Source organism: Brevundimonas sp. DC300-4 (assembly GCF_049897365.1).
Taxonomy (GTDB): Bacteria; Pseudomonadota; Alphaproteobacteria; order Caulobacterales; family Caulobacteraceae; genus Brevundimonas.
On sequence record NZ_JAFCWC010000001.1, the window covers coordinates 54,589 to 165,400 of the forward strand.

The window sequence follows — 110,812 nt, forward strand, 5'->3', positions numbered from 1 at the left end:
GACACTGGGTTCGGTGACGCCCGGCGCGCGCTCGCGGGCCCGGCGCAGCATCAGCCGGGACAGCTCGATCATGACGTCGGGGTGGGTGCGGACGGCCTCGAAGAAGACGTCGCGCGGGAGGGCCAGGATCTCGGAATCGCGCAGGGCGACGACGCTGGCCGAATGCGGCGTACCGGCGATCAGGGCCATTTCGCCGACCGGCTCCCCGGGCTTAATGACGCCGAGGAACCGGGGCGGCTGATCCTCGTCCTGACGGAAGACGCCGAGGCGGCCGGACCGAACCAGATAGAGGCTGTCTGGCTCGTCCCCGGCCGAGAAGAGCAGTTCTCCGCCGGTCAGGGCGAACCAGCTGGCCCTGGTGTTCTGATCCTCGAAAACCCGCGCCAGCGCCGCTTCCAGATTGTCGTTGCGGGAAGGGCTCATGCGGGTGTCGTCGCCGTGGCTGGCGGCCGGTCAACGCCCGGCCGGCTGACCTGGATTAACGGCGGATTGGGGGGAGGGGCAAGGGGCGACCTGTCTCCTCCCACCAGGGGGAGGGGCCTCGCGTAGCGAAGGGGTGGGGGCGGCATAGCGATGCGGACACGCAGCTTTAGGTTTTGCCTTGCCGCCCCACCCGGTCTCCGCTGCGTTTCGAGCACCCTCCCCCCGAGGGGGAGGGAGAATCAGATCCGTCGGATTACCGCCGCCTTGCCGTGAACAGGTCGCCGAGCCGGTCGGGGGCGCCTTCGATCCGCTCCAGATGCGGGTATTTCAGGCCCTCGTGATAGTCGAAGGCCACGGTGCGGTAGCGGGTTCCGTCGCGGACGATGAGTTCTATCTTCTGGTCGGCGCCCTTGGCGGCGGTAACGGCGGCGCGAAGGGTGGCGGCGGAGGCGACCTCGCCGTTGACGGCGATGATCTGCATGCCGATCGCCAGCCCCTGTCCGAAGGCAGGGCTGTTCCACTGGACGCTCGAGAGGGTGTTGTCGGCGCCGGTCATGAAGCCGAGCGAATAGATGAAGTCGTTGCGGCCGTACTCGGCCCAGAGCGTCTTCTGATAGTCGCTCATCGTGTCGGTATAGACGAGGCGGTAGCCGCCGCGCGTTAGACTATCCAGCGGCGCGCCCGGGCCGTGGCCGTCGAGACGGGTGCGCAGGAAGGTCGCCCAGTCGTGTTCCATGACGCCGTTGAGCGTCTCGACGACCGTTTCGAAGGTGTAGGGGTTTGCGTCGTAATTCCCCTCCTGGACGCCGAAGAAGGCACGGGCGAAGTCGTCGAGCGACTTGCGGCCGTTGGTCTGCTCGCGGATCAGGGTGTCGGCGTCGAGCCAGATCAGCTGGCCCTCGACATAGTAGTCCTCGCTGCGCTGCCAGGACCGCCAGCCGATCGGGCGGCGCTGGGAGACAATCGGGTCGTTGACCGTGTCCTGCATCGCCCGCCATTCGCGACCGACGGTGTTGTCATAGGTGGCGGCGTCCATAGCCAGGGCGTCCAGCGCCTGTTGGCGGCTATGCAGGCCCGAGCGGGCGGCCAGAACCTTGCCCCAGAACTGGGTCTGGCCCTCGTAGACCCACAGAAGTTCGTTCTGCATGGGCAGGTTGAAGTTGGCGACATCCTGGCCCGCCGGGCGGCGGTACTTGCCGTCCCAGGAGTGGGTGTATTCGTGGGCCAGCAGGTCGCGGTCGCCGAGCTTGCTGTCCCAGTCGGTGAAGAAGCCCGGATCGACGCTGTTCTCCGACGACCGGTGATGCTCCAGCCCGATGCCGCCCATCCGATCGGTCATGGCGACGAGGAAATCATAGTGGTCGTACTGGCGTGTGCCGAACAGGCGGTCGGCCTGGACGACCAGGGTGCGCAGGATGCCGATCTGTTCGTCTGTCGGGGCGATGTTTTCGTCGGCGTCGGCGACGATGTTGAGGAGGACGGGCGAACGGCCGCCGGGATCGAGGTCGATCTGGCGATAGTGGTCGCCGACGAACATCGGGCTGTCCACGAGAACGTCGAGCGGGACGGGCTGGAAGGTGGTGGTGGCGCCGGTCGAGCTGTCGGGGCGGAGAGCCGTGCCGTATTCCCAGCCTTCGGGAAGGGTGACGCCGGCCTGGATGGTGATGTTCCGGTGGAAGCGGCCGGCGGGGTAGAGCAGCATCTTCTCCCACTGGATGTTGAGCATCTCGGCCGTCATGGTGATGCGGCCCTGGGCCCCGGTTGTCGGCGACAGGTGCTGGAACTCGGCCACCAGTTCGGTGGCGCCCGCCGGAACGACGATGTGGAAGGCGTAGGGGCTGAGCGCATCCCGCACCCATTCGATGCGCTGGCCGCCGGCCGTGAAGGTCAGGCCGGCGAGCTGGGTCACCGGGCCGACCGGGCCATGGTTGCCGGGCAGCCATTCCGGAAAGAACAGGGTCATCGGGCCGGCGGCCTCGACCGGAATGGTCTCGCGCACGCGATAGATGCGGCGGTTCAGGTCCGTGGCGTCGACGTCGAGGCGGACGACGCCGGGCCAGGCGCGATCGACGACGGCGGGGATGGGCTGGGGCGTCGGAGGCGTCTGGAGCGCCGTCTGGGCGAAGGTCGGCGAGGCCGAGGCGAGGAGGAGGGCCGCGAAACAGGCGGAGACGGCGAGACGCTTCATGATGCTGGGAATCCGGAGATGAACAGGCGGGCACATGAGCGCCGGGTGCGACAGTCCGTCAAGCGGCGCCTTGTCTTCAAATCCTTGCATCCCCGCCTTCGCGGGGATGCAAGGGGAATTATCGTGAGCCTCGAGTCAGTTGGCCTACTTCACTTCCAGCAGTTCGACCTTGAACAGCAGGGTCGAGTTGGGCGGCAGTTCGTCGCCGCCGACCCAGCGGGCGCCGTAGCCGAGGTCGGCGGGGATGGCGAAATGGAAGGTCTCGCCGACCCGCATCAGGGCGACTCCCTCGGTCCAGCCCTTGATGACCCGGTTCAGCGGGAATTCGGCCGGTTCGCCCCGGTCGTATGAGGAGTCGAACTTGCGGCCGTCAATGAAGGTCCCCTCGTAGTGGACCCGGACGGTCGAGGTCTCGGTCGGTTGGGCACCCTCGGGGTGGGCGGTGCCTTCACGGAAGTACTGGAGGCCGGTGGCCGTGGTGGTCCAGCCGCGACGGGCGCCGTTCCAGGCCAGGTAGGCGGCCTGACCGGCTTCGTACTCGGCGGGCGTCGAGTGGACGGTCGGGTCGACCACGGCGACAGGCTCCGGCGCGGTGGCGCAGGCGGCGAGGGCGGCAGCAGCGACGAAGATGGGGATGATTTTCATGGAGCGACGCTAGCAGTCGAAAAAGCTCTTGCGAAGATGCCGGAAATCGGAGTGCGGGCCTTTATTTCGCCTGAGAAGCGCGTATATGTCCGCGTTCCGCAACACTCCCCATGAGTCTGCGCGAAAGCGCCGAGGCCCGGTCCGTCGCCCTCCGACCGAGCGAAGGCGTGGCTCCTTACCCAGGGAGCTCACCAGATTTCAGGCCTCCTGACCGCGAAAGCGCGTCGAGGGTGGAGGCCGAAACCGATTGTCACGGCGTGCCGCTCGCACCGCCGTGGCTGCTGCATTTTGCGCGTGGTCTCCCCCCGGATCCGCGAATGGGAAAACAGAATGACTGACGTCCTGAACGGTCTCACCATCAATGGTCAGATCGCATCGGCCACGACCTTCACCGGCAAGAAGCGCATCCGCAAGTCCTTCGGGCGTATCCCGGAAGCGGTGGCCATGCCGAACCTGATCGAGGTTCAGCGCGCCTCCTATGAGCAGTTCCTGCAGCGTGAGGTCCGTCCGGGCGTCCGCAAGGAGCAGGGCATCGAGGCGGTCTTCAAGTCGGTCTTCCCGATCAAGGACTTCAACGAACGCGCCGTGCTGGAATACGTGTCCTACGAGTTCGAGGACCCCAAGTACGATGTCGAGGAGTGCATCCAGCGCGACATGACCTATGCCGCGCCGCTGAAGGTCAAGCTGCGTCTGATCGTGTTTGAGGCGGACGAGGAAACCGGCGCGCGCTCGGTCAAGGACATCAAGGAACAGGACGTCTACATGGGGGACATCCCCCTGATGACGGACAAGGGGACCTTCATCGTCAACGGCACCGAGCGGGTGATCGTTTCGCAGATGCACCGCTCGCCGGGCGTCTTCTTCGACCACGACAAGGGCAAGACCCACTCGTCGGGCAAGCTGCTGTTCGCCGCCCGCGTGATCCCGTACCGCGGTTCGTGGCTCGACTTCGAGTTCGACGCCAAGGACGTGGTGTTCGTGCGCATCGACCGTCGCCGCAAACTGCCGGCGACCACCTTCCTCTATGCCCTGGGCATGGACGGCGAGGAGATCCTGCGCACCTTCTACGAGACCGTTCCCTACGAGAAGCGCGGCGAAGGCTGGGTCACCCCCTACAAGGCGGATCGCTGGAAGGGCGTGAAGCCCGAGTTCGACCTGGTCGATGCCGACACCGGCGAGATCGTCGCCTCGGCCGGCCAGAAGATCTCGGCCCGTGCGGCCAAGAAGCTGGGCGACACGACCAAGTCGCTGTCGCTGGCGGCTGACGCCCTGGTGACCCGCTACCTGGCCGCCGACGCCGTCAACTACGAGACCGGCGAAATCTACGCCGAGGCCGGTGACGAGCTCGACGCTCCGATCATCGAGCTGCTCGAAGAGCGTGGCTTCACCACCATCGACGTGCTGGACATCGACCACGTGACGGTCGGCGCCTACATGCGCAACACTTTGCGTGTGGACAAGAACACCGGCCGCGACGATGCGCTGTTCGACGTCTATCGCGTCATGCGTCCGGGCGAGCCGCCGACCACGGAAGCCGCGGAAGCCATGTTCAACTCGCTGTTCTTCGACAGCGAACGTTACGACCTGTCGGCCGTCGGCCGGGTCAAGATGAACATGCGTCTGGAAACGCCGGAAGTGTCCGACGAGACCCGCGTCCTGCAGAAGGACGACGTGCTGAAAGTCCTGCAGATCCTCGTCGGCCTGAAAGACGGCCGCGGCGAGATCGACGACATCGACAACCTCGGCAACCGTCGGGTCCGTTCGGTCGGCGAACTGCTGGAAAACCAGTACCGCGTTGGCCTGCTGCGCATGGAACGCGCCATCAAGGAGCGCATGTCGTCGGTCGATATTGACACGGTAATGCCGCACGACCTGATCAACGCCAAGCCGGCCGCGGCCTCGGTGCGTGAATTCTTCGGCTCGTCGCAGCTGTCGCAGTTCATGGACCAGACGAACCCGTTGTCGGAAATCACCCACAAGCGTCGCCTTTCGGCGCTTGGCCCTGGCGGTCTGACGCGCGAGCGCGCCGGCTTCGAAGTGCGCGACGTGCACCCGACCCACTACGGCCGCATCTGCCCGATCGAAACGCCGGAAGGCCCGAATATCGGCCTGATCAACTCGCTGGCCACCCACGCCCGGGTGAACAAGTACGGCTTCATCGAGAGCCCGTACCGTCGCGTGAAGGACGGCAAGGCCCTGGACGAGGTGGTCTACATCTCGGCCATGGAGGAGTCGAAATACACGATCGCCCAGGCCAACATTCAGCTGAAGGACGGCATGATCGTCGAGGAGCTGGTCCCGGGCCGGATCAACGGCGACTCCCAGCTGCTGATCCGCGCTGACGTGGACATGATGGACGTGTCGCCGAAACAGGTCGTCTCGGTCGCCGCCGCCCTGATCCCGTTCCTGGAAAACGATGACGCCAACCGGGCCCTGATGGGCGCGAACATGCAGCGTCAGGCCGTGCCTCTGGTGCAGTCGGACGCGCCTCTGGTCGGCACGGGCATGGAAGCCGTCGTGGCCCGCGACTCGGGCGCCGTGGTCGTGGCTCGCCGCGACGGTGTTGTCGAACAGATCGACGGCACCCGGATTGTGGTCCGTGCGACCAACGAACAGGATGCCAGCCGTTCGGGCGTCGACATCTATCGCCTGTCGAAGTTCCAGCGCTCCAACCAGTCGACCTGCATCAACCAGCGCCCGATCGTGCGTGTGGGCGATGAGGTGAAGGTCGGCGACGTGATTGCCGACGGTCCCTCAACGGACCTGGGCGAACTGGCCCTGGGCCGGAACGCGCTCGTCGCGTTCATGCCCTGGAATGGCTACAACTTCGAAGACTCGATCCTGATCTCGGAACGCATCGTGCGCGACGACGTCTTCACCTCGATCCACCTCGAGGAGTTCGAGGTGATGGCGCGCGATACGAAGCTCGGGCCGGAAGAAATCACCCGCGACATCCCGAACGTCGGCGAGGAAGCCCTGCGCAACCTCGACGAGGCCGGCATCGTGGCCATCGGCGCCGAGGTCCAGCCCGGCGACATCCTGGTCGGCAAGGTGACGCCGAAGGGCGAAAGCCCGATGACCCCGGAAGAGAAGCTGCTGCGCGCCATCTTCGGCGAGAAGGCTTCGGACGTCCGCGACACCTCGCTGCGTCTGCCGCCCGGCGTCGCCGGCACTATCGTCGACGTGCGCGTGTTCAACCGTCACGGCGTCGACAAGGACGAACGCGCCATGTCGATCGAGCGCGACGAGATCGAGCGCCTGGGCAAGGATCGCGACGACGAACTCGCGATCCTGGAACGCAACGTCTACGGCCGCCTGCGTCCGCTGGTCCTGAACAAGAACGCCGTCTCGGGTCCCAAGGGCCTGGGCCGCGGTGAAGTCACTGAAGCCAAGCTGGGCGAGCTGTCGCGCGGCCTGTGGTGGCAGATCGCCCTCGACGACGAGAAGGCGATGGGCGAGCTGGAGCAGATGAAGAAGTCGTTCGAGGACGCCCGCAAGGCGCTCGACCGTCGCTTCGAGGACAAGGTCGAGAAGCTGCAGCGCGGCGACGAGCTGCCCCCCGGCGTGATGAAGATGGTCAAGGTGTTCGTGGCCGTGAAGCGCAAGCTTCAGCCCGGGGACAAGATGGCCGGTCGTCACGGCAACAAGGGCGTCATCTCCAAGATCCTGCCGATCGAGGACATGCCGCACCTGGAAGACGGGACCTCGGTCGACGTCGTTCTGAACCCGCTGGGCGTGCCCTCGCGCATGAACATCGGCCAGATCTTCGAAACCCACCTCGGTTGGGCGGCTGCGGGCCTTGGCAAGCAGATCGCTGGCCTGTTGGAAGCCTGGCAGGGCGGCGGCCAGAAGCAGGCGCTGATCGAGTATCTGACCGGCATCTACGGCGAAGACACCCCCCTGCCGCAGGAAGAGCACGAGCTGATCGAGCTGGCGCAGAACCTGTCGAAGGGGGTTCCGTTCGCGACGCCCGTATTCGACGGCGCGCACATCTCGGACATCGAGGACCTGCTCGAGAAGGCTGGTCTGGAGCGTTCGGGTCAGTCGATCGTCTATGACGGTACGACCGGCGAGCAGTTCAAGCGTCCGGTCACGGTCGGCTACATCTACATGCTGAAGCTGCACCACCTGGTCGACGACAAGATCCACGCCCGCTCCATCGGTCCGTACTCCCTGGTCACCCAGCAACCGCTGGGCGGCAAGGCGCAGTTCGGCGGTCAGCGCTTCGGGGAGATGGAGGTCTGGGCTCTGGAAGCCTACGGCGCCGCCTACACCCTGCAGGAAATGCTGACGGTGAAGTCCGACGACGTGGCCGGCCGGACCAAGGTCTACGAGGCCATCGTGCGCGGCGACGACAGCTTCGAGGCGGGCATTCCCGAGAGCTTCAACGTTCTCATCAAGGAAATGCGCTCGCTGGGTCTGAACGTGGAGCTGGAGAACAGCTGACCGGCCGAATAATCCCTCCTCGCGCAAGCGGGGAGGGACGGTCCCTCCGCTCTCTCCATCTCTCGAATTTTACGCGGCCCCCGCCGCAGAAGGAAACAAGATGAACCAGGAAGTCCTGAACATCTTCAACGCGGTCCCGGTCACCCCGACCTTCGACCAGATCAAGATCGCCCTGGCCTCGCCGGAAAAGATCCGCTCGTGGTCGTTCGGCGAGATCAAGAAGCCCGAGACGATAAACTATCGCACGTTCAAGCCCGAGCGTGACGGCCTGTTCTGCGCCCGTATCTTTGGTCCGACCAAGGACTATGAATGCCTGTGCGGCAAGTACAAGCGCATGAAATACAAGGGCATTATCTGCGAGAAGTGCGGCGTGGAGGTCACCCTGGCCCGCGTCCGGCGCGAGCGGATGGGCCATATCGAACTGGCCTCTCCGGTCGCCCACATCTGGTTCCTGAAGTCGCTGCCGTCGCGCATCTCGCTGATGCTGGACATGGCGCTGAAGGACGTGGAGCGCGTGCTCTACTTCGAGAACTACATCGTCACCGAGCCGGGTCTGACCCCGCTGAAGCAGAACCAGCTTCTGACGGAAGACGAGTTCTATCGCTACCAGGACGAGTTCGGCGATGACGGCTTCACCGCCGAGATCGGCGCCGAGGCCGTGCGCAACCTGCTGATGGGCATCGACCTGCATTCGGAGGCCGAGCGCCACCGCGGCGAGCTGGCCGACAGCCCGTCGGAAGTGAAGGCCAAGAAGGCCTCCAAGCGCCTGAAGCTGATCGAGGCCTTCCTCGAATCCGGCAACAAGCCCGAGTGGATGATCCTGACGGTCGTGCCGGTCATCCCGCCGGAACTGCGTCCGCTGGTGCCGCTGGACGGCGGCCGCTTCGCCACCTCCGACCTGAACGACCTGTATCGCCGGGTCATCAACCGCAACAACCGCCTCAAGCGGCTGATCGAGCTGCGCGCGCCTGACATCATCATCCGCAACGAAAAGCGGATGCTGCAGGAATCGGTCGACGCCCTGTTCGACAACGGCCGTCGTGGTCGCGTCATCACGGGCGCCAACAAGCGTCCGCTGAAGTCGCTGGCCGACATGCTGAAGGGCAAGCAGGGCCGCTTCCGCCAGAACCTTCTGGGCAAGCGCGTCGACTACTCCGGCCGTTCGGTCATCGTCGTGGGCCCGGATCTGAAGCTACACGAGTGCGGCCTGCCCAAGAAGATGGCGCTCGAGCTGTTCAAGCCGTTCATCTATGCGCGCCTGGACGCCAAGGGCCTGTCGGGCACCGTCAAACAGTCCAAGCGCATGGTCGAGCGCGAACAGCCCCAGGTGTGGGACATCCTCGAAGAGGTGATCCGCGAGCACCCGGTGATGCTGAACCGCGCGCCGACGCTTCACCGTCTGGGCATCCAGGCGTTCGAGCCCAAGCTGATCGAGGGCAAGGCCATCCAGCTTCACCCGCTGGTCTGCGCCGCGTTCAACGCCGACTTCGACGGCGACCAGATGGCCGTGCACGTCCCGCTGAGCCTCGAGGCCCAGTTGGAAGCGCGCGTGCTGATGATGTCGACCAACAACATCCTGTCGCCGGCCAACGGCAAGCCGATCATCGTGCCGTCGCAGGACATCGTCCTGGGTCTGTACTATCTGTCGCTGGTCAAGGACGGTGAGCCGGGCGAAGGCAAGCTGTTCGCCAACATCGGCGAGATCGACGCGGCGCTGGACGCCGCCGTGGTGACCCTGCACACCCGCATCAAGGCGCGCTGGAGCGAACAGGACGCCGAAGGCAACGAGATCACCAAGGTGATCGACACAACGCCGGGCCGCATGAAGCTGGGCGCGCTGCTGCCGCAGAACCCGAACGTCGGCTACCGCCTGCTCGAGAAGAACCTCACCAAGAAGGAAATCGGCAACCTGATCGACGTGGTCTATCGCCACTGCGGTCAGAAGGCGACGGTGATCTTCGCCGACCAGATGATGGGTCTGGGCTTCAAGGAAGCCGCCAAGGCCGGCATTTCGTTCGGCAAGGACGACATCGTGATCCCGGCCAAGAAGGTCGAGATCGTCGCCGCCACGCGCACCCTGGTCGAGGAGTACGAGCAACAGTACGCCGACGGCCTGATCACCAAGGGCGAAAAGTACAACAAGGTCGTTGACGCCTGGGCCAAGGCCACCGACCGGGTCGCCGACGAGATGATGGGCGAGATCGCGCAACCGCGCGTCCTGGCCTCGGGTCGTACCGCCGAGATCAACTCGGTCTATATGATGGCCAACTCCGGCGCCCGCGGTTCGCAGGCCCAGATGAAGCAGCTCGGCGGGATGCGCGGCCTGATGGCCAAGCCGTCCGGCGAGATAATCGAGACCCCGATCGTCTCGAACTTCAAGGAAGGCCTGACCGTCCTCGAATACTTCAACTCCACCCACGGCGCCCGCAAGGGTCTGGCCGACACCGCGCTGAAGACCGCCAACTCGGGTTATCTGACCCGTCGTCTGGTGGACGTGGCGCAGGACTCGATCGTCACCGAGGAAGACTGCGGTTCAACGCGGGGCATCACCCTGCGCGCCGTGGTCGAGGGCGGCGACGTCCTGGTCTCGCTGGGTCAACGCGTCCTGGGCCGCTACAACGCCGAGGACATCAAGGAGCCGGGCACCGATAACGTCCTGTTCCCCGCCGACACCTATCTGGTGGAGGACATCGTCGAGGTCATCGACCGCGAGGGTGTCCAGTCCATCAAGGTCCGTTCGGCCCTGACCTGCGAGGCCGAAGCCGGCATCTGCGGCATGTGCTACGGCCGTGACCTGGCGCGCGGCACCAACGTCAACATCGGCGAAGCGGTCGGCGTCATTGCGGCGCAGTCCATCGGCGAGCCGGGCACCCAGCTGACGATGCGGACGTTCCACATCGGCGGCACGGCCCAGGTGGCGGAAACCTCGTTCTACGAGGCGACCAACGCCGGCGTCGTCAAGGTCGTCGGCCCCACCGTCACCGGCGCCCACGGCGATCTGGTCTCGATGAGCCGCAACGTTGTCGTCACCGTCATGGTCGATGGCAAGGACCGTGAAAGCTACAAGATCCCCTACGGCGGCCGCCTGCGCGTCAAGGAAGGCTCCGAGGTCAAGAAGAACCAGCGTCTGGCGGAGTGGGACCCCTACACCACCCCGATCATCACCGAAGTCGGTGGCTCCGTTCGCTTCGAGGATCTGGTCGAAGGTCTGTCCTTCAAGGAAGAGACCGACGAAGCGACGGGCATCGCCCAGCGCGTCGTCATCGACTGGCGCGCCTCGCCGCGCGGTTCGGACCTGCGTCCGGCCATGGGCATCACCAAGGGCGATGAGTTCGCCAAGCTGGCCTCGGGCTCCGACGCCCGGTACCTGCTGCCGGTGGGGGCCATCCTGTCGGTCGCCAACGGCGACGAGGTCAAGCCCGGCGAGATCCTGGCCCGTATCCCGACCGAGGGCGCCAAGACGCGCGACATCACCGGCGGTCTGCCGCGGGTGGCCGAGCTGTTCGAAGCCCGTCGTCCCAAGGACTGCGCGGTCATCGCCGAGATGGACGGTCGCGTCGAATTCGGTCGCGACTACAAGAACAAGCGTCGCATCAAGATCACGCCGGAACTGAACGCCGATGGCGAACAAGGTGAACCGGTCGAGTTCCTGATCCCCAAGGGCAAGCACATCTCCGTCCATGACGGCGATCTGATCCAGAAGGGCGACTACATCATCGACGGCAACCCCGATCCGCACGATCTGCTGCGTATTCAGGGCGTCGAGGCGCTGGCCGAGTATCTCGTGAACGAAGTGCAGGAGGTCTATCGACTGCAGGGCGTGCCGATCAACGACAAGCACATCGAGGTGATCGTTCGCCAGATGCTGCAGAAGGTCGAGATCCTCGACTCGGGCGAAACTACCCTGATCCGTGGTGACACGGTCGAGGTGGCCGAGGCCGTGCTCGAGAACGAGAAGGTCGAGAAGCGTGGGGGCCGGATCGCCACCACCCAGCCCGTCCTGCTCGGCATCACCAAGGCATCGCTGCAGACCCGCAGCTTCATCTCGGCGGCGTCCTTCCAGGAGACCACCCGCGTCCTCACCGACGCCTCGGTCCACGGCAAGAAGGACATGCTGGAAGGCCTGAAGGAGAACGTCATCGTCGGCCGACTGATCCCGGCCGGTACGGGCGCCTATCTGCGCAGCCTGCAGAAGATCGCCAACGAGCGTGACGCCCTGCTGACCTCGACGCGCGAAGCCGCCGTCGAGCCCCTGCCTGCGGAACTGCAACTGGAGCTGGCCGAGAGCGAGTGATCGCTCTCGCAAGCTGAAGACTGAAGAGGGCGGCTCCGGAGACGGAGCCGCCCTTTTCGCATCCAGAGTTGACGGCTTTGCGGGCAATGGAGACGATTGCGGCGTGGAGACGATGGCGGCGTGGCGGGGAGATGCTGATGCTGGATTTTGTCATCACCTATCTGTCGTCCAGAGAGGGAAAGACGGTCGCAGCCATCCTGGCGGTCAGCCTGATGGTTTCGATCGTGGCGTCCAGCGCCAACCTCATGATCGATGTGGGCGCCGCAGCGCACGACTCCTTCTGCCCGGACCACGGCTGGGCCATTTAAGGGGCCGTCGGCTACTCCATCTTGCGGTTGTTTCGCAGGCGCTCGTCCGTCATCTCGAAGCCGGGCCGCAGGTGGGCGCCGGCACAGGTGCTGCGCAGGTTGCCGCCCGGGCAGTCGGGGCTGGACATGACGATGCCGACGCCGGAGCGGGCTCCGCGCAGGGAATCATGGGCGGCGAGGGCTGCCGCGCCGTCGCGGGCGAACTGGGCGTCGCGGCGCTGTTCCGAGGGCGTCAGGGTGCGCGGGCCGAGCGGGCCGGCGCGGCCGGCGGCCGTGTTGAAGCGGTCGTCGCAGAGTTGCTGTTCGGAGGCGGACAGCCGGCCGTCCATCGTCCGGCAGCCGCCCGCCCCGGTGCGCATCGAACGGCCGACGGCGGCCGCCATCCCCTCGGGCGTCACCTGCCAGGGGTCGGCGGAGGCTGGGGGAGGTCCGACGAGGGGGCTGGCGCCGATTCGCGGAACGGGGGCGGTGGGGCGGTCCTCATCCTGGTCCTCACGCATGCGGTCGCGGGCGACGGACGGCACGGCCTCGCCGAGGACCGGGACCGTTTCACGGGCGGCGGCGCTGGCGGGCGTCGGCTCGCGCACCGTTTCGCCCTCGAGGAGGGGGCGAGGCTCCATCTCGACGAAGATCGGGATGTTCGGGGCCTCTGTGACCGGCGGATCGCCCGCGAACAGGCCGATGGCCAGCGGCGTCAGGACGAGCGCGTGAAACGCGACCGAGGCCGCCAGCACCGCGGCGCGGCGACGGTCGGCGGGCGAGCGCCAGGGCGCGATACTCAGGCCGGCGTTCGACACACATCCTCCCCGTGGGTCCAGCCACGCTGACGGGCGACCGTGGCCGGAACAGGGCGTCCCGGACAGGCGCGCCGCGCCTTCCGGGATGACAAGCTCACGAGATGATGGTCCAGGGCGAGAGCGGACGAACGGTGGCGCAGGCTGGCGTGCCGTCCTTGCCCCGGCCGGGGAGTGTGGCTGCGATGATGGCGCCAGGCTTCAACAGGCCCGATGGAATGTCGTGGACGTCAATCTTGGCGCGGCGGCTGACCTGGACAAGGCCGGGGGGCAGGCCCTCCATCGAACCGCCGACGGCGATGTAGACGAACCGGCGCGTCGGCCCCTCGCGGCGCACGAAGGTTCCGCCGAGTTTGCCGTCCGGCCGGAGATCCACAGGCATGTCGAAGGTCAGGGGCGCATCGGTCGACAGGCGGATGTCATGCGGCGCGTTCTTCGCATCCTGACGCCAGTAGTGCAGCCCGGGGACCGGATCGGCGATGGTCAGGCGCAGGGTCAGGGTCTCAGTCATGACTGACCAGATGGGCTCCGCGCACCATGCGGACAAACGGGAGGGGCCGGTCCGTCCCGGATCGTCGCTGCGCACCGTCCGCGATGACAATCCGTTCGGCGACCTCGGCCAGGACAAAGCGGGTGATGGAGGGCAGGTCCAGGGCGCGGGCCTCGTCCAGCGGGAGCCAGGCGATCTCGTCCAGTTCACCGGATCCGGTGGTCGGTTCGGGGGCCAGCAGCGTCGAGGCGTCGGCCATGAAGAAGCGGGCGTCGAAGCGGCGGGTGCGGCCGGGCGGGGTGATGGCGCGGGCGATGTAGGACAGGGCCGCGAGGTCGGGCAGGGCGCCGGCCTGGCGAAACTCGCGCCAAGGTCCGGCGACGGAGGCGGACGGAGCGGACCGGCCGAGGATCAGGCCGGTCTCCTCGAAGGTCTCGCGCACGGCGGTCAGGCACAGGGCGCGGGCGCGATGCGGCGCCAGTTCGGCTTCGAGACGGGCGCGGGTGGGGCCGGAGGGTTCAGCGCCCGCAGCCGCGGTGAAGTCGGCGCGGTCGATGCGGCCGCCGGGGAAGACCCATTTGGACGCCATGAAGACATGGCCCGGCGCGCGGCGGCCCATGAGCACCTGGGGCCTCTTGCCGCTCCGGACCAGGATCAGGGTGGCGGCGTCCTTGGGGCGCTGGCGCGGATCAGCCGCTCGGGGGGCGTCGCGGAGGTCCTGGGCGGCATCGAAGGGCTGGAGGGGCGACGGCATCGAAAACCGATGCCACGGGGGCGCCGGCAAGGAAAGCGTGACCGCCGTCGGGTCAGCCGAGGAAGCGGCCGATTCGGACGAGCGTTCCGCCGGGGTCGCTGAGAGAGAACTCATAGGTTCCCCAGAGGCGGGCGTGCGGCCCCTGCGGTTCCAGGATCAGGTCCCGGACCCGGTCGGCGACGGCGTCCACGTCCTCGACATAGAGGTAGGGGCCCATCGGATTGTCCTCCGGACGGCCGGGCCAGCCGGGTGTGGACCTCAGGTGGATGCGGCAGCCGCTGTTTTCGGCGAGCCGGCGGTAGCCGCCGTGGTCGCTGACCACCTCGAACCCCAGCCGACGGTAGAAGGCTTCGCTGGCGTCGATGTCGTGGGCGGGCACGATGGCCGCCGCGTGATGCTGTTCCATCATTCGGCCTCTCCGTCGGGGCGGGCGAGGATCATCGTCGCGGCGACGGCCAGCGACCAGAGGGCGAATGCGGCCATGGCGGCGACCGCCACCTGCAGGTCGAAGCCGCCGTCCGTCGTCGTGTGCCAGAGGGCGAGGCCGAGAATCACGACGCCCAGCGCCGCCGCCACGCGACCTGCAAAGGACCGGTGCCAGAGCCCGGGAGACCATGTCGCGGCGCCTAGAGCGACCAGGACCGTGCCGAGGGCGTCGAGGCTTTGATTGAGCGCCCACAGGGTGTGTCCGCCGGCCTCGCGGACGGCGGGGTCTGAGGTCGACGCCAGCAGTCGTCCGGTCGCGAACCCGTTGACCAACGCCGCCCCGGCCAGGGCCAGCAAGCCCGCGCCGAGGAGAAGCGCGCCGGTGCGGGTCAGGATGCGGGTTTCGTCGAGTTGTCGCTTCACGCCATCGAGCCCGATCGCGAGGGCCAGGAGGCAGCCGATCATGGCGGCGTGAACAAAGCCATTGCTCCAGTCGCTGAGGAACTGTCCGTCGTCGTGTGTAGTCGAGAGCGAGGTCGGATGGTGCAACATCAGGACGAGGGCGAGTCCGGTCGCTGCGGCGATGATGGCGCCGTCAGCGCGGGTCTGGTTGGCGGTCATGTGAGTTCCCCGTTTCAGAGGATCTCTGTGCCGGGAGCGCACGAGCCAGGCGACGGACGAAGCCGGACAGAGTCCGTTAACGGACGAACCCGGGCAAAAGTCCGGAACGAGGGGCGGTTACGGGCTGAACCCGGGCGGGCGATCCGCTAGGGTCGGGCATGACCCTTGCGGCCGAGGACCTTGACCGGCGTAGCCAGCGGACCCGCCGGGCGGTGTTCGACGCCTTCACGCGGCTGGTCTTCTCGCGTCGCTACGGCGCCATCCGGACGTCGGACCTGATCGAGGAGGCGGGTGTCGGGCGCTCGACCTTCTATGAGCATTTCCGCAACAAGGACGACGTGATGGTCTGGGCCATCGACCCGATCTTCGCGCCCCTTGCCGAGGCGGCGGCCGGTCAGGCGAGCCTGCCCCGGTTGCGGTTCGTGCTGGACCACCTGTGGGAACGCCGGGCCTTGGCGCGGGTCATGTTCGAGCCGCCGCTGGCCGCGAAGCTGCAGCGCAAACTGGCGGGGATGATCGAGGCAAGACTGGGAGACGGGCAGGACGGAGACATCCCTTCGGCCATGGCCGCAGCAGCCTCGGCGGCGTCGCAGCTGGCCTTGCTCAGGGTGTGGCTGGGCGGCGAGGCCCCGTGCGCGCAGACGGTACTGGCACAGCGGCTGGCGGAGAGGCGATGATGGCACAGACTTATAAGCGGCAGCTGTCTGGAGGAAGCAACGACACGCTGACCGTGGCCGCGCTGGCGGTTCTGGCGGCGATCACGGTGACGGTGGCGCACGAAGCGGTCGGGCACGGGAGCGTGTGTCTGGCGGTCGGCGGGCGGGTGACCTTGCTGACCACGTCGCTGTTCCGGTGCGACGTTCCTTCGTTTCTGATCGATCTGAGCGGGCCGTTTACCAGTCTGGCCGTGGCGGCCGTTGCGGCGCTCGCGGCCACGGTGACGCGGGAGACCCGACCGGGGCTAACGCTCTATCTGGTGCTGGTCGCGGCCATGGCCGGGTTCTGGGAGGGGGCCTATCTGGTGCAGGCCGTGCTGACCCGGCATGGCGACCTGTATTCCGTCTGGACCGGGCTGGCCGGCGAGGCGACTGTCGCGGTTCGGGTCGGCGGCGCGGCTGTCGGGGCGGCGATCTATCTGGCGACTGTCGTGTTCGCGTCGCGGATGCTGGCGGGAACACTCGTCGAGCCCCGCAAGGCGGCGCGGACGGCCTGGGCCGCCGCGACGGTCGCGACGGTGGCGGCCGCTCTGATTTATCGCGGCGGGGTCGGCGAGAATCTTATCAATACGATGCTGGAGATCGGGGCGGCGTCCTTGCCGTTGCTGCTCATTCCCCGCAGGGCGAACGGCGCCGCGACGGCGAGACCGATCCGCCGGAGCGTGCCGGTGATCGGTCTCGCCGCCATGGCCTGGCTGGGGTTCGCCCTGACGATGGGGCTAGGGATCGTCGGCTAGCGCCGCTTGCCCTTGCGGACGCCTTTCGGCGTGCCGCCGCGCGGAGGCTTGGGGCCGCCGGGACGGCCGACGCCGCGCTTGGGTGGGCTGTTGCCGCCCGTGCCGGGACCGCGTCCGCGCATGCCGAGGCGAGGGGCGGGGGCGTTGGGATCGCGGGGTTCGGCGTCGCTGAGCATCTCGAAAAGGAGTCCGCCGGTAATGGGGGTGGCCTCCTTCAGCTTGACCTCGACGGTGCGGCCGAGGGTGTAGCGCTGGCCGCTGCGTTCTCCGACCAGGGCATGGGCGCGGTCGTCGTGGGTGAAGTATTCGTTGCCCAGTGACGAGACGGGCACGAGGCCGTCGGCGCCGGTTTCGTCCAGGCGGACGAACAGGCCGAAGCGGGTCACGCCGGTAATGCGCCCGGTGAAGGTCGCGCCGACGCGGTCCTCCAGGAAGGCGGCGATGTAGCGATCCATGGCGTCGCGCTCGGCGGCCATTGAGCGGCGCTCGGTCAGGGTGACCTGATCGGCGATTGCGGGCAGTTCGGCGATCTCGCGATCCGTCAGGCCGTCGCTGCCGAGGTTCAGCGCGCGGATCAGGCCCCGGTGCACGATCAGGTCGGAGTAGCGCCTGATCGGTGAGGTGAAGTGTGCATAACGGTCAAGGTTGAGTCCGAAGTGGCCGACGTTGTCGGGCGAATAGATGGCCTGCATCTGGGAGCGCAGGACGACCTCGTTGACCACTTCGGCGTGGGGGCCGTCGCGGGTTTCGTCGAGCAGCTTGTTGAACCGCTTGGTCGTCGGGGCCTCGCCCTTGTTCCACGGCTTGCCGATGGTCGAGAGGAAGTCGGCGAGGTTGAAGACCTTCTCCTGGCTGGGCGTGTCGTGGACGCGGAAGATGAGGGGGGTCTTCTTGGCCTCCAGGGTCTCGGCCGCGCAGACGTTGGCCTGGACCATCATCTCCTCGATCAGGCGGTGGGCCTCCAGCGAGACCCGCTTCTCGATCGAGGCGATGCCGCCGTCGGGCGCCATGCGGATGCGGCGTTCGGCCGAGTCGATCTGCAGGGGCGCGCGCTTCAGCCGGCCCTTCAGCATGGTGTGGTAGGCGTTCCAGAGCGGATACAGGATGGTGTCCATGATCGGACCGGTCGTGTCGTCGGTTCCGCCGCCGTTCTCGAGGCCGTCTATGGCGGCCTGGGCCTGTTCGTAGCTGAGCTTGGCGTGGCTGCGCATCAGGCCGCGGTGGAATTTGTGGCCCAGTTTGCGGCCGTCCTTGTCGAAGACCATGCGCACGGCGAGGGTGGCGCGGTTCTCGCCTTCCTTGAGGCTGCACAGGCCGTTCGACAGCCGCTCGGGCAGCATGGGCTCGACGCGGTCGGGGAAATAGGTCGAGTTGCCCTTGGTACGGGCCTCGCGGTCCAGGCTGGTGTTGGGGCGGACGTAGGCGGCGACGTCGGCGATGGCGACCCAGACGACCCAGCCGCCTTCGTTCTTCGGCTCGTCGTCGCGCTGGGCGAAGACGGCGTCGTCATGGTCGCGGGCATCAGCGGGGTCGATGGTGACGAAGGGGATGTCGCGCAGGTCGTCGCGGCCCTTCAGCGTCGGCAGGTCCTGGTTTTCGGCCTCCTGTTCCACGGCTTCCGAGAAGCCCATGGGCACGCCGTGAGTGTGAATCGCGATCAGGGAGGCGGCGCGGGGGTCGTCCTCGCGGCCGACGGTCTCCAGGATCTTGCCGCGCTTGTGGCCATAGCGCTGGTCGGACTTCTCGATGGCGGCGACCACGAGGTCGCCGTCGCGCAGATCGCCGGCGAGGATCTGCGGAATGATCAGGACGTCCTTCGAGCGGCGGTCGACGGGCTCGACGCGGGTCTCCTTGTTCGACTTGCGGATGACGCCGAGGACGCGGTTGTTGTTGGTGTCGAGCTTCTTGATCAGCCGGGCTTCCCAGCCGTTCGGGCCATGCTCGAACTTCGCCAGGACACGGTCGCCGAGGCCGGGGGCCGGGCCGGGCTTGCCCTTGTCGGGAATGAGGAGGGCCTTGGGCGCGTCTGCCGAGGCCTCGACCATGCGGACATAGAGTTCGCCGTCGATGTCTTTTTCAACCACGTCGGCGACGCCGACGGGGGGCAGGGCGCCAGCTTCGGAGAAGCCCTTCTTGCCACGTTTGCCGAGCTTGCCGTCCGATTCGAGGCCTCGGATCATTTCGCGCAGGCGGCGGCGATCCTCGCCCTTCAGGCCGAAGTGGCGGGCGATATCGCCCTTTTCCGCACTGCCGGCGTCGCGCAGGAAGGTGAGCAGGGTGGCCTCGTCCGGCAATCCGGCGGCGGGTTTTCTGGGTGTTTTGGTCATTGAGTTCCTATGTAGGGCGCTTCGCGTAAAAGGGCGAAATCTTGCGCCGCTTGACCGGATGAAGTCGGGCGATCAGCTTCCGCCGCGCCCGTCCGTCCCGGAGTTATTCTGAATGTCTTCCCTGCCGCTGTCCGAAAACCCGACCCTGAGCGCGCCGACCGGCTCGCTGCTGGACCTGATCGGCAAGACGCCGATGGTGGAGGTCACGCGGATCGACACCGGGCCCTGCCGGCTGTTCCTGAAGCTTGAGGCGCAGAACCCCGGCGGGTCGATCAAGGACCGCATCGCGCTGTCGATGATCGCAGCGGCGGAGGCGGAAGGGTGGTTGAAGCCCGGCGGCACCATCGTCGAGGCGACGGCCGGAAACACGGGCCTGGCGCTCACTCTCGTGGGTCAGGCCAGGGGTTACAAGGTGTTGCTGGTCATCCCTGACAAGATGTCCAAGGAAAAAATCCAGCATCTGAGGGCCATGGGGGCCGATGTGCGCCTGACGCGGTCGGACGTCGATCACGGCCACCCGGAATACTACACCGACATGGCGGAACGGCTGGCGCAGCAGATTCCGGGTGGGTTCTTCGTCAACCAGTTCGCCAACGCGGCCAACTCCGAGGCGCACGTCAGGACGACGGGGCCGGAGATCTGGGAACAGATGGGCCACGACATCGACGCCTATGTCGCCGGCATCGGCTCCGGCGGCACGATCACAGGGGTGGCCCAGTACCTGAAGAGCCAGGGGTCGGCGGCCGAGATCATTCTGGCCGATCCGGTCGGGTCGGTGCTGGCGGGCATCGTCAACGACGGCGTGCCGAGCCCGGAAGGCAGCTACACTGTCGAAGGTATCGGCCAGAACTTCGTGCCGGACACGGCGGACATGAACCTGATCGACAAGGCCTATTCAATCCCGGACGCCGAGGCTGTGGCGACGGTGCGCGAGCTGCTGCTGAAAGAAGGCATCCTGGCGGGATCGTCGTCAGGGACGCTGATCGCGGCGGCCCTGCGCTGGTGTCGGGAACAGACCGAGCCGAAGCGCTGCGTGACCTTCGTCTGCGATACGGGCGCGAAATATCTGTCCAAGGTCTACAACGACGCCTGGCTGGCTGATCAGGGGCTGGGCGAGCGGGAGCTGCATGGCGACCTGTCGGACCTGATCTCGCGCAAATACGAGAAGGGCGACGTGGTCACGGCCGGGCCGACCGACACTCTGGACACCGCCTTCAAGCGGATGCGCGGGGCGGACGTGTCGCAACTGCCGATCATTCAGGACGGGCGCCTGGTTGGCATTCTGGACGAGAGCGATCTGGTTCACGTGATGAACACCGACGAGATCACGCGCAAGGAGCGGTTCGCCAAGCCGGTGTCCTCGGCCATGACGCGCGATCTGGACACGGTGCAGGTCAGTGAGCCTCTGGACGCCCTGATCCCCCTGTTCGACCGCGACCGGGTTGCGATTGTGCTGGACGGCGAAAAGTTCGTCGGCCTGATCGCGCGCGTCGATCTGATCAACCACCTCAGCCTGAACCGGTAGGACCATGGCCGAACTCAAGAACAGTCAGGGTTTTTCAACCCGCGCCATCCATGCCGGTCAGCGGCCGGATCCGACCACCGGCGCGGTGATGACGCCGATCTACGCCACCTCGACCTACGCCCAGGAAAGCCCGGGGGTGAACAAGGGCTATGAGTATGCGCGGGGTAAGAACCCGACGCGCGAGGCCTTCGAGGCCTGCATCAACGACCTGGAGGGCGGGGTCCAGGCCTTCGGCTTCGGCTCCGGCATGGCGGCGACCTCGACGGCGCTGGAGCTGCTGGACGCGGGTTCGCACATCGTCACCGGCGACGACCTGTACGGCGGGTCGTGGCGTTTATTCGAGCGGGTGCGGCGGCGCTCGATGGGGCTGGACTTCGCCTATGTCGACATGGCCGATCTGACCAAGGTCGAGGCGGCGATCACGCCGAAGACGAAGATGATCTGGGCCGAGACGCCCACCAATCCGCTGATGAAGCTGGCGGACATCGCGGGGCTGTCGGTCATCGCGAAGAAGCACGGCCTGTTGCTGGTCGTGGACAACACCTTCGCCACGCCGTGGAGCCAGAGGCCGCTGAGCCTGGGCGCCGATGTGGTCATGCATTCGGCGACCAAATACCTGAATGGCCACTCCGACATTATCGGCGGGGTTCTGGTGGCGGGGTCTGAAGAGGTCGCGAAGGAACTTAAGTTTCTCCAGAACTCCATCGGCGGAGTCATGGGGCCATTCGACGCCTTCCTGGCCAACCGGGGGCTGAAGACCCTGGGCCTGCGCATGAAGGCGCATAACGAGAACGCCCTGGCGATCGCCCGCTGGCTGGAAGATCGCATCGGCCGGCCGGGCGGTGGCGTGGCCAGGGTCATCTATCCGGGTCTGATCAGCCATCCGCAGCACGATCTGGCGACGCACCAGATGAACGGACGCTACGGGGGCATGGTCACGGTGATCATCGACGGCGATCTGGCGCGGACCAAACAGGTGCTCGAGCGGGTTCAGGTCTTCACCCTGGCGGAGTCGCTGGGCGGGGTCGAAAGCCTGGTCAACCACCCGGCCATCATGACTCATGCCTCTGTGCCCAAGGAGGTCCGCGAGGCGGGGGGGGTGACAGAGAACCTGATCCGCCTGTCGGTGGGAGTCGAGGACCTGGACGACTTGATCGCCGACCTGGACCAGGCGCTGGCCTGAAACGACCGGCCTGAAACGACCATTTCGAAACTACAGAGGGCGGCCTGCAAGGGCCGCCCTCTGCTTTTGCAGGCAGACTTTAGCCCTTGGGAAGAAGCACGGTGTCGATCACGTGGATCACGCCATTGGTGCAGGCGATATCGGCCGAGACAACCTTGGAGCCGTTTACGGTGACGCCATCAGTGCCGTCGACGTCAAGCGTCTCGCCGTTGACCGAGGCCGGGCTGAGGGTCTTGCCCGAGATGTCGGCGGCATGGACGGCGCCGGACAGGACGTGGAGCGTCAGGATCGCCGTCAGCTTGTCCTTGTTCTCGGGCTTGACCAGATCCTCGACGGTGCCGGCGGGCAGTTTGGCGAAGGCGTCGTCGGAGGGGGCAAAGACGGTGAACGGGCCTGCGCCCTTAAGGGTCTCGACCAGGCCTGCGGCCGTGACGGCGGCGACGAGGGTCGTGAACGAGCCAGCGGCGACGGCAGTGTCGACGATGTCGTGAGTTTCGGTGGTCATGTTACGTTCCTGATTGATAGAGATCAGGAAGTGGGCGGACATTCCATGAATGCAATAGACGTGCGGCAAAGTGACCATGCGACACTGTCGTTGTTATGTATAGGCGCGATGTGCGGAGGTGTGATTACAACACCTCCGCACCCGGACACTATTTTGGCAGGGAGACGGCGTCGGTGACGTGGATCACGCCGTTTGACTGGAACACGTCGGCCTGGGTCACGGTGGCGACGCCGCCGTTCTCGTCGGTCAGGATGACCGAACCCCCGCGCAGCGAGGCGGTCAGGATGTCACCCGAGACGGTGGTGATGGCAGCCGATCCACCGCCCGCCTGGATGAGGGCGATGACATCGGCGGCGGTCACGCGGCCGGCGATGACGTGATAGGTCAGGATCTTGGTCAGGGTCGCCTTGTTGGCGGGCTGGATCAGGGTCTCGACCGTGCCGGCGGGGAGGGCGGCGAAGGCGGCGTCGGTCGGGGCGAAGACGGTGAAGGGGCCGGGGCCCGACAGGGTCTCGACCAGGCCGGCGGCGGTGACGGCGGCCACGAGGGTGGTGTGGATCGGCGAGGCGACGGCGTTCTCGACGATGGTCTTGTTGGCATACATGGCAGCGCCGCCGACGGTGACGGTCGACTGGCTCATGCCGCCGTGATGATCGGCGAAGGCCGCGGGGGCGGCGACGAGCAGGGCGGCGGCCGAGACGGCGCCGGCGAGGGCGGAGAGCTTCATGAGTCGTTTCCTGACAATGGGATCGCCTTGTTGGGATCGTCACAGAGACGGTCACGGCGCCGGTCCGGATGCGAGGGCAGCGCGGCGCGCGTCAAGCCGCCGCAGGTGTCGCACCCGTCGGCGCGACCGTGGTGCAAGGGCGCTGCCCCCCCTAGAAGCTGACCAGGACCGAGGCCACCAGGGCGTCCTCGTACTGGCTCCCCTGATCCTGCGCGTCCGTGCCGTGCCAACGCAGGTCGAGCGCGGTCGTATCGGTCAGGGCCCAGGCGACGCCGGCGTTCCAGCCGGTGTAGTCGGGAGCGTTGTTCTGTTCGCGCAGGCCCAGGGTGACGCTGGCCTTCAGGCGATCGGCGAGGGGGAAGCGGACGCGGCCCTCGACCCAGGTGGAGGCCCGGGTCGAACCCAGGCCGTCCGGCGAATGTTCGACGCGGAAGCGCGCATCGACTGCGCCGAAATCCTTGATGACGTCGAACTGATATTCCCAGGCCGCGTCGTCATGACCCGCGACGGCGCCGAGCCGCCACTTGTGCGAGGCGGAGGTGTCGAAATCGAACCCGAGCGCCGAATACTGCCAGCCGGCCTCCATCTCGGTCTCGACCGATGAGCCGGAGGAGTCGATCGTCTCGAACTCCGCATCCGCATAAAAGCCGTTGGCGCCGTTCCACTGGACGTCCCCGAAGACGTAGGGGTCAGAGCCGCTCTTGGAGGCCCCCTTGGAGCGGTTGTCGGTGCCGGCCCCAATCTCGAACGACCAGTGCGACGCGCGTTCCGGACGGTAGCGCGCGGTGTCCCTGTCCTGCGCCGCCACAGCGTTTGGCAAGCCCCCGGCAAGAACGAGAAGACAGAGGAAAATGCGGATCATCCGCCTATGATCTAGGCGACGCCGACCTTCCTGGCGAATTGATCTGTGGCCAGGGCGTATTCCGACCGCAGCCGCGCCACCAGTTCGGCCGCCGGGATGACGTCGTGGATCGTGCCGGCGCCCTGGCCGGCGGACCAGACGGTCTTCCAGGCCTTGGCCTCGTCGCCCATGTCGAGCTTGTGCTCGGGCAGCGACTTCGGGTCGATGCCGTTGGCCTGAAGCGACTTGGTCATGAAGTTGGCCGGGATGCCGGAGACGGCGGGGGTGTGGACGATGTCCGTCGCGCCCGACTCGATGATCATCTCCTTGTAGGCCTCGGGAGCCATGGCCTCGGTCGTGTTGATGAAGCGGGTGCCCATATAGGCGAAATCGGCGCCCAGCATCAGGGCGGCGGCGACATCCTGGCCGTTCGACAGGCAGCCCGACAAGATGATGGTGCCCTCGAAGAACTCGCGCACCTCGTTGACGAGGGCGAAGGGGTTGATGATGCCCGCGTGGCCGCCGGCGCCGTTGGCGACCAGGATCAGGCCGTCGACGCCGGACTCTGCGGCCTTCCTGGCGTGGCGGACGTTGGCGATGTCGTGGAAGACCACGCCGCCGTAGCCGTGCACCGCATCAACCACGTCGCGCACGGCCCCCAGCGAGGTGATGATCAGCGGCACCTCATGCTCGACCGAGACCATCATGTCGGCCATCAGGCGCGGGTTGGTCGGGTGGACGATGTGGTTGACGCCGTAGGCGGCGGCGTCGGGGTTCAGGCGCGACTTGATCTCGACCAGCCACTCGGCATAGCCCTCGGACGTGCGGGCGTTCAGCGAGGGGAAGGTGCCGATCACCCCGTTGTTGCAGCACTCGACCACCAGATCCGGCCCTGAGACCAGGAACATCGGCGCCTCGATGACCGGCAGGACGAGGCCCTTCTGCAGGGAGGCGGGGATGGCCATGGCGTTCGCTCCGTTTCGTTTGGCTACGCTTAGCGGGGTGTCGCGGGGGAAGGCAAATGTCGGCTGCGCGTGGGGCGGCACGCTCGACATTTGCACTCGGAGAGCATCGGGTGCAAGAGTCCAGATCGGGCAGAAGGTCTGTTTAATGCTCTGATTTAACAGGATTATGTTCTGGATTAAGTTTTGCACTTCGAGTGCAACGCGACGCTTCGAGTCCAGTCAGATCGCGCGGCCGAAGGCGCGATGAGGAAAAATCGGGTGCCGCCGTCGCTGGATGTCCCGGCCGCGTCACTCTGCCGATGCGGGTCGCGGGGAGGAGACAGAAGGCCGGTGTCGCGTTAAATCCCGCCTCATGACCACCGACACCTCCGGCCTCTCCCAGCTCGGCCAGCACATCATCCAGCCGACCTCGCCCGAGACGGCGGTGCTGGAGAGGGTGCCCAACCCGCATGCCGACACCCTGTATCTGGCCCGGTTCACGGCGCCGGAGTTCACGTCGCTGTGCCCGGTGACGGCCCAGCCGGACTTCGCCCATATCGTCATCGACTATGCGCCGGGCGACTGGCTGATCGAGTCCAAGTCGCTGAAGATGTACCTGACCGCCTTCCGCAACCACGGCGCCTTCCACGAAGACTGCACCGTGGCCATCGGCAAGCGGATCGCCGATTTGCTGGATCCGCGCTGGCTGCGGATCGGCGGCTACTGGTATCCGCGCGGGGGTATTCCGATCGACGTCTTCTGGCAGACGGGAACCCCGCCCGAGGGCCTGTGGCTGCCCGACCAGGGCGTGCCGACCTATCGCGGACGAGGGTAGGTCAGGTCGGGCGCGCCGTTCGCCGGCGGCGCTGCCGCAAGCGGGTCCAGGCGATCGTGAGGACAGTCGTCGCCAGCAGGGCGGCGCCCAGTCCGTCCCACACACCGTCGGCCAGCAAGGCGCCGACAAGGCCGATCAGGCTCAGCCCGGCCAGCGCCAGCGGTGCGCCGAAGATGGAGCCCAGGGAAAGCGCGCTGCGCATCAGCGCGTCCGCCGTTTCTTCGTCAGCCACAGATAGAGGCCTGACCCGAGGATGATGATGGTCGCGAGGTCCAGCAGGGCCCAGACGATCTTGAGCCAGAGGCCGCCGTAGTCGCCGAAATGCAGCGGCTGCGACAGGGACAAGGCCTTCACATACCAGGGCGAGGCGGCGACGGCGGCGAGTTCGCCGGTGCGGACGTCGATCAGGGCCGGGGTGGTCAGATGGGTCGTCAGCGGCGTGTCGCCGTGGAAGAAGACAGCATAGTGGTGGTCGGTCGAGAACTCCGTGCCGGGGAAGGCGACGAACTGCAGGGTGCGGCCGGGCAGGGCTGCCCTGGCCCGCTCCACGGCGGCGTCCAGCGAGGCCCATTCGCCGGGGGCCGCGGAGGCGTCCTGGGCGGCGGTCAGACCGGCCAGCGCCGTGTCCTTCCAATAGGCGAGGATGGGGGTCGCCAGAGCGTTGACCACCCCGGTCGCGCCGACGACCAGCACCCAGGCGACGGTGACGATCCCCAGCAGATTGTGCCAGTCCAGCCAGCGGGTGCGGGCGGCTTTTTCCAGCCTGAGCGTGCCGAACGGCGCCCGTCGCATGAAGGGGGCGTAAAGCACGACGCCGGAGACCACGGCCACGATCAACAGCAACCCCATGCCGCCGAGGAACAACATGCCTGGCAGGCCGAGGAAAATGTCGGTGTGGAGTTGAAGCAGAAACTCCATCACCGGATGGCCGGCGACCGGCGGGGCCGGGTCGCCGTTGGTCCGGTCGACAGGCTGGAAATTGAACTGGCCGGCGGGGCCGTCGGGAGCGCGGCTGGTGACATTCACCACCGGCCGGTCCTCGTCAAAGCTCATGAAGGCGGGGACGTCGCCTGGATGGCGCGACAGGGCGACGGCCAGAACCTGATCCAGGTTCAGGCCGTCGCCTTCGGGGTTCGCCGGGGCCCAGGCCTCGTCCAACAGCCAGTGTTCCAGCTCATGGGTGAACACCAGCGGCAGGCCAGTGATGCAAAGCATCAGCAGGAAGGCGGTCGAGACCAGGCTCGACCATTTGTGGACCCAGGACCAGAGGCGGATCGTGCGGGTCTTCATCCGGTTCAGAAATCCGTCGAAAGCGACAGCCTGAGAGTGCGGGGCGCGCCCAGCGTCAGATAGTTGGCGCCCGGATAGCCGCCGACGGCCACCCAATGATCCTCGTTGGCGAGATTCTCGACCCGGGCACGCACAGTGACCGGACGGCCGGCGACGTCGGCGGCGTAGCGGAGGCCGGCGTCGAAGCGGGTCCAACTGTCCAGCTCGACGGTATTGGCGGCGTCGACCGGCTGTTCGCCGGTGTAGACGAGGCGGCCCTCGAGGGTCAGTCCGGGGACCTGCGGCAGGTCCCATTCGACATTGACGTTGCCCTGGAATTCCGGCGTGCCGATGGGACGGTTTCCGTCGAAAGCGCCGCCCGCCGAGCGGGTTACCTCGGCGTCCAGCCAGGTCCAGCCGCCGAGGACCCGCAGGCCGTCTCGGGGCTCGCCGAAGTAGGCGATCTCCAGGCCGGTGTTCTCCTGCTCGCCATTGGCCGCGAAAACGCCGTTCTCGACATAGGCGCTGGCCAGGGTGCTCCGAAACAGGCTGACGCTCCCGCCGAAGCGACCGACGTCATACTTCATGCCGACCTCTACCTGTTCGCCCCGGAAGGGATCGAGCGCCTCTCCCGCGTTGGTGACGGGCACGCCGCCGCTGAGGGCCGGCGCGATCTGGCCGGGGATCAGCGCCTCGGCGTAGTTGGCGTAGAGCGAGATCTGCTCGATGGGCCTGTAGACGACGGCGAAGACCGGAGTGACCGCGTTGCCCTCGTATGCCGAGAGGGGCGCGCCGGTGTTGTAGTCATAGGTGCGCGTCTCGATCTTCTGATACCGGGCGCCGGCGGTGATCCGCAGCCGCCCGTCCATGAAGGCCATCATGTCGGCGAGGGCGAGGCTGGCGTTGTCGACCCGCTCGGTCACATTGGGGGCCGACAGGTCGCCGCCGACGAAGAAGGTGGCAGCGGGCGGGGCGACGGCGAGGGGCGCGTACAGGTTGCCGGCGAAGCCGGCGAAGCTGGAGAAGGCGTAGGCGTTACGCGATTTCGACTGGACCTGTGAGGCCGAGGCCACGAGGGTGTGGCCGACGGGGCCGGTGGCGAGGCGGGCGCGGAGGCCGGCGTCGGCGGACCAGACTGTGTCTTCGCGCGCATTGTCGAAGCGATAGGTGCTCAGGGTACCGTCGGGTTGGGTCGTGGGGTTGGCCAGCACTTTGGCCTCTACGCCCTGACGCCCGCCGATGGCGGCCCAGGCCGAGACCGTGTCGGTCAGATCGAACTCACCGCGGGCGACCCCGAACAACTGTTCCTCGTCTGTATAGGTCCAGGGCTGGGCGAAATTACCAGCGGCGGACGGCGCGCCGGGGACAGCGCCGGTCGGGGTCACGGTCGGGCGGGGGGCGTCGATATGGTGATCCTGATATCCGATATCCGCCGAGACGCGGGCGCGGTCGCCACGGCGGTCGAGACCGAGGCTGATCACGGTCAGTTGGCGGTCCTCGCCCCCGACACCGGCCTCGCCGTCGCGCCGGGCGATGTTGAAGCGTCCGCCCCAGTCTCCGTCGGCGCCGAAGCGACGGGCCAGGTCGGCGGCCAGATAGAGTTCACTCTCGCCGTCGATGCCCGCCGTGAGACGGTTCAGCGGCGCGTCCGGCGCGCGCTTGGGCGTCAGGTTGATGGCGCCGCCGACGCCGCTGCCGCCAGGTGCCGCGCCGTTCAGGAAGGCCGTGGCGCCGTGAAAGACCTCGACCCGCTCGAGGAATTCCGCGGCCACGAACTGGCGCGGCAGAATGCCGTACAGGCCGTTGTACGTCATGTCGTCGGAGAACACCGGGAAGCCGCGGATGACATACAGCTCCTGGAAATTACCGAAGCCCTTGGATACGCGCACGGCCGGATCGTTCTGCAGCACGTCGCCGACGCTGCGGGCCTGCTGGTTGCGGACCAGCGCCTCGGTATAGCTGGTCGAGGCGAAGGGGGTGTCCATGACATTCAGCGCCCCGAACAGGCCGACACGGCCGCCGCGCGCGATCTGACCCCCGGCGTAGGGCGAGGTCAGGGTCACCTGGGAACCCGTGACGATGACTTCGTCGAGCTGGGCCGTGGCCTCCTGGGCGAGGGCCGGGTCGCCGAGCAGCAGGGTGCAACAGGAGGCGAGCAGGGCGGATCGAAGCATGGGAAGGCTTTCAGCGAATTGAGAACGCGTCGCAATATACGAGACGAACCTTGCCATCAAGCGAAACACGCGGGCGGGGTGAGGCGCGTCGACGCGGCCAACCAGGCGTAAGGGCTTTTGGTGCAATTTCCAGGCGGCGGCGCAAGAGCCATCGGCCTAGTCTGATGAGATGCCAGATTCCCTTCGCCTGCCGCTGGAAAGCCTGGGTCGTCAATGGCTGGAACGGCTGCAGACGGACGCCGACCGCCGCCCCGCCACCCGCTTCGCTTTCGCCTTCCTGATGTTCGGGATCAAACAGGCCTGGGCCTGTCTGTTCGGAGGGGCGATGCTGGGGCTGATCCTGCTGACCTTCCTGTTCTGGCCCGACGACAGCCCGGTGTCGCGCTATGACTTTCTGGTCATCGGGGCGGTGCTGATCCAGGCCGCCATGCTGGTCCTGAAGCTGGAGAGCTGGGCCGAGGCGCGGGTGATCTTGCTGTTCCACATTGCCGGCACGATCATGGAGCTGTTCAAGACCGCCCACGGGTCGTGGATCTATCCGGAGGACTCGGTGCTGCGGATCGGGGCCGTGCCGCTGTTCTCGGGCTTCATGTATGCGGCGGTAGGCTCCTACATCGCGCGGGTGCAGCGCATCTTCCATATCCGCGTGCGCGGTTATCCACCGGTGTGGTCGACCTGGGTGCTGGCGGCAGCGATCTACGTCAACTTCTTCGCCCATCACTGGCTGCCGGACATCCGGCTCGCCTTGTTCGTGGCGACGGCCCTGCTGTTCGGGCGAGGATGGTTCTGGTTCACGGCGAACCGGACGCGGCTGAAGATGCCCTTGCTGGTGGGGTATTTCCTGGTCGCCCTGTTCATCTGGTTCGCGGAGAACCTGGGCACCCTCGGGCGCGCCTGGGCCTATCCGGGTCAGGAGGCGGGGTGGGAGATGGTTTCGCTGGCCAAGCTGGGCAGCTGGTATCTGTTGATGATCATCTCGGTGGTGCTGGTGTCGCTGGTCCACCGCCCGGAGGAGGAGCCGCGATGAGCGATGGATGGGCGGAATCGGCGGATGCCTGGGTCGCGTCCCAGGGGGACGAGGGCGACTTCGGGCGGCGCTGGGTCATGGATGCACCGATGCTGGAACGGGTCCGGCTGAGGCCGTATGCCCGCGCGCTGGACGTCGGCTGTGGCGAGGGACGGTTCTGCCGGATGCTGAAGGCCGAGGGGGTGGCGGCGGTCGGGATCGATCCGACCGTGGGCCTGATCGACCATGCGCGCAGGCTGGATCCCGAGGGAGATTATCGCGTGGAGGCGGCCGAGGCCCTGGGGTTCGACGATGGGGTGTTCGACCTTGTGGTCAGTTATCTGTCGTTGATCGATATCCCGGATGTGCGGGCCGCGATCGCGGAGATGACGCGGATGCTGGCGCCGGGCGGGAGGCTGTTGATCGCCAATCTGGCGGGGTACAACTCGGCCGCCGACGCCAACGACCTGGGGTGGGTCACCCTGCCGGACGGGCGGCGGGCCCATGCGATGGACGACTATCTGGAGGAGAAGGCCGGCTGGATCGCCTGGAAGGGCATCCGGATCCAGAACTGGCACCGGCCGCTGAGCACCTATATGGCGCTGCTGCTGGAGCAGGGGCTGACCCTGACCCATTTCGCCGAGCCGCCCGCGCACGGGGGCCATCCGGTGCGACAGGCCCACTACAACCGCGTACCCTGGTTCATGATGATGGAGTGGACGAAGCCGCCCGTCAGCTCTGCGTCAGGCTGAGCACATTGCCATCGGGGTCAGCGAAGAAGGCCACCTTCGCGCTGCCGCCAGGGGCGGTCCAGACGCCCGTCTCGTCCTGACCCATGCCTGGATAGATGATCATGACCACGCCCCTGGCCGTCAGGTCGGCGACGGTCGCGGCGATGTCAGCGACCTGCCAGCCGAGCACCGGATGAGGGGCTGCGGCATGATCGGGCACATGGGTAATCCGCAAGCTCGCGCCGTTCAGATCGAATACGGCCGCGAAGCCGTCGTCGGTCAGAAACGGGAGGCCCAGGGTGTCGCGGTAGAAGGCGTCGGACACGGCCCGGTCGCGCGTCAGGACGAAGGTGATGGCCGTTGCAGACGAGGGCAGGCTCATGGCCGGATCTCCTTTTCTGGACGCGTCAACATAACACGGTTCATGGACGATGTTGCGTGATCGCTGTCAGGTCCGGACGGTCGCGTTCCAGCAGGGGCTCGACTGCGGTGCCGAGGTGGATGAAGCCGGCGACCTTCTCGTCTTCGCCCACGCCGAACAGGGGCAGGGCGTCGGCGTCGTAGCTGTACCAGTCGGTGATCCAGCTTGAGGCGAAGCCGAAGGCGGAGGCGGCATGCTCCAGGTTCATGCAGACGGCGCCTGCGCTCAGCTGCTGTTCCCAGACGGGTTTCGATGCGGGCGCTGCCGTCGAGATCACGAGCACAGTGGTCGGGGCGGCGGTCAGTTTGGCGAGGACGGCCCGGGCCTTGGACGGCAGACCCTTGGCGACGGCCATGGCGCCGAGCGTCTCCGCGATCACGGCGCGGCTGGCCGGACCCATGACGACGAACCGCCATGGGAAGAGCTTGCCATGGTCGGGCGAGCGGGCGGCCAGGGTCAGGATGTCGGCGACCTGCCCGGCGTCAGGTCCGGGCGCAGTCAAGGCCTGGGCCGGAGCCGAGCGGCGGGTGGCCAGGCGGGCCAGCATCTCGGGTGACGGGGTCGGCGAGGGGAGGGGGGCGCCGAGATCGACGGGGGGAGGCAGTGTCATGCCGGGAAGCTAGGCGTTCGACCCATGCGGCGCCATATGCCCGTGATGAGCGACTCTTGCGACGACTTCGATGCCGGCCGGCCCCTGCCTTCGTGGGACGTGAACCCGCCCGCGCGGCCGGGGTGGAAGAGCGACGGCGACGCGACGGTGTTCGAGAACCCGTGGCTGACCCTGACCTCGCATCCGGCGACGGCGCCGACCGGGGCGGCGGCGACCTATGTCGTCATGCGGCCGAAGAACCTTTCTGTCGGGGTTCTGCCGATTCATTCGGACGGGACGGTGACCCTGGTCGGCCAGGCGCGGTTCGCCTTGGCCAACTATTCCTGGGAGATGCCGGAGGGCGGGGCGCCGTTCAACGAAGATCCGCTGGACGGGGTCAAGCGCGAACTGGCCGAGGAAGCCGGCCTGGCGGCGAAGTCCTGGCGCGAGGTGCTGAGAATGGAGATGTCGAACTCAATCACCGACGAGCGGGCCATCGCCTGGCTGGCCTGGGACCTGTCTGAGGTCGACACTGCGCCGGATCCGACCGAGGTGATCGCCATGGCGCGGGTGCCTTTCATGACCCTGATGCACGAGATCGACCGGGGCGCGGTGCGCGACACCTTTACGGTGGCGACGGCGCTGAGGGCCTACCATATGGCGAAGCAATCCCTGATCCCCGGCTGGCTGGCGCACGCCATGCTCACCCGGGTATGATGGGGCGGATGGAGCCGGTGATGCCCAAGCTTGAAGTCGTCGCGTCGCAGGACAGCGTGTGGAACCAGCTGCGGTCCTCCGCCGAGGCCGCCGCGCGCGAGGAGCCGCATCTGGCGTCGCTGCTGAACGCCGTGATCCTTTCGCACCACGACCTGGTGGCGGCGCTGAGTTTCCAGATCGCCAGGAAGCTGGGCGACGAGGAACTGCGCGCCATGACTGTGCGCGAGGTCTGCCTGTCGGCGTTCCAGGCCGATGCAACCATTGTGGCGGCGGCGGAGGCGGACTTGCAGGCCGTGGCCGAGCGCGATCCGGCGATCAAGACGCTCTTGCAGCCGTTCCTGTACTTCAAGGGTTTCCAGGCGCTTCAGGCGTCCCGGGTCGCGCACTGGCTGTGGACGGAGGGACGCGAGACCCTGGCCTTCCACTTCCAGAGCCGGATCTCCGAGCTGTTCCAGATCGACATCCACCCGGGCGCGCAGCTCGGCTCCGGCCTGTTCCTGGATCACGGCACGGGCATCGTCATCGGCGAGACGGCCGTGGTCGGCGACCAGGTGTCGATGCTGCACGGTGTGACCCTGGGCGGCACGGGCGCCGAGCGGGGCGACCGCCATCCGAAGATCGGCAAGGGCGTGCTGCTGGGCGCCGGGGCAAAGGTGCTGGGCAATATCGTGGTCGGCGACTACGCCAAGGTGGCTTCGGGGTCGGTGGTGCTGAAGCCGGTACCCGCGGGCTGCACCGTGGCCGGTGTTCCGGCGCGGCTGGTCAACTGCCCCACTGCGGCGGAGCCGGCCCGGACGATGGACCATACCCTGGCCGACATCGTCTATGATTTCGTGATCTGAGCCGAGTGTCTCTTCCCTGCGCCGCAGGCGTGGGGAGGTGGCTCGTAGCGAAGCGACGAGACGGAGGGGTTCTTCGCGGCGACAAGAACCCCTTCGTCAGCTCGGAAGAACTCGCTGCCACCTCACCATTTGCTGCGCGAACAGGGAGGAGACGTGACAGGCCGATCCAGCTTCTCTAGGGTCCGCGCCTTCAATCCAGACCACCGAGGCCCGCCGTGAACGAAGCAGACATGAAGCGCATCGAGACGCACCTGAAGCGCACCTTCAACACCGGCGGCATCATCGTGAAGCCCCGTGCGAAGGTGAACGATTCGGCCGAGGTCTATGTCGGTGACGAGTTCATCGGTGTCGTGTTCGACGACGAGGACGAGGACGGCAGCTTCATGTTCGAGATGGCGATCCTGGCCGAGGATCTGCCCGCCGACTGACCCGGCGCCGGATACCAGACACGAAAACGCCGGGCGGTGCGAACCGCCCGGCGTTTGTCGTTTCAGGCCACAGGCTTCTAGCGCTTGCCAAAGATCGCGTCGGCCAACTTGTCGAAGAAGCCCTTCTTCGGCGCGGGAGCCGCAGGCTTGGCAGCAGGGGCAGCGGCGGCCGGGGACACGGCGGGCTTCGCGGCGGGAGCCGGAGCGACGACCTGCTTGGCAGCCGGTGCGACGGCGGCCGGCTTGGCGGCGGGAGCGACAGCTTTCGCGGCCGGAGCCGTCGTAGCGGCCTTCGGAGCAGCCTTGGCGGCGGGCTTCTTCCCAGCCGCTTTCGGAGCGGCCTTGGCTGGAGCCTTCGCGACGGCAGGCTTGGCAGCGGGTTTGGCGGCAGCCTTGGGAGCGCCGGCCTTGACCGTGGTCTTCGGGGCGGCGGCCTTGGCGGCGGGCTTTGCCGCAGGCTTCGCAGCCGGCTTGGCGGCGGACTTCACAGCCACCTTCGGAGCCGGCTTGGCGGCCGGGGCGGCCTTCACCGCTACGGGCTTGGCGGCGACGGCGGGCTTTGCTGCAGCGGGCTTGGCCGTTTTCGCAGTCGACTTCGCGGCTGCTTTAGGCTTGGAAGCGGCGGACGCTTTGGGCGACGCAGTAGACGGTGACTTGGCCATGTATTCCCCGACCCCTCGGTTGGAACGATTGCGTCCGGTGCGTGAGAGCACAGGCGCAAACTCAATAGTATCGATTCGCAATGATACCGGTGTTTGAATAAATGTCCCACAATCCCGTCCAGATAATCGCGCGCGGGTCTCGCGCCGCCGCCGAAGCGGCCGCCGAAGCCATTGATTCCGACTTCCTGCTGGAAGGCGCGACCTATTCCATTCTCGAGGAAGACGAGGATCGCGACATCTGGCGCATCGACGCCTTCCCGACTTCGGAGGAAGAGGTCGAGGCCCTGATTGCGCGACTGGCCGAGCATCCCGGCGTGACGGTGAAGGTCGAGCCCCTGGCCGACGCCGACTGGCTGGCCATGTCGCTGTCAGGCCTGCCGCCCGTGCGGGCCGGACGGTTCTTCGTCTATGGCGCCCACGATCAGGGACGGGTGCCGCCCAATGCCGTGAATCTGAAGATCGACGCGGGCGCGGCCTTCGGGACCGGGCACCACGGCACGACGGTCGGCTGTCTGGTCGCCTACGACGAACTGCTGAAGCGCGAACGGTTCGAGAAGGTGCTGGACGTCGGCTGTGGAACGGGCGTGCTGGCCATCGCGGCGGCGCGAACGGGCGCGGCTCTGGCCGTCGGCACCGACATCGACGCGCCTTCGGTGCGGATCGCCAATGAGAACGCGAAGCTGAACCAGGCCAATGCCCGCTTCGTCCACGCCTCGGGCCTGAACGACATGAAGGTGCGGGCCGGCGCGCCCTATGACCTGGTGTTCGCGAACATTCTGGCTCCGCCGCTGGTCGCCCTGTCGCAGGACATCAAGATGAGCCTGCGGATCGGCGGGGTGGCGATCCTGAGCGGGCTGCTGCGGACACAGGAGCGGCGGGTTTCGGCCGCCTATCTGTCGCGCGGATTCCGGCTGGAACGACGGATCCATCGCGATGCGTGGAGCGCCCTGGTGCTGAGGCGGATGGCATAAGCGGAACTCCGACGAAGCGAAGCCGTTCTGCTGACTTAATGGAGGGATTTCCCGTGAGCCAGTACGACCCGAATATCGACCCCAATGCCAGGATCGAGCGCATCGTTGTGACCGAGCCTGTCTACAGCGAGACGGTCGTCGTGCAGCGCGAGTCGAGCACAGGCTGGTGGATTGCCGGCGGACTGGCTGCCGCCGTCCTGATCGCCGTGCTGTGGGTCCTGTCATCGGGGGGGCGCGACGACGAGACCGAGGTCCTGCTGGCCCAGGCCCAGGCGGACGCCGTTGCCGCCCAGGCGCGCGCGGATCAGGCGGTGGTCCAGGGTCAAATCGCCGGCGCCCAGCAGAGCGTCGACATCGCCCGGATGGATGCTGCGCGCGCCCAGGCCGAGGCGGCTCGCGCCACCAGTCAGGCGCGCTCCGACATGGCCCGCGCCGCCAGCCAACCGGCGCCCGTGATCATCACCGTCCCGGCCGCGCAGCCCGCGCCCACTTCGGGTTCGGCAGTAATCACAAGCACGTCGCCGCAGAACTGATCGTCTCCTGCATCTCCCTCCCCTTCATGGGGAGGGAGATGCTATGGCGATTTTCATGCGCCAGTCCTTCGATGAAACCACCTCGCCGTCCTTCGGGGCGAAACACCTTCCGCTCGTTCGCGCCGCGATGGCGCAGCAGGGGTTGGACGGCTTCCTGGTCCCGCACGAGGACGAGCATCAGAACGAATACCTGCCTGCCGCCAATGACCGTCTGGGATGGCTGACCGGTTTCACCGGTTCGGCCGGCGCGGGCGTGGTGATGAAGGACACGGCCGCCGTCTTCGCCGACGGTCGCTACACGGTGCAGGTCCGGGCCCAAGTCGATGCCGACCTGTTCGAGATCCTCGACCTCGTTGACGGCGGTGTCCCCGCCTACCTCGAGCGTGCGCCGAAGGGGGCCGTGATCGGCTACGATCCGCGCCTGCACAGCCCCGATGCCCTGGCCACGCTCAAGCGAGCGGCGGCCAAGGCCGGGGCCAGCCTGAAGCCCGTCGACAACAATCCGGTGGACGCCGCCTGGGCCGAGGCGCGCCCGGCCCAGCCCGCCGCTCCCGTCGTGCCGCACGAAGACCGCTATTCGGGCGAGTCGAGTGCGTCGAAGCGGAGAAGGATAGCGGAAGCGGTCGCCGCAGCCGGAGCCGACGCCGTGGTCCTGACCGCGCCCTCGTCGATCGCCTGGCTGTTCAATGTGCGGGGCGGGGACGTGATCCGCTCGCCCCTGCCGCTGGCCCAGGCGATCCTGGCGGCCAATGGGACGGCGATGCTGTTCCTCGACCCTGCCAAGGTGACCAACGAACTGCCGGGCTGGGTGGGCGACGACGTGACCCTGATGGCCCCGGGCGAACTGGGGCAGGCGCTGGAGGGGATGAAGGGGTTCAAGGTCCTGATCGATCCCGCCCAGTCTTCGGCCTGGTATTTCGACCGGCTGGATCTGGTCGGGGCGACCGTGGTTCGGGGGGTGGACCCGTGCGCCCTGCCGCGCGCGGCCAAGAACGCGGTCGAGATCGAAGGCTCACGTCAGGCCCACATCCGCGACGGCGCGGCGCTGTCGCGGTTCCTGCACTGGGTCGATACGGTCGCACAGGTCGAACTGCCGGACGAGCGCGGCGTGGTCGAGGCGCTGGAGCGGTTCCGCGAGGAGACTGGGGCGCTGAAGGACCTCAGCTTCGACACCATCGCCGGTGTCGGGCCGAATGCGGCGCTGCCGCACTACAAGCCCGTCACCCGCACGATCCGCAAGATGGAGCCGGGCTCGCTGCTGCTCGTCGACGGCGGCGGACAGTATCTCGACGGCACCACCGATGTGACCCGGACCATGGCCATCGGCGAGCCCTCGTCCGACCAGCGCCGCATGTTCACCCTGGTGCTGAAGGCCCACATCGCCATGGCCGTGATCCGCTTCCCCGTCGGGACGTCGGGGCACCAGCTCGACGCGCTCGCCCGCGCGCCGATGTGGATGGCGGGCCACGACTACGACCACGGCACGGGTCACGGCGTCGGCTCCTATCTGGGCGTGCACGAAGGGCCGCAGCGGATCGCCAAGGCGGTCAACAGTCAGCCCCTGCTGACCGGCATGATCCTGTCCAATGAGCCCGGCTACTACCGCGTGGGCCACTGGGGCATCCGCATCGAGACGCTGCAGGTCGTGACGGCGCCCGAGCCCATCCCCGGCGGCGAGCGGCCGATGCACGGCTTCGAGCAACTGACTTTCGCCCCGCTGGACAGAAAGCTGATCGATGTCGCGGCCCTGACCACCGACGAGCGGGCCTATGTCGACGCCTATCACGCCGAGACCCTGGCCAAGGTCGGGCCGCTGTTGGACGGCGAGGCGAAGGCTTGGCTCGGAGGGCAGTGCGCCCCGCTTTGAGGGGATTCGGCGGTGTGGTAGAAGCGGTTCTACCATGCTGAATATCAAGAACCCCGAGCGCATGAACTGGCCGTCGAGGTCGCCGTCCGAACGGGCGGGAGCCTGACCGACGCTGTCATTCACGCGTTGGAGGAGCGATTGGAGCGCACGCCGGCGGTGAAGCGCGATAAGGCGTCTATGGAGACGATCCTGGCCCTTCTCGACGAAATGCGCAGTCACCTCCCGCCGGAATTCTTCGAGGAAGAAGATCCGTCGGCCTTCCTGTATGATCCGGAAACCGGTTTGCCGGCGTGATCGTCGATACGTCGGCGCTCGTCGCGGTTTTGACTGCACAGCCGGAACGGATGGCGTTTCTCCGTCTGCTGCGAGCAGATTCAGAAGTGAAGGTGTCAGCCGTAACCTTCTTCAAGTTCGGGATGGTAGTGGATCGGTGGAAAGAGCCGCTCGTGTCTCGCGGCGTTGAGCCACTGCTGTCGCTGATCGAAGCCGAGATCGTTGCTGTGTCCGCGGATACGGCGCGATCGGCCCGGGAGGCGTATGCCACGTTCGGAAAAGGCAACCATCCGGCGAAGCTGAACTTCGGTGACTGCTTCGCCTATGCCCTCGCCAAACAGACCGGCGAGTCTCTGCTGTTCAAGGGTGACGACTTCGCACAGACGGATGTCGTTTCGGCGGTCTGACCTTGCGGATCGGCAGGGCGGCGCCGACGTACCGGTTTCACCCCCCTCAGGAGATCGCCCCATGAAGACCCGTCGTCTCGGACCGCACGGTCCCGAAGTTTCGGCTATCGGCCTGGGGTGCATGGGGATGGCGTCCTTCTATGGCGCGCCGTCGGACGAGGGACAGGCGACGGCGGTGATCCATCGCGCGCTGGAGCTGGGGATCACCTTCTTCGATACGGCCGAGATGTACGGCCCCCACACCAACGAGATCCAGGTCGGTAAGGCGCTGGCGGATCGTCGCGACAAGGCCTTCGTCGCGACCAAGTTCGGCATCGGCTACAACGCCGACCGCACGGCCCTGAAGGTCGACGGATCGCCTGCCAATGTGCGCCGCGCCATCGAAGGCAGCCTGACCCGTCTGGGGATGGACCATGTCGATCTCTACTATCTGCACCGCGTCGACGCGGACACGCCGATCGAGGAGACGGTCGGGGCGATGGCTGAGCTGGTGAAGGAAGGGAAGGTCCGTTTCCTGGGGCTGTCCGAGGCCGCGCCGGAGACGATCCGCAAGGCGCACGCGACCCATCCGATCACCGCCCTGCAGACGGAGTATTCGCTGTGGAGCCGCGAGCCGGAGGACGAGATCCTGTTGACCGTGCGCGAACTGGGCATCGGCTTCGTGCCCTACAGCCCCCTTGGGCGCGGCTTCCTGTCCGGCGACATCAAGTCGATCGAAGACCTGGAAGAGGGCGATTTCCGCCGTACGAATCCGCGCTTCATGGGCGAGAATTTCCAGAAGAACCTGAACCTGGTCGAGGCGATCAAGGGCATCGCCGACGACCGCGGCGTCACGGCGGCCCAGCTGGCGCTGGCCTGGGTGTTGGCCCAGGGAGACGAGATCGTGCCGATTCCGGGGACGCGACGCATTGCGACGCTGGAACAGAACGCGGCGGCCGCGGGCATCACGCTGACAGCCGAGGATGTCGAGGCGATCGAGGCCGTGTTCCCGAAGGATGCCGCCTCGGGTCACCGCTATGCCGAGGCCGCCCGCAGCGCGTTGAACCGGTGAGACAACGTCCTTCTCCCCTTGTGGGAGAAGGTGGCAGCCGAAGGCTTACGGATGAGGGGTCGTACCGACGACCGGGATAGGCGGGACGAGCGCTGACCATTCATATCAGCGTGACCCCTCATCCGACCTCGCTTCGCTCGGCCACCTTCTCCCGCAAGGGGAGAAGGATCACGAAATCAACGCCAGCCACTCGTCCTCAGTGAGGACGGCGACGCCGTGCTTCTGCGCCTCGGCCAGCTTGGAGCCCGCGCCGGGTCCGGCGACGAGATAGTCGGTCTTCTTCGACACAGAGCCGGAGACCTTGGCGCCGAGACTTTCGGCACGGGCCTTGGCCTCGTCGCGGGTGAAGCGTTCGAGCGAGCCGGTGAAGACGACGGTCTTGCCGGCGACGGGGGTATCGGCCTTCGGGCGTTCGGCGTCCTCGATGGTGGTCAGTTCGGCGACGAGGGCGTCGACGACCTCACGATTGTGCGGCTCGTGGAAGAACTCGGCGACAGCGCGGGCGGCGACCGGGCCGACGCCGGCGATCCCGGCGATGTCCCCAAGTGTCATCGACGGACCTTCCTCGCGGGCGACGCGTGCCAGTTCGACGATGCTGGCCCAGTCGGTGGTCATCTCGGACAGGGCCCGGCGGGCAGGCGCGGCGACGCCGAGGAAGGCGAGGGCCAGCTTCTGGTCCAGCGGCGCCTCGGGCCAGGGATCGGCGGGCGACAGAACCGCCGAAGCCATGACGGACAGGGTGCGGGCGGAGACGCCATGGCCCTCGGCCAGCTGCGTCCATTCGGGTGAGGGGATGCCGGAGGCGGCCTCAAGCGCGGCGGCGTGGAAGCTTTTCCAGTCGCCGAAATGGCGGGCCAGCAGCAGGGAGGTCTGGTCGCCGATGTCGCGGATGCCGAGTCCGAACAGCAGCCGCTCCAGCGCGACCGTGCGGCGGGCGTCGATGCCGGCGACGAGGTTCCTCACGCTGGTCTCCCCATAGCCGTCCTCGGCGTGGAGGGCGTCGAGCTTTTCCGCATCGCGCGCGAGGCGGAAGATGTCGGCAGGCTCGTGGATCCAGCCCCGCTCGTGGAAGGCGGTCAGCTGTTTCTCGCCCAGACCTTCGATGTCGAAGGCGCGGCGGGAGACAAAATGCTTGAGCCGTTCGACCAGCTGGGCGGCGCAGATCAGCCCGCCGGTGCAACGACGGCGAACCTCGCCCTCGGGCCGCGCGGCCTCCGAACCGCAGACCGGGCAGTGGGTCGGGAAGACGTAGGGGAGGGCGTCGGCGGGGCGTTTGTCGGCGACGACCGAGACGATCTGCGGGATGACGTCGCCGGCGCGTTGCAGGACCACGGTGTCGCCGATGCGCACGTCCTTGCGCGCGATCTCGTCCTCGTTGTGCAGGGTGGCGTTACGGACCACGACGCCGCCGACGGTGACGGGGGCGAGGCGGGCGACGGGGGTGAGGGAGCCGGTGCGCCCGACCTGGATGTCGATGCCTTCCAGCACGGTGGTCGCCTGTTGCGCCGGGAATTTGTGCGCGATGGCCCAGCGGGGGCTGCGGGAGACGAAGCCGAGGCGGTGCTGCCAGTCCAGGCGGTCAACCTTGTAGACCACGCCGTCGATGTCATAGCCGAGCTGGGCGCGATCGGTTTCTAGGCCGTGATAGACGCCGACCAGTCCATCGGCGCCCTCGACGCGGGTCGAGCGCGGATTGACCGGGAAGCCCCAGGTCTCGAACCTCTCCAGCGCCTCGGCCTGCGTTGCGGCGAAGGGCTTGGAGGTCTCGCCCCAGGCGTAGGCGAAGAAGCTCAAGGGGCGCCGGGCCGTCACCGACGGGTCGATCTGGCGCAGCGATCCAGCGGAGAAGTTGCGGGGGTTGGCGTAGGTGCGGCGGCCGGCCGCCTCGGCCTCCGCGTTGAAGGCGGCGAAGGCGTCGTTGGGGGCATAGACCTCGCCGCGCACCTCGATCAGGGCGGGCCAGCCGGAGCCCTTCAGACGGTGGGGAATGTCGGCGATGGTCTTCAGATTGGCGGTGATGTCCTCGCCCGCCCGACCGTCGCCGCGGGTCGCGCCCTGGACCAGAATGCCGTTTTCGTAGCGCAGGTTCGCGCTGAGACCGTCGATCTTGGGTTCGGCGACGAAGGCGATAACCTCATCCGGGGGCAGATTGAGGAAGCGCGCGATGCGGGCGACGAAATCGGTGACGTCACCGTCGTCGAAAGCATTGTCGAGGGACAGCATGGGCACGCCATGCCGCACCTCGGCGAACTGGCTGGAGACGGGGGCGCCGACCCTCCTTGAGGGTGAGTCCTCGCGGACCAGGGCGGGGAAGCGCGTCTCGATGGCCAGGTTGCGGCCGCGCAGGGCGTCGTAGTCGGCGTCGGAGATTTCGGGCGCCGCCTCGGCGTAGAGGGCGTCGTGGCGCGCTATTCCGGCGGCGAGCCGGGCCAACTCGGCCTCGGCTTCGGCTGCGGTCAGGGATTCGACGGTCGGTTCGGCCATGGCGCTTTTAGTGACGATCCGTGCGGAGACTTCAACCCTCACCGTGCACCCCGGCGGGGCGCACGGTGAGGGTGGATGACACGAATTTAAGCGGACGCGTCCATCCCGGGCCGCTATGCCGAAAGCGAAACATCCAGAGATTCCGCATGTCCCGTTCCCTTCGCGCCCTCGCACTGTCGTCCGTCGCCGTGCTGATCCTGTCCGGCTGTGCGGGCATGACCGAGACGCAGCGGGCACCCGAGACGTCTGCCGACGCCGCCGCGACGCCGATCTCGTACGACCAGCTGATGGCCGATGTGCGCATCCTGTCGGCGGATGACATGGAAGGGCGCGATACGGGCGCGCCCGGCGGCGAGCGGGCGCGGGCCTATATCGTGTCGCGGTTCGAGGCTTTGGGCGTCGCCGCTCCGCCGATGGGCCGGCTGCAGCCGTTCGCGGCGCAGGGCCGCACCCGCGAGGGGCCGAAAACCTTCAACGGCGTCAACATCATGGGCCTGATCGAGGGGACGAGGGTTCCGGATCGCTACATCGTCATCACCGCTCACTATGACCACGTCGGCTCGAACGGCGGCCAGATTTACAACGGCGCAGACGACAACGCCTCGGGCGTAGCGACCATGCTGGAGATCGCCGATCAGCTGAAGGCTTCGGCTCCGGAACACAGCGTCATCTTCGTCGCCTTCGACGGCGAGGAGCGGGGCCTGTTGGGCGCCAAACATTTCGTCCAGGCGCCGCCTGTGCCGCTGTCGTCGATCGCCATGAACCTGAACTTCGACATGATCGCCCGTGCCGAAACGGACGGGAAGCTGTGGGTCACGGGTACATACCAGCACCCGACGTTCCGGCCGATCCTGGAGACCATCCCGGCGAATGGCGCCGTGTCGCTGGCCTTCGGCAAGGACACGCCGCAGGACACCGGTGAGAACAACTGGGTCGAGGCCTCGGATCAGGGCGCCTTCTTCGCGGCCGAGGTGCCGTTCCTGTACCTGGGCGTCGACTACCATCCCGACTATCACCGCCCCTCCGATGACTTCGAGCGGATCACGCCGTCGGTGTTCCAGAGTGCGGCCGAACTGTCGGTCTCGGCGTTCCGGGCGCTGGATCAGGGCCTGGATCGCTGATCGCGAGAGAGTTTCAGCCGCAAAGATAGTTCTTGCGCGAACTCGCGCATCGGCGTTTCCGTCTGCTGAGAACACAGGGGGCTGGAAACGACTATGACAACGGTGAGTACCGACGCGTTCGATCTTCAACGAATCCAGAAGATCCGGAAATGGGCCATCGGCCTGTGCCTGCTGGCGGTCGTTGTTCTGGCGATGTTCACCTCCACCTGGTGGGGGGAGGGTCCGATCAGTGAAGCCGTGGAGTCGGTCGGCCTCGGCGCCATCGTTCTGAGCATTGTCGGCCGCGCCTGGTGTTCGCTCTACATCGGCGGACGCAAGAAGGCGGAGGTGGTCTCCACCGGTCCGTATTCGCTCAGCCGAAATCCGCTCTATGTCTTCAGCTATGCCGGCGCCTTCGGTGTCGGGGCTCAGACCGGCAGCATGACGATCGCCGCGCTGTTCGTGTTGATTGCCGTCGTGGTCTTCCACTTCACCATCGCGCAGGAAGAGGCTTGGCTGTCGGCGGAGTTCGGCGAGTCATACAAGGCCTATATGGCCCGGACTCCGCGCTGCGGACCCGACTTCTCCAAATGGCGCGACGAGGAGAACCTCAACATCAAGCCGCGCTTCTTCCTGACCACGATCCGGGACGGACTGGTGTTCCTGCTGGCCATTCCGGTCTTCGAAGGCGTGGACATGGCGCAGGCTGTGGGATGGCTGCCGGTCCTGCTGCGCCTTCCTTGAGCAGAGCCGCCATGCGCACGATTGTTCTGCTGACCGCCGTGGGCCTGACGCTGGCCGGCTGCGACCTGGTCAATGCACCGTCAAGGCCGGCGGGGCCGGGCGGCGAGGCGCCGGCGACCGCGCCTGCCCGCGGCGGCGCCTTCGCCCACAGTCAAACCGAGGACCTGTCCGGCTATTATCAGGTCGGCGAGGCCCAGGTCGGCCCAGGTGATTTTGCGCTGATGCATCTGTTCATCGGTCAGGCGCAGGCGTTCACCGACTGGGAGGAGGGCAAACGGTCCGCGACCTTCGCCCCGGTGATGCTGGAGTTCCTGGCGCCCGGCGAGACGACCGAGCGGGTTCTGCCCGACAGCTATTCGGTCAGCGATAGCCGTATCCGCATGACGGGGACGAGCGCGGATGGCGACCGCGTCACCTTCGACGGCCAGCTAAACGCCGGGACGCTGGCGACCGCACGCCGCAATCTGGGCGGGGCGGAAGAGCCGTCGATCACGGCGACACTCCGGATTGGCGACCAGAGCTTCTCGGGCGTGAAGCTGCATTGGTACGGCGGCGACTGACGGATTGTGGTCTCCTCCCTGTCGCGTAGCGATGGGGAGGTGGCAGCGAGCGCTTGCGAGCTGACGGAGGGGTTCCGCGTGCCGCAAGAACCCCTCCACCGCTTCGCGGTCCACCTCCCCATTCCCCAAGCGGCGAAAGGGGAGGTGACGAACAAGTCTTTAGTTGACGGTCGCCTTGACGATCTTGCCGGGGGCGCGGGGCGGCTCGCCCTTGGGCAGGGCGTCGACGTGTTCCATGCCCTCGATGACCTGCCCCCAGACCGTATACTGGCCGTCCAGGAAGCCGGCGTCGTCGAAGACGATGAAGAACTGGCTGTTGGCGGTGTCCGGCTGGTTCGTGCGGGCCATCGAGCAAACGCCGCGCACGTGCGGCTCTTTCGAGAACTCGGCTTTCAGGTTGGGCTTTTTGGAGCCCGAGGTGCCGGTGCCCGTCGGATCGCCGCCCTGGGCCATGAAGCCGGGGATGACGCGGTGGAAGACGACGCCGTCGTAGAAGCCGTCGCTCGCCAGTTCGGTGATGCGGGCCACGTGGCCGGGCGCCAGGTCGGGGCGCAGCTTGATGACGACGTCACCGGTTTCGAGGGTCAGGGTCAGGGTCTGGTCGGCCATGTGGCGCTCCATTTTCGGATGATTGGAGGGGGTCATAGCCCCTGAGGGCCGTGGGCGCTATGTGGGAGCGATGAGTGACGACGAAAAGCCCACATCTCCGCCTGTCGAGCCTGCGCGCCGCCGCATGGTCCGTCCGCCCACCGGCGGTACGGCCGCCGGCCGCGGCATGGGCGGCAAGATCAAGACTGCCGAGAAGAAGTCGATCTCGTCCATCGAGTGGATCAAGCGTCAGCTGGCCGATCCCTGGTCCGAAAAGGCGCGCGCCGAAGGCTGGCGCAGCCGGGCGGCGTTCAAGTTCAGCGAGATCGACGACCGCTTTCGTCTGGTCAAGAAGGGCTCCCGGGTCATCGATCTGGGCGCAGCGCCGGGCGGCTGGATCCAGGTCTGCGTCAATCGCGGTGCGGCATCGGTGGTCGGCGTCGATCTGCTGCCGATCGAGCCGATCCCCGGTTCGATCCTGATCCAGGCCGATTTCACCGAACCCGGCGTGGACCGGCAGCTGCTCGAAGCCCTTGGCGGACCGCCCGATCTGGTGCTGTCGGACATGGCGCACAACACGGTCGGGCACCGCCAGACGGACCACCTGAAGATCATCGCCCTGATCGAGATCGCCTCGGAATTCGCCATCCGGACACTTAGGCCCGGCGGGTCTTTCGTGACGAAGAACTTCCAGGGCGGGGACGCCGGCCACGTTCTGGCCGACCTGCGCGCCAACTTCCAGGACGTGAAATACGTCAAGCCCGCCGCCAGCCGGAAGGGCTCGTCGGAGGTCTATCTGGTGGCATTGAACAAGAAGTGAGCGAGGCCGGGGTCCGCGCTGCGTTCGCCGGACAGGCGGCCATCTGCACGTCGCGGGTTGCGACCGGTTGGCCTGATCAGGCGGCCTGGAGCGCCCGGCGGGCTTCGCGGACAGCCCAGATGCGGTCGTGTACGGCGAAGAAGACCATCTGGACCAGGGGCTCGATAACCCCGACCGTCAGGGCGATGCGCCAGTTCTGCGTAATGGCGAAGGCCACCGTCACCGCGACCACGAAATGCATCACGCCATAGGTTACGGTCTTGACCGCGATCTTCCTGAACGAGGGCAGGGCGTGGCTGTGGCCGTGATGGCCGTGGGTGCGGGACTGTTCCTCGGCGTTCATGACGTCGAGGCGGGCAGTGAAGGCCTCGGCCGTCTCTTCGATATTGCTGCCCATGCGACGGCGCTCGATCCGGTGCCAGACCCGATCGTGGAAGGAATAGGCGATGGTCTGGAAGAAGGGTTCGACCACGCCGATGGCCAGGGCCAAGCGCCAGTCTCGGGTGATGGCGAAGGCCACCAGCATGGCGACGACGAGGTGCATCACGCCATAGGAGGCGATCTTGAGCGCGAGGCTCCGGACGGATCTGGCGAGATTGACGACCATCAGGTCCCTAAATGTTAGCTCTGGCTGAAAGTTTCAAGCTCGGCTGAAAAAAGTTACGAATGTGACGAATGGCCGGATGCAGGTCGTCATGGTTGACTTCGCACCCGCGAGAGAGGATAGGCGGCCCGCAAAACGGAGACTCCCATGGAGATTCGCGAAGGGCTCACCTTCGACGATGTTTTGCTTGAACCCGGTCCGTCAGAGATCATGCCCGCCGACGCGGACGTCTCGACCCGGCTCACCCGCGACATCAGGCTGAACATCCCGCTGACCTCGTCCGCCATGGACACGGTCACCGAAAGCCGGCTGGCCATCGCCATGGCCCAGGCCGGCGGTCTGGGCATCCTCCACCGCAACATGACCGTGCAGCAACAGGCCGATCAGGTCCGCGAGGTGAAGCGGTTCGAGAGCGGCATGGTCATCAACCCGGTGACGATCCGCCCCGAGACGACCTTGGGCGAGGTTCGCCAGATTGTGGCGGCCCGCAAGATCAGTGGCTTCCCGGTCGTGGATGCGACCGGCAAGCTGGTCGGAATCCTGACCAATCGCGACATGCGGTTCGACACCGATCCGACCCGTACCGCCGCCCAGCTCATGACCACGGGCGATCTGGTCACCGTGCGCGAAGGCGCCGGGCGCGACGAGGCGCGGCAACTGCTGCGAGACCGCAAGATCGAGCGGGTCATCGTCGTGGACGAGGACTATCGGGCCACTGGCCTGATCACGATGAAGGACATCGAGAAGGCCCAGGCCCACCCGCACGCCGCCAAGGACGAACAGGGCCGCCTGCTGGTCGGCGCGGCCTCGACCGTCGGGGACGCAGGCTATGAACGGGCCATGGCCCTGGCCGATGCGGGTTGCGACGTGGTGGTCATCGACACCGCCCACGGACACTCGGCCCAGGTGGCGCGGGTTGTTGAACGCATCAAGCGCGAGAACAACCGGCTGCAGATCATCGCCGGCAACATCGCCACCTACGATGCGGCGCGCGCGTTGATCGACGCGGGCGCCGATGCGGTCAAGGTCGGCATCGGTCCGGGCAGCATCTGCACCACCCGCATCGTCGCCGGTGTCGGCGTGCCTCAGCTGACGGCCATCATCGACGCGGTCCGGGCGGCGAAGGACTCCGGCGCACCTGTCATCGCCGACGGCGGGATCAAATACTCGGGCGACCTGGCCAAGGCCATCGCGGCCGGCGCCTCTGTCGCCATGATGGGCTCGATGTTCGCGGGCACCGACGAGAGCCCGGGCGAGGTCTTCCTGTACCAGGGCCGCAGCTACAAGTCGTACCGCGGCATGGGCTCGGTGGGGGCCATGGGGGCCGGCTCGGCCGACCGCTACTTCCAGAAGGAAGTCGAGGACACCCAGAAGCTGGTGCCCGAGGGCATCGAGGGCCAGACTCCCTACAAGGGTCCGATCGCGCCGGTTCTGCACCAGATGGTCGGGGGACTGCGCGCCGCCATGGGCTATGTGGGCGCCGCCACCATCGCGGACTTCCAGGAGAAGGCGCGGTTCGTGCGCATCACCGGCGCGGGCCTGCGCGAAAGCCATGTCCACGACGTGATGATCACGCGTGAGGCGCCGAACTATCGACAGGGGTAGCAGATGTTCAACATGACGCCCGAACTGACCTATGCGGCCCTGATCATCCTGCTGGCGGTGGTGCAGATCTTTCTGCCCGCCACGGGCCGGACGCTGCAGCACGGGCCCAAGTGGAACGCCGGGCCGCGCGACGCGGACGTTCCACCGTCCAACGTCATCACCGGCCGGCTGGAGCGGGCGCAGGCCAATCTGTACGAAACCCTGCCGCTGTTCCTCGGCGCCGTCCTGATCGCCCATATCGCGGGCGAGGACGGATTTCTGACGTACTGGGGCGCTACCCTCTATTTCTGGGCCCGCGTCGTCTATGTCCCGTTGTACGCCTTCGGCGTGACGGGCGTTCGCAGCCTCGCCTTCCTCGCATCGCTCGCCGGTCTCCTGATGATCGTCGCTGCCCTGTTCATCTGAAAGTTTAAGTGACCCCAGCCGCTCGCCTCGCCGCCGCCGCCGCCATCATCGACCGCATCAGCGCGGGCAAGGCCCCGGCCGAGGCCGTCCTGAAGACCTGGGGGACCGAGAACCGCTATGCCGGGTCCAAGGACCGCCGGGCCATCGCCGACCAGGTCTACAAGGTCACGCGCGCGCGGGGTCGCCTGGTCTGGGCCATGGGCGGGCGCGAGGACGGGCGCGCCCTGGTCATCGGCGCGCTGAGCCTGATCGACGGTCTGTCGGTCGAGGAGATCGAGGCCCTGCACTCCGGCGACGGCTACGGGCCCAAGCCCCTGTCGAAACAGGAACGCAGCCGCATCAGCCTGACCGACGACGGGGCGCCCGCCTGGGCGCTCGCCGGCCTGCCCGAGTTCGTGGTCGAGGACTTCAAGAACACCTTCGGCGACCGCTGGGCCGAGGAGGCCGCCGGGCTGATGGTGCCACGCGCCCCGATCGACCTGCGCGTCAACGCCGCCAAGGCCACGGTCGACGAGGTCATCGCCGAACTGCGCGAGGCGGGCCTGGCGCCGGAACGCACGCCCTGGTCGGCCTGGGGCCTGCGCCTCTCGGCCGAGCCGCCGCCCAACGTCCAGGCGCTGGAAGCCTTTAAGGCCGGGCGGATCGAGATCCAGGACGAGGGCAGCCAGATCACCTGCTGGCTGGCCGGCGTCGAACCCGGCATGACCGTCGTCGACTATTGCGCCGGGGGCGGGGGCAAGACCCTGGGTCTGGCGATGCAGGGGCTGGCCGTCGGCGCCTCACGCGTCGAGGCCGCGCCGCCCGAGCCCGAACGCATCTGGACTCCGACCGGCTGGGTCGATGCGCCCAAAGCGAAGCCCAAACCTGCGACGATCGCCAGGGCCGATGGCCGGCTGATCGCTTGCGACGTGGTGCAGAAGCGGCTCGACAACATCCGGCCCCGCCTGGCGCGCGCTGGCGTCGAGGCGGAGCTGATCCATCTTGGTCCCAACGGCGGCGGCGTCGAGGACATCGTCGGCATCGCCGATGTCGTCTTCGTCGACGCGCCCTGCACCGGCTCCGGCACGTGGCGTCGTCGGCCCGAGGACGCCTGGCGTCTGAAGCCCGAAGAGGTCGACCGGATGCACTCGCTGCAGATGGCCATCCTGGCCCGCGCGGCCAAGCTGGTGAAGCCAGGCGGGCGTCTGGTCTATGTGACCTGCTCCATGCTGCGGGTCGAGAACGAGGCCACGCTGGACCACTTCGAAGAGGATCATCCGTCGTTCGCCCCGATCGCGATCACCGAAGGCCTGGCGTCGTCATCCTTCACCGACGCGGGCCGCAACAAACTGGCCGAATTGGCCGGCGGCGGACATCGTCTGCGCCTTTCCCCGGCCACGGCTGACACCGATGGCTTCTTCGCCGCGATCTACGAACGGACCGCTTGATGCTGAAATCGCCTTTGCTGCTCGGTCTCGCCGTCGTTGGCCTGTGCGCCGCGCCCGCCTTCGCCCAGAGCGATGACGAGATCGATGCCCGGCTGTCGGCCCGCTACGACCGCTGCCTGAACGTCGCCGAGACCACGGTCGAGATGGTCAAGTGCAACACGGACGAACTGGTCGGTCGCGACGCCGATCTGAACCGCGTCTACCGGACGCTGATGGCGCAATCGAACGCCTCGGCCGCCGCCGGCTTCCGCCGCTCGCAGCGGGCCTGGCTGTCCACGCGCGACAGCGACTGCGCCGCCGAAGCGGGCCAGGGTTCGATCGCCCGCGTGAACATGGCCCAGTGCGTCCTGCGCAAGACCGTTGAACGCACCCTGTGGCTCGAGGCGAGGGTCGCTGGTTGAGCGCTGAGAAGACCACGCCCTGGGATCTGACGGCTTTCGGCCCGCTGACAGCCCTGTGCGTCATGGCGGCCCGGGCCGAGTACGGCCCGGCGTTGAAGGCGCGGATTAGGCCCCTGATCACCGGCGTCGGACCGGTCGAGGCGGCGGTCGAGACCACGATCGCCCTGGCGATGCTGGAGCGGGAAGGGCGGTTGCCTGACCTCATCCTCTCCCTCGGTTCGGCGGGGTCACAGACGCTGCAACACGGCCGTGTCTACTGGGTGGACGAGGTCGCCTATCGCGACATGGACGCCTCGGCGATCGGCTTCCCCAGGGGCGTCACCCCCTTCCTCGACGAACCCGCCGTCCTGACCCTGGCCAGCGGACCGGCGGGTCAGCCCTATGCCCGCCTCGCGACCGGCGGCAGCGTCGTCACCGGCGAGGCCTATGACGACATTGATGCCGACATGGTCGATATGGAGACCTATGCCGTCGTCCGCGCCGCTGCGAAGTTCGACGTGCCGGTCATGGGCCTGCGCGGCATTTCGGACGGCAAGGCCGACCTGACCGGCCTGTCCGACTGGACCGATACCCTGTCGGTGATCGACGAAGGGCTGGCCGAGGCGCTGGACCTGCTGAAAGCCGAATTCGAACGCCTGACCGCCCCCCTTCCCGAGGAGACGCCATGACTGCCGCCGCCGATCACCAGAAAGTCCTGATCGTCGATTTCGGCAGCCAGGTGACGCAGCTAATCGCGCGCCGCCTGCGCGAGGCCCGCGTCTATTGCGAGATTCATCCCTACGCCAAGGCGGAGGCCGCCCTGGCCGCCATGAGCCCGGCGGCCATCATCCTGTCCGGTGGTCCCGAGAGCGTCCACGAGGAGGGCAGCCCGCGCGCGCCCCAGGCCGTGTTTGAGGCCGGCGTGCCCGTGCTGGGCATCTGCTACGGCGAGATGACCATGTGCGAGCAGCTGGGCGGCAAGGTCGAGGGCGGCCATCACCGCGAGTTCGGCCGCGCCGGGATCACCGTTTCCAAATCCTCGCCTCTGCTGGCCGGTCTCGCCCCGGTCGGCGAGGACGAGACGGTCTGGATGAGCCACGGCGACAAGATCGTCGCCATTCCCCAGGGCTTCGACGTCGTCGCGACCTCGGCCGGAAGCCCCTACGCCGTGATCGCCGATGAGACCCGCCGCTTCTACGGCGTCCAGTTCCACCCCGAGGTCATGCACACGCCGCGCGGCGCGACCATGCTGAAGAACTTCACCCATGGCATCGCCGGGCTGAAGGGCGACTGGACCATGGCCGCCTATCGCGATGAGAAGATCGCCCAGATCCGCAAACAGGTCGGCTCGGCCAAGGTCGTCTGCGGCCTGTCGGGCGGGGTCGATAGCTCCGTCGCAGCCGTCCTGATCCACGAGGCCATCGGCGACCAGCTGACCTGCGTCTTCGTCGACACCGGCCTGTTGCGCAAGGACGAGGCCACCCAGGTCACGGCTCTGTTCAGGGAGCATTACAACATTCCCCTGATCCACGTTGATGCGTCGAAGGAATTCCTCGGCGAGCTGGCCGGCGTCTCGGACCCCGAGACCAAGCGCAAAATCATCGGCCGGGTCTTCATCGAGATCTTTGACCGCGAGGCCGGCAAGATCGAGGGCGCCGAATTCCTCGCCCAGGGCACCCTCTATCCGGATGTGATCGAGAGCGTCTCGTCGTCCAGTGGCAAGGCCCACGTGATCAAGAGCCACCACAATGTCGGCGGCCTGCCCGACTTCATGAAGCTGAAGCTGGTCGAGCCCTTGCGCGAACTGTTCAAGGATGAGGTCCGCGCCCTGGGCCGCGAACTGGGCCTGACCGACGCCTTCGTCGGCCGACACCCTTTCCCGGGACCGGGTCTGGCCATCCGCATTCCCGGCGAGATCACGCCCGAGGCCGTCGCGACCCTGCAACAGGCCGACGCCATCTATCTGGACGAGATCCGCAAGGCCGGCCTCTACGACAAGATCTGGCAGGCCTTCGCTGTCCTGCTGCCGGTCAAGACCGTCGGCGTCATGGGCGACGCCCGCACCTACGAAAAAGTCCTGGCCCTGCGCGCGGTCTCGTCCACCGACGGCATGACCGCCGACTTCTTCGAATTCCCCTGGGACGTCCTGGGCAAGTGCGCGACGCGGATCGTCAACGAAGTGCGGGGTGTGAACCGCGTCGTCTACGACGTGACCTCCAAGCCCCCCGGCACGATCGAGTGGGAATGATTCAGGGCTTCCGGAGCCTTTCGGCGCCACTTCCGATTTTCCCTCTAAATTACTGACCTAAAACATAAATATGTTCTCCGTCTCTCGGTACGTTTCGAGGGGTAGCGAACCCGCCTGTCGGTCTGCCGGGCGGTCTTGGGTCCATTGCCTCAGCCAGGCCGTCCAGCGAGGGCTCGCGGCGGTCATTGGCTCCTCCGATTGAAGGGAAGGCGGGGAAACCCGCGGCGCGGCGTGCCCTCTGGACGAGGCGGGCGGCCGTGGACGAGGCTGTAGAGGGCCGGAAGAACCAGCAGGGTGAGGATCGTCGAGGAGAGGATCCCGCCGATAACGACCGTGGCCAGAGGGCGCTGGACCTCGGCGCCGGCCCCGACGTTCAGGGCCATGGGGACGAAGCCGAGACTGGCGACTAGGGCAGTCATCAACACCGGGCGAAGACGGGTCAACGCCCCCTCCCGGATGGCCTCGTCGAGCGGCTTGCCCTCGGCGATCAGGCTGCGGATGAAGGTGACCATCACGACGCCGTTGAGAACCGCGACCCCGGACAGGGCGATGAAGCCGACGCCCGCCGAAATCGACAGCGGCAGGCCGCGCATCATCAGGGCCGCCACGCCCCCGGTCAGCGCCAGAGGAACGCCGGAGAAGACGATGGCCGAGTCCTTCACCGACCGGAACAGGGCGAACAGCAGGCCGAAGATCAGCAGCAGCACCGCAGGCACGACCAGCTGGAGTCGCTTGGCCGCCGAGATCAGCTGCTCGAATGTGCCGCCATAGGTGACCCAATAGCCGGAGGGGAGCGTGACCTCGGCCTCGACCCGATCCTGGACCTCCCCGACGAACGAGCCCAGATCGCGGTCGCGGACGTTTGCCGTGGTTACGATGCGGCGTTTGCCGTTTTCGCGACTGATCTGGTTCGGTCCCGAGGTCAGTTCGATGGTCGCGACCTCATTCAGGGGCACGAACTGCCGCGGCTGTCCCTCGCCCGCCGGGAGCGGGATCTGGAGACGACCGATGGCGTCGGTGTCGGCGCGCAGACGTTCGGGCAGACGGACGACGACGTCGAAGCGGCGGTCGCCCTCGAAGATCTGTCCGGCGGTGGTGCCGCCCATCGAGGTCGAGATCACCGACTGGACGTCGTTGATGCTCAGTCCCAGACGCGCCATGGCGGGCCGGTTGGGCGTGATCTGAAGCACCGGCAGGCCGGTGATCTGTTCGGTCTGAGGATCGGCGGCCCCGGCGACCGAGGCCACGATGGTCTCGATCTCGCCCCCTAGCCGCAGGAGTTCGTCCAGGTCGTCGCCATAGACCTTGATGGCGACATCGGCCCGCACACCGCTCAGCAGTTCGTTGAACCGCATCTGGATCGGCTGTGTGAACTCATACTTGCTGCCGGGGATCTCGTTTACGGCCGCTTCCATCTCGGCGACGAGATCGCCGCGAGCCTTCCTGGGGTCTGGCCAGTCCTTCCTGTCCTTCAGCATGATGAATGTGTCGGCAACTGACGGCGGCACGGGATCGGTGGCGACCTCGGCGGTGCCGATCTTGGCCACGACCCGCTCGACCTCGGGGAAGCGGGCGATGCGCGCCTCCAGAGCGGTCTGCATCTGCACGGCCTGCGTCAGGCTGGTGCCGGGGATGCGCAGGGCGTGCATGGCGATGTCGCCCTCGTCCAGATTGGGCACGAACTCCGAGCCCATCCTCGACGCCCCGAACCCGGCGATCAGCACGAGGACGACCGCGATGCCGATCATCAGAGTGCGGGCCTTGAGCGCGAAGTCGAGCGCCGGCTGATAGCCGACCCGTGCCCAGCGCATCAGGAAACTGTCCTTCTCCTCGACCTTGCCGGTGACGAACATGGCGACGGCGGCCGGCACGAAGGTCAGGGACAGAAGCAGCGCCGCCGTCAGGGCGATGACCACGGTGATGGCCATGGGATGGAAGGTCTTTCCCTCCACCCCGGTCAAAGCAAAGATCGGCACATAAACCAGGGTAATGATCATCACCCCGAACAGCGACGGTCGGATCACCTCTCTGGAGGCGGTCGCCGCGAGGTCGAACCGCTCCTCGCGGGTCAGGATGCGACCCAGGCGATGCTGGGCCTCGCCGTAACGGCGCAGGCAATTCTCGACGATGATGACGGCCCCATCGACGATCAGGCCGAAGTCGAGGGCGCCGAGGCTCATCAGATTGCCCGACGTCCCGGTGCGAACCATGCCGGTGATGGTCATCAGCATGGTGATCGGAATGACCGCAGCCGTGATCAGGGCCGCACGGATATTGCCGAGCAGCAGAAACAGCACGACGATGACCAGCAGGGCGCCCTCGACAAGGTTCTTCTCGACGGTGTGAATCGCGCGTTCGACCAGTTCGGTGCGGTCGTAGACAGGGGTGGCGACCACCCCTGCCGGCAAGGCTTTGGATGCTTCCTCCAGGCTGGCGGCGGCGGCCTGGGCGACGATGCGGCTGTTCTCACCGGCCAGCATCAGGACGGTGGCGAGCACCGTCTCCTTGCCGTTCTCGGTCGCGGCGCCCGTGCGCAGTTCCTGGCCCATGCCGATGTCGGCGACGTCCAGAACGCGGATCGGAACCCCGCCGCGCGTGGCGATCACGATGTTGCCCAGGTCTTCGGTCGTCGAGGCCTGACCAGGAACGCGGATCAGATACTGTTCTCCGAAGCGTTCGACATAGCCAGCGCCGACGTTGGCGTTGTTGTTGTTCAGCGCCTCGACCACCTCGGCCATGGTCACGCCGTAGGCCGCAAGCCGCTGGGGATCGGGCGTGACGTGATACTGGCGCTCGTAGCCGCCGACGGTGTTGACTTCGGTCACGCCGCGCGTGTTGCGAAGCTGGGGCCGGATGACCCAGTCCTGGAGGGTACGCAGGTCCTCGGACGTCCAGGGCTGGCCGTCGGGACGACGCGCGCCCGGTTCGGCCTCGACCGTATACATGAAAATTTCCCCGAGGCCGGTGGCGATGGGGCCGAGTTCAGGGATGACGCCCGGCGGAAGCTGGCCCAGCGCGCTTTGCAGGCGCTCGTTCACCAGCTGGCGAGCGAAATAGATGTCGGTGCCGTCGTCGAAGATGACGGTGACCTGGCTCAGCCCGTAGCGGGAGACCGAGCGGGTGTATTGCAGGCCCGGCACGCCCGCCACGGCCGTTTCGACCGGGAAGGTGATGCGCTGTTCGGCCTCGAGCGGCGAATAGCCGGGGGCCTCGGTGTTGATCTGAATCTGGACGTTGGTGATGTCCGGGGTGGCGTCGATCGGCAGCCGCTGGAAACTCCAGACGCCGACGGCGCAGGCCGCGAGGACCAGCCCCATGACCCCCCATCGAAAGCGGATCGACAGGGCGATGATGCGTTCAAGCATGGTTCTGGCGCCCTCTAGTGGTCATGGCTCGCGCCGGACTTCTCGATGTCCGCGCGAATGAGGAAGGCGCCGTCCACGACGTATTCGGTTCCGGGTTCGAGCCCGCCCAGCACCTCGGTCCACTCGTCGGTCCTTCGACCCAGTTCGAGCATCCGCACCTCATAGGTGTTGCCGACCTTGGCGTAGACGACGGTGAAGTCGCGGAAGGGCTGCAGCGCCTTGGTCTGGACCGCCAGAGGCACGGCGCCCTCGCCGACCTGGACCGTCCCCTGCACCCCCAGACCGGGCCGCCAGACACCGCCCTGATAGGCCAGATCGACATGGGCGATGAGTGTCTGGCTCATCGGATCAGAGCCGGGCAGGATGGTTTCGATGACGCCATTGAAGCGGTGATCGCCCGCCAGGCTGGTGACCTCGACGCGCTGGCCGATGCGCACGCGCTCGGCGTCGCGCGGATAGAGAGCAAACTCGGCGTGTAGACGCGACGGATCGCCGATCACCAGCATCGGCTCGCCGCCCGCGCCGGTGATGGCCCCCGCGTTGACGTTCTTGGCCATGATGACGCCCGAGATGGGCGCGGTAACGGAATAGGTCTGGAGGCTCTCGCTCGACTCGACGCGCGCCAGAACCTGGCCACGCGAGACGCGCTGACCCAGTTCGACGCTCATCGCCATCACCCGGCCTGGATAACGGGCGAACACATCGCTCTGACCCTCGGGGGTGATTTCCACCCGACCGCTGAGGGGCAGGGATTCGCCCAGGACCGCCGAACCGGCACGCTGTGTCGTGACGCCCCCGGCGCGAGCCGCGTCGGCGGTGATGATTGTGCGCCCCTCATAGGACGGATAGGTCCAGGTCGATCGCTTGCCGTTCTGCGTCGCCGCGACCGCCACGTCGAAGGAGTGCGGTTCGGAGACCACGCCGGGGCTGGCGAGATAGTCCTCGGTGGGTATGAAGTTGAATCGATCGACCTTCGGCCCGAGCCGCGTCAGGGCGATGGTCGCCTGGACCTGACGCGGGTCCAGCGGCCTGTCCTTGAAGTAGGGATACAGCCGGAACAGCGGCTCGGGGCCTTCCTCGAAGATGGTGATCTCCAGGGCGAAGTCACCGTCGCGCAGCATCCGGCCCCGGTGAGGACCGCGCTCATAGTCCGCCGCAGCGGTCTCGCCTTCGGCCTTCCCGGCGGGCGCACCCTGGCCGCAGGCCGAGACGCCGGCGGCGAGCACCATCAGGGACACGGCGATCAGGCGCCGCGAAACGAGGGGAGGGGTCATGGCTGGATCTCCAGGCCGAGCAGGCCGGCGTGCGCGCCTGTCAGCCGGTCAAGGCGGGCGCGGTCGGCGTGAAATTGTTCGAGCACAGCCACTCGGCGCGCCCGGGTTTCGAGCAGGGCCGCATGTGCGGCCATGACGTCGTTGTAGGTGAAGCCGCCACGGGCGAACCCTTCCTGGACGAGCGACACCGCGCGTTCGGCCTGCGGCAGGGTTTCCTCGGCGATGCGGCGGGCCTCATTGGCCCGGGCCAGGAGTTGCACCTGCAGCCGGGCGATCTCGCGTTCGCGGTCGATCCGGAAGGCCTCGAGATCGGCCTGGTAGGCCGTGCCCTCGGCGCGGGCGCGGTCGATGGCGCCCTGGTTCCGGTCATGGCGCTGCAGCGGAATGGAGCCGCCGAACACCAGGGACAGATCATTGTCCCAGATGTGCCTCACGCCCAAGCTCACGGTCGGATCCGGAATGGCCCGGGCTTCCTCGACCCGCACACGGGCGTCGGCGATCCCTCGCTGGGCCAGGAAGACGTCGAAGTCGGCCTGGGCGGCCTCGCCGGCCGCTACCCGCGACGCACGGGTGTCTTCGAAAGCGGCCGGACCGACCTCGAAGTCGGCGGGGCCGTCCCAGAATTTGGCCAGGCTGATCCTGGCGATCCGGACCGAGATCTCGGCCTCGTCGAAATCGATCTGCGCCTGCGCCAGTTCGGCCTCCGCCCTCGCGCCCGCGAACAGCGGATCACGGGCGGCGTCGACCCGGCGCTGCACCTCGCCCTGGAACCGTTCCGCGAGGACCAGCCGTTCGCGGGCGATTTCCAGCTGTGCCTCGGAAGTCAGCACCTCGGTCCAGGCGCGTTGCACGGTTTCGAGCCGGTCGAGTTGACGGACACGGGCAGTGGCGAGGACCAACACGCCTTCGCCCCGCGCCAGATCGACCCGCGCCGGTCGGTCCCCGCCTCGCTCGAGCTGCTGTTCGTAGCTGAACGTCGTCTCGGTGCGGCCGAGGATGTCGCCGCTGCCGAGGGTCGGCAGGTTCTCGACCATCAGGCCGAGCGTCGGGTTGGGGCGAACATCCGCCTGACGGACGCCGGCCTCCGCGGCGCGGGATCGGGCCTCAAGACCGGCCCTTGCGGGATCGGCGGCAGCGGCGCGACGGAGCGCCTCTTCAAGATGAAGTGACCGCACAGACGCACCGGCAAGGGAGTCGGGCGTCGCTTGGGCGAAAGCCTCGATGGGCGGCAAGGCCGCCGCAAAGGTGAGCACGAGGGCCGAAACGGCCGCCACTCGCGTCCACGATCCGGCAGCGCCGGACATGGGATGTCTCAAGGGTAGTCTCCAAAAACAGGACGCGCGCGACCGGGCGGTCGCGCAGGATCAGGCGATCAGGCGCTGCTGTTTTGGAGGGTGAGAAGGACCGTCACCACGGATTCCGGGCGGCCTCAGGCCTGACGCCGGACCCAGACGGGCGGACGCCATGATTACGGCCTCTGTCTGGTGGGCCGGGGTCGTCAGGGCGACATGCACATCACCACCACCATGATGGTGATGGTTGATCGGACTATCCCCGCCGGGCCTGTCGGCGACGTCGAACGCCGAGGCGTCGTCAGTGGGCGCAGGCTCGGTCTGATCATGCTCGTGATCGTGGCCGATCGTGGCGGCCTCGGCATAGGATACGCCCGGGAACTGCAGGCCGTGTTCAAGGCGATGCCGGGTGTCGATCACGCCATGCGCCTGCAGCGCGACCAGGATGGCCACGCCGAGGCAGACGCAGAGGAGGCGGAACGATTGCGGCAATAGAAGACCCCGATCTTGGCCGACTAGGGGGAATCGGGCGACGACGCAACGAGGGGCTCGTCGCAGCCGTCGCCCATTGATGGAGACGCCGTTTCGTGGCCGTCGGCGCAAGGCTGACATCCAGCCAGTTCGCGCCTTCGGCCCAGGCGGTCCCGATCGGTTCGATCAGTTGTGGTCAGCGTGACCCTGGGGCGCCGGCGTGTCCGACGGAACCGGGGCTGACGGCGCCGGCTCGGTCGGAGCGGGCTCGGTCTTCATCTTGTCGCAGCAGGGCATGGCAGCGTCTGCGGCCATGTCCTTGCAGCAGTCGCGGGCTTCTGCGGCCAGGGCCGCACCGGCGCTCAGCGTCAGGATCGCGGCAGCGGCGGCCAACAGGTTGGAAACTTTCATCGTCGTTCTCCTAGTGAACCATGAAGCTGGAAGCGCCGGACATCTTGTGGCCGTCCGGACCTTCGGCGGCCCAGGCAGCAACATAGGTTGCCGGGGCGAGACGCGGCAAGGCCACCCCTACGGTCGCGGCCGCCGGCGCGGCGGGCGCAGTCACGACAACCGGCTCCTGGCCATTGGCAGTCAGGGTCACGGTCTTCAGGATCATGGGGTGCGGGAAGGTCGCGCTGAACCGTTCGGGCGAGCGTGAGATCATCGCGCCATCGGCGGGCGTGGTGACGATCCCGGAGGCGGCGGGAGCCTGGGCCTGCGGTGCCGGGTGGTGTCCGGCGTGCGGGTCCTGGGCGGCAGCCGCGCCGGCGAACGCCAGGGCGGCGGTGAGAACGAGAGTGCGGATCATGGGGTGGTCTCCTTTGACTAGAACCAGGCCTTGAGGCCCACGACGAAACGGGTGTGTTCAGCTTCGGCGCCGCGGGCTTCGATGTAGTCGGCGGTGTTTCCGAGCGCGCGGCTCCACTCGACGCCGATGTAGGGGGCGAACTCCTTGCGGAATTCGTAGCGCAGTCTCAGGCCGGCCTCGACCGAGGACAGGCCAGAGCCGATCTCCAGCCCCGGAATATCGCTGGCCGAGGCGTCGATTTCGAAGCGTGGCTGAAGGATCAGGCGTTGGGTGATCCGCTGATCATATTCGGCTTCGACACGGGCGGTCAGGTCACCCTCCGTGGACAGGAAAGCGGCCGCGTCGACCTCGAACCAATGGGGCGCCAGCCCCTGTAGACCCAGAACCAGATGGGTGGTGTCCTCCCCGTCGGGGCGGAAGTCCTGGCGCACGCCGGCCTGCACATCCCAGAAGGGCGTGATGGCCCGGCTGTAGAGGGCCTGGAGTTCGGCTTTCTCAAGATTGCCGCCGAAGTCGCCTTCGCCCTCTGACTTCCACCAGAAGCGATTAATGTCCCCGCCACTCCATCCCTGGACATCCCAAAGGTAGGTGTCACCGCCATCGCCAAAGCCCGCTTCGAGGCGATCGATGATGACGGCCGTGGTGCGGACGTCGCCGTTCTCGGCAATCAAGGTCTGGCGTGATGGGGCCATCGCCTCCGCGCCGAAGACCAGATCGGCGGCGTGCGTCGGGCCGCTCAGGGCGGCGGCCGGGATCGGCGTCTCTGGAGGTCGGCCGGAATCGTTCGCGCTGGTCGGGACATCCGGCGGTCCCATGCTCATCGTCGACATGTCGTGTCCGGCATGAGGATCCGCCGGGGCGGGTTGCATGGTGGACATGTCGTGGCCCGCATGCGGATCGGCTGCGGGCGGCGTCGGCGCGGGGGATATGACATGACCCGCGTGAGGATCCTGAGCCACAGGGCGAGCGGGCGTCGGGGGACTGGGGGCCGGAACGGGCGCGGGTCGTGCGGGGGCAGGCATGGCGTGGCCCGCGTGCGGGTCCTGGGCCTGGGCGTTGAAGGCGCTGACGGCGAGGATCAGCGGCGCAAGAGCGAGAGCGAGACGCTTCATGACGCCGCTCCGTCCATGGGTCGCACTGTCACGACGTTGAACATGCCGGCATGCATGTGCATCAGCATGTGGCAGTGGAAGGCCCAATCGCCGGGCGCGTCAGCGGTCAGGTCGAAGGTGACCTTCGATCCCGGAGCGACGTTCACCGTGTGCTTGAGGGGCTGGTGTCCCGCCGGCCCGCCCGTCACGAGTTCGAAGAAGTGGCCGTGCAGGTGGATAGGGTGACCCATCATGGTGTCGTTCACCAGGGTGACGCGAACCCGTTCATTCCGTTCGAACCGGATCGGCTCGACCAGTTCGCTGAACTTGCGGCCGTCCAGGCCCCACATGAACCGTTCCATATTGCCCGTCAGATGGATTTCCATGGTTCGGGAGGGCGGCCGGCGATCGCTGTTGGGCTGGAGCGAAACCAGATCGGTGTAGACCAGCACCCGGTGATCGACGGTCTCCAGTCCCAGCGGTCGGTCGCCGAGCCGGTTGGCGGGGGCCATGGCGATCATGTCGACGCCGACGCCCACCGCCATGTCGGGTGGCGCGTTGTCGGGATCGCGCATGTTCATCGCGCCCATGTCCGCCATGTCAGAGGGCGGGGCGGCGGCCGGCGCCTGGGCCATGGCGGCGTGGTCCATCCCGGACATGGCCCCGTGGTCCATCCCGGCCATAGCCCCGTGGTCCATCCCGGCCATGGCTCCATGATCCATCCCGGCCATGCCGCCGTGGTCCATACTGCCCATCCCCATGTCGCGCATGGTCAGGGTCGGAACCTCACGGAGGGGCGGAACCTCGGCTGTCATGCCGAGGCGGGGCGCGAGGGTTGCGCGGCCCATGCCCGAACGATCGATGGCCTCGGACACGATGGTGTAGGCGCGGTCCTCGGTCGGCCGGACGATGACGTCATAGGTTTCGGCCACGGAGATCTGGAACTCGTCGACCTCGACAGGCCGCACGTCCACCCCGTCCGCCTGGACGATGGTCATGGGCAGGCCGGGGATCCGCACATTGAAGATCGACATCGCCGAGGCGTTGATAATGCGCAGGCGGACGCGCTCGCCCGGACGGAACAGGCCGGTCCAGTTTTCGTCCGGGCCATGACCATTGACCAGGAAGGTGTAGGTCGTGCCGTTCACGTCCGAGATGTCGCGCGGGTCCATCCGCATCTGGCCCCACATGCGCCGCTCTTCGAGGCTCATGCCGTCCTCGCCTGACAGCAGGCCGGACAGGGTCGTGCGCTGGCGATTGAAATAGCCGGGGCTCTTCTTCAGCTTCGCCAGGATCTCGTGGGGATGCATGAAGCTCCAGTCCGACAGGACGAGGACATGCTCGCGGTCGTAGGCGACCGGATCGGAGCCGGCCGGGTCGATGACGATCGGCCCATAGTGCCCCATCGCCTCCTGAAGCCCGGAGTGGCTGTGGTACCAGTAGGTGCCGTGCTGACGGACCGGGAACTCGTAGATGAAGGTCTCGCGCGGCCCGATGCCCGGGAAGCTGATGCCCGGCACGCCATCCATCTGGAAGGGCAGCAGCACGCCGTGCCAGTGGATCGAAGTGTCCTCGTCCAGGGTGTTGGTCACCGAGAGACGGGCGTTCTGACCCTCGCGGAGGCGCAGCAACGGCGCCGGCAGCAGGCCGTTGACCGTCACGGCGTGCCCGGTTCGGCCGCCGACCGAGAAGGGCGAATGTCCAACCGTGAGGTCGATATTGGGCCCGACGAGCGAGGGCAGATCGGACCGCAGGCCCGCGGACCCCGTCTGGGCCCAGGCCGGCATCAGGCCTTGCAGACCCAGCAAGCCGCCTCCGGCCGCAGCGCTGCGGAGAAGGCTGCGGCGATCCAGTCGCATACTCGACATGACAGTTCGGTCCTCGCTCAGACTATGTCGACGTCGTCTTCCAGGGCGCGGGAGACTGGACGTCCTACTTGTCAATACGCGTGAACACGCCCGGCCCCTTGCGGCGAACCGTCTCAGACGGTGGTGACGATCAGAGTCCCCGAAGCGCCTCGGCCAGCCGGGCCCGGGCCCTGGCGACGCGGGTCTCAACCGCCTTGGGCGTGGCCCCGACGATGCGCGCGACCTCGGCGTGAGAGCGGCCTTCGAGGGCGGTCAGAAGGAGCGGCGCCTTCAGGGCGTCCGGCAGGGCGGTTATGGCCCGGTCCAGGGCCGCCCGGCGCTGTCCCTGGTCCAGACGCTCTTCGGGGGACGCGGTCCCGTCCCCGACGGCGAGGGCCTCCGGCGCGTCCAGCCCCATGACACCGCGGACTACCCGGCGCACCGTCCGCTTGCGGCCCCAGTCGCGGCATTTGTTGACGGCGATCGAGCGGAGCCAGGTGGGGAAGCTGCGGCTGGGGTCATACCGGCGAATGGCGAGCCAGGCGGAGGTGTAGGTTTCCTGTACGAGGTCGTAGGCCTCGTCGTCGTCGCCGACATACCGGCGCACGAAGCGATGCAGGTCGCCCTTGGTCGCGGTCATCAGCGCGCTGAAGGCGGCCCGGTCGCCGGTCACCGCCCGTGCTTCGAGTGGAGCCCCCGAACCCACCCGGCTCTTACCCTGCGTCTTGCAGGAGGGCTCCGACGACCTGGCGGTCGAACGCCTGGGCCTGCTGGGGCGTCAGGACCGACCGCATCTCGAACACATGGGCGATGGTGGCCTTCTGGAGATCGCCCATGGCGGCATGGAAATGATCAACCGCGGCCTGGACCTGCGGACTGTCGCCCTCGCTGGCCGCGATCGCGTCCGCCAACTCGCGATTGGCCGTCCGGACTTCCCCTTCAAGCGCGCCCCGGCGCGAGGCGAAACGGGCCTCGATCGTCTCCAGACGGGCTTCCTGTTCCGCCGTCAGATCCAGCTGATGATGGACGATGCTGTGCAGATTGGGCGCGTCGTGCCGCTTCATCAGCCATGCCGTGCTGGCCCAGGTCCCGGCGCCGCTGGCGAGGGCGGCGAGCGCCGCCGTGATGACGATGGATCGCCAGCTCGCCTTCATTCGGCGGCTCCGAGGATTGCGATCGGGGACAGGCCCCCCGACACGCTGAACACCTGCATCTCCGGGGGCTTGGCCTGTGCGGACAGGGCGAACAGGCCCCCGTTGGCGAGGCCCACGACGAGCGCCATGCCCATGGCGGCGAGGCGGACGTGGCCCATCCGCCGCTCGCCGACCCGGGTCTCGATGCGGCGCCACACATCGGATTCCAGACCGGAAAGCGTGGCCGGGCTCGCCGGTCGGGCGTTTGCAATCAGGCGATCGATGTCCTCAGTCATGTTCCACCTCTGTCGGCCCCCGTAACCCATACGCTTCGTACAGCCAAATCCCTCGGTTGAGGTCTCGCGCCGTCAAGGCAATGAGGCCGGGGGGGCGAGCGTGCCCATCACGGCGACGACCATCAGAACAGCCAGAGAGAGCGCGAATTCCGCGACAAGGCTTCGCCTGAGATGGCCGAACACGGCAGCCGGGTCCGCGCTGGCAGCCTCGAAGGCGGGCGTCAGCCGAAAGCGATTGGCGGCCGCCAGGCTCAGCATGAGGCCGAACAGGACGATCTTGAGAATGAACCAGCGCCCGTAGGCGGTATCGATCAGCGTCCAGATCCCGCTCCACCCCACCAGGAAGGCGCTATTGACGAGCCCTGTCAGCACGAGAATCGCCACGGCGAAGGCGCCGACACCCGCGAAGCCAATCAATGCACGCGCCAGAGCGCGATTCTGAACCGACGGCTCCCTTGGGCGCCACATCACCAGGGCGGCAAAGGCGGCCAGAGCCCCCACCCAAACCGACGCCGCAACGGCGTGCAGAATGTCCGACGCCAGATGAAGCGCGTGTCCGGAACCCTCCGTGGCCGCGCCGTGACCGGTCCAGGCGAAGCTCGCCGAGATGACAAGGCCAAACGAGGCGCAAATCCACCATAGCCGGGGCCCGGGTCTGATCATCGCGATCGCCGCCAAGGCCAGAAGCGCAAGGGCGGATCGGACGGCCAGCGCCATGCCGAGACCCATTCCGGTGACCATCATGACCAGCGAACCAGGCTTGATCGCTTCGCTCAAGGATCCCGCCATCATCGCGGTTTGGGCGACGAGGGCGGCCGGAGTTGCCAGGGCGAGGGCCACGGCCGCCCAGAACAGGGCGGGCCGCGGCCAGGTCAGGGCGAGGGGCGTCGTCGCCGCCGCGCTGTAGATCAGGAAGGCGGGCAGACCGAACAGCAGGGCGGATGCGGCGTACTGGACCGCTCGCAGGCCAATGACCGCGGCCTCGATCACGTCAGCGAACGGTGAAGGCGTAGGAACCGGTCATGCGGTGGCCGTCGTTCGAGGCGATGGTCCAGTTGACCGTATAGCCTCCGGCGGCGAGCGGTCGGGCGAGTGTGCCCGTGATCGATCGGCCGTCTTCGCTCACGGCCGTGCTGACGGCGGCCTTGGCGCCGGCGGTCGTCACGACTTCGAACGTCGAGAAGGCCGGGACCATCCGCTCGCTGAAGGTGAGGGCGATGGAGCGGGGCGCGGCCACGGTCGTGTTGGCCGCGGGCGTCGAACTGACCAGGCGTGCATGAGCGCTGACCGCACCGGCGGCCATGACCACGGCCGCGGCGACGGCAAAGGCGGGAACGAAACGATTGAAACGCATGTCGTGACTCCAATGACATCCAGATGATGTCTCAGAAATACGCGGCGGACGCCGCTTTCCCTCGCCGCAGCCTCTTCCGTTCAGTCGCGGCGCTTTTCGAGCAGCGCCTGCATCTGGGCGATCTCCTCCTGCTGGCCCCGCACGATGCCGTCGCACAGGGCGATGATCTCCGGATCGGTGAGCGACGCCTGTTCGCACATCAGCACGGCTCCGGAATGATGCGGGATCATCGACCGCAGGAACTCGTCGTCGCCTACGAACGCCTGGGTTCGCATGCCGATGAAGCTGCCGACGAAGATCACGGACGCGACCGCTCCGATGATCAGGTTCGTCTTCCAGGACGGATACATGGACCGCATGAAGACAAGCATCAGGACTGCCATCGGCGCGACCATCATCAAGGTCATGTAGACGTTGTTCAGGTTGAGGTAGAAGTGACCGAGCGTGGCGATCATCGTGAACATGACCAGGTACATGATGACGAAATCTATCGCCAACTCGAGGTAAAGGCTTCGGTAGGGGCCCATACCGCCCGCGCGGCCGTGCTCGTCGTGGCTCGAATGTTGATGCGACATCGTCCGTGTCCTTCTGCAGAAATGTCAGCCAACACCGCCCGTTGGCCTTGAAACGCACGAAGGCGTCGGCGGTCGCTGCGGTTCAATCCGGCCCTACGCCGCCAGTTCCCCGGCGCTGCAGGAGTTGAAGCCGCGCCTAGAGTTTCACCGCGCGCAACCTCAGCGCATTGCCGATGACGCTGACCGAGGAGAGCGCCATGGCCAGCGCCGCCAGGGCGGGCGAGAGCAGCCAGCCGAACACAGGGTAGAGCAGGCCGGCCGCCACCGGGATGCCGAGCGCATTATAGCCGAAGGCGAAGACGAGGTTCTGGCGGATATTGCCCATCACCGCCTTCGACAGATGCCTGGCCCGGACGATGCCTTGCAGGTCGCCGCCCAGCAGGGTCACGCCGGCGCTCTCGATCGCGACGTCCGAGCCCGCCCCCATGGCGACGCCCACATCGGCGGCGGCGAGGGCCGGGGCGTCGTTGACGCCATCCCCCGCCATGGCGACGATCCGGCCTTCCGCGCGAAGCTGCTGAACCACGGACGCCTTGTCCTGCGGCAGGACCTCGGCCTGGACCTCGTCGATGCCGAGGCGTCGCGCCACGGCTTCAGCCGTCGTCCGGTTGTCCCCTGTCATCATGACCAGCCGCAGGCCGGCTGCCTTCAGCGCGAGGATCGCATCCGGCGTGGTGGCCTTGATCGGGTCGGCGATGCCGATGACTCCAGCGGCCTTCCCATCGACCGCCACGAAGATGGCGGTGGCGCCGTCGTGGCGGAGCGCCTCGGCCTGCGGCTCCAGGGCGGAGACGTCGATCGAGAGTTCGCCGAGATAGCGGGTGTTGCCCAGGGCCACCTGGCGACCCTCGATCGTCCCGCGCACGCCGCGGCCGACCGGGCTGTCGAAGTCCGCTGCCTCGGAAAGGGAGATATCCCGGTCCCTGGCGGCCCGGACGATCGCGTCGGCCAGGGGATGCTCGCTGCCGCGCTCGAGGCTGGCTGACAGACGCAGGATGTCCGCTTCGGCAAAGCCCTCGGCGGGCAGGATCGCCGTCACGGACGGGCGGCCTTCAGTCAGGGTGCCGGTCTTGTCCAGAACCAGGGTGTCGACCTTCTCGAAGCGTTCGAGCGCTTCGGCGTTCTTGATCAGTACGCCGGCGTGCGCCCCTCGGCCCACTCCCACCATGATCGAGATCGGGGTCGCCAGGCCGAGCGCACAGGGACAGGCGATGATGAGGACCGAAACCGCCGCGATCAGGGCGTAGGACAGTTGAGGCTCCGGACCGACCAGGCCCCAGACGACGGCAGCCAGTATGGCGATCGCGATCACCGTCGGGACGAACCAGCCGGAGACCGTGTCGGCCAGCCGCTGGATCGGCGCGCGGCTGCGCTGAGCCTGGGCCACCATCTGGACGATCTGCGAAAGCAGGGTGTCGGCCCCGACCTTGTCGGCGCGCATGATGAAGGAGCCGGTCGTGTTCAGGGAACCGGCGACGACGCGGTCGCCGGCTTCCTTGGTCACCGGCATGGACTCGCCGGTCACCATCGATTCATCGACGGCGACGCGGCCCTCCAGCAGCTGGCCGTCGACGGGGATCTTCTCTCCGGGACGGACCCTGAGGGAATCCCCGACCACGACCTGATCCAGCGAAACGTCTTCATCGACGCCGTCGGCCCGAACCCGTCGCGCGGTCTTGGGCGCGAGGTCCAGCAGGGCGCGGATGGCGCCGGAGGTCTGCTCCCGTGCCCGCAGTTCCAGGATCTGTCCGATCAGCACCAGCACCGTGATGACCGCCGCCGCCTCGAAATACACTGGCGCGCTTCCATCGGGTTTGAGGAAGGCGGGCGGGAACAGGGTCGGAGCCAGGACCGCCACGACGCTGTAGAGCCAGGCGACCCCCACCCCCATGGAAATCAGGGTGAACATGTTCAGCCTACGGGTGCGCAGCGATATCCAGCCGCGCTCGAAGAAGGGCAGGCCGCACCAAAGGACCACGGGCGTCGCCAGCGCGAACTGGATCCAGTTCGATATCTGGCCCGGGATCAGCATGTGCAGGTTGGTCAGGTGCCCGCCCATCTCCAGGACGAAAACCGGCAGGGTCAGGACCAGGCCAACCTGGAAGCGGCGGGTGAAGTCGATCAGTTCGTGGTTGGGCGGCGTTTCAGCGGTGACCGTTTCCGGTTCGAGCGCCATGCCGCAGATCGGGCAGGAGCCTGGGCCTTCCTGCCGGATCTCCGGGTGCATCGGGCAGGTGTAGATGACGCCAGGAACGACGGGCCCGCCCTCTGCCCTGGGGGTCAGGTAGCGATCCGGGTCGGCGACGAACCTGGTCCGGCACCCTGCCGAGCAGAAGAAATAGTCCTTGCCGTCATGGTCGGCGCGATGAGCCGTCGTCGCGGGATCGACCGTCATGCCGCAGACCGGATCCTTGACCGTGGCAGAGCCGTCCGAGGTCTTGGCCGCACAGCAGGTGTGGGCTGCCGTGTGACTGTGGGGATGCGTGGACATATCGCTCTCTCCGTCTGATCGAAGTGCTCACATATACCCATGGGGGGTATATCGCAAGATACCCATATGGGGTATATGGAAGGCTCACGGGGCGAGGCCGCATGCAAACTGAAACGAAACCCAAGGTCCTCAACCGGCTGAGCCGCATCGAAGGCCAGGTGCGGGGAATCGCCCGCATGGTCGAAGACGACCGATATTGCGTGGACCTGCTGACCCAGTTGCAGGCGGTCCGGGCCGCGCTTCATCGCGTGGAGACCGAAGTGCTGCGGGATCACCTCGATCACTGCGTGATGGGCGCCATGACCGGCGACGATCCCGAGGATCGAAAGGCCAAGGCTGGCGAACTGATCGAACTTCTGGCGCGGGCCGGACGGTAGGACCGACGGAACAAACCAGCCTGGCTGGTCGCTCACGTCGGGATATCAAGGAACCCGTCATGAAACGCATCAGTCTCGTCCTCGCCGCCTGCGCCCTGTCGGCGGCCTGTTCCCCGCGACAACCCGAAGAGCCCGCTGCCGCGTCGCCTGAGGCGGCCGCAATGGCAGGCGGGCAAGGACAGATGGGCGCCGGCATGTCTGCGGCCGCGCCCGGCGATTCCGTCGCCACCCAGGGCTACAAATCCTCGATGAACACGATGATGGAGGAGATGCCCGCGTTTACCGGCGATGCGGACATCGACTTCATGAAGCAGATGCGCGGCCACCATGTCGCCGCGGTCTCGATGGCTCGCGTGGAACTTGCGCAGGGCAAGGACGCCCAGGCGAGAAGCCTGGCCCAGGAGGTGATCGCGGCGCAGGAGCGGGAAATCACACTGATCGACGCCTGGCTGGCGCAGAAGGGGGCAGGTGCGGCCCCCACTGGCTGACCTGGATCAGCGCGCCGCGTGCGACGACCAATGAATGTGCGAAATCCGCCATCCACCGGCCTCGCGACGAAGGACCATGGTTTCGACCGAGAGACTGTCGATCGGGCGCCCGTTGAACATGCCTGTCGTTCGGCTTTCGGTCGCGACCCACGCGCTGTTTGCGCCGGCTCGCGCTAGCCGGCGGGATTGGATGCTGGGCGCCGCGGCCGAGAATGCCGCGTCGGCGGCCAGATGGTGCTGCGCATATTCGGCTTTCGATCGTTCGGCCCCGCCGCCCTCGAAAATCAGAACGTCGTCGGCGAGGAGGGCCAGTGCCGTGTCTGTCTCGCCGTGTTCCAGCGCAGCATGAAAGGCGTCGACGACACTCGCCGCCGCCATCGCCTCGACCTGGACATCAACGACCGAGGTGGCGGCAGTCTGGCCGGGCTCATGAGCGAGCGCAGGTCCGACCGACGTGATCGACAGGGAGATGACGAGGGCGAGAAGAGATTTGGCGGACGACATGGAATTTCCCCAAAGCGATGAACTGGTTTCACACGCTAGATGCCATTTCGCACGTAGGCGACCCCGGCGCTTCGCCATTCGAGGGGCGGCGTCGGTCCGTCCGACGGCTCAGAAACCCGCCGCGGTATAATGGCGCACGACGAAGCTCCGCGCGCCCGACTCCGGGCATAGAGCGCGACGACCGCTCGGCGCTAGCGGAAGGCGACCCCGACCTTGAGTCCCAGCTTTTTGAAAACGAGGGCGGCGGGACAGAATCCGGTGAAGGCGGCCTGGATCGCGTTGAGGCCTGCGAAGATCGTCAATGCGATCCACCAGGGGTTCACGAAATACGCCAGGGCGACGCTGGTCAGGACAACACAGCCAAGGAAAAGGAATACAGCACGGTCGACGGTCATGGTCAGTCTCCAGTCAGGCCCGGCCTTGGGCCGGATCAAGGGCCTGGCGCGTCCAGGCGACGATCTGTGGGCTGGTCAGCAGCCCGGCGGTTCGGGCGATCACATGATCGTCGCGAAGGAGCAGCAGCGCCGGAATGCCGGGTCCTTGCCGTCCGGCGTGCGGTTGGCCGCGCCACAGGCCGGGCAGACGAACTGGCGCACGGGTCAGGCCTTGATCTTGCGCAAGCCCATGATCTCGAGGGCTAGTTTCTCGTAGAAGGGCACGCTCTCGCCCCGCCTGATCTTGCCCAGGAAGTATTTTTCGAAACCAACCTTGGCGAGGTGGACCCATTTGCCGCTCGCCGACCAGTTGACGTTGCGGGGCGGGATCTGCGGCTGTGCGACGAAGGCCACGCCGCCGTCGCCGAAGTCGGCGAGGCAGAAGGCGTTCCAGGTCGCCTCGTGCGTCGGGGCTTTGCCATCGAGGATCTCGGCCATGTTTTGGGCGATGGCGGTGACCATGCTCTCGATCATGAAACCGGTCTTGGGGACCCCGACGGGCACAGGCGTCTTGCCGGTCGGCGCGATGGCCACGCACACACCAAGGCCGAAGACATTCGGATAGGTCGGATTGCGCTGGTGCTTGTCGATGACGATGAAGCCGCGCGGGTTGGTCAGGCCTTCGACGCCCCGGACGGCGGCGACGCCGCGAAACGCCGGCAGCATCATTGAGTAGGCGAACGGCACGTCATGGGTCTGTTTGATCGAACCGTCGTCGGCGATCTCCTCGACATGCATGAGCCCGGCTTCGACCGAGGCGACCCTGGCGTTGGTGACCCATTTGATGTGGCGATTGCGCATCTCGCTCTCGAGCAGACCCTTGGTGTCGCCGACGCCGTCGAGGCCGAGGTGGCCGACGTAGGGCTCCGAGGTGACGAAGGTCATCGGCACCCTGTCGCGGATCTTGCGGCGCCTGAGCTCCGTATCGAGGATCATGGCGAACTCGTAGGCCGGGCCAAAGCAGGAGGAGCCCTGGACGGCGCCGACGATGATCGGACCCGGGTTCAGGACGAAGGCGTCGAAGGCCGCGGCCGCAGCTTCCGCGTGATCGACATGGCAGACCGACTGGGTGAAGCCGCCATGCGGGCCAAGACCCGCGATCTCATCGAAGGCCAGGTCGGGGCCGGTGGCGATGACCAGATAGTCGTAGCCGACGATGGCGCCGTCGTTCAGCTCGACCTGATTGAGGGCAGGCGAGACCTGCCTGGCTCCGACGCCCGTGAAGGCGATGCCGCGTTTGGCGAAGACCGGCGGCAGATCGACCTCGATGGCGTCGCGCTTTCGCCAGTGGACGGCGACCCAGGGGTTGGAGGGGACGAAGTGAAACCTGTCGCCTTGCGACACAACGCTGACGTCGGCCCCGTCTCCGACGGCGTCCTTGATTTCGAAGGCGGCGACGGCGCCCCCCAATCCTGCGCCCAGGATGACGATGCGGGGCTTGGCCATGTTCGGTCTCCTGCATTTGCGGCCTTGACCGCTGTGGAACGTCCGCGCTTTCGCCCGACCGCGCCTTGATCCGGATCAAGGCCGGGCAACACCCTCAGCCCTACGGCTCGTAGGCGGTGCTTGATTGTGTATTAGTATACGCGCATATACGCAATAACGAATTAACAGCGGCTTCATCACGCCAGAAGCGCGCACTCTTCCAAGGATTTCCCAGAATGTTCGGCTCCCCCAAACCCAAGGACCTCACACCCGCCGAGCTGAAGGCCGGTCTCGATGAGAACCGGATCCTGCTCATCGATGTTCGGGAGCCGAGCGAGTTCGAGGTCGAACGGATCGCGGGCGCGCTCAACGTCCCGCTTTCCTCCTTCAACCCCGAGACCTTGCCCGATGCGGGCTCCAGAACGATCGTGATGCAATGCGCGGGCGGCAAGCGATCTGCCATGGCGGTCGATCAGTGCCGCAAGGCCGGACAGGTCATGGAAACCCATCTGGCGGGAGGACTGGCCGCCTGGAAGGTCGCAGGCCTGCCGACGGTCGCCGGTTGATCGGCGCCGGGGCGAATGGATGAATCATGGCACGACTTCCCTTTCTGATCGTCCTGGGCGCGGCCCTGCTGCTGGGCGCCTGCGGACACCCTGAACCTGCGGTTCCGGTCGCCGAGGCCGCCCCGCAGGCGGGCCGCCTGACCCTGCAGGCCCGGACCGTCGCTGACCTCAAGCCCGTCCCCGGAACGCTGACGACCCGCGACATGGCCGAAGCCCGGGCGCGCATCTCGGGGACCCTGGTTATGCTCGGCGTCAGGGAGGGGGACATGGTCCGCCAGGGCCAGCTGATCGGCCGCGTGACGGACGCCCGTCTGGCGCTTCAAACCGGCGCCTTCGACGCCCAGGTCGCCGCCGCCGCCGCCGAGGCCGGTCGCGCCGATGCGGACCTCGCGCGGACACGCAGCCTGTTCGCCCAGGGCATCTACGCCCAGGCCAGGCTCGACCAGGTCGAGGCCCAGGCCCGGGCCGCCAACGCCAACCTGACCGCGGCCCGCGCCCAGCGCGGCGCGAGTGTCGAACTCGCCGGGCAAGGCGCGATTCTTGCCCCGGCTGCCGGTCGCGTCCTCAAGGCAAACGTCCCGGTGGGATCGGTGTTGATGGCGGGCCAGACGCTGGCGACCATCACCGCGGGGCCGATGGTGGTGCGTATCGAATTGCCGGAGGGTCAGGCGCGCGCGCTGCAGGTCGGCGACGTCGTGCAACTGGCGGCGGCGGACCTGCTGGGCGTCGCGACCCAAGGCGCGATCAGCCAGATCTATCCGTCGATCACGGACGGTCAGGTCATGGCCGACGTCAGCGCACCGGGCTTGCCGCAGGACCTGATCGGGCAAAGGGTCCGCGCCCATGTCAGGATTGGCGAACGCCAGGCCCTGATCGTGCCGCGGCGCTACATCCTCACCCGGTTCGGGATCGACTACGCCCGACTGGTCCGGGCGGATGGAACGCTCTCGGAGATCCCCGTTCAGACCACGGCGGGTCCCGACGCCGATACCGTGGAGGTGCTGGCCGGGCTTCGTGCCGGTGACGTGCTGAGTCCCGCCGGAGCCGCCCGATGAACCTCGGCCTCTCCGGACGGCTGACCCGGATTTCCATCCGTTCGCCGCTGACGCCGCTCATCCTGCTGGCCGCCATCGCCGTGGGCCTGCTGGCCCTGGTGTCGATTCCCCGGGAGGAAGAGCCGCAGATCAGCGTGCCCATGGTCGACATCATGGTCGCCGCCCCGGGGCTGCGGGCGGCGGATGCGGTCGAACTGGTCGGCAAGCCGCTGGAGACGATCGTCAAGAGCGTGGCGGGCGTGGAACACGTCTACACCTTCGCCGACGACAACCAGGTCATGGTCACCGCACGCTTCGACGTCGGGACCGATCCGGACACGGCGGCAGTCCGCATTCATGAGAAAATCCGCGCCAACTACGACCGGATTCCCTCCGGCATCGCCGAACCCCTGATCCAGACCCGGGGCATCAATGACGTGCCGAGCCTGGTGCTGACGCTGTCGCCCAGGCCCGGGGCCGCAGGCCAGTGGACCGATCAGGCCCTGTTCGAACTCGCCGGTAAGCTCAGGACCGAGGTCGCCAAGGTCGATAATGTCGGGCTGACCTTCATCGTCGGCGGCCGTCCCCAGGAAATTCGGGTGGAGCCGGACCCGGCACGCCTGGCCCAGCATGGCGTGTCGCTGGGCGCCCTGATGGACACTATTCGGCAAGCCAACAGGGCCTTCCCGGCGGGTCAGGTGCGCAACGGCGGCGAGGCGGTTGACGTCACCGCCGGTCAAACCCTGGCCAGCGCGACCCAGATCGGCTTTCTGGCGCTGCCCTCCGCCCGGGGCGAAGCCGTCTATGTCCGCGATGTCGCCCGCGTCATCGAGGCGCCGCGCGAGGACCAGGCCCACGCCTGGCGCTATGCGCGCACGGACGACGGCTGGAGCGAAGCTCCGGCGGTCAGCCTGGCGATCGCCAAGCGCAAGGGAGCGAACGCTGTCGTCGTCTCGCAACAGGTCCTGACGCGCGTCGAGGCGCTGAGGGGCACGCTGCTTCCCGACAGCCTGGATGTGGCGGTCACCCGGGACTACGGCGCTACGGCCAACGAGAAGGCCAATGAGCTGCTGTTCCACCTAGGCCTGGCCACCTTGTCGATCGTCGTCCTGATCGGCTTCGCCATCGATTGGCGCGAGGCGGGCGTGACAGCGGTCGTCATCCCGACGACGATCCTGCTGACCCTCTTCGCCTCCAACCTGCTGGGCTACACCATCAACCGGGTCAGCCTGTTCGCACTGATCTTCTCGATCGGCATCCTGGTCGATGACGCCATCGTCATGATCGAAAACATCGCCCGGCACTGGGCCATGCCTGACGAGCGGACCCGGATCGACGCCGCTGTCGACGCCGTCGCCGAGGTCGGCAACCCGACCGTCGTCGCCACCCTGACGGTGGTCACCGCCCTGTTGCCGATGCTGTTCGTGTCCGGATTGATGGGTCCCTATATGGCGCCGATCCCGGTCAACGCCTCGGCGGCCATGGTGTTTTCCTTCTTCGTCGCCGTGGTCATCGCGCCGTGGCTGATGATCCGGTTCGCCCGCAAGACGCTGGTTGCCGCCGCACCCGCTCACGGCGAAGGCAAACTCGGCGCCCTCTATCGCAGGGTCGCGAGCCGGGTGATCGGCACGAGGCGGTCCGCCTGGATCTTCCTGATCGGCGTCGGTCTGGCCACGCTTCTGGCCGGCGCCATGTTCGCGACCAGGACAGTGACGGTGAAGCTGCTGCCCTTCGACAACAAGTCGGAGCTGCAGGTCGTACTCGACATGCCCGAGGGCACGTCGCTGGAGGTCACCCAGCGCACCCTGGCCGACGCCGCCATCATCACGCGCGGCCTGCCGGAAGTGGTCGCCATCGACGCCTATGCCGGAACGGCCTCGCCGTTCAATTTCAATGGTCTGGTGCGCCACTACTACCTTCGCAACAAGCCGGAGATGGGCGATCTGGCCGTCGCCCTGGCGGAAAAGGGAGAGCGCAAACGGTCGAGCCACGCCATTGCCCTCGATCTGCGTGAGAAGCTCGCGGGTGTGGTGCTGCCTGCCGGCGGCGTGATCAAGGTGGTCGAGGCGCCGCCCGGTCCTCCGGTCATGGCGACCCTTCTGGCTGAGGTCTACGGCCCCGACGCCCCGACCCGGCGCGCTGTCGCCGAACGGGTGAAGGCCGCGTTCCATTCGGTGCCCTATATCGTCGATGTCGACGACAGCTATGGCCAGCCGCGGCCCGGATTGCGGCTCGTCCCGGACCGGGACCGGCTGGAAGCCCTCAAGGTCAGCGACAGAGACGTCTACGACTCCATCGCCGCCGCGCTCGGCGGCCAGGTCGTCGGCTATGCGCATCGTGGCGAGGGTCGCGATCCGCTAGAAATCTCGGTGCGCCTGCCCCAGTCGGCGCGCAGCTGGGGCGAGGGCCTGGCGTCCATGCCGGTCGCCGTGTCGCAAGGCGCGGCTGGCGCACGGCTCGTGTCCCTAGGCGAGGTCGCCACCATCTCGAGCGAACCCGGCTCAACCCACATCTTCCGCCGCGACGGCCGGGACGTGGACATGGTCATGGGCGAGTTGGCCGGCGCCTATGAAGCCCCGATCTACGGCATGATGGCGGTCGACCAGATCATCCGTCAGGGCGATTGGGGGGATGTTCCCAAGCCGGATATCCGCATGAACGGCCAGCCGACGGACGAGAGCCGACCGACCGTGCTCTGGGACGGCGAGTGGGAGATCACCTGGGTCACCTTCCGCGACATGGGCGCAGCGTTCGGCGTGGCGATTCTCGGCATCTATGTGCTGGTCGTCGCCCAGTTCAAAAGCTTCCGACTGCCCCTCGTCATCCTGACGCCGATTCCGCTGACCCTGATCGGCATCGTCATCGGCCACATCCTGTTCCGGGCGCCCTTCACCGCGACCTCGATGATCGGCTTCATCGCCCTGGCCGGCATCATTGTCCGAAACTCGATCCTGCTTGTGGACTTCATTCGTCACAGCCAGACCGGGGAGCGGTCCCTGCGCGAGGTTCTGCTGGACGCGGGCGCGATCCGCTTCAAGCCCATCGTGCTGACCGCCGCAGCGGCCATGATCGGGGCGGCGGTGATCCTGACCGATCCGATCTTCCAGGGTCTGGCCATCTCGCTTCTGTTCGGCCTGGCCTCATCGACCCTGCTGACGGTCCTCGTGATCCCGGCCATCTATATCGTCCTGCGCGACGACGGCCGTCCCCTGGCCCCGGAAGAAAGCTGACATGAGCATGGCAATCGACTTCGGCTTCGCTACCGAGCAGGTCCGACCCTGCGCAGTCTCCTCGAACCCGCAGGACGGCGGAGAGTGGCTTGATCGTGTATGCGCACCTTCTACAGTAAGCAGATGATTGCGCCCACAGTTCACCCTTCGTGGAATGACCTTGGCGGGTTCGAGGACTGCGTCGAACCTGCGGCGCGCCTGTTGAAACTGCTGGCGAGCGAACAACGGCTTCTGCTGTTGTGCCGGCTCGTCGAGGGCGAGGCGTCGGTTGGCGACCTCGCCGACAATGCCAGGCTGGCTCCGTCCGCAGCCTCGCAGCACCTGGCCAGGATGCGGGCCGAAGGTCTCGTCGCCACCCGGCGCGATGCGCAGACGATCTACTATCGGCTGGATGATCCTTCCGCACTCCGGGTGCTGCATACGCTTCGGGACATTTATCGCGGCCAGCAGGACGCCCCGGCAGGTTCGGCAGGCCCTATTTAGGCTGATGAGGTTTTGGTCTCGATAGACATTGACCTGAATCAAGGGACGCCCGGCTGCGTGGGTCCAGGGCCGACAGGCGCGTTCACCTAATGGCAGGGCCCATGCCGGGACCTGGGAAAGATCACTTCATGACGGACCATCGTATCGCCAGCGCCCGACACCGGGCCCGGGTCATGTCGGCCGAGGACGCCGCAAGCCTGATCGCGCCCAACACGACGGTGGGGCTCAGCGGGTTCACCGCCTCGGGCTATCCGACAGCGGTCCCTTTGGCGCTCGCCGCCCGGATCGAGGCCGAGCATGCGGCGGGCCGACCCTTTAAGCTGCGGATCTGGACGGGCGCCTCGACCGGCCCGGAACTGGACGGAGCCCTGGCCAAGGCCGACGGCATCGAGTTCCGGCTGCCCTACAACTCCGACCCGACCTGCCGCGACCGGATCAATCGCGGCGAGATGGCCTATTTCGACATGCATCTGAGCCAGGTCGCGCCGATGGCCTGGCAGGGTTTTCTCGGCCCGCTGGACACGGCGATCATCCAGGTCACGGGCATCCGCGAGGACGGGGCGCTGATCCCGGCCTCCTCGGTCGGCAACAACAAGACCTGGCTGGACCGGGCCAGCCAGGTGATCCTCGAGGTTAACCGTTGGCAGAACCCGGAGCTTCTGGGCATGCACGACATCTACTATGGCACCGCCCTGCCGCCGAACCGGGTGCCGATCCCGCTGATCCGCCCGGGCGACCGCATCGGCGAGCCCTGTTTCCGCTGCGACCCGGACAAGATCGTGGCCATCGTCGAGACCGACCGGCCCGACCGCAACGCGGGGTTCACCGCGCCCGGAGCGGACGACCTGGCCATCGCCGGCCATCTGCTGGAGTTCCTCGAGCACGAGGTGTCCAGGGGCCGACTGCCGCCGTCGTTGCTGCCGCTCCAGTCGGGCGTGGGCAATACAGCGAATGCGGTCCTGACCGGCCTGATCGACGCGCCGTTCGACAATCTGAGCGCCTATACCGAGGTCATCCAGGACGGGATGCTGGCGCTGATGGACAGCGGCAAGCTGCGCGTCGCCTCCTCGACGGCCCTCAGCCTAAGCCCCGAACTGACCGAGCGGGTCAACCGGAATATGGGCGACTACCGGGACCGGATCATCCTTCGGCCGCAGGAGATCAGCAATCATCCGGAGGTGATCCGCCGTCTGGGCGTCATTGCCATGAACGGCATGATCGAGGCCGACATCTACGGAAACGTCAACTCGACCCATGTGATGGGGTCGCGCATCCAGAACGGCATCGGCGGCTCCGGCGACTTTGCCCGCAACGCCTATATCTCCATCTTCATGAGCGCCTCGACGGCCAAGGGCGGCAAGATCTCGACCCTGGTGCCCGCCGTTTCCCACGTCGATCACATCAATCAGGACGTCCAGGTGATCGTCACCGAACAGGGTCTGGCCGATCTTCGCGGCCTGTCGCCCAAACAGCGCGCGCGCGTCGTCATCGACACCTGCGCCCACCCGACGTTCCGCCCGATGCTGGAGGACTATTTCCAGCGCGCGCTCAAGGGCTCCTACGGCCTGCAGACGCCGATGCTGCTCGATGAGGCCCTGTCGTGGCATGCCCGGTTTGTCCGGACCGGCAGCATGGCCGGCGGTTGAGCGAGACCCGGGCGGGATCGAGGTCCGGTTCGTGGCGGTCCGGACCCATCCTCGCCGCGGCGAGGGTCCGGGCGCGGGCGGTGCAGCGGTTCAATGGTTCCTGATGCGGGACACGCGCCTACGGAGCAGACGTGCGACCGTCCGGTGCGCGCAACGTGTCGAGATAGGCGGTCAGGTCGTGAATCTGGCTGGCGCCGAAGACATAGGGCGGCATGGCGGGATGGGTCGTAACCAGGCCCTGTTCGAATGCGGCGGCCAGCTCGTCGGAGCCTCGGCGCCGGACAATGTCTCTGAATGGCGGCGCAACGGCGAGCGGACTGTCGCCCGCGGCGTCGATGGCGTGGCAGCTGGCGCACCCGACGATCGCCATGGCGCGGCCTCGGGACGCGGACTCCCGATCCAGGGCCGTCGACAGGGACGAGACGGCAGGGCTGTCTTGGGTGTTTGAAGCGCGTGGCGCGCTCGGCGGCGACGCGACCCGGGGCCCGGGAAGCGGCGAACACGCCCCAACCAGCAGAAGACCGATAATCGTGGGGACTCGCATGACACTACTCCGGCGACCAGGTCTCATTTGACCAGTGCCCCGGGTCGGCGTCCTTGACCCAGGTCAAGCGGCGGCCCTGACGTCGCGATCCCCGAGCGGAATTCCACCTGGCGAGAGCGTGACCGAGACGTCGACGATCTGGTCGCACAGGGCCGTGGGCGCCGATCGGTGGCTGACCAGGATCAGGCCCTGGCGGCGGGTCGAAAGGTGATGCGTGAGACCGTTCAGCACCCGGGTTTCGGTCGCGGCGTCGAGGCCTTCGGTCGGTTCGTCCAGCACCAGCCAGGGCGCGTCGCGCAGATAGGCGCGCGCCAGTCCCAGGCGCCGGCGCTCGCCGCCGGACAGCCGGTCGCCGTTCTCGCTCAGAACCGTGTCGAGACCGGCCGGAAGCGCCGCGACCCGGTCGGCGAGGCATGCGTCGCTCAGGACAGCCCAGAGGTCGTCGGTCGAAGCGGCTGGATTGGCAAGACGGAGATTGTCCGCGATCGACCCTGCCAGCAGCCGGACGTCCTGCGACGCATAGGCGAAACGCGCCCGAACGTCGTCCAGAGCGGCGTCCTCGAGAGGCAGGCCGCCCAGTCGCAACTGGTCGGCGAGAGAGGCGCGTAGCCCCATCATGGTTTCGATCAACCGCGTCTTGCCGGAGCCGGAGGGACCGATCACGCCCAGACGGAAGGGCGGCACGATCTCCAACGCCGCAGAGCGGATGATGATGGCGTCGCCGGCCATCGAAGGTGCGCGTCGCCGGATGACGGGCCTGGCCGGGTCATCCAGAACCTCAGCCAGCCGTGCCAGCGCCTCCTGGGCCGCGCCATTCTGGCGCAGACCTCCGGTGAGGGCGGCGGCGGCCTCAAGTCCCGTCACGGACGCCAGCGCCGCGAGGGCGACGAGCGGCAGGGACGCCGGGGCGGATGTCGCAATGACCCCGATTACGGTCACGGCCAGGACCGCGGCCTGGAACACCGGGATCCATCCGCCGGCCACGGCGTCCGCGACCCGGCGACGATCCAGGGTCCGCGCCGCCTGACCCACCTGGTCGGCGGCCCAACTCTCCAGGCCATAGGCTCGCAGCTCGGGAGCCGCGGCCTGCAAGGCCGAAAGCCGGTCCTTGAACAGGCCCATGGCGACCTGCACCCGCCGTCCCGCGGGGTCCGCGACGCGCCGGCCGATCAGAAGGCCTCCGAAGATGGTGATGGCGATGCCAGCGGCCAGGACGAGAGCGGGCAGGGGACCGGCCAACAGCGCCAGGCCGATCGCGGCCAGAGCGCCGGCGCCGGCGCCCCAGGGCCCGCTCAGGCGCACGAACACGGTCTGGATCGCATCGACGTCCTGGATCATCCGCGCTGACGCTTCGCCGCTGGAGAGGCTGAACGCCTGACGGGGCGCGGCCGCCGCCAGTCGCGCGAACAACAGCGGCCGCAGACGGGCCAGGGCCTTGAGAGCCGCGGCGTGGCCGCTGACCCGTTCGACGTAGCGCGAGCCCGTCCGCACGATGGCCAGCATCCGGATCACGGCGGCCGGGAGCAGATAGTTGAACGCCTGGACGACCGCGAAGCCGCCGGCTCCGGCGATCGCCGCCCCGGTGATGAACCAGCCGGACAGACCCAGCAGCGCCACCGAGGCGCCGGAGACGAGGGCGGCGGACAGGGCGGCAAGCCGCAACCGTCCGCCCTGGGCGCGGCGTTGCTCGGCCAGCAGGGCGTCGAGGGTCGGGTCTTCCGTGTGCGCGGTCGTCGGTTTCACAGCCGCACCACCCGGTCGGCCAGGGCCATGACGGCCTGTGAATGGGTCGCGATCAGGGTGGTGCGGCCTTCCGCCGCCGCGCGGATCACCTCCAGCACGGCCGTCTCGGACGCCGGGTCGAGATTGGCGGTCGGTTCGTCCAGCAACAGCAGGCGTGACGGCGACAGCAGAGCCCTGGCGAGGCCCAGACGTCGGCGCTCGCCGCCCGAGAGCCCGCCGCCGCGTTCGTCGAGGATGCGGCCCAGATCACCCTGGAGACCCGCGCGGGCGGCGGCGTCGCGGATCTCCTCTACGCTCGCACCCGGCCTCGCCAGAGCGATGTTGTCGAAGAGGGCTCCGGGGGCCACGACCGGGTTCTGGCTGGCCCAGCCGACGGCTCCGGCGAACGCGCCCGCGTGCGACAGGCCGTGACCGCCGACCCGGACTTCGCCCGATGACAGCGGCGCCAGGCCCAGCAGCAGATGCAGCAGGCTGGTCTTGCCCGAGCCGCTGGGGCCGACCAGGGCCACGATCGCTCCGGTCGGGACATGGAGGTCGAAATCGGTGATCGCCGGCGCGCCGTCGCCGTAGCGGATCGTGACCGATCGGAAGTCGAGTTCCGGGGCGCTCGACCACCGGCGGGACGGCGGGGCAATGCCGGGTCGACCCGGCTCCGGCCCGGCCATCGACGGCACGGCGGCTTCGGCGGCCTGTTTCTCGTGATAGGCTGCGGCCAGACGGCGCATGGGGGCATAGACCTCGGGCGCCATGGCCAGCACGAAGAAGGCGCGGCCCAGGTCCAGCGTCTCGGGCACGGGAAACGGCAGGATGCGCAACAGGTTGAAGCCGCAGTAGACCGCGACCAGCGCGACCGAGAGGGCCGAGAAAAACTCCAGCACGGCCGACGAGACGAACGCCACCTTGAGCACCCGACCCGTGCGGCGCTCCAGCTCGTCGGCCGCGCCGGCGATCTCGCGCGTGGTGCGCGCCTCGGCCTGGAAGGAGAGAAGGGTGGGAAGGGCGCGGACGCGGTCCAGAAACATCCCGGACAGCCGTTCAAGCGCCTGGAACTGCCGCCGGCTCTCGGCCGCCGCCGCGCCACCGGCCAGGGCCATGCCGACCACGAAGGGGACCAGGGTCAGCAGAAGGATGCCGGCAACGACCGGGCTGGCCAGGGCGCACACCGCGATCACGATCACGGGCGAAACGGTCGCGGCCAGGCGAACGGGGGCAAAGCGGGCGACATGACCGTCCAGGGTTTCGACCGCCTCGACAACCGCGGTCAGGGCGGCGGCGGCAGATCGCCGACCGGCGAACAGATCGGCGACGATCCCCTGCCGGACCTCGCCCTTGACCGCCGCCGCGGCCTTGGCGGAAACGAAGGTCGCGGCCTGACCCATCCAGCCTCGCAGCACCAGACTCGCGGCGGCCAGAACCAGCCAGGGGGCGGCCTCGGCGACCGAATGCTCAAGGGCGCCGATGGCCAGGCCGAGGCCGGCCGCGAAACCGATCGCCGGCGCGACGTCGCCGACGACCAGAGCCGCTGACAGACCCAGCAGCCGACGATGGGGCCGGCCCGCGGCCTTGAGCCAGGAACCGGGAGCAAGTGTTGGAAGGGCGTCGGCCGTCATGGGTCCGCCCTAGACGCCGGCGCAGGCTCGGGCCTTGATCGAAATCAAGGCGGAGCATCGCATACGGTCGTAGGCGAAGGTTTGTCGGCCATCGGGCCGGCGCTGCGGAGCCTGCCCCATGATTGACCTTGCGGTCGTTGACCTTTCGCGGCTGCAGTTCGCGTTGACGGCTCTGTATCACTTCCTGTTCGTGCCGCTGACGATCGGCCTGTCGTTCATGCTGGTCATCATGGAGAGCATCTATGTGATGACCCGCCGACCGATCTGGCGGAGCATCACCCGGTTCTGGGGTCTGTTGTTCGGGATCAATTTCGCGCTGGGCGTGGCGACCGGGATCACCATGGAATTCCAGTTCGGGATGAACTGGTCCTACTTCTCCCACTACGTCGGCGACATCTTCGGAGCGCCGCTGGCCATCGAGGGTCTGATGGCCTTCTTCCTGGAAGCGACCTTCGTCGGGCTGATGTTCTTCGGCTGGGACAAGCTCAGCCGGGTCGGGCACCTGTTCGTCACTTTCATGGTGGCGCTGGGCACCAATCTGTCGGCGCTGTGGATCCTGATCGCCAATGGCTGGATGCAGAACCCCGTCGGCGCGACCTTCAATCCCGACACGATGCGGATGGAGGTCTCGGACTTCATGGCCGTGCTGTTCAACCCGGTGGCCCAGGCCAAGTTCGTTCACACGGTCAGCGCCGGCTACGTCATCGCTGCGGTCTTCGTCCTGGGCATATCGGCCTTCTACCTGCTGAAGGGTCGCCACAGGGGATTCGCCAAACGCTCGATGACCGTCGCGGCGGCCTTCGGCCTGGCGGCCTCTCTCTCGGTCGTCGTTCTGGGAGACGAGAGCGGCTATGCCCTGACCGACAACCAGAAAATGAAGCTGGCGGCCCTTGAGGCCATGTGGCGCACCGAGCCGGCGCCCGCCGGCCTGACCGCCTTCGGCATTCCCAGCCTCGAAGACCGCGAGACCCACTATGAGGTCAAGATTCCCTATGTGCTCGGCCTCATCTCCACCCGCAGCATCGACACGCCGGTTGAAGGCATTCTCGAACTGGTCGCGATCGCCCAGACCCGCATCGAATCCGGTGTCCTGGCCTATGACGCCCTGGAGCGGATCAAGGCCGACCCGACCGACGTCGGCGCGCGTGGCGACTTCGAACTCAACCGCCGCGACCTCGGCTATTCGCTGCTGCTGAAACGCTATGTCGCCGACCCCCGTGACGCCACGCCGGATCAGGTGGTCCTCGCCGCCTGGAGCACAGTGCCCAATGTGCCGGTGATGTTCTGGTCGTTCCGGATCATGGCCGGGATCGGGTTCCTGATGATCGGTCTGTTCGCCACCGCCTTTGTGCTCTGCACCCTGCGCAAGCATGAGACGCGCTGGTTCCTGTGGCTGGCCGTACTGGCCATCCCGTTGCCGTGGATATCGACCGAACTGGGCTGGATTCTTGCCGAGGTCGGACGACAGCCCTGGGCCGTCGAGGGGGTGCTGCCGACCTTCCTGGGAGCCTCCAGCCTCAGCGTGCCTCAACTGTGGGCCACCATCATCGGCTTCACCGTTCTCTACGGCGCGCTGGCGGTGGTCGAGGTCGGGCTGATCCTGAAGACGATCAAGAAGGGGCCGTTCGCCGAGATCGACCTGTTCGGTCTGGACGTCGCACCTGCGACGCCAGACCCGACCGACGGACCGGACCGTCCTGCTCCGACGCCTGCGCCCACCGTCGCCTGACTATCGAATCCCAAGGATATCCGAGATGGAACTGCCCCTCGACTACGCCAGCCTCCGCCTGATCTGGTGGGGCCTCCTGGGCGTGCTGCTGATCGCCTTCGCCCTGACCGACGGGTTCGACCTGGGCGTCGGCGCCCTGCTGCCGTTCGTGGCGAAGACGGACGAGGAGCGCCGCATGGTGATCAACACCGTCGGCGCGACCTGGGAAGGCAACCAGGTGTGGTTCATCCTGGGCGGCGGCGCGATCTTCGCCGCCTGGCCCTTCGTCTATGCCGTCAGCTTCTCGGGCTTCTATCTGGCCATGTTCCTGGTGCTGTCGGCGCTGATCCTGCGGCCGGTCGCGTTCAAATATCGCTCCAAGCGCCCCGACAGACGCTGGCGCGCATTCTGGGACTGGGCGCTGTTCGTCGGCGGGTTCGTGCCGGCGCTGGTCTTCGGCGTCGCGGTCGGCAACGTCCTCCTGGGCGCGCCCTTCCGCCTGGATGGCGATCTGCGGTCCTTCTACGAGGGCAGTCTGCTGGGGCTGTTCACGCCGTTCAGCCTGCTGTGCGGCCTGCTCTCGGTCGCCATGCTCGTGCTTCACGGCGCGGCCTGGCTAGGCCTCAAGGCGGAGCGGGGGCCCGTTCAGGCGCGGGCCCGAGTGTTCGGCACGATCGCCGGCGTGGCAAGTCTGGTCCTGTTCGTCGGTGGCGGCCTGTTCGTCGCCTTCGGTGACCTGGGCTTCCGCATCGTGGGCCTGATCGATCCCTCGGGCATGTCCAATCCGCTGCGCACTGCGGTCGTGGCCGCGCCGGGCGCCTGGCTCGACAACTACACGGCCGCGCCTTGGACGATCGCTGCGCCCATGCTCGGTCTTCTGGGGACGGTTGTGGCGCTCGCGGGCCTCTGGCGGCGGTCCGAGCCGCTGGCCTTCGGCGGCTCGTCTCTGGGAACAGTCGGCATCATCTCGACCGTCGGCCTGTCGATGTTCCCCTTCATCCTGCCCAGTTCGATCGATCCCGGCTCAAGCCTGACCGTCTGGAACGCGTCCTCAACCCATCTGACGCTGTTCATCATGCTGGGCGTGACTCTCGTCTTCCTGCCCCTGATCCTGCTCTACACGGCCTGGGTCTACCGGGTGCTGTGGGGGCGGAGCAGCTCGACCGAGTTCAACACCAACCCCGACCTCTACTGATCGCTGAAGGACAGACACCATGTGGTATTTCGCCTGGATACTCGGCGTCGGACTGGCCGTCGCTTTCGGCGTGCTGAATGGCGTCTGGCACGAGTTCCACCTGTTCGACGAGGGTGATCTCGGCCTGTCGGAACCGGATCGGGACGGGAGCGACTGATGAGTCGAGCTGGAGTGGGGGACGGCTTCTGGTGGATGTCCACGCCTGGCTCAGGACAACCTGTTGAGGCTCCACAGCTGGATGTGACGGCTCGGGTCGCTGTCGGTCCTGCTCCCCCGACGAGGCTCAGCGGCTGAGCAGAGGCCCCACCAGCTGGACGCCCGCGAGCACCAGGATCAGCAGGCCGATCAACCAGGCGAAGGGCCGCACAGGCAGGACGCGGGAGATGAGGGCGGCCAAGGGCGCGGCGATGACGCCGCCGACGATCAGGCCGGCGACCGAGGTCCCGTACTGTCTCAGCCCGTCGATGTCCTCCCAATGCCCCGTGACCAGGGCGACGAGGAAGGTGGTCGAGACGGCCGCTGCGACCACGGCCTCGGCGGCGTTGCCTGTGCCGACGGCCTGACGCGGCGGTTCGCCGACGCTCACCAGGGTGGTCGTCACTGTCGGCCCCCAGCCTCCACCGCCGAGCGCGTCCAGAAAGCCGCCCACCAGGCCGAGTGGAACGGCGCCCTTGATCGGCGCATGTCGAAGCCGGATCTCCCGGGTGGCGCGCACCAGGATGATCACCCCCATCAGCGCGAGCCATCCCAGCACCCAGGGCTTGATCAGGGCGCCGTCGACCGACGTCAGGAAGACGCCGCCGACCACGCCGCCGATCATGCCTCCGACGGCGAGGGGCCAGAACAGCGACCAGCGGATATTGCCATGGGCGAGATGGGACAGGCCGGACGCGGTTCCGGTGAATACCTTGGCCGCGTGCACGCTGGCCGAGGCGATGGCCGGCGGCGTGCCCAGGCTGAGCAGCAGGGTCGAGGAAATGACGCCGAACGCCATGCCGAGCGCCCCGTCAACGATCTGGGCCGCGAAGCCGACGGCTGCGAACAGCAGGAACTCTTCCATCAGCCTGGCGTCAGCCAGTCCGGCACGGGCAGGCCGCGCGCCGACAGATACTCGACGTTGAACAGACGCGAGGCGTATCGCGTGCCGGGGTCGCACAGCAGGGTGACGATGGTCTTGCCAGGGCCGAGTTCCCGGGCCAGCCGCACCGCGCCGACAAGGTTGACCCCGCTCGATCCCCCCAGCGAGAGGCCTTCCTCCCGAACCAGATCGAAGAGGACCGGCAGGAACTCGGCGTCCTCGACGCGGAACGCGTGGTCCGGCGTGAAGCCTTCGAGGTTGCCGGTGATCCGGCCTAACCCGATACCCTCGGTGATCGAGGACCCTTCGGACTTCATCTCGCCGCGGGTGAACCAGCTGTAGAGCGAGGCGCCGGCCGGGTCGGCGAGGGCGGTCTGGATGCCCGGATTGCGTTCCTTAAGGAAGCCGCCCACCCCCGCCAGGGTGCCGCCGGACCCGACGACGCTGACGAAACCGTCGATGCGACCCTGGGTCTCCTCCCAGATCTCCGGCCCGGTCCCTTCGTAGTGGGAGAGGCGGTTGGAGAGGTTGTCGAACTGGTTGGCCCAGAAGGCGCCGTTGGGCCGTTCGGCGTCGAGTTCACGCGCCAGACGCGCCGAGTGATGGACGAAATGGCCGGGGCTCGAGAAGGGCGCTGCATCCACCTCGACCAGCCAGGCCCCGAGCGCCCGCAGCGCCAGCTTTTTTTCCTCCGACTGGGTGCGGGGCATGACGACCACGACCGGGTGACCGAGGGCGGCTCCGACGAGGCTCAGACCGATCCCGGTGTTGCCGGCGGTGCCCTCGACAATGGTCCCGCCCGGACGCAGTTCGCCGGACGCTCGTGCGCGCTGGATGATGGACAGGGCGGCGCGGTCCTTGATCGACTGGCCGGGATTCAGGAACTCCGCCTTGCCCAGGATTTCGCACCCCGTCGCATCCGAGAGGCGGTTCAGGCGCAGAAGCGGGGTCTGGCCGATCAGGTCGATTACGGAACGTCGAAGCGTCAAGCGGGTCTCTCTGGAAACGGGGGAGGCGGGAAGGATCAGCCGACGGCCATCGTGCGGCGACCCAGATGTATACCGCATTCGGTCTTGGCGGCTCCGGACCAGCGGCCGAGGCGGCCGTCCTCGCCGGCCTTGACGACTGTGGTGCAGGGCCAGCAACCGATCGACCGGTAGCCCTGGTCGAAGAGCGGATGCCTCGGCAGGTCCTCGGCGTCGAACCAGGCCTCGACCTGTTCCTCCGACCAGTCGTGCAGCGGATTGACCCGGATGCGACCCTGGAAGAGTTCGAACGGCCGCAGGTCACGCCGGTCCAGGGTCTGGTGTCGCTTGCGGCCGGTGATCACGGCGTCGATGCCGGCCAGAGCCCGCTCGAGCGGACGCACCTTGCGCAGATCGCAGCAGGCGTCGGGGTCGGCGCGCCACAGGTCTTCGTCAGGGTCGAGGTCGCAGCGCTCGCCCGCGTCGGGCGTCACCAGCCGGACGTCGGTCAGGCCCAGACGCTCTGACAGGGCCTTTCTGTAGGCCAGGGTCTGCAGGAAATGCATGCCGGTATCGAGGAAGATGACCGGAATCGACGGATCGATGCGAGCGGCCAGCGACAGCAACACGCCGGCCTCGGCGCCGAACGACGACAGGATCGCGGGCCTCAACCCGAGCGACGGATCCAGCGCCGCGCAAAGAATATCCTCCGCGTTGCCGTCCTGCGTGTCGCGATTGAGCCGCTTGACCACGGCCTCGGGCGTCTCCCGTGCGAGGGTCCGGCGCCGCCAGATCGGCGCCGCGTCGTCCTCTGCGAGCTGGTAGGTCGCGCTGAAGGCGGCATCCATCCGCCTCCACGCCTCGATGTCGGCGCCGGGGCCCAGCACCACGCCGTCGAAGCCGGAGCGGCGCAGGTGACGAGCCTGGTCGGGAATGAGCCGCCCCTCGGCGATCAATCGTCCGCGATAGCCGCGCTCGCGCAGGACCGCCGCGAGGGAGAAGCCTCGCCCATCGCGAAAGGCGTCGAATTCCAGAACCAGAACCCCGGCGTCCCGCGCCGCCGCCTCGACCTCTTCCAACGGAGTCGTCACGGGCAGCCGCGCGCCCTCGGGCGCCGTATCAAGCCACTGCATTGAACGCCCCATAGATGGCGTCGCGGAACGGATCAGCGCCCAGGCGACGAACGGTCTGCAGGAAGGTCTCGCCCTCGCGCCGCACCTCGAGATAGCGATCCAGAGCCCGTCCGACCGCCGGCGCGACCTCGTCGGCGGCCAGGCTCCGGCCGACGATCTCGCCCAGCGCCGCCTGCTCGTCCGCCGAACCGCCGATGGTGATCTGGTAGTATTCCTCGCCCTTCCGGTCGACGCCGAGCACGCCGATGTGGCCGACATGGTGGTGGCCGCAGGCGTTGATGCAGCCGCTCATATTGACCCGGATTGGACCCAGCCGTTCCTGATAGTCGAGGTCGGCGAGCTGTTCGGACAGGGCCTGGGCGACCGGGATCGACCGGGCATTGGCCAGGCTGCAATAGTCCAGCCCGGGGCAGGCGATGATGTCCGTCACCAGGTCCGCGTTCGGGGTCGCCAGACCGGCTTCGGCCAGCCGCCGCCAGATCTCCGGCGTGTCGTCCAGACGGACATGGGGCAGGACCAGGTTCTGCTCGTAGGCCGCCCGCACCTCGTCGAAGGAAAAGCGCTCGGCGAGATCCGCGACCAGGTCCATCTGGTCGGCTGTGATGTCGCCCGGAACCCCGCCCTGCGGCTTCAGTGAGATGATGAGGGTCGCATAGCCCGGCTGGCGATGGCGTCGGACATTGTTGCGCGCGAAACGGGCGAAGTCGGGATCGGCGAGACTCGCCCGGTCGAAGGCCCCGCTGGTCCTCGGCAGGTCGGCGAATGGCGGCGGGGCGAAATAGGCGCGGATGCGGGCGACCTCCTCGTCGGGGATCCGCAGGTCCTCGCGCCTCAGGGTGGCGAAGTGGCGCTCGACCTCCTCGCGGAAGGCGTCGATGCCGAGCGAGGCCACCAGGATCTTGATCCGCGCCTTGTGGATGTTGTCACGGCGACCCAGCAGGTTCCAGGCGCGGAGAATGGCGGTCAGATAGGCCAGCAGGTCGCGGGCCGGCACCGCCGGCGCGATCTCCTGCGCGATGTGGGGGATCCGTCCCTGGCCGCCGCCGACGAAGACCCGGAAGGCCGCCGCTCCATCCTCGCCCCGGGCCAGCTGCAGGCCGACGTCGTGGGTGCGCATGGCGGCCCGGTCCTTCGGCGCCGCGATCACCGCGATCTTGAACTTGCGTGGGAGGAACGAGAATTCGGGGTGGATGGTCGACCACTGGCGCAGGATCTCGCACCACGGGCGGGGATCCTCGATCTCGTCGTCCGCGCAACCGGCAAACACGTCCGTCGTCACGTTGCGGATGCAGTTCCCCGAGGTCTGGATGGCGTGCATCTCGACCTCGGCCAGCTCCGACAGGATCGCGGGGACGTCACTGAGCGCCGGCCAATTGTACTGGATGTTGGTGCGGGTCGTGAAATGGCCGTAGCCCTTGTCGTAGACGCGCGCGATGCGGGCCAGGCGTCGCATCTGGCCGCTGTTCATGGTCCCGTAGGGCACCGCGACGCGCAGCATATAGGCGTGGAGCTGCAGATAGACGCCGTTCATCAGGCGCAACGGCTTGAACTCGTCCTCGGTCAGGCCGCCCGACACCCGGCGCGAAACCTGGTCGCGGAACTCTTCGATCCGCTCGCGGACCACGGCTGTGTCGAACTCGTCGTACCGGTACATCAGAGCCGCTCCAGACTGTTGCCGACGGTGGGGCCCTGCGAGCGGATCTGCTCCTTGAACCGGTCGCGGCCCGAGGGACGGCCGTCGTCGACCTCGACCAGGTAGGGGTTGACGAAGGTGGCGGGTCGGAGCGCTGCCTGTGACAGGGCGAGATCGGCGGCGTCGCCGTCGAACCGGCCCGCCTGGTCGAGCGTGCCTACAGGGTCTCCCGACGCGTCGGCGTAGATCACCCGGCCGTCTGACAGGCGGTTGGCGGTCACGATCTTCATGCCGCGACCTCCTGTTCTGTTGCGCTCGATCGGGCCCAGGCCGCGACCTCGCCGACGATCAGCAGCGCCGGGCTGATGACCTTCTCGCGGGCCACCAGACGGGCGAGACCGTCGAGTCGGCCTGTCAGGACGCGCTGATCGGGACGGGATCCGTTCTCGATCACCGCGACCGGCGTGTCCGGCGCCCGGCCAGCCGCGATCAGACCCGCCTGCACCGCCGCCGCGCCCGCGACGCCCATATAGACGGCGAGCGTGTGGTTGGGGACCGCGAGGGAGGTCCAGTCGGGCCCGGCCCCGCCGGGCCGGGTCTCGGCGGTCACAAAACTCACGGCCTGCGCCTGGTCGCGATGAGTCAGCGGAATGCCCGCCGCCGCCGCGCATCCCAGGGCGGCGGTTATGCCGGGCACGACGATGACGTCGATTCCGGCGGCCCGCACGGCCTCCAGCTCCTCGCCGCCGCGGCCGAACACGAAGGGGTCGCCGCCCTTCAGGCGGACCACACGGTGCCCGGCCTTCGCCTCCGCGATCATCAGTTCAGCGATCTGCTCCTGCGGAACGGAGTGCTCGCCGCGTCTCTTGCCGACGTAGATCCGGCGCGCGTCGCGGCGCGCGCGGTCCAGGACGGCGGGCGGCGCCAGCCGGTCATGGATGATGAGGTCGGCGTCCTGAAGCGCGCGCAGCGCCTTGAGCGTCAGCAGTTCGGGATCGCCCGGTCCGGCCCCGACCAGATGCACGACGCCCTTCGGCTGTTCGGGACGGTTCAGCAGCCGCAGCATCTCGCGACGCGCCTCCGCCGTTCGACCTTCGACGGCCAGATCCCGGGGCGCGCCGCGGAATGCGGCCTCCCAGAACCGACGCCGGGCCATGAAGTCAGGCAGGGTCGCCATCACCGTCTCGCGCAGGCCTTCGGCAAGGCGGGCGAGGCGGTCCAGCCCCTGGGGCAGGGCCGCCTCGACCCGCGCGCGCACCTCGCGGGCCAGGACCGGTGCGACACCCCCGGTGGCGATCCCGACCACCACCCCGTCCCGGTCTATCAGGGCGGGGGTGTGGAAATCGCTCAACCCAGGTTGATCGACGACATTGACCTGGGCGCCGGACGTCCGACCCAGTCCGGCGAAGACGGCCGACTGGGTCGGGTCGGGGAGGGCGATGAAGACCAGCCTGGCGCCGCAGAGATCTTCCGCCTCAGGCCAGCGCGTGATCCACGCCTCGTCAGGCTCGGCGGCCGGTCCTGCGAACCAGCGCAGTTTCGCCCCGGACCCGTCGAACAGGCGCGCCTTGGCGGCGGCGGCGTCGCCCGCACCAATCACGACGATGGAGGTTCCCGGCAAGGGAATGGAGGCGAGGAAAACGCGCATCGGATCATTTCACGGCGCTCTGACGGCCGAGCTTCTGTCCCAGCCCTAGGTCCGGCGACGATGACCAACAAACGAGATTGTCTTTGTCGTCCTATTAGGTTTTCTATCAGCGATGGCCCGAACCCTTTTGCCCCTGAACGCCCTGCGCGTCTTTGAGAGCGCCGCAAGGCACCTGAGCTTCTCGCGCGCGGCGGAGGAGCTGGCGGTGACCCCCGGCGCCGTCAGCCAGCAGATCCGGCAGCTCGAGGAGATCATTCGCGCCCCGCTGTTCAAGCGCGAGGCCAGGGGGTTGCAGCTGACCGACCTGGGCCGGTCGTCGGCGCCGCTGGTGGCCGAGGGGCTGGACCGGCTGCGCGACGTCTCGGCCCTCATGCGGGAGCCGCCCCGTCGTCGCCAGGTCTCGATCAGCGTCGCGCCGTCGTTTGCGTCCAAATGGCTGATGCCCCGCATGGACGACTTCCACGCCCTCCATCCCGAGATCGAGGTCTGGGTGTCGGCGGACATGGAGCCGGTCGCCTTCGATCAGGGCCAGGTCGATCTGGCGATCCGTTATGGTCCCGGCCACTACCCGGGGCATGCGAGCGAACGGCTGCTGATAGAGAGCGTCCTGCCGGTCTGTGCGCCGTCGTTGATGCAGTCGCTGAATGCGATCCGCACCCCGGCGGACCTGGTCCATCATGTGCTGCTGCACGACATGTCGGGGGACGGGGACCCCGGGCGACCCGACTGGCCGATGTGGCTGATGGCGCGCGGTGTTCGGCATGCCGACGCGCGACGGGGCTCGCGCTTCAACCAGTCCGCCATGCTGATCGAGGCGGCGGTCGCGGGCCGCGGCGTCGCCCTGGCCAAGCGCACCCTGGCCCAGGCGGATCTGGCGGCCGGGCGGCTGGTCGCGCCCTTCCACGACGGCGGGGCGGTCGTCGGTTTCGCCTATCATGTGGTGCACCCGAAGGACCGGCCGCTGTCGCCCAGCGCCAGGGCCTTCACCGACTGGATGAGGAAACAGGCGGCCTTCCACGACACCAGCCTGGACCAGCTCTAGGGGCGGGGTCGCAGTTTTTCTGCCTCACGGCGGCAGAAGAAGTCGTTCGCGCTCCGGCGACGCCGTCTCCTATGGGCGAGGTCCTGCCTGAAGGATCGCCATGACCGACACCCTTGCGCCCGCCCGTCCCGCCGCCGCTTCCGCCTGGCATGAGCCCGGCATCCTGTGGACCCGGCGCTGGACCGACCGGCTGTTCAGCTTCGCGGTCGAGCGACCGGAGAGCTTCCGGTTTCGCTCCGGCGAGTTCGTCATGCTCGGCCTCCCGGCCGAGGACGGAACGGGCAAGCCGACGCTGAGGGCCTATTCGATCGCCAGCCCGGGCTGGGCGGACGCGCTCGAGTTCTTCTCCATCCAGGTTCCCGCCGGCCCCCTGACCTCGCGGCTCGGACGGCTGGCCGCCGGAGACAGGATCCTGCTGGGCCGCAAGCCGACCGGCACCCTGGTGCTGGACGCCCTGACCCCTGGCCGGCGACTGTTCCTGATCGCCAGCGGGACAGGTCTGGCGCCCTGGTTGAGCGTGCTGCGCGACCCGGAAGCCTGGGCGCGGTTCGACCAGATCGTCGTGACCCACACCGTTCGACAGGTGCAGGACCTGGCCTACCGAACCTTCCTGGCGCGCGACATATTCGACGATCCCCTGGTCGGCGACCTCGCCCGGGGGCGGCTGTTCTACTATCCGACCGTCACGCGCGAACCGTTCGAGCGGCCGGGACGGATCACGAGACGAATCGAGGATGGCGCCCTGTTCTCCGATCTGGGCCTCGACCCCGGCTTTGCCCCCGCAACCGATCGCGCCATGTTGTGTGGATCGACGGCCATGATCCGGGATGTGTCGGCCCTGCTTGAGCGGGCGGGGCTGACGGAGGGCTCCAACGCGGCGCCCGGGGACTACGTCCTCGAACGGGCCTTCGTCGGATGATGGGTAAGAAAAACTATCGGCCTCACCGAGATCAAATCGTTCGACCCAGGCCGCACCGGTGGGGTTTGACTGGGGCATCCACGAGGCTTCCATGACCCTTGCCGCACCCCTCATTCTTCCGACCCCCACGTCATCCGCGCCCCTGGCGCCGATCGGACGGCTATCGCCCCACCTCAGGCGTCTGGAGGCCGAGGCGATCGAGATCTTCCGCGAGGTCGCCGCCACCGCACGCAACCCGGTGATGCTGTATTCGATCGGCAAGGACTCCGGCGTCCTGCTGCACCTCGCCGCCAAGGCCTTCTATCCCGCTCCGCCTCCGTTCCCGCTGCTCCACGTCGACACGACCTGGAAGTTCCGCGACATGATCCGGCATCGGGATACGGTCGCCGAAACCTATGGCGTCCGCCTGATGGTCCACATCAATCGGGCCGGCGTGGAGCGTGGCGTCAGCCCCGTCGCCTCGGGATCGTCGCTGCATACCCAGGTCATGAAGACGGATGCGCTCAAACAGGCGCTGGACCTGCACGGCTTCGACGTCGCCTTGGGCGGAGCCCGGCGCGACGAGGAGAAAAGCCGGGCCAAGGAGCGGATCTTCTCTGTGCGTGGTCCCGGCCACACCTGGGATCCGCGCCGCCAGAAGCCCGAGCTGTGGAAGCTCTGGAACTCGGCCCTCCAGCCCGGAGAATCCCTGCGGGTGTTTCCCCTGTCGAACTGGACCGAGCTCGATGTCTGGGAATACACGCGGATCGAGGCCATCCCGGTGGTCCCCCTCTATTTCTCCGCCCTGCGGCCGGTCGTCGAGCGCAACGGCGCCCTGATCGTGCGCGACGACGAGCGTCTGCCGCTGCAGGCCGGCGAGGTTCCGCAGCGACGCCGTGTGCGCTTCCGTTCGCTCGGCTGCTACCCGCTCTCGGCCGCCGTGGAGTCGGACGCCGCCGACATCGACTCCGTCATCGCGGAACTCCGCTCCAGCCGGTCCTCCGAGCGCCAGGGCCGGCTGATCGATGCCGACGAGACCGCCTCGATGGAGCGCAAGAAGCGCGAGGGCTATTTCTGATGGACGGCGAAGTCGTACCCTTGTCCCGGATCGTTCCCGTTCCCGACCCCGTTCCCGATCTGGCGTGGCGCGATCACCTGCGGTTCCTGACCTGCGGTTCGGTCGATGACGGCAAGTCTACCCTGATCGGCCGCCTCCTGTATGACACCGGCCAGATCGCGGACGACCAGCTCGCCGCGCTTGAGCGCGACAGCCGCCGCTTCGGCACGGCGGGCGACGGTCTGGATTTCGCCCTGCTGCTGGACGGGCTCGAGGCCGAGCGCGAACAGGGCATCACCATCGACGTGGCCCATCGCTATTTCTCGACGGCCCGCCGCAACTTCATCGTCGCCGACACCCCCGGCCATGAGCAGTATACCCGCAACATGGCGACCGGCGCGTCCGGGTGCGACGCGGCCGTCATCCTGGTCGATGCGTCGCGGGGCGTCACGGCCCAGACCGAGCGTCACAGCCGTATCGTCTCCCTGTTCGGGATCCGCCACGTCATCCTGGCGGTGAACAAGATCGACCGGGTCGACTACGATCCCTCGGTCTTCGAAACCATCGCCTCCGCCTACGCCGCCTTCGCGGCGGGTCTCGCCTTCCGGTCCGTCACCGCCGTCCCGATCAGCGCGCGTCTGGGGGATAATGTTGTCCGCCGCGCATCCCGGCTGTCGTGGTTCGAGGGGCCGACCCTGATCGAGGCGCTCGAGAGCCTGCCGGTCGAGGACAACCGCCTGTCGCGGCCGTTCCGCTTCCTCGTCCAGTACGTCAATCGCCCCGACCACAGCTTCCGCGGCTATGCCGGAACGGTGGCGTCGGGCCGCGTCCGCGCCGGCGACCAGATCGTGGTCAGTCCGTCCGGCAAGACGGCGACCGTCTCGCGCATCGTGACCTGGGAGGGGGACCGGACCTCGGCCGAGGCCGGCGACGCGGTGACCCTTGTACTCAAGGAGGAGGTCGATGTGGCGCGCGGCGACGTCCTGGCCCTGCCTCATGCCCGGCCGACCTCGGCGGACCGGTTCTCGGCCAGTTTGCTGTGGATGGACGACCAGGCCTTCACCCCCAACCGCGCCTACAGGATCCGCATCGGAGGCCGGACCTCGCCGGTGAAGATCGCATTGGCGGAGGCCGAGGCCGGCCATGCAGCGGGTCTGAGCCTGAACGAGATCGCCGCCGCCGAACTGACGCTGCCGTCGCCGGTTGCCTTCGATCCGTTCACGGACGATCCGGCCATGGGCGGCCTTACCCTGATCGACAGGGAAACCGGCGCCGTCGCGGCGGCGGGCGTGGCCCGGGCCGCCCTGGGTCGGGCGAGGCACATCTATCCGACCGCCGAGGCGGTCTCGAGGCGTGACCGGTTGCGCCTGAACGGCCACGAGGGCGGCGCCATCTGGCTCACGGGTCTGCCCGGCGCAGGCAAGTCGACCCTCGCCACGGCCCTGGAGCGCAAACTCCACGGACGGGGCATAAGGACGGTCCTGCTAGACGGCGACAATCTGCGCCACGGCCTGAACCGGGACCTCGGCTTCTCGCCGGAGGACCGGGCCGAGAACGTGCGCCGGGCGGGCGAAGTGGCGCGTCTGTTCGCGGAAGGCGGCGTGATCAGTCTCTGCGCCTTCGTCTCGCCCAGCGAAACGGCGCGCCAGGCCGTCCGTGACCGTCTGCCCGCGAACGGCTTCCTCGAAATCTTCGTCGACGCCCCTCTGGACGCCTGCCGCGCGCGCGACCCCAAGGGCCTGTATGCCCGGGCCGATGCCGGCGTCATCGCCGACCTGACCGGCGTCGGTTCGTCCTACGAGCCGCCGTCCGACCCCGACCTGGTCCTCGATACGCTCGCGCTCACCCCCGACACGGCCGCCGAGCGGATCATCGCCCTGCTCGAAGACCGTCGCTGGATTCCCGCCCCCTGATCTGAACGGCGGCTTCTCCTCGGCGGATGATCGGTTCTCGGGTCATTGGCGATAGCGCAGGGCCTCGATGAGGACGGTGAAGGCCGGCGTCGGCTGGCGTCGGCTGGGATAGTAGAGGTGGTAGCCCGGGAAGGGCGGGGACCAGTCCTCCAGCACCCGGATCAGCCGGCCGTCGGCGACCTCCGCCCAGACCTGATCCTCCATCACGATGGACAGTCCGAGGCCGGACAGCGCCCCCTGAACCATCAGGTTCATGTCGTTGACGATCAGGGGGCCGTCGACGCGGACGTTCAGCGGTCGGCCGTCCTTCTCGAACTCCCAGACATAGAGGCCGCCACGCGTCGGCAGGCGCAGGTTGATGCAGACGTGAGCCGTCAGGTCGTGCGGGGTCTGCGGGACCGGTCGCCCGGAGAAATAGGCGGGCGAGCCGACGACCACCATTCGCATGTCCGGCCCGATCGGCACGGCGATCATGTCGTCGGCGAGGTGTTCGCCCAACCGCACGCCCGCGTCGAACCGTCCTTCTGCCAGATCGACCATGCGGTAGTCGGTGGCGATCTCCACGGTGATGTCCGGATAGGACGGCAGCAGCCGCTGAAGCGCCGGCCACAGCACCGTATGGGCGGCATGCTCGCCCGATGTGATGCGGATGGTTCCGGCGGGCCGGTCACGCAATTCGCTGAGGGCGTCGATGCGGGCGTTGATGGTGTCGAAGGCCGGGCGCAGCGTCTCGACCAGCCGCTCGCCTGCCTCGGTCGGGGCGACGCTGCGGGTCGTGCGCAGCAGCAGACGAAGGCCCAGACGGGCTTCAAGCCGTCGGATCGTATGGCTGAGCGCCGACTGCGACAGGCCCAGCCGCCCCGCAGCCCGGGTGAAGCTGCGCTCTTCGGCCACGGCCAGGAAGGCGGCGAGATCGCCGAGTTCGTCCCGCTTCATTGATGATCTCCATTCATAGGATCATGCCGATTATAGCGGGTAATCGGGCGGTCAGTCGCGGCCTATCCTTGAACCATCCACGGGTCGGCCATGCGCCGACGCCGCGCCAGCCGTTCAAGGATCGCCCCATGAAGACCATCGGATACGCCGCCCATTCGACCACGACCCCTCTGGCCCCGTGGGAGTTCGATCGACGCGAGCTGCGCGCGAACGACGTCGCCATGGAGATCCTGTACAGCGGCGTCTGCCACTCCGACCTGCACCAGGCCCGCAACGACTGGGGCTTCTCGTCCTATCCGATCGTGCCGGGCCACGAGATCATCGGCGTCGTCACCGCTGTCGGCCCCGAGGTCACGAAGTTCAAGGAGGGCGATCGCGTCGGCGTCGGTTGTATGGTCGACAGCTGCCAGCATTGCGACCAGTGCGACAAGGGCGAGGAGCAGCTCTGCCGCCACGGCAACACCCAGACCTACAACGGCAAGGACCGGGTGACCGGAGAGCCGACCTACGGCGGCTATTCCAAGCACCTTGTGGTGCGCGAGGAGTTCGTCCTGTCGGTGCCGGACGCGCTCGACATCGCCAAGGCCGCGCCCCTGCTGTGCGCCGGCATTACCACCTGGTCGCCGCTGAAGACCTGGGGCGTCAAGGCAGGCACCCGTGTCGGCGTCATCGGCCTGGGCGGTCTCGGCCACATGGCGGTCAAGCTGGCCGCCGGCCTCGGCGCCCATGTCGTCGTCCTCAGCCGCTCGGCCGACAAGGAGGCGGATGCGAAGGAACTGGGCGCGCATGAACTGCTGGTCTCGTCCGACAAGGCGGCGATGAAGGCGGCGGCGAACAGCCTGGACCTGATCATCGACACCGTGCCGGTAAAGCACGACCTCAACCCCTATATGCCGCTGCTCGACATCGACGGCACCCTGGTCATCGTCGGCCAGCTGGGTCCGATGGAAGAGATGTCGACCCTTCCGCTGCTGATGGCTCGCCGTCGCGTCTCGGGTTCGCCCATCGGCGGCATCCGCGAGACCCAGGAGATGCTCGATTTCTGCGCCGAGAAGAACATCCATCCCGACGTCGAGATGATCCGGATGGACGAGATCAACCACGCCTTCGATCGGATGGAAAAGTCCGACGTCCGCTATCGCTTCGTTATCGACATGGCTTCGCTGGACGCCCCGGCCGCCTGATCGACGTCTGTCCAAGTCTTCATTTCGCCGCCCCAATCCCGCCCCAATCCGCTACATATGTAACGCTACAAATGTAGCGGACCGGATCGGGAGAGGGTGCGATGATCGAAGGCTTGCCGAGGCGGGAGCGAGAGGTGTTCGAACTCCTCTGTCGCCTCGAGGTCGCGACCGCCGCCGCCGTGCGCGCGGCCATGCCCGATACATTGAGCGACTCCGCCGTTCGAACCCTGCTGAAGCGACTGGAAGATCGCGGGCTGGTGTCGCGGGCGGCGGGCGGGGACGGGTTCGACTATCGGCCCGTACCCCGCACTGAGACCGTCGCCGCCGGCGCCCTGAAGCGGATGGTCGACACCTTCTTCGCCGGCTCCGCCGCCAGCGCCGCCACCGCCCTGCTTGGCATGGGCGAACCGCTGAAGCCGACCGAAATCGCGGCCCTGGAAAAGCTTCTCGACGCGGCGCGGGAGCGCGAGCAATGAGCGCCGCCCTTCTGGTCGCCCTGCTGGCCAAGTCGTCGGTCGTCGCCGGCCTGGGTCTGGCCCTGTCCCATCTCGTTGCGCGCCGTGCCGTCGACCGGGTCGATGTGCTTCGCGCCACGGTCTGCATCCTGCTGGCACTGCCGGTGCTGATGACCTTCGGCCCGGCGCTGAACTTCGCCCTGCTCCCCGTGCCTGCCCAGGCAGCCACGCCGCTCGCCCTGTGGAGCGGCGACCTGCATCCGGTCGAGGGGGTCACCGTCTCCGGCGCCCTCTTGCTGCCGTCGCTGGGACAGACCCTGGCCCTGGCCTGGACCATCGGGGCCCTGATCGTCGCCGGCCGGTTCGCGGCCGGGGTCTGGACCCTCTCGCGCTGGACCGGGGCCGGCAAGCCCGTGAAGTCCGAGGTCTGGACCGAGGCCCTGCGGACGCTCGCGCCTGCCGCCCGTCCCCTGCTGAGATCCAGCGACCGGATCGCCAGCCCGCTGAGCTGGGGCCTGCCGCCCGGCGCCGTCCTGATCGACCCCGCAACCCTGTCCCGGCCCCAGACGGCCGCCGCCGTCATGGCCCATGAGATGGCCCACATCCGTCGTCGCGACTGGCTCTTCCTGGTCCTGTCGCGGCTGGCCCTGGCCCTGCTCTGGTTCAATCCCCTGATCTGGATGCTGCATCGCAGTCTGATCGAACGCTCCGAGGAGGCGGCCGACGCCGTCGCCGTCGGACAGGTGGATCGTCACGCCTATGCCCGCGCCCTGATCGGCCTCGCCGCCGCCCCGGATCCACAAACCACGTCTTTGGCCGCAACCGCGATGGCGGGCGACGGCCGCTCCCTGAAACGAAGGATCGCAACCCTGATGACCGACAAGTCCCCCGCACGTCGCCCGGCCGTCATCCTGACCGCCGTCGCCGTACTGACCGCCGTGGCCACCCCCATCGCCGCTCTGGAGCTGCATTCGCGGAGCCCCAAGACGACCCAGGCCGCCTCAGCCGCCGTCGCGGCCGCTTCCACCATCGCCCAGGCTGCCGCGCCGAAGACGGACGCCGCTCCGGCCGTTGAAACGCCTCGCGGCTTCTTCAATCTCGCGGCCTTCGGGTTCGCCCCGCCGGCCCCGCCCGCACCGCCCGCACCTCCGGCTCCGCCCGCGATGGTCGCACCGCCGGCGCCTCCGGCTCCGCCCGCGCCCTTCCGCATGATCGCGCCACCGGCGCCGCCTCTGCCGCCCGTTCCGCCGGCCCCGCCCAGCCAGAACGGCCAGCATGTCTTCAGCTACAACGGCCGTAGCTGGGAGGAACTGACGCCGGAAGAACGCCAGTACGTCGAAGAAGCCCGCCAGGCCGCCGTCGAGGCCCGACAGGCAGCGATGGAGGCCCGTGCCCACGCCACCGAGCAACGCGCCTTCGCTGAAGACGCCCGCACTCGCGCCGAGGCCGACCGCAGCCACGCCGCCGTTATGCGCGCCCACGCCGAATCCGTCCGCATCGCCGGCGACCACGCCCGCGCCGCCGGCGAACAGGCCCGCCAGATCGGTCTGACCCACGCCGCCGAGGGTCGCCGCTCCGCCGAACGCGCCCGGGCCCAGGCCCGTGTCGCCATGGCAGGCGCCCGCGAGGCCCGCGCCAACGCCCGCGTCAACATGCGGATGGGCGTCGAGAACCTGCGTCGCGGCGCCGAGCAGCTGAGACAGGAGAGCCGCCGTCTGGAGGATCCGGCCTACCGCGCCCGACAGATCCGCGAGAACGCGGCGCGCGGCAACACGGTCACCGATGCCGAGCTACAGGCTGCCGGCCGCAGGATGCCCGGTCAGGCGGCGGACATGGAACGTCGTGCCACTGAGCTGGCCGCCCGCGCCAATGACGCCTGAGCCAAGGGGTGGGCGGTCGGGCTGGACCCGGCCGCCCGCTCTCGCTACGCCGACAGCGGTGGTCTAGGGAGGGATGCATGGAAAGAGTGACGTGAAAGGAAATAATTCCTCACGCGGTCTTGTGCTCTCGTGACCCGGTCACCAGCTTGGCCGAACGGTCTTTGAAACGTCCAAACGGTGCAAGCTGGTCGACCGATCCGACCGCTTCGGTCTCTTCGGACGCTTCGGACTGTGTTTTTGAGTCCGGGTCGTTCCCAGACTCTACGAACTATCTGGACTCCGTTTTCAGGAGTCTGGACGATCAGCCCACCAGCGCCACCCGCTCCTCGGCCGTCAGCATCCGCCAGGCGCCCTCAGGCAGATTGTCCAGCTGGATCGGCCCGATCCGTACACGGATCAAGTCGATGACATCGAGTTCAGCATGTTCGCACATGCGTCGGATCTGCCGGTTGCGGCCCTCGGTCAGGATGAACCGCAGGCGCTGCTGCTCCATCCGCGACACGCGCGCGTGCTTGAGCTGCCGCCCGTCCAGCATGATGCCGTGGCGCAGCAGGTTGAGCTTCTTCTCGGTCACATCTCCGGCGACGCGGACCAGGTATTCCTTGTCCAGCCGCGACTCCGGCCCGATCACCGCCTTGGCCACCACCCCGTCCGAGGACAGCATCAGCAGCCCGCGCGAATCCTCGTCCAGCCGGCCGATGGGGGGCAGGGAGGCGTCGGCGGCGGGCGTAACGCCCTCGCCGATCCGGTTGGCGTCGGTCAGCAACCGCACGGCCGGGATCTTGTCCGGCTCCGGCTGGCCGGAGACATAGCCCAGCGGCTTGTGCATCACGATGGTGACGCCCGCCGCCAGAGCGCTCTCGGCCCGGTCGGACAGGGTCAGGGTCTGACCCGGCTCGATCTTGCGGCCCGCGTCGGCGACCACCTCTCCGTCGATAGAGACCAGGCCGTCGGCGATCAGGGCGTCGGCCTCTCGACGCGAACAGACGCCCGTCTGGCCCAGCCATTTGTTGATCCGGCTGGGCTCGGCGCCGTCGTAGGTGCGTGAGAAGGCCAAGGCGTCAGTCGGCCGCGAGGGCGGCGGTGGCGACGGCGGCGTCCTCGGCGGCCGAGGCGCCCGACACGCCGATGGCGCCGACGACATGGCCGTTGACGACGATCGGAATGCCGCCGGCGATCGGCAGGGCGTCGTCATTGGCCAGGGTGACCGTGCGCCCGGCCAGGGTCCGCTCCTCCATGGTCGAGGTGGCGAGGCGGTAGCGGGCGGCCGTCCAGGCCTTGCGCTGGGCGATCAGGATGGAGCCGTACTGGGTGTCGTCCATGCGGACGAAGGCGACCAGCTCCCCGTTCGGCTCCACGATGGCGACGGCCATTCGATGGCCGCCGGCGCGCGCCGCCGTGACCGCCCGGTCGATCAGCGCCTCGGCAGCCGTCAGCGAGATCGGCGCTCCATAGGATGGCGGGCTGGCCTGTTTGGAGAGGCCTGGCGTGGTCTGGGCCAGGGCGGCGGGGGCGACGACCGCGAGGGCCAGGGCCAGGAAAAGGGCTTTCATGGTCGAAACTCCGGTCAGACGCGGCGGAAAAGAAGCATCAGGTTATTGGCGGGCATCTCGACCCGACGGGTCAGATCAAGGCGGTGGACCCTGGCGAGCGCCACAACCTCGTCGAGCTCGCGCAGGCCCCACGCCGGATCGCGCGATTTCAGGCTGTCGTCAAAGGTGGCGTTGGATGGGGCGAGCGGAACCTCGGCCTCGCGGTAGGGGCCGTAGAGCACGAGAAGGCCGCCCGGGTCGGGCAGGATGCGTCCTGCGCCGGCCATCAGCCCCTGGGTCGCCGCCCACGGGCTGATGTGGATCATGTTGGCGCAGAAGACGACCTGGGCGTCGACCTCGGGCCACGCGTTCGGTTCGGCGGCGTCCAGTTCGAGCGGAGGGTTCAGGTTCGCCAGCGCGGCCTCCGCCCTCCAGGCGGTGATGCTGGCGCGGGCCTCCGGCGACGGGTCGCTGGGCGTCCAGGTCGTCGCGGGCAGGGCGCGGGCGAAGGCGATCGCGTGCTCGCCCGAGCCGGACGCGATCTCCAGCACGCGGGCGCGGGCGGGCAGGTGGGCGCACAGCACCGCGAGGATGGGCGCGGCGTTGCGGGCCACGGCGGGCGAGGCGAGGGCGCCTTGCGAAGCGGCGGTCTGGACGGAATCGAGCGTCTGCACAGGCTCGGGATACAGCCGCCCGGCGGGAAGCGCGACCGGATTCGGCCCATAGGCGTGCGTGGTCACGATGACGCGGGGCGAAATCTTGCAGCGGTTGACGTTGCGTTGCCCGAGGTGTCTTTGCGCCGTTACAGTCCGTGAGGTTCTGTAACACCAGGGAGAGGCCACGGCGGCGACAGACCAGCCGGGCCGCGCATCAGGAGAGTTCGCGTGGATTCCAGCACCGCTGTACCGGGCCTTCGCCCGGCGCCGACCCGTCACCAGGCCCTGCTCGCCTGGGTCGAACAGATCGCCGCGCTGACGAAGCCCGCGCGCGTCCACTGGTGCGACGGCTCGGAGGCTGAAAAGGCCGCGATCATCGCCGACCTGGTCGACAAGGGTACGCTGAAAGCCCTCGACCAGGCGAAACGCCCCGGCAGCTATTACGCCGCCTCGGACCCCAAGGATGTCGCCCGCGTCGAAAGCCGCACCTTCATCTGCTCGGCCGAAGAGATCGACGCCGGCCCGACCAACAACTGGGCCGATCCGGTCGAGATGCGCGCCCGCCTGAACGGCCTGTTCGACGGCTGCATGGCTGGCCGCACCCTGTACGTCGTGCCCTTCTCGATGGGCCCGCTGGGCTCCGATCTCAGCGCCCTTGGCGTCGAGATCACCGACAGCGGCTATGTCGCCATATCGATGGGCATCATGACCCGCATGGGCCAGCCGGTGCTGGACCTGATGGGCGAGGACGGCGTCTTCGTGCCCGCCGTGCACACCCTAGGTGCCCCGCTGGCCGAGGGTCAGGCCGACGTGTCCTGGCCCTGCAACGACGACAAGTGGATCGTCCACTACCCCGAGACACGCGAGATCTGGTCCTATGGCTCGGGCTATGGCGGCAACGCCCTGCTGGGCAAGAAATGCTACGCCCTGCGCATCGCCTCGGTCATGGCCCGCGATGAGGGCTGGCTGGCCGAGCATATGCTGATCCTCAAGCTGACGAGCCCTGAGGGCCAGGCCAAATACGTGGCGGCCGCCTTCCCCAGCGCCTGCGGCAAGACCAACCTGGCCATGCTGCAGCCCTCGATCCCCGGCTGGAAGGCCGAGACCATCGGCGACGACATCGCCTGGATGAGGTTCGGCGATGACGGACGTCTGTACGCCGTGAATCCGGAGGCCGGCTTCTTCGGCGTCGCCCCGGGCACGAGCCGCAACACCAACCAGAACGCCCTGGCGACGCTCGCGACCAACACCGTCTTCACCAATACGGCCCTGACGGCCGACGGCGACGTCTGGTGGGAAGGCCTCACCAAGGAAACGCCCGAGGGCATGACCAACTGGAAGGGTCAGCCGCATGACCCGGCCTCGGGCGAACCCGCCGCCCACCCGAACGCCCGCTTCGCGGCGCCCGCGTCCCAGTGCCCGACCATCGCTCCGGAGTGGGAAGACCCCAAGGGTGTACCTATCGATGCCATCCTGTTCGGCGGCCGTCGCGCCTCCGCCGTGCCTCTGGTGACCGAGGCCTTCGACTGGGAGCACGGGGTTTTCATGGGCTCGACAGTGGCGTCCGAGGGCACGGCGGCGGCGGAGAACGCCATCGGGACGCTGCGCCGCGACCCGTTCGCGATGCTGCCCTTCTGCGGCTACAACATGGGCGACTATTTCGCGCATTGGCTGGCGCTGGGCGAGAAGGCCGATCCGGCCAAGCTGCCGGGCATCTATTTCGTCAATTGGTTCCGCAAGGACGAGGCCGGTCGCTTCGTGTGGCCTGGCTTCGGCGACAACGCCCGCGTCCTGAAGTGGATTTTCGAGCGTCTGGACGGCAAGGCCGAGGCGCTTGACACCGCCGTTGGCCGGGTGCCGACACAGGCGGCGCTGGACCTCGAAGGCCTGTCGCTGTCGGACGCCGCCTTGGCGACCCTGCTAGACGTCGATGTGGACGTCTGGTCCGAGGAGGCCGCACTGATCCCGGAGTTCTACGCCCGGTTCGCCGAGCGCCTGCCGAACGCCTTGTGGCGTCAGCACGACGCCCTGGTAGACCGTCTGGACGCGGCGAAGGACGAACGCGAGGCGGCGGAACTGGCGGCAGAGTGACGACAAGGCCCTCCGAGGCTTGAAATCACCGCCCGGTCGGTCGAAGGACCGGCCGTGGCGGACATCTCCTGTGACATTGTGGTGATCGGGGCCGGCGTGCTGGGCCTGTCTGCCGCCGCCGAACTGACCTCGCGCGGGCATGACGTGCGCGTGGTCGATCCGGGGCGGCCGAATGCCTCGTCGGTCGCGGCGGGGATGATCGCGCCGGCGTTCGAGAGCCAGCTGGACGGTGCGGATGCCGCACGTGCAGCCCTATTGAGACACGCGGCCGGGCTATGGCCCGCTTTCGCCGGGCAGTCGGGACTGGTTCTGGATCGAACACCGGCGGAATGGCGCGGGGCCGATGCCAAAGCAGTCGCGGAGACCCTGACCGGCCTTGGCTTCTCTGTGCAGGCGGATGGCGATGTCGTCCGCGCCGAAGGCGATGTGCGCATCGATGCGGAGACGGCCCTCGTGATCCTGCGATCGGGACTGGGTGCCGCGTTCGTCGTCGCCGAAGCGCGGAGCGTCGACCGGGCCCCGGAAGGCTGGCGGGTGGAGACGACGGCTAGCCGGGTCGAAGCCCGTCAACTGATCATCGCCACGGGAGCAGCCGCCGCTCTTGCGGGTCTGCCTGAAGCGGTCACGGACATCATCAACCGGATCGAGCCGATCGCGGGCCAGATCGGTCGGATCGAAGCGTCCCTGACCGACCGGGTGGTGAGAGGCGTCGGGGGCTATCTCACGCCGGCGCCCGCCGGATCCCTGATCGGCGCGACGATGGTCCACGGCAGCCGTGAGACGGCGTCCGATCCGGCGGCGTCGGCGAGGCTGGCCGAAGTGGCCGCGCGGCTGTCCGGGCTTGCAGCGCCTGAGACGATCGAGTGGCGCGGCGGCGTGCGCGGCGCGACCGCTGACGGCCTGCCCCTGGCGGGGCCGGTCGGGGGCGGACTGCATCTGGCCCTGGCGCCGAGGCGGAACGGCTGGCTGCTGGGGCCGCTGGTCGGACGGATCGTGGCAGACGGGATCGAAAGGCGGCCGCGCGGTCCGTACGCCGCCGCCCTCGACCCGCTGAGGTTCAGTCTTCCGGGAGGGTGAAACGGATGCCGATTGTGACCTGGGCGCCGTCGACCGCCTGGCCGTCCACCGTCCGGGGGCTCATGCGGAAGTAGCGGGCCAGTTGCTGGGCCGAGCGGCCGAAACCGTAGCCGCCCGGCGTTTCGGAGACGACGGTGCAGCCCGTGACCGTACCCGCCGCCTGGACACGACAGCTGAGGGTGGCCGAGCCGGCGACCCTGCCGTCGAGGGCGCGGTCGGGATAGGCGCGGGTGAGCTGCTCGCCAGTGGGGCGGCTGATCCACTGCGGCGAGCGGATGACCGGAGGGCCGCGTGGCGCTTCGATCACGGACTCGCTGGCCGTCCCGGTCGCGGTGGTCGGATCGACGAGGACGGTGGTGTTGATCACAGGGCCGGTCGCCGCCGTCGGGATGTCGGGAATGACCGCCGTCAGGGTTTCGACGTTGGTCGGCGGGCTCTCCGGGCGGTGAACTGGCGGGTTCGGCGCTGGAGGCGTCAGGGTGACCACGGGCGGCGGTGGCTCCCGGTGGAGCACGATCACGCTGCCGTCGATGACGCGGGGCTCGCTTCGGTCAGGCAGCATCTTCAGCTCGAACCGCTGGTAGTAGAGCGCCGTCCCGACCCCCACATGAGCCAGGGCGACGATGCCGACGGCGATCCATGTCGCGGGGGGCAGGGGCTTTCGCCGCTCGCCGAAGTCGATGGGGCTGACCAGTCCGGGGCCGCCTGCAGTCTGTATGATCATGGCCGTCACTCCCTCGTAGAGGCCGCTCCCCAGCAACCCATGGGAGAATGACGCGCCCGGTCCATGGCGGGATTGGGGCGTCTGAAACCACGGTTTCTGACTGAACGTCGATCAGCTATCGGTGTGACATCCGGGCGTGGCCGTTAACCGACATTAACGCTCGATTAACCATGATCTCCGAGTTTCTGGGCATGTCCGTCGGAGCGATTCCAGCGTCGGGAGGAGTGGAGGCCGCGATTCGGCGCGCCTCTAGCAGCACCGGCGTGGACTACGACTTCCTGATGCGGACGGCGCGGCGGGAGAGTTCGTTCAATCCGAATGCGCGGGCGCCGACGTCTTCCGCGTCCGGCCTGTTCCAGTTCATCGAACAGACCTGGCTCGCGACCGTCAAACAGCACGGAGCCAAGCACGGATACGGCCAGTACGCCGACCTGATCCATCGCGGCTCGGACGGGCGCTGGCGCGTCGAGGGATCGGCGCGGAACGTGGTGCTGGATCTTCGCTTCGACCCACAGGCCGCCTCGACCATGGCGGGGGAGCTGACGGCGTCGAACGCCGCCTATCTGCGGGGTCGGACAGGCAGCGAACCGGGCGCCGGAGATCTCTACGCGGCGCACTTCCTGGGACCGGCGGGCGCGGCTCAGATCATGGAGGCCATGGCGACACGGCCCGGCTCGAGCGCGGTCGCCATGTTCCCGCAGGCCGCGGCGGCGAACCGCTCGATCTTCTATCGCGACGGGCGGGCGGCGACGGTGGCCGAGGTCCACGCCAACCTGCAGCGAACGGCCGGGTCCGGCGGGGCGGTCGCGCCGGTCGGTCCGACGGCGCCGCTGTTGAGCGAGCAGGACACCGCCCTGGCGGCGCGTCTGGACCGGCTGAAACAGGACCAGAGCCTGCTCGCCCTGCTGCTGGGCCAGGATGGCGATGGCAAGGGTGGCGGTTTCGGCGGCGCCTTCTCCCCAGGAGCCGGATCGAGCGCGTGATCCGCCCATAGTAAACCGGGCGTTAAGCCTGCAGGCTCACCCTGATGTCGTCCGAACGCGACTCGCCTGAAGAAGCCCCATGACCGCTCACCGCGCCCGCCTCACCGAGTTCGACATCCGCCGCCTGATCAAGGCGACCGATGACGACGAACGCGCCTCGGCCGCGCACAAGCTGTGCCGCAGCATCGACCGGGCAGAGCTGACCGCCGAGGACCGAGAGGCGGCGCAGAAGATCATGCGCGTCCTGGCCAATGACGCCGCCGAACTGGTTCGCCGGGCGCTGGCGGTGACGCTGAAGAGTTCGGACCTGTTGCCGCGCGATGTTGCGCGGATTCTGGCGGCGGACGTGGATTCCATCGCCCTCCCGGTCATCGGCGCCTCGCCCGTCTTCACCGACGAGGACCTGATCGAGATCGTGCGCGCCGGTTCGGCCGTGCGCCAGATCGCGATCGCCGCCCGCCCGACCGTGTCGCGCGACGTTGCGGACGTGTTGAGCTCGGACGGCTGCGAACAGGCGGTGCGGACCCTGGCGTCCAACGACAACGCTGACATTTCCGAAGGCGCGATGGGCAAGGTGGTCGACCGGTTCGGCCAGACACCCGAGGTCGTGGCCGCCCTGGCCTATCGCCAGGTCCTGCCGCTGGGCATCACCGAACGGCTGGTCGCCCTGGCGTCCGACGCGGTGCGCGAGCATCTGATCACCCGCCATGCCGTGGCGCCCGAGACCGCCATCCGCCTGTCGAGCTTCGCCCGTGAACGCGCGACGGTGGACCTGATCGACCAGGCGGGCGCCAGCGCGGACCTGCCGATGTTCGTGGCCCAGCTGAATGCGCGCAAGGCCCTGACGGCGTCGCTGCTGCTGCGGGCCCTGGCGCGGGGCAAGATGACCCTGTTCGAGCACGGCGTCGCCGAGCTGTCGTCGACGCCGCACCCGCGCGCCTGGCTGATGGTGCATGACGCCGGGCCGCTGGGCCTGAAGGCGATCTACGACCGCGCGGGTCTGCCGCCGCGCCTGTTCCAGGCGTTCCGGGCCGGCGTCGACACCTGGCGTCAGCTGTCGGCCGAAGGGGCGGACACGTCAGGCGAGGCCTTCCGCGAGCGGATGCTGGAGCGGTTCCTGACCCAGCGTCCGAACGCGCCGAGGGATGACCTGGCCTATCTGATGGAACGGCTGGATCAGCCGACCAGCCCCCCCGCTCGAATGACGGCGGCGAACGCGGCCTGAAGCTCTCTTAGTGCGCTTCCGCTCGCGACGCGGTCGCTCGCTGCTTGAGCGCCGGTTCGTCTGTTTGTCCGGACGTAAAACACCCTGACGAAACGGACGAAACGGACCGTGGGCTAAGTAAAATCAGGGGGTTAGCCGAGGGGCGCTTCGTCCGACGGGGTCTTTCTGCTCACTTGGATTGTCAAAGACCGGGTGATGAGAGTGTACGCCCGATTTGAAGGGCACCTGGTTAAACGGCTCTCAAAAGATCGGAGCGTTGAATTCGTTAGCTGAATTCGGGCGTCCGTTGATGGGTATGACGCAAGAACCCCTCTCCCGGAGGGAGGGCGCTTGAGTGGAGGGTGGCCCTCTGGGTCGATCTGGACCACGCGTAGTCGCCTATACGGGGTCGAAGCCAGGGCCGAGATCGCGCCGCTAGAGGTGCAAACCCTGAGTGAGGCGGCAATTCGATAAGCACCGGCTTCCCACTTTAGTTAGGGGCCAGAAGATATCGAAAAGGTCCCGACATCCCGATGGAAGGGTCAGCCCGCCCGGTGCGCGGCGACTTTTGCTTCGAGGGTTTCCGCCAGGACGCGGCCCGTGGGGTGGTCGTCGGTCTGGATCTGGTCGCGGACGACGGCCCGGATAGCGTCGATGTGGGCGTCGATCAGCATCATCGGCGCTTCCAGCCGCTTGATGGGATCGTCCATCAGCTTGCACAGCGAGCCGGCGAGGCGCGTGACCAGCGGATACTGATAGGTGGCGCCGAGACCCTTGAGGTCGTGGGCGCGGAAATAAAGGCCCTCGGCGGTCTGGCTGTTGTAACCCTCCGCGCGGATCGCGGCCTGGGCCGCGTCGAGCTTGGTGATCTCGTCCTGGAGCCACTGACCGAACTGGCCGGACATCGCCTTGAGAGCCTCTTCGGCCCTGGCGATGGCGTCGGCGTTGATGCCGCCGAAACCGCCGCCGACCTTGGCGCGCAGCATGTTGGGCGGACGGATGACCTGAGCCGGGTTGCTCACGATGAACTCCTGAAGACTGACTATCTCAGGATGCACGAGGGCTCTTAAGAACCCGTGACCTGCATGCAGAGTCCTGAGCCAA

Annotated in this window: 104 protein-coding genes and 1 pseudogene (1 of these 105 cut by a window edge); 50 read left to right on the forward strand and 55 right to left on the reverse strand. The window is 67.7% G+C overall.

Translation table 11 applies throughout. The features are described from left to right. The 3 genes from ACP7AZ_RS00310 to ACP7AZ_RS00320 form a co-directional block, all read right to left on the reverse strand. Window positions 1-423, reverse strand: partial view of a patatin-like phospholipase family protein gene (locus ACP7AZ_RS00310; RefSeq protein WP_426034971.1) — the 5' portion only. 1,344 nt of this gene lie to the left of the window's left edge; only the first 423 of its 1,767 coding nucleotides appear in the window; its start codon is at window positions 421-423; its stop codon lies beyond the left edge, outside the window. 253 nt (window positions 424-676) lie between these two features. Beyond that, window positions 677-2,611, reverse strand: a complete 1,935-nt coding sequence (locus ACP7AZ_RS00315; protein ID WP_426034973.1) for a M61 family metallopeptidase — start codon at window positions 2,609-2,611, stop codon at window positions 677-679. A gap of 144 nt (window positions 2,612-2,755) precedes the next feature. After that, complete coding sequence (locus tag ACP7AZ_RS00320) at window positions 2,756-3,256, reverse strand: FKBP-type peptidyl-prolyl cis-trans isomerase (RefSeq protein WP_426034975.1); 501 nt, start codon at window positions 3,254-3,256, stop codon at window positions 2,756-2,758. Between the two features lie 330 nt (window positions 3,257-3,586). Here ACP7AZ_RS00320 and rpoB point away from each other — a divergent pair, with 330 nt between their 5' ends. The 3 genes from rpoB (at window position 3,587) to ACP7AZ_RS00335 (ending at window position 12,304) form a co-directional block, all read left to right on the forward strand. Beyond that, a complete protein-coding gene (gene rpoB, locus ACP7AZ_RS00325) occupies window positions 3,587-7,702 on the forward strand; it encodes a DNA-directed RNA polymerase subunit beta (RefSeq protein WP_425987551.1) in 4,116 nt (1,371 codons plus the stop codon). Between the two features lie 100 nt (window positions 7,703-7,802). Continuing rightward, window positions 7,803-11,996 carry a DNA-directed RNA polymerase subunit beta' gene (gene rpoC, locus ACP7AZ_RS00330; RefSeq protein WP_426034977.1) on the forward strand — a complete coding sequence of 1,398 codons (4,194 nt, stop codon included), beginning with the start codon at window positions 7,803-7,805 and terminating at the stop codon, window positions 11,994-11,996. Between the two features lie 137 nt (window positions 11,997-12,133). Then, entirely contained in the window at window positions 12,134-12,304 is a 171-nt protein-coding gene (locus tag ACP7AZ_RS00335; protein WP_426034979.1) for a hypothetical protein, read from the forward strand. 11 nt (window positions 12,305-12,315) lie between these two features. Here ACP7AZ_RS00335 and ACP7AZ_RS00340 read toward each other — a convergent pair whose 3' ends face one another. The 5 genes from ACP7AZ_RS00340 to ACP7AZ_RS00360 all read right to left on the reverse strand — a co-directional run bounded on the left by ACP7AZ_RS00340 (window position 12,316) and on the right by ACP7AZ_RS00360 (window position 15,389). Continuing rightward, window positions 12,316-13,101 (reverse strand): hypothetical protein, encoded by a 786-nt coding sequence (locus ACP7AZ_RS00340; protein ID WP_426034981.1) that lies wholly within the window; start codon window positions 13,099-13,101, stop codon window positions 12,316-12,318. 94 nt (window positions 13,102-13,195) lie between these two features. Further along, the gene (locus ACP7AZ_RS00345) at window positions 13,196-13,609 is read right to left on the reverse strand and encodes a DUF5990 family protein (RefSeq protein WP_426034983.1); all 414 of its coding nucleotides are present in this window, start codon (window positions 13,607-13,609) and stop codon (window positions 13,196-13,198) included. Then, window positions 13,602-14,342, reverse strand: a complete 741-nt coding sequence (locus tag ACP7AZ_RS00350) for an NUDIX hydrolase (RefSeq protein ID WP_426034985.1) — start codon at window positions 14,340-14,342, stop codon at window positions 13,602-13,604. Before ACP7AZ_RS00350 ends, ACP7AZ_RS00345 begins: the two co-directional genes overlap by 8 nt. Window positions 14,343-14,394: 52 nt before the next feature. Beyond that, on the reverse strand, window positions 14,395-14,751 hold the full coding sequence (locus ACP7AZ_RS00355; protein WP_426034987.1) for a VOC family protein: 357 nt from the start codon (window positions 14,749-14,751) through the stop codon (window positions 14,395-14,397). Beyond that, window positions 14,748-15,389 carry a hypothetical protein gene (locus ACP7AZ_RS00360; RefSeq protein ID WP_426034989.1) on the reverse strand — a complete coding sequence of 214 codons (642 nt, stop codon included), beginning with the start codon at window positions 15,387-15,389 and terminating at the stop codon, window positions 14,748-14,750. Before ACP7AZ_RS00360 ends, ACP7AZ_RS00355 begins: the two co-directional genes overlap by 4 nt. 158 nt (window positions 15,390-15,547) lie before the next feature. On the opposite strand from ACP7AZ_RS00360, the gene ACP7AZ_RS00365 reads away from it, so the two are divergent. After that, window positions 15,548-16,066: a TetR/AcrR family transcriptional regulator gene (locus ACP7AZ_RS00365; RefSeq protein ID WP_426034991.1), complete on the forward strand. Its 519-nt coding sequence runs from the start codon at window positions 15,548-15,550 to the stop codon at window positions 16,064-16,066. Further along, the gene (locus tag ACP7AZ_RS00370; RefSeq protein WP_426034993.1) at window positions 16,063-16,842 is read left to right on the forward strand and encodes a hypothetical protein; all 780 of its coding nucleotides are present in this window, start codon (window positions 16,063-16,065) and stop codon (window positions 16,840-16,842) included. Before ACP7AZ_RS00365 ends, ACP7AZ_RS00370 begins: the two co-directional genes overlap by 4 nt. Here ACP7AZ_RS00370 and rnr read toward each other — a convergent pair. After that, window positions 16,839-19,169: a ribonuclease R gene (gene rnr / locus ACP7AZ_RS00375; protein ID WP_426034995.1), complete on the reverse strand. Its 2,331-nt coding sequence runs from the start codon at window positions 19,167-19,169 to the stop codon at window positions 16,839-16,841. The genes ACP7AZ_RS00370 and rnr overlap by 4 nt on opposite strands. A 112-nt stretch (window positions 19,170-19,281) precedes the next feature. Between rnr and ACP7AZ_RS00380 the strand changes: the two genes are divergently transcribed. Both ACP7AZ_RS00380 and ACP7AZ_RS00385 read left to right on the forward strand, forming a co-directional pair. After that, window positions 19,282-20,694, forward strand: a complete 1,413-nt coding sequence (locus ACP7AZ_RS00380; protein ID WP_426034997.1) for a pyridoxal-phosphate dependent enzyme — start codon at window positions 19,282-19,284, stop codon at window positions 20,692-20,694. Between the two features lie 4 nt (window positions 20,695-20,698). Then, on the forward strand, window positions 20,699-21,877 hold the full coding sequence (locus tag ACP7AZ_RS00385) for a trans-sulfuration enzyme family protein (protein WP_426034999.1): 1,179 nt from the start codon (window positions 20,699-20,701) through the stop codon (window positions 21,875-21,877). Between the two features lie 79 nt (window positions 21,878-21,956). Here ACP7AZ_RS00385 and ACP7AZ_RS00390 read toward each other — a convergent pair whose 3' ends face one another. The 4 genes from ACP7AZ_RS00390 to ACP7AZ_RS00405 form a co-directional block, all read right to left on the reverse strand. Continuing rightward, a complete protein-coding gene (locus ACP7AZ_RS00390; protein ID WP_426035001.1) occupies window positions 21,957-22,382 on the reverse strand; it encodes a fasciclin domain-containing protein in 426 nt (141 codons plus the stop codon). Between the two features lie 148 nt (window positions 22,383-22,530). Beyond that, complete coding sequence (locus tag ACP7AZ_RS00395) at window positions 22,531-23,109, reverse strand: fasciclin domain-containing protein (protein WP_426035003.1); 579 nt, start codon at window positions 23,107-23,109, stop codon at window positions 22,531-22,533. A gap of 151 nt (window positions 23,110-23,260) precedes the next feature. Then, window positions 23,261-23,971, reverse strand: a complete 711-nt coding sequence (locus tag ACP7AZ_RS00400) for a TorF family putative porin (protein WP_426035005.1) — start codon at window positions 23,969-23,971, stop codon at window positions 23,261-23,263. Between the two features lie 11 nt (window positions 23,972-23,982). Continuing rightward, the gene (locus ACP7AZ_RS00405) at window positions 23,983-24,915 is read right to left on the reverse strand and encodes an NAD(P)H-dependent flavin oxidoreductase (RefSeq protein ID WP_426035007.1); all 933 of its coding nucleotides are present in this window, start codon (window positions 24,913-24,915) and stop codon (window positions 23,983-23,985) included. Window positions 24,916-25,267: 352 nt separating this feature from the next. Between ACP7AZ_RS00405 and queF the strand changes: the two genes are divergently transcribed. Then, the gene (gene queF / locus ACP7AZ_RS00410; RefSeq protein ID WP_426035009.1) at window positions 25,268-25,729 is read left to right on the forward strand and encodes a preQ(1) synthase; all 462 of its coding nucleotides are present in this window, start codon (window positions 25,268-25,270) and stop codon (window positions 25,727-25,729) included. A gap of 1 nt (window position 25,730) precedes the next feature. Here queF and ACP7AZ_RS00415 read toward each other — a convergent pair whose 3' ends face one another. Genes ACP7AZ_RS00415 through ACP7AZ_RS00425 form a run of 3 tightly spaced genes read right to left on the reverse strand, consistent with a single transcriptional unit; the run spans window position 25,731 to window position 29,172 of the window. Continuing rightward, window positions 25,731-25,931 carry a hypothetical protein gene (locus tag ACP7AZ_RS00415; RefSeq protein ID WP_426035011.1) on the reverse strand — a complete coding sequence of 67 codons (201 nt, stop codon included), beginning with the start codon at window positions 25,929-25,931 and terminating at the stop codon, window positions 25,731-25,733. Beyond that, window positions 25,931-27,115 carry a PepSY-associated TM helix domain-containing protein gene (locus ACP7AZ_RS00420; RefSeq protein WP_426035013.1) on the reverse strand — a complete coding sequence of 395 codons (1,185 nt, stop codon included), beginning with the start codon at window positions 27,113-27,115 and terminating at the stop codon, window positions 25,931-25,933. The genes ACP7AZ_RS00415 and ACP7AZ_RS00420 overlap by 1 nt, the downstream gene beginning before the upstream one ends. Beyond that, on the reverse strand, window positions 27,025-29,172 hold the full coding sequence (locus ACP7AZ_RS00425) for a TonB-dependent receptor (RefSeq protein ID WP_426035015.1): 2,148 nt from the start codon (window positions 29,170-29,172) through the stop codon (window positions 27,025-27,027). The genes ACP7AZ_RS00420 and ACP7AZ_RS00425 overlap by 91 nt, the downstream gene beginning before the upstream one ends. A gap of 169 nt (window positions 29,173-29,341) precedes the next feature. Here ACP7AZ_RS00425 and ACP7AZ_RS00430 point away from each other — a divergent pair, with 169 nt between their 5' ends. Next, window positions 29,342-30,199, forward strand: a complete 858-nt coding sequence (locus tag ACP7AZ_RS00430) for a DUF817 domain-containing protein (protein ID WP_426035017.1) — start codon at window positions 29,342-29,344, stop codon at window positions 30,197-30,199. After that, complete coding sequence (locus ACP7AZ_RS00435) at window positions 30,196-30,930, forward strand: class I SAM-dependent methyltransferase (RefSeq protein WP_426035019.1); 735 nt, start codon at window positions 30,196-30,198, stop codon at window positions 30,928-30,930. The genes ACP7AZ_RS00430 and ACP7AZ_RS00435 overlap by 4 nt, the downstream gene beginning before the upstream one ends. Here ACP7AZ_RS00435 and ACP7AZ_RS00440 read toward each other — a convergent pair. Further along, complete coding sequence (locus ACP7AZ_RS00440) at window positions 30,911-31,291, reverse strand: VOC family protein (protein WP_426035021.1); 381 nt, start codon at window positions 31,289-31,291, stop codon at window positions 30,911-30,913. The two genes, ACP7AZ_RS00435 and ACP7AZ_RS00440, sit on opposite strands and share 20 nt — an antisense overlap. A 40-nt stretch (window positions 31,292-31,331) precedes the next feature. Further along, window positions 31,332-31,940 (reverse strand): nitroreductase family protein, encoded by a 609-nt coding sequence (locus tag ACP7AZ_RS00445; protein ID WP_426035023.1) that lies wholly within the window; start codon window positions 31,938-31,940, stop codon window positions 31,332-31,334. A gap of 45 nt (window positions 31,941-31,985) precedes the next feature. Here ACP7AZ_RS00445 and ACP7AZ_RS00450 point away from each other — a divergent pair, with 45 nt between their 5' ends. The 3 genes from ACP7AZ_RS00450 (at window position 31,986) to ACP7AZ_RS00460 (ending at window position 33,906) form a co-directional block, all read left to right on the forward strand. Continuing rightward, entirely contained in the window at window positions 31,986-32,636 is a 651-nt protein-coding gene (locus ACP7AZ_RS00450) for an NUDIX domain-containing protein (protein WP_426035025.1), read from the forward strand. A gap of 20 nt (window positions 32,637-32,656) precedes the next feature. Continuing rightward, complete coding sequence (gene cysE, locus ACP7AZ_RS00455; protein WP_426035027.1) at window positions 32,657-33,478, forward strand: serine O-acetyltransferase; 822 nt, start codon at window positions 32,657-32,659, stop codon at window positions 33,476-33,478. 230 nt (window positions 33,479-33,708) lie between these two features. Beyond that, window positions 33,709-33,906: a DUF3126 family protein gene (locus ACP7AZ_RS00460; RefSeq protein ID WP_426036037.1), complete on the forward strand. Its 198-nt coding sequence runs from the start codon at window positions 33,709-33,711 to the stop codon at window positions 33,904-33,906. Between the two features lie 77 nt (window positions 33,907-33,983). On the opposite strand, the gene ACP7AZ_RS00465 is transcribed toward ACP7AZ_RS00460, so the two are convergent. Continuing rightward, complete coding sequence (locus ACP7AZ_RS00465) at window positions 33,984-34,568, reverse strand: hypothetical protein (protein ID WP_426035029.1); 585 nt, start codon at window positions 34,566-34,568, stop codon at window positions 33,984-33,986. Between the two features lie 101 nt (window positions 34,569-34,669). On the opposite strand from ACP7AZ_RS00465, the gene ACP7AZ_RS00470 reads away from it, so the two are divergent. The 6 genes and pseudogenes from ACP7AZ_RS00470 to ACP7AZ_RS00495 all read left to right on the forward strand — a co-directional run bounded on the left by ACP7AZ_RS00470 (window position 34,670) and on the right by ACP7AZ_RS00495 (window position 39,670). Next, entirely contained in the window at window positions 34,670-35,539 is an 870-nt protein-coding gene (locus ACP7AZ_RS00470; RefSeq protein WP_425987500.1) for a 50S ribosomal protein L11 methyltransferase, read from the forward strand. A 53-nt stretch (window positions 35,540-35,592) separates the two neighbouring features. After that, the gene (locus tag ACP7AZ_RS00475) at window positions 35,593-36,072 is read left to right on the forward strand and encodes a hypothetical protein (protein ID WP_426035031.1); all 480 of its coding nucleotides are present in this window, start codon (window positions 35,593-35,595) and stop codon (window positions 36,070-36,072) included. A 55-nt stretch (window positions 36,073-36,127) separates the two neighbouring features. Next, window positions 36,128-37,939 carry an aminopeptidase P family protein gene (locus ACP7AZ_RS00480; RefSeq protein ID WP_426036039.1) on the forward strand — a complete coding sequence of 604 codons (1,812 nt, stop codon included), beginning with the start codon at window positions 36,128-36,130 and terminating at the stop codon, window positions 37,937-37,939. A 60-nt stretch (window positions 37,940-37,999) separates the two neighbouring features. Further along, window positions 38,000-38,233, forward strand: a pseudogene (locus ACP7AZ_RS00485) (type II toxin-antitoxin system VapB family antitoxin); the annotation flags it as partial. Further along, window positions 38,230-38,619: a type II toxin-antitoxin system VapC family toxin gene (locus ACP7AZ_RS00490; RefSeq protein ID WP_426035033.1), complete on the forward strand. Its 390-nt coding sequence runs from the start codon at window positions 38,230-38,232 to the stop codon at window positions 38,617-38,619. The pseudogene ACP7AZ_RS00485 and the gene ACP7AZ_RS00490, both read left to right, overlap by 4 nt. A 61-nt stretch (window positions 38,620-38,680) precedes the next feature. Further along, complete coding sequence (locus ACP7AZ_RS00495; RefSeq protein ID WP_426035035.1) at window positions 38,681-39,670, forward strand: aldo/keto reductase; 990 nt, start codon at window positions 38,681-38,683, stop codon at window positions 39,668-39,670. 168 nt (window positions 39,671-39,838) lie between these two features. Here the strand turns inward: ACP7AZ_RS00495 and ligA are convergent, their stop codons facing one another. After that, window positions 39,839-42,154, reverse strand: coding sequence for an NAD-dependent DNA ligase LigA (gene ligA / locus ACP7AZ_RS00500; protein WP_426035037.1), 2,316 nt, complete (start codon window positions 42,152-42,154; stop codon window positions 39,839-39,841). 146 nt (window positions 42,155-42,300) lie between these two features. On the opposite strand from ligA, the gene ACP7AZ_RS00505 reads away from it, so the two are divergent. From ACP7AZ_RS00505 to ACP7AZ_RS00515, 3 genes are all read left to right on the forward strand, one after another. After that, a complete protein-coding gene (locus ACP7AZ_RS00505; RefSeq protein WP_426035039.1) occupies window positions 42,301-43,275 on the forward strand; it encodes a M20/M25/M40 family metallo-hydrolase in 975 nt (324 codons plus the stop codon). Window positions 43,276-43,368: 93 nt separating this feature from the next. Beyond that, window positions 43,369-43,998 (forward strand): methyltransferase family protein, encoded by a 630-nt coding sequence (locus ACP7AZ_RS00510; RefSeq protein WP_426035041.1) that lies wholly within the window; start codon window positions 43,369-43,371, stop codon window positions 43,996-43,998. Between the two features lie 11 nt (window positions 43,999-44,009). Further along, on the forward strand, window positions 44,010-44,558 hold the full coding sequence (locus ACP7AZ_RS00515; protein WP_426035043.1) for a hypothetical protein: 549 nt from the start codon (window positions 44,010-44,012) through the stop codon (window positions 44,556-44,558). 159 nt (window positions 44,559-44,717) lie between these two features. Here ACP7AZ_RS00515 and ACP7AZ_RS00520 read toward each other — a convergent pair whose 3' ends face one another. Further along, complete coding sequence (locus tag ACP7AZ_RS00520; RefSeq protein WP_426035045.1) at window positions 44,718-45,167, reverse strand: peptidylprolyl isomerase; 450 nt, start codon at window positions 45,165-45,167, stop codon at window positions 44,718-44,720. A gap of 70 nt (window positions 45,168-45,237) precedes the next feature. Between ACP7AZ_RS00520 and ACP7AZ_RS00525 the strand changes: the two genes are divergently transcribed. After that, on the forward strand, window positions 45,238-45,966 hold the full coding sequence (locus tag ACP7AZ_RS00525; protein WP_426035047.1) for an RlmE family RNA methyltransferase: 729 nt from the start codon (window positions 45,238-45,240) through the stop codon (window positions 45,964-45,966). Window positions 45,967-46,042: 76 nt separating this feature from the next. Here the strand turns inward: ACP7AZ_RS00525 and ACP7AZ_RS00530 are convergent, their stop codons facing one another. Further along, window positions 46,043-46,573, reverse strand: a complete 531-nt coding sequence (locus tag ACP7AZ_RS00530; RefSeq protein WP_426035049.1) for a DUF2061 domain-containing protein — start codon at window positions 46,571-46,573, stop codon at window positions 46,043-46,045. A 144-nt stretch (window positions 46,574-46,717) separates the two neighbouring features. Between ACP7AZ_RS00530 and guaB the strand changes: the two genes are divergently transcribed. Genes guaB through guaA form a run of 6 tightly spaced genes read left to right on the forward strand, consistent with a single transcriptional unit; the run spans window position 46,718 to window position 52,635 of the window. After that, a complete protein-coding gene (gene guaB, locus ACP7AZ_RS00535; RefSeq protein WP_426035051.1) occupies window positions 46,718-48,175 on the forward strand; it encodes an IMP dehydrogenase in 1,458 nt (485 codons plus the stop codon). A 3-nt stretch (window positions 48,176-48,178) separates the two neighbouring features. After that, the gene (locus tag ACP7AZ_RS00540; RefSeq protein WP_426035053.1) at window positions 48,179-48,580 is read left to right on the forward strand and encodes an MAPEG family protein; all 402 of its coding nucleotides are present in this window, start codon (window positions 48,179-48,181) and stop codon (window positions 48,578-48,580) included. Window positions 48,581-48,588: 8 nt separating this feature from the next. Further along, the gene (locus ACP7AZ_RS00545) at window positions 48,589-50,007 is read left to right on the forward strand and encodes an RsmB/NOP family class I SAM-dependent RNA methyltransferase (protein WP_426035055.1); all 1,419 of its coding nucleotides are present in this window, start codon (window positions 48,589-48,591) and stop codon (window positions 50,005-50,007) included. Then, on the forward strand, window positions 50,007-50,408 hold the full coding sequence (locus ACP7AZ_RS00550) for a lysozyme inhibitor LprI family protein (protein ID WP_426035057.1): 402 nt from the start codon (window positions 50,007-50,009) through the stop codon (window positions 50,406-50,408). The genes ACP7AZ_RS00545 and ACP7AZ_RS00550 overlap by 1 nt, the downstream gene beginning before the upstream one ends. Beyond that, window positions 50,405-51,076 carry a 5'-methylthioadenosine/S-adenosylhomocysteine nucleosidase gene (locus tag ACP7AZ_RS00555; RefSeq protein WP_426035059.1) on the forward strand — a complete coding sequence of 224 codons (672 nt, stop codon included), beginning with the start codon at window positions 50,405-50,407 and terminating at the stop codon, window positions 51,074-51,076. The genes ACP7AZ_RS00550 and ACP7AZ_RS00555 overlap by 4 nt, the downstream gene beginning before the upstream one ends. Further along, the gene (guaA, locus tag ACP7AZ_RS00560) at window positions 51,073-52,635 is read left to right on the forward strand and encodes a glutamine-hydrolyzing GMP synthase (RefSeq protein WP_426035061.1); all 1,563 of its coding nucleotides are present in this window, start codon (window positions 51,073-51,075) and stop codon (window positions 52,633-52,635) included. Before ACP7AZ_RS00555 ends, guaA begins: the two co-directional genes overlap by 4 nt. Before the next feature lie 182 nt (window positions 52,636-52,817). Here guaA and ACP7AZ_RS00565 read toward each other — a convergent pair whose 3' ends face one another. The 15 genes from ACP7AZ_RS00565 to ACP7AZ_RS00635 all read right to left on the reverse strand — a co-directional run bounded on the left by ACP7AZ_RS00565 (window position 52,818) and on the right by ACP7AZ_RS00635 (window position 68,632). Next, window positions 52,818-56,000 carry an efflux RND transporter permease subunit gene (locus tag ACP7AZ_RS00565; RefSeq protein ID WP_426035063.1) on the reverse strand — a complete coding sequence of 1,061 codons (3,183 nt, stop codon included), beginning with the start codon at window positions 55,998-56,000 and terminating at the stop codon, window positions 52,818-52,820. Between the two features lie 14 nt (window positions 56,001-56,014). After that, the gene (locus tag ACP7AZ_RS00570; RefSeq protein ID WP_426035065.1) at window positions 56,015-57,274 is read right to left on the reverse strand and encodes an efflux RND transporter periplasmic adaptor subunit; all 1,260 of its coding nucleotides are present in this window, start codon (window positions 57,272-57,274) and stop codon (window positions 56,015-56,017) included. Then, a complete protein-coding gene (locus ACP7AZ_RS00575) occupies window positions 57,271-58,578 on the reverse strand; it encodes a TolC family protein (RefSeq protein WP_426035067.1) in 1,308 nt (435 codons plus the stop codon). Before ACP7AZ_RS00575 ends, ACP7AZ_RS00570 begins: the two co-directional genes overlap by 4 nt. A gap of 60 nt (window positions 58,579-58,638) precedes the next feature. Further along, window positions 58,639-59,058: a hypothetical protein gene (locus tag ACP7AZ_RS00580; RefSeq protein ID WP_426035069.1), complete on the reverse strand. Its 420-nt coding sequence runs from the start codon at window positions 59,056-59,058 to the stop codon at window positions 58,639-58,641. A gap of 165 nt (window positions 59,059-59,223) precedes the next feature. Then, entirely contained in the window at window positions 59,224-59,448 is a 225-nt protein-coding gene (locus ACP7AZ_RS00585) for an ammonium transporter family protein (RefSeq protein WP_426035071.1), read from the reverse strand. Window positions 59,449-59,458: 10 nt separating this feature from the next. Next, the gene (locus ACP7AZ_RS00590; RefSeq protein WP_426035073.1) at window positions 59,459-59,845 is read right to left on the reverse strand and encodes a copper resistance protein CopC; all 387 of its coding nucleotides are present in this window, start codon (window positions 59,843-59,845) and stop codon (window positions 59,459-59,461) included. 17 nt (window positions 59,846-59,862) lie between these two features. Further along, on the reverse strand, window positions 59,863-60,957 hold the full coding sequence (locus ACP7AZ_RS00595) for a copper resistance protein B (RefSeq protein WP_426035075.1): 1,095 nt from the start codon (window positions 60,955-60,957) through the stop codon (window positions 59,863-59,865). Then, entirely contained in the window at window positions 60,954-62,804 is a 1,851-nt protein-coding gene (locus ACP7AZ_RS00600) for a copper resistance system multicopper oxidase (RefSeq protein WP_426035077.1), read from the reverse strand. The genes ACP7AZ_RS00595 and ACP7AZ_RS00600 overlap by 4 nt, the downstream gene beginning before the upstream one ends. 130 nt (window positions 62,805-62,934) lie before the next feature. After that, the gene (locus tag ACP7AZ_RS00605) at window positions 62,935-63,456 is read right to left on the reverse strand and encodes an RNA polymerase sigma factor (RefSeq protein ID WP_426035079.1); all 522 of its coding nucleotides are present in this window, start codon (window positions 63,454-63,456) and stop codon (window positions 62,935-62,937) included. A 40-nt stretch (window positions 63,457-63,496) separates the two neighbouring features. After that, on the reverse strand, window positions 63,497-63,937 hold the full coding sequence (locus tag ACP7AZ_RS00610) for a Spy/CpxP family protein refolding chaperone (RefSeq protein WP_426035081.1): 441 nt from the start codon (window positions 63,935-63,937) through the stop codon (window positions 63,497-63,499). Next, window positions 63,934-64,212, reverse strand: a complete 279-nt coding sequence (locus ACP7AZ_RS00615) for a hypothetical protein (protein ID WP_426035083.1) — start codon at window positions 64,210-64,212, stop codon at window positions 63,934-63,936. The genes ACP7AZ_RS00610 and ACP7AZ_RS00615 overlap by 4 nt, the downstream gene beginning before the upstream one ends. 72 nt (window positions 64,213-64,284) lie before the next feature. Next, complete coding sequence (gene copD, locus ACP7AZ_RS00620) at window positions 64,285-65,202, reverse strand: copper homeostasis membrane protein CopD (protein WP_426035085.1); 918 nt, start codon at window positions 65,200-65,202, stop codon at window positions 64,285-64,287. Between the two features lies 1 nt (window position 65,203). After that, a complete protein-coding gene (gene copC / locus ACP7AZ_RS00625) occupies window positions 65,204-65,566 on the reverse strand; it encodes a copper homeostasis periplasmic binding protein CopC (RefSeq protein ID WP_426035087.1) in 363 nt (120 codons plus the stop codon). 80 nt (window positions 65,567-65,646) lie between these two features. Further along, window positions 65,647-66,141, reverse strand: coding sequence for a DUF305 domain-containing protein (locus ACP7AZ_RS00630; protein ID WP_426035088.1), 495 nt, complete (start codon window positions 66,139-66,141; stop codon window positions 65,647-65,649). A gap of 136 nt (window positions 66,142-66,277) precedes the next feature. Further along, complete coding sequence (locus tag ACP7AZ_RS00635; protein WP_426035090.1) at window positions 66,278-68,632, reverse strand: heavy metal translocating P-type ATPase; 2,355 nt, start codon at window positions 68,630-68,632, stop codon at window positions 66,278-66,280. Between the two features lie 101 nt (window positions 68,633-68,733). On the opposite strand from ACP7AZ_RS00635, the gene ACP7AZ_RS00640 reads away from it, so the two are divergent. Then, on the forward strand, window positions 68,734-69,009 hold the full coding sequence (locus ACP7AZ_RS00640; RefSeq protein ID WP_426035092.1) for a metal-sensitive transcriptional regulator: 276 nt from the start codon (window positions 68,734-68,736) through the stop codon (window positions 69,007-69,009). Between the two features lie 59 nt (window positions 69,010-69,068). After that, a complete protein-coding gene (locus tag ACP7AZ_RS00645) occupies window positions 69,069-69,497 on the forward strand; it encodes a DUF305 domain-containing protein (protein ID WP_426035094.1) in 429 nt (142 codons plus the stop codon). A gap of 6 nt (window positions 69,498-69,503) precedes the next feature. Here the strand turns inward: ACP7AZ_RS00645 and ACP7AZ_RS00650 are convergent, their stop codons facing one another. The 3 genes from ACP7AZ_RS00650 to ACP7AZ_RS00660 form a co-directional block, all read right to left on the reverse strand. Beyond that, a complete protein-coding gene (locus tag ACP7AZ_RS00650; protein WP_426035096.1) occupies window positions 69,504-70,001 on the reverse strand; it encodes a YybH family protein in 498 nt (165 codons plus the stop codon). 191 nt (window positions 70,002-70,192) lie between these two features. Next, window positions 70,193-70,396 (reverse strand): YgaP family membrane protein, encoded by a 204-nt coding sequence (locus ACP7AZ_RS00655; RefSeq protein WP_426035098.1) that lies wholly within the window; start codon window positions 70,394-70,396, stop codon window positions 70,193-70,195. Window positions 70,397-70,600: 204 nt separating this feature from the next. Continuing rightward, window positions 70,601-71,881: an NAD(P)/FAD-dependent oxidoreductase gene (locus ACP7AZ_RS00660; protein ID WP_426035100.1), complete on the reverse strand. Its 1,281-nt coding sequence runs from the start codon at window positions 71,879-71,881 to the stop codon at window positions 70,601-70,603. Between the two features lie 215 nt (window positions 71,882-72,096). On the opposite strand from ACP7AZ_RS00660, the gene ACP7AZ_RS00665 reads away from it, so the two are divergent. The 5 genes from ACP7AZ_RS00665 to ACP7AZ_RS00685 all read left to right on the forward strand — a co-directional run bounded on the left by ACP7AZ_RS00665 (window position 72,097) and on the right by ACP7AZ_RS00685 (window position 78,819). Further along, window positions 72,097-72,426: a rhodanese-like domain-containing protein gene (locus tag ACP7AZ_RS00665; RefSeq protein ID WP_426035102.1), complete on the forward strand. Its 330-nt coding sequence runs from the start codon at window positions 72,097-72,099 to the stop codon at window positions 72,424-72,426. A 26-nt stretch (window positions 72,427-72,452) separates the two neighbouring features. After that, complete coding sequence (locus ACP7AZ_RS00670) at window positions 72,453-73,481, forward strand: efflux RND transporter periplasmic adaptor subunit (RefSeq protein ID WP_426035104.1); 1,029 nt, start codon at window positions 72,453-72,455, stop codon at window positions 73,479-73,481. Next, window positions 73,478-76,690, forward strand: coding sequence for an efflux RND transporter permease subunit (locus ACP7AZ_RS00675; protein ID WP_426035106.1), 3,213 nt, complete (start codon window positions 73,478-73,480; stop codon window positions 76,688-76,690). Before ACP7AZ_RS00670 ends, ACP7AZ_RS00675 begins: the two co-directional genes overlap by 4 nt. 99 nt (window positions 76,691-76,789) lie before the next feature. After that, window positions 76,790-77,173 carry an ArsR/SmtB family transcription factor gene (locus ACP7AZ_RS00680; RefSeq protein WP_426035108.1) on the forward strand — a complete coding sequence of 128 codons (384 nt, stop codon included), beginning with the start codon at window positions 76,790-76,792 and terminating at the stop codon, window positions 77,171-77,173. A gap of 128 nt (window positions 77,174-77,301) precedes the next feature. Continuing rightward, the gene (locus tag ACP7AZ_RS00685) at window positions 77,302-78,819 is read left to right on the forward strand and encodes an acetyl-CoA hydrolase/transferase family protein (protein WP_426035110.1); all 1,518 of its coding nucleotides are present in this window, start codon (window positions 77,302-77,304) and stop codon (window positions 78,817-78,819) included. Between the two features lie 118 nt (window positions 78,820-78,937). Here the strand turns inward: ACP7AZ_RS00685 and ACP7AZ_RS00690 are convergent, their stop codons facing one another. The 3 genes from ACP7AZ_RS00690 to cydD all read right to left on the reverse strand — a co-directional run bounded on the left by ACP7AZ_RS00690 (window position 78,938) and on the right by cydD (window position 82,716). Then, complete coding sequence (locus ACP7AZ_RS00690; protein ID WP_426035112.1) at window positions 78,938-79,189, reverse strand: c-type cytochrome; 252 nt, start codon at window positions 79,187-79,189, stop codon at window positions 78,938-78,940. A 237-nt stretch (window positions 79,190-79,426) separates the two neighbouring features. After that, window positions 79,427-81,106, reverse strand: coding sequence for an amino acid ABC transporter ATP-binding/permease protein (locus ACP7AZ_RS00695; RefSeq protein ID WP_426035114.1), 1,680 nt, complete (start codon window positions 81,104-81,106; stop codon window positions 79,427-79,429). Further along, complete coding sequence (gene cydD, locus ACP7AZ_RS00700) at window positions 81,103-82,716, reverse strand: thiol reductant ABC exporter subunit CydD (RefSeq protein WP_426035116.1); 1,614 nt, start codon at window positions 82,714-82,716, stop codon at window positions 81,103-81,105. The genes ACP7AZ_RS00695 and cydD overlap by 4 nt, the downstream gene beginning before the upstream one ends. A 121-nt stretch (window positions 82,717-82,837) precedes the next feature. Here cydD and ACP7AZ_RS00705 point away from each other — a divergent pair, with 121 nt between their 5' ends. The 3 genes from ACP7AZ_RS00705 to cydX are packed head-to-tail and all read left to right on the forward strand — an operon-like array spanning window position 82,838 to window position 85,776. Continuing rightward, on the forward strand, window positions 82,838-84,445 hold the full coding sequence (locus ACP7AZ_RS00705; protein WP_426036041.1) for a cytochrome ubiquinol oxidase subunit I: 1,608 nt from the start codon (window positions 82,838-82,840) through the stop codon (window positions 84,443-84,445). A gap of 25 nt (window positions 84,446-84,470) precedes the next feature. Next, window positions 84,471-85,619: a cytochrome d ubiquinol oxidase subunit II gene (cydB, locus tag ACP7AZ_RS00710; protein WP_426035118.1), complete on the forward strand. Its 1,149-nt coding sequence runs from the start codon at window positions 84,471-84,473 to the stop codon at window positions 85,617-85,619. Between the two features lie 19 nt (window positions 85,620-85,638). Next, complete coding sequence (cydX, locus tag ACP7AZ_RS00715; protein WP_426035120.1) at window positions 85,639-85,776, forward strand: cytochrome bd-I oxidase subunit CydX; 138 nt, start codon at window positions 85,639-85,641, stop codon at window positions 85,774-85,776. A gap of 126 nt (window positions 85,777-85,902) precedes the next feature. Here cydX and ACP7AZ_RS00720 read toward each other — a convergent pair whose 3' ends face one another. From ACP7AZ_RS00720 to cysG, 6 genes are read right to left on the reverse strand one after another with little or no spacing between them, the layout of a single operon-like run. After that, on the reverse strand, window positions 85,903-86,679 hold the full coding sequence (locus ACP7AZ_RS00720) for a sulfite exporter TauE/SafE family protein (protein ID WP_426035122.1): 777 nt from the start codon (window positions 86,677-86,679) through the stop codon (window positions 85,903-85,905). Then, the gene (locus tag ACP7AZ_RS00725; protein ID WP_426035123.1) at window positions 86,679-87,686 is read right to left on the reverse strand and encodes a cysteine synthase A; all 1,008 of its coding nucleotides are present in this window, start codon (window positions 87,684-87,686) and stop codon (window positions 86,679-86,681) included. Before ACP7AZ_RS00725 ends, ACP7AZ_RS00720 begins: the two co-directional genes overlap by 1 nt. A gap of 35 nt (window positions 87,687-87,721) precedes the next feature. Further along, window positions 87,722-88,795, reverse strand: coding sequence for a phosphoadenylyl-sulfate reductase (locus ACP7AZ_RS00730; RefSeq protein WP_426035125.1), 1,074 nt, complete (start codon window positions 88,793-88,795; stop codon window positions 87,722-87,724). Further along, complete coding sequence (locus ACP7AZ_RS00735) at window positions 88,782-90,449, reverse strand: nitrite/sulfite reductase (protein ID WP_426035127.1); 1,668 nt, start codon at window positions 90,447-90,449, stop codon at window positions 88,782-88,784. Before ACP7AZ_RS00735 ends, ACP7AZ_RS00730 begins: the two co-directional genes overlap by 14 nt. Beyond that, complete coding sequence (locus ACP7AZ_RS00740; protein WP_426035129.1) at window positions 90,449-90,718, reverse strand: DUF2849 domain-containing protein; 270 nt, start codon at window positions 90,716-90,718, stop codon at window positions 90,449-90,451. The genes ACP7AZ_RS00735 and ACP7AZ_RS00740 overlap by 1 nt, the downstream gene beginning before the upstream one ends. Continuing rightward, entirely contained in the window at window positions 90,715-92,076 is a 1,362-nt protein-coding gene (gene cysG / locus ACP7AZ_RS00745; protein ID WP_426035131.1) for a siroheme synthase CysG, read from the reverse strand. The genes ACP7AZ_RS00740 and cysG overlap by 4 nt, the downstream gene beginning before the upstream one ends. Before the next feature lie 112 nt (window positions 92,077-92,188). Between cysG and gcvA the strand changes: the two genes are divergently transcribed. The 4 genes from gcvA (at window position 92,189) to cysC (ending at window position 96,986) form a co-directional block, all read left to right on the forward strand. Next, window positions 92,189-93,118: a transcriptional regulator GcvA gene (gene gcvA / locus ACP7AZ_RS00750; protein ID WP_426035133.1), complete on the forward strand. Its 930-nt coding sequence runs from the start codon at window positions 92,189-92,191 to the stop codon at window positions 93,116-93,118. Between the two features lie 100 nt (window positions 93,119-93,218). Next, complete coding sequence (locus ACP7AZ_RS00755; protein WP_426035135.1) at window positions 93,219-94,037, forward strand: ferredoxin--NADP reductase; 819 nt, start codon at window positions 93,219-93,221, stop codon at window positions 94,035-94,037. Between the two features lie 91 nt (window positions 94,038-94,128). After that, entirely contained in the window at window positions 94,129-95,094 is a 966-nt protein-coding gene (cysD, locus tag ACP7AZ_RS00760) for a sulfate adenylyltransferase subunit CysD (RefSeq protein ID WP_426035137.1), read from the forward strand. After that, window positions 95,094-96,986, forward strand: coding sequence for an adenylyl-sulfate kinase (cysC, locus tag ACP7AZ_RS00765; protein WP_426035139.1), 1,893 nt, complete (start codon window positions 95,094-95,096; stop codon window positions 96,984-96,986). Before cysD ends, cysC begins: the two co-directional genes overlap by 1 nt. A gap of 42 nt (window positions 96,987-97,028) precedes the next feature. Here cysC and ACP7AZ_RS00770 read toward each other — a convergent pair whose 3' ends face one another. Then, complete coding sequence (locus ACP7AZ_RS00770) at window positions 97,029-97,922, reverse strand: LysR family transcriptional regulator (protein ID WP_426035141.1); 894 nt, start codon at window positions 97,920-97,922, stop codon at window positions 97,029-97,031. A 128-nt stretch (window positions 97,923-98,050) separates the two neighbouring features. Here ACP7AZ_RS00770 and ACP7AZ_RS00775 point away from each other — a divergent pair, with 128 nt between their 5' ends. The 3 genes from ACP7AZ_RS00775 to ACP7AZ_RS00785 all read left to right on the forward strand — a co-directional run bounded on the left by ACP7AZ_RS00775 (window position 98,051) and on the right by ACP7AZ_RS00785 (window position 101,441). Beyond that, window positions 98,051-99,106 carry an NAD(P)-dependent alcohol dehydrogenase gene (locus ACP7AZ_RS00775; protein WP_426035143.1) on the forward strand — a complete coding sequence of 352 codons (1,056 nt, stop codon included), beginning with the start codon at window positions 98,051-98,053 and terminating at the stop codon, window positions 99,104-99,106. A gap of 134 nt (window positions 99,107-99,240) precedes the next feature. Continuing rightward, complete coding sequence (locus ACP7AZ_RS00780; protein WP_426035145.1) at window positions 99,241-99,582, forward strand: BlaI/MecI/CopY family transcriptional regulator; 342 nt, start codon at window positions 99,241-99,243, stop codon at window positions 99,580-99,582. Next, complete coding sequence (locus ACP7AZ_RS00785) at window positions 99,579-101,441, forward strand: M56 family metallopeptidase (protein WP_426035147.1); 1,863 nt, start codon at window positions 99,579-99,581, stop codon at window positions 101,439-101,441. Before ACP7AZ_RS00780 ends, ACP7AZ_RS00785 begins: the two co-directional genes overlap by 4 nt. 301 nt (window positions 101,442-101,742) lie before the next feature. Here the strand turns inward: ACP7AZ_RS00785 and ACP7AZ_RS00790 are convergent, their stop codons facing one another. Genes ACP7AZ_RS00790 through ACP7AZ_RS00800 form a run of 3 tightly spaced genes read right to left on the reverse strand, consistent with a single transcriptional unit; the run spans window position 101,743 to window position 103,713 of the window. Then, entirely contained in the window at window positions 101,743-102,498 is a 756-nt protein-coding gene (locus ACP7AZ_RS00790; protein WP_426035149.1) for a pseudouridine synthase, read from the reverse strand. A gap of 4 nt (window positions 102,499-102,502) precedes the next feature. After that, window positions 102,503-102,994, reverse strand: coding sequence for a GlcG/HbpS family heme-binding protein (locus ACP7AZ_RS00795; protein WP_426035151.1), 492 nt, complete (start codon window positions 102,992-102,994; stop codon window positions 102,503-102,505). A gap of 14 nt (window positions 102,995-103,008) precedes the next feature. Next, entirely contained in the window at window positions 103,009-103,713 is a 705-nt protein-coding gene (locus tag ACP7AZ_RS00800; protein ID WP_426035153.1) for a DUF938 domain-containing protein, read from the reverse strand. A gap of 144 nt (window positions 103,714-103,857) precedes the next feature. On the opposite strand from ACP7AZ_RS00800, the gene ACP7AZ_RS00805 reads away from it, so the two are divergent. Together ACP7AZ_RS00805 and ACP7AZ_RS00810 are read left to right on the forward strand one after the other, a co-directional pair. After that, window positions 103,858-105,720, forward strand: a complete 1,863-nt coding sequence (locus ACP7AZ_RS00805) for a phosphoenolpyruvate carboxykinase (GTP) (protein ID WP_426035155.1) — start codon at window positions 103,858-103,860, stop codon at window positions 105,718-105,720. A gap of 54 nt (window positions 105,721-105,774) precedes the next feature. Next, entirely contained in the window at window positions 105,775-106,797 is a 1,023-nt protein-coding gene (locus tag ACP7AZ_RS00810) for an NAD(P)/FAD-dependent oxidoreductase (protein WP_426035157.1), read from the forward strand. On the opposite strand, the gene ACP7AZ_RS00815 is transcribed toward ACP7AZ_RS00810, so the two are convergent. After that, window positions 106,778-107,521 (reverse strand): TonB family protein, encoded by a 744-nt coding sequence (locus ACP7AZ_RS00815; RefSeq protein ID WP_426035159.1) that lies wholly within the window; start codon window positions 107,519-107,521, stop codon window positions 106,778-106,780. The genes ACP7AZ_RS00810 and ACP7AZ_RS00815 overlap by 20 nt on opposite strands. 191 nt (window positions 107,522-107,712) lie before the next feature. Between ACP7AZ_RS00815 and ACP7AZ_RS00820 the strand changes: the two genes are divergently transcribed. Next, on the forward strand, window positions 107,713-108,504 hold the full coding sequence (locus ACP7AZ_RS00820; protein WP_426036043.1) for a transglycosylase SLT domain-containing protein: 792 nt from the start codon (window positions 107,713-107,715) through the stop codon (window positions 108,502-108,504). A gap of 79 nt (window positions 108,505-108,583) precedes the next feature. Continuing rightward, window positions 108,584-109,729, forward strand: a complete 1,146-nt coding sequence (locus ACP7AZ_RS00825; RefSeq protein WP_425987425.1) for a DUF2336 domain-containing protein — start codon at window positions 108,584-108,586, stop codon at window positions 109,727-109,729. Between the two features lie 521 nt (window positions 109,730-110,250). Here ACP7AZ_RS00825 and ACP7AZ_RS00830 read toward each other — a convergent pair. Next, window positions 110,251-110,730 carry an Hpt domain-containing protein gene (locus ACP7AZ_RS00830; RefSeq protein ID WP_426035161.1) on the reverse strand — a complete coding sequence of 160 codons (480 nt, stop codon included), beginning with the start codon at window positions 110,728-110,730 and terminating at the stop codon, window positions 110,251-110,253. Between the last annotated feature and the right edge of the window lie 82 nt (window positions 110,731-110,812).

Excerpts from the sequence above, each read along its gene's own strand:
- ACP7AZ_RS00415 (WP_426035011.1), bottom strand. The coding sequence starts at position 25,931 with ATGCGCAGCGCGCTTTCCCTGGGCTCCATCTTCGGCGCACCGCTGGCG.
- guaB (WP_426035051.1), top strand. The coding sequence starts at position 46,718 with ATGGAGATTCGCGAAGGGCTCACCTTCGACGATGTTTTGCTTGAACCC.
- ACP7AZ_RS00720 (WP_426035122.1), bottom strand. The coding sequence starts at position 86,679 with ATGGAAGAGTTCCTGCTGTTCGCAGCCGTCGGCTTCGCGGCCCAGATC.
- ACP7AZ_RS00480 (WP_426036039.1), top strand. The coding sequence starts at position 36,128 with ATGCGCCAGTCCTTCGATGAAACCACCTCGCCGTCCTTCGGGGCGAAA.
- ACP7AZ_RS00685 (WP_426035110.1), top strand. The coding sequence starts at position 77,302 with ATGACGGACCATCGTATCGCCAGCGCCCGACACCGGGCCCGGGTCATG.
- ACP7AZ_RS00645 (WP_426035094.1), top strand. The coding sequence starts at position 69,069 with ATGAAACGCATCAGTCTCGTCCTCGCCGCCTGCGCCCTGTCGGCGGCC.
- ACP7AZ_RS00540 (WP_426035053.1), top strand. The coding sequence starts at position 48,179 with ATGTTCAACATGACGCCCGAACTGACCTATGCGGCCCTGATCATCCTG.
- cysC (WP_426035139.1), top strand. The coding sequence starts at position 95,094 with ATGGACGGCGAAGTCGTACCCTTGTCCCGGATCGTTCCCGTTCCCGAC.
- rpoC (WP_426034977.1), top strand. The coding sequence starts at position 7,803 with ATGAACCAGGAAGTCCTGAACATCTTCAACGCGGTCCCGGTCACCCCG.
- ACP7AZ_RS00785 (WP_426035147.1), top strand. The coding sequence starts at position 99,579 with ATGAGCGCCGCCCTTCTGGTCGCCCTGCTGGCCAAGTCGTCGGTCGTC.
- cysD (WP_426035137.1), top strand. The coding sequence starts at position 94,129 with ATGACCCTTGCCGCACCCCTCATTCTTCCGACCCCCACGTCATCCGCG.
- ACP7AZ_RS00460 (WP_426036037.1), top strand. The coding sequence starts at position 33,709 with ATGAAGCGCATCGAGACGCACCTGAAGCGCACCTTCAACACCGGCGGC.
- ACP7AZ_RS00675 (WP_426035106.1), top strand. The coding sequence starts at position 73,478 with ATGAACCTCGGCCTCTCCGGACGGCTGACCCGGATTTCCATCCGTTCG.
- ACP7AZ_RS00525 (WP_426035047.1), top strand. The coding sequence starts at position 45,238 with ATGAGTGACGACGAAAAGCCCACATCTCCGCCTGTCGAGCCTGCGCGC.
- ACP7AZ_RS00755 (WP_426035135.1), top strand. The coding sequence starts at position 93,219 with ATGACCGACACCCTTGCGCCCGCCCGTCCCGCCGCCGCTTCCGCCTGG.
- ACP7AZ_RS00770 (WP_426035141.1), bottom strand. The coding sequence starts at position 97,922 with ATGAAGCGGGACGAACTCGGCGATCTCGCCGCCTTCCTGGCCGTGGCC.
- ACP7AZ_RS00635 (WP_426035090.1), bottom strand. The coding sequence starts at position 68,632 with ATGTCCACGCATCCCCACAGTCACACGGCAGCCCACACCTGCTGTGCG.
- ACP7AZ_RS00440 (WP_426035021.1), bottom strand. The coding sequence starts at position 31,291 with ATGAGCCTGCCCTCGTCTGCAACGGCCATCACCTTCGTCCTGACGCGC.
- ACP7AZ_RS00450 (WP_426035025.1), top strand. The coding sequence starts at position 31,986 with ATGAGCGACTCTTGCGACGACTTCGATGCCGGCCGGCCCCTGCCTTCG.
- ACP7AZ_RS00520 (WP_426035045.1), bottom strand. The coding sequence starts at position 45,167 with ATGGCCGACCAGACCCTGACCCTGACCCTCGAAACCGGTGACGTCGTC.
- ACP7AZ_RS00385 (WP_426034999.1), top strand. The coding sequence starts at position 20,699 with ATGGCCGAACTCAAGAACAGTCAGGGTTTTTCAACCCGCGCCATCCAT.
- ACP7AZ_RS00820 (WP_426036043.1), top strand. The coding sequence starts at position 107,713 with ATGTCCGTCGGAGCGATTCCAGCGTCGGGAGGAGTGGAGGCCGCGATT.
- ACP7AZ_RS00355 (WP_426034987.1), bottom strand. The coding sequence starts at position 14,751 with ATGATGGAACAGCATCACGCGGCGGCCATCGTGCCCGCCCACGACATC.
- cysE (WP_426035027.1), top strand. The coding sequence starts at position 32,657 with ATGCCCAAGCTTGAAGTCGTCGCGTCGCAGGACAGCGTGTGGAACCAG.
- ACP7AZ_RS00395 (WP_426035003.1), bottom strand. The coding sequence starts at position 23,109 with ATGAAGCTCTCCGCCCTCGCCGGCGCCGTCTCGGCCGCCGCCCTGCTC.
- ACP7AZ_RS00470 (WP_425987500.1), top strand. The coding sequence starts at position 34,670 with ATGTCCCACAATCCCGTCCAGATAATCGCGCGCGGGTCTCGCGCCGCC.
- ACP7AZ_RS00550 (WP_426035057.1), top strand. The coding sequence starts at position 50,007 with ATGCTGAAATCGCCTTTGCTGCTCGGTCTCGCCGTCGTTGGCCTGTGC.
- ACP7AZ_RS00510 (WP_426035041.1), top strand. The coding sequence starts at position 43,369 with ATGACAACGGTGAGTACCGACGCGTTCGATCTTCAACGAATCCAGAAG.
- queF (WP_426035009.1), top strand. The coding sequence starts at position 25,268 with ATGACCACCGACACCTCCGGCCTCTCCCAGCTCGGCCAGCACATCATC.
- ACP7AZ_RS00600 (WP_426035077.1), bottom strand. The coding sequence starts at position 62,804 with ATGTCGAGTATGCGACTGGATCGCCGCAGCCTTCTCCGCAGCGCTGCG.
- ligA (WP_426035037.1), bottom strand. The coding sequence starts at position 42,154 with ATGGCCGAACCGACCGTCGAATCCCTGACCGCAGCCGAAGCCGAGGCC.
- ACP7AZ_RS00335 (WP_426034979.1), top strand. The coding sequence starts at position 12,134 with ATGCTGGATTTTGTCATCACCTATCTGTCGTCCAGAGAGGGAAAGACG.
- ACP7AZ_RS00320 (WP_426034975.1), bottom strand. The coding sequence starts at position 3,256 with ATGAAAATCATCCCCATCTTCGTCGCTGCTGCCGCCCTCGCCGCCTGC.
- ACP7AZ_RS00425 (WP_426035015.1), bottom strand. The coding sequence starts at position 29,172 with ATGCTTCGATCCGCCCTGCTCGCCTCCTGTTGCACCCTGCTGCTCGGC.
- ACP7AZ_RS00595 (WP_426035075.1), bottom strand. The coding sequence starts at position 60,957 with ATGAAGCGTCTCGCTCTCGCTCTTGCGCCGCTGATCCTCGCCGTCAGC.
- ACP7AZ_RS00740 (WP_426035129.1), bottom strand. The coding sequence starts at position 90,718 with ATGAAGATCGTGACCGCCAACCGCCTGTCAGACGGCCGGGTGATCTAC.
- ACP7AZ_RS00315 (WP_426034973.1), bottom strand. The coding sequence starts at position 2,611 with ATGAAGCGTCTCGCCGTCTCCGCCTGTTTCGCGGCCCTCCTCCTCGCC.
- cydB (WP_426035118.1), top strand. The coding sequence starts at position 84,471 with ATGGAACTGCCCCTCGACTACGCCAGCCTCCGCCTGATCTGGTGGGGC.
- ACP7AZ_RS00615 (WP_426035083.1), bottom strand. The coding sequence starts at position 64,212 with ATGACTGAGGACATCGATCGCCTGATTGCAAACGCCCGACCGGCGAGC.
- ACP7AZ_RS00825 (WP_425987425.1), top strand. The coding sequence starts at position 108,584 with ATGACCGCTCACCGCGCCCGCCTCACCGAGTTCGACATCCGCCGCCTG.
- ACP7AZ_RS00345 (WP_426034983.1), bottom strand. The coding sequence starts at position 13,609 with ATGACTGAGACCCTGACCCTGCGCCTGACCATCGCCGATCCGGTCCCC.
- ACP7AZ_RS00690 (WP_426035112.1), bottom strand. The coding sequence starts at position 79,189 with ATGGCGATCGTCGGGTGCGCCAGCTGCCACGCCATCGACGCCGCGGGC.
- ACP7AZ_RS00795 (WP_426035151.1), bottom strand. The coding sequence starts at position 102,994 with ATGAAAGCCCTTTTCCTGGCCCTGGCCCTCGCGGTCGTCGCCCCCGCC.
- ACP7AZ_RS00515 (WP_426035043.1), top strand. The coding sequence starts at position 44,010 with ATGCGCACGATTGTTCTGCTGACCGCCGTGGGCCTGACGCTGGCCGGC.
- rpoB (WP_425987551.1), top strand. The coding sequence starts at position 3,587 with ATGACTGACGTCCTGAACGGTCTCACCATCAATGGTCAGATCGCATCG.
- ACP7AZ_RS00660 (WP_426035100.1), bottom strand. The coding sequence starts at position 71,881 with ATGGCCAAGCCCCGCATCGTCATCCTGGGCGCAGGATTGGGGGGCGCC.
- ACP7AZ_RS00445 (WP_426035023.1), bottom strand. The coding sequence starts at position 31,940 with ATGACACTGCCTCCCCCCGTCGATCTCGGCGCCCCCCTCCCCTCGCCG.
- ACP7AZ_RS00365 (WP_426034991.1), top strand. The coding sequence starts at position 15,548 with ATGACCCTTGCGGCCGAGGACCTTGACCGGCGTAGCCAGCGGACCCGC.
- ACP7AZ_RS00665 (WP_426035102.1), top strand. The coding sequence starts at position 72,097 with ATGTTCGGCTCCCCCAAACCCAAGGACCTCACACCCGCCGAGCTGAAG.
- cysG (WP_426035131.1), bottom strand. The coding sequence starts at position 92,076 with ATGCGCGTTTTCCTCGCCTCCATTCCCTTGCCGGGAACCTCCATCGTC.
- ACP7AZ_RS00730 (WP_426035125.1), bottom strand. The coding sequence starts at position 88,795 with ATGCAGTGGCTTGATACGGCGCCCGAGGGCGCGCGGCTGCCCGTGACG.
- ACP7AZ_RS00610 (WP_426035081.1), bottom strand. The coding sequence starts at position 63,937 with ATGAAGGCGAGCTGGCGATCCATCGTCATCACGGCGGCGCTCGCCGCC.
- ACP7AZ_RS00735 (WP_426035127.1), bottom strand. The coding sequence starts at position 90,449 with ATGTACCGGTACGACGAGTTCGACACAGCCGTGGTCCGCGAGCGGATC.
- ACP7AZ_RS00400 (WP_426035005.1), bottom strand. The coding sequence starts at position 23,971 with ATGATCCGCATTTTCCTCTGTCTTCTCGTTCTTGCCGGGGGCTTGCCA.
- ACP7AZ_RS00495 (WP_426035035.1), top strand. The coding sequence starts at position 38,681 with ATGAAGACCCGTCGTCTCGGACCGCACGGTCCCGAAGTTTCGGCTATC.
- ACP7AZ_RS00370 (WP_426034993.1), top strand. The coding sequence starts at position 16,063 with ATGATGGCACAGACTTATAAGCGGCAGCTGTCTGGAGGAAGCAACGAC.
- guaA (WP_426035061.1), top strand. The coding sequence starts at position 51,073 with ATGACTGCCGCCGCCGATCACCAGAAAGTCCTGATCGTCGATTTCGGC.
- ACP7AZ_RS00465 (WP_426035029.1), bottom strand. The coding sequence starts at position 34,568 with ATGGCCAAGTCACCGTCTACTGCGTCGCCCAAAGCGTCCGCCGCTTCC.
- ACP7AZ_RS00350 (WP_426034985.1), bottom strand. The coding sequence starts at position 14,342 with ATGCCGTCGCCCCTCCAGCCCTTCGATGCCGCCCAGGACCTCCGCGAC.
- ACP7AZ_RS00430 (WP_426035017.1), top strand. The coding sequence starts at position 29,342 with ATGCCAGATTCCCTTCGCCTGCCGCTGGAAAGCCTGGGTCGTCAATGG.
- ACP7AZ_RS00575 (WP_426035067.1), bottom strand. The coding sequence starts at position 58,578 with ATGTCCGGCGCTGCCGGATCGTGGACGCGAGTGGCGGCCGTTTCGGCC.
- ACP7AZ_RS00505 (WP_426035039.1), top strand. The coding sequence starts at position 42,301 with ATGTCCCGTTCCCTTCGCGCCCTCGCACTGTCGTCCGTCGCCGTGCTG.
- ACP7AZ_RS00530 (WP_426035049.1), bottom strand. The coding sequence starts at position 46,573 with ATGGTCGTCAATCTCGCCAGATCCGTCCGGAGCCTCGCGCTCAAGATC.
- ACP7AZ_RS00570 (WP_426035065.1), bottom strand. The coding sequence starts at position 57,274 with ATGACCCCTCCCCTCGTTTCGCGGCGCCTGATCGCCGTGTCCCTGATG.
- ACP7AZ_RS00680 (WP_426035108.1), top strand. The coding sequence starts at position 76,790 with ATGCGCACCTTCTACAGTAAGCAGATGATTGCGCCCACAGTTCACCCT.
- rnr (WP_426034995.1), bottom strand. The coding sequence starts at position 19,169 with ATGACCAAAACACCCAGAAAACCCGCCGCCGGATTGCCGGACGAGGCC.
- ACP7AZ_RS00405 (WP_426035007.1), bottom strand. The coding sequence starts at position 24,915 with ATGGCCATCCCCGCCTCCCTGCAGAAGGGCCTCGTCCTGCCGGTCATC.
- ACP7AZ_RS00630 (WP_426035088.1), bottom strand. The coding sequence starts at position 66,141 with ATGTCGCATCAACATTCGAGCCACGACGAGCACGGCCGCGCGGGCGGT.
- ACP7AZ_RS00655 (WP_426035098.1), bottom strand. The coding sequence starts at position 70,396 with ATGACCGTCGACCGTGCTGTATTCCTTTTCCTTGGCTGTGTTGTCCTG.
- ACP7AZ_RS00815 (WP_426035159.1), bottom strand. The coding sequence starts at position 107,521 with ATGATCATACAGACTGCAGGCGGCCCCGGACTGGTCAGCCCCATCGAC.
- ACP7AZ_RS00670 (WP_426035104.1), top strand. The coding sequence starts at position 72,453 with ATGGCACGACTTCCCTTTCTGATCGTCCTGGGCGCGGCCCTGCTGCTG.
- copC (WP_426035087.1), bottom strand. The coding sequence starts at position 65,566 with ATGCGTTTCAATCGTTTCGTTCCCGCCTTTGCCGTCGCCGCGGCCGTG.
- ACP7AZ_RS00590 (WP_426035073.1), bottom strand. The coding sequence starts at position 59,845 with ATGATCCGCACTCTCGTTCTCACCGCCGCCCTGGCGTTCGCCGGCGCG.
- ACP7AZ_RS00565 (WP_426035063.1), bottom strand. The coding sequence starts at position 56,000 with ATGCTTGAACGCATCATCGCCCTGTCGATCCGCTTTCGATGGGGGGTC.
- ACP7AZ_RS00380 (WP_426034997.1), top strand. The coding sequence starts at position 19,282 with ATGTCTTCCCTGCCGCTGTCCGAAAACCCGACCCTGAGCGCGCCGACC.
- ACP7AZ_RS00640 (WP_426035092.1), top strand. The coding sequence starts at position 68,734 with ATGCAAACTGAAACGAAACCCAAGGTCCTCAACCGGCTGAGCCGCATC.
- ACP7AZ_RS00775 (WP_426035143.1), top strand. The coding sequence starts at position 98,051 with ATGAAGACCATCGGATACGCCGCCCATTCGACCACGACCCCTCTGGCC.
- cydX (WP_426035120.1), top strand. The coding sequence starts at position 85,639 with ATGTGGTATTTCGCCTGGATACTCGGCGTCGGACTGGCCGTCGCTTTC.
- ACP7AZ_RS00650 (WP_426035096.1), bottom strand. The coding sequence starts at position 70,001 with ATGTCGTCCGCCAAATCTCTTCTCGCCCTCGTCATCTCCCTGTCGATC.
- ACP7AZ_RS00390 (WP_426035001.1), bottom strand. The coding sequence starts at position 22,382 with ATGACCACCGAAACTCACGACATCGTCGACACTGCCGTCGCCGCTGGC.
- ACP7AZ_RS00585 (WP_426035071.1), bottom strand. The coding sequence starts at position 59,448 with ATGAAAGTTTCCAACCTGTTGGCCGCCGCTGCCGCGATCCTGACGCTG.
- ACP7AZ_RS00360 (WP_426034989.1), bottom strand. The coding sequence starts at position 15,389 with ATGACCGCCAACCAGACCCGCGCTGACGGCGCCATCATCGCCGCAGCG.
- gcvA (WP_426035133.1), top strand. The coding sequence starts at position 92,189 with ATGGCCCGAACCCTTTTGCCCCTGAACGCCCTGCGCGTCTTTGAGAGC.
- ACP7AZ_RS00435 (WP_426035019.1), top strand. The coding sequence starts at position 30,196 with ATGAGCGATGGATGGGCGGAATCGGCGGATGCCTGGGTCGCGTCCCAG.
- cydD (WP_426035116.1), bottom strand. The coding sequence starts at position 82,716 with ATGACGGCCGACGCCCTTCCAACACTTGCTCCCGGTTCCTGGCTCAAG.